We start from the raw sequence: 81,433 nt of genomic DNA on the forward strand, positions 1-81,433 counted from the left end.
ATGTCGTAGATGATCGACCCTATTGCGATTTTATCACTCCTTCAATGATCAGCCGTGGAAGAATCCAGCTCGCTATATCTAGCGGCGGATCATCACCTGTACTTATTCGTAATGTACGCCAAACATTAGAAGCGGTTTTGCCGAAAAATTTGTCATTGCTTGCCGATTTCGCTGCATCTAAACGTGATGACATTAAAACGCGAGTGACTTCCGTGGAGCTACGTCGTCGCTTTTGGGAACGATTCTTTGCCAGTACATTAGTACAAGAAGCGCCTGATCTTGAGGTTTTAGAAGGTTGCTATCATCAGGCGTTGGAGTCCACTGATATATTAATGTCAGACTGTACTGTTATTTTTTATGGGGATGATGTGGAATTACTGCCGATGAAAGCCACTCGTTATATGCAACAATCGGATCTGGTTTTATATGATAAAAAGTGTACAGGAGAATATATAGATTTAAGCCGACGAGACGCTGAAAAAACTCGGTTTGATAGTTTAGAGCAATTACAGGAAAATGCGGCACAGGCTCACCTTGAAAACCTTCGAGTTGTCGTCTTTATTGATCAGGCTGATAAGGAACAATATTCTGGTGCAATAAAAACAAACCGCTGTTTTTCTGTTGCTGAAATGAGTTAGAAGAGATTATGTTAGAAAATTAGCGCTAGACCAACTTACTAGGGATGATTCTGCTTGTATTTAGTTAATTGTCTCGGTATTTTGCCTAACAACGCACGATTTATGTAATGTTGGAGTTTTAATGAGTTTTGAACCAATTGAAAATGAAGATAACCAGATGATACTCGGGCATGTCTTGCCTAGTGAGAACACAGTACAACAAGAGTCATCTCATCTTTATATTTCCTTGTCAGAGTTGATAGCTGATACTATCTTTTATCACCCTAGTGTCGCTGGCTTAAGTATTGACCAGTTAACAGACTCCGATGCTCAAGCTTTGAAAGCAGTTATTGGCGAACAAAGAGCGGATGAGTACTTTGTTGAAACACTGGTTTCAACGATAAAGAATGCCATTGCTTCAGAATCTTATCAGACAGTTCGTTTATGTTTGAGCGATGCAGACAGTTATGAATATAAGGCACTGATTGGTGGAAGCCTTGAGGATGATGAAGTCAATCCTGCGATGGGAATTCGTGGGGTTTCCAGGTTATCATCTGACAGCTATAAACTCGCATTCGAACTTGAATGTGAAGTGATTAAAATATTGCGTAACTCTGGCGTGAACATAGAGATTGTTGTGCCTTTTGTGCGCGCGCTAAGCGATGCAGCCACGGTTATAGACCGTCTAGCAGAGAAAGGTCTACCTCGTGGGTTGAATGGCCTTAAAGTCCTATATTCATGTGATGTGCCTTCTTCGGCCCTTTTGGCCGATAAGTTGTTGCAGTACTTCGACGGTATCGTGTTAAACGTAGAGCATTTAACTCAGTTTACATTAGGTGTAGATAAATATAACGAAGAATTAGACTATCTCTATAAGAGTGATAATGATGCGGTAACTTCGTTGATCACTACTGCAATAAAATCTGCACGCAACGCCAAGAAACCCGCATTGGTTGTTGTTAACGCTATTGAAGAACATCCAAAACTAAAGTTCTTGTTAACTGGTAAATCAAAAGCCGACGTAGTGTTTTCTTTTTAGATACTAGAAGTGAATAGCCACAATGATAAAGGAGGGGATTCCCCTCCTTTTTTTTCAATTACATTTTTAGTTCTCGTTCTGTTAGTGTGATTTTCTCGATATCGACAATTTTGTTGCGACTAAGCACTATCTTCCAGCGATAGTATTCAGGTTCATCAATGTGGTTATCTTCTTTAACTATCAAATTAAATAAGTGCCTTTTTTCAACATTTTCTTTTATGACTTGGTCATTCTTAACCAAATAAATCTTGCCTGAATTTCGGTCGAATAGATTAGAAATTTGTCTAAAATCGATATGTATCATTTCTTTTGTGGCTTCGTAGCCACTCATAAAGCGCGACGTCGACATTGCGGTTTCAGCATGGTAATGAATGATTTTTTCTTCTCGCTGGACAATACGTTTTTTACGGATGCGCTTGATACGATCAGGTAATTTGGACAATTTTTTATAATCAAGCCACTCGGTCTTATGCCCGACTACTTTGTTGGTACTTGGGTCGCTGTACTCTCGTTTCCATTTAGGTTTACCCTTTCGCATCCAACGCCATAGGATATCGCGTAAATCGTCCTTAAATATCTCACGTAATGCATAGACAAAAGACATTAAAATAACAAAAGAAGCGGTAATCTCTCCCCAATAGTCGCGCGCGGTAATCACAGTCATAGTAACAAATACCATAACCAGCCCAGTTGCGAAGCCTTTTACTACTCGCTTGAGGTTGTTTCCGAGTGAAGTAAGACGTTGATTAAGGACGACAGGATGTTCGATGAGCCGGCGTAATAAACGCATCTTATTGCTGAGGCGATTGATATCACCATCGGCCTTTACAGAATTATAGTGGTTAAGGGCTCTGTGCGCTTTTTCGCGCTCGGCTAATATTATGAGTCGTTTTTTTATTTCTTTGTAGTCACCTTCACGATTAAGGTGAGCGATCATGGTTAAGAATTTTTGTTCTGTATACCAGGATAAGTAGTTATCAATATTGGTGTAGTAGCGTTTCAATACCTCGTCATAGGGGATGGTTTTGCGTAGTCGCTTCAATATATCGAGTGACAGCTCAATAACACTATCCACTTGATCGCTGGTAACTGGTTCTCCTTTTTGGATGAGAGACTTTACTTCTTGGCTTAATGCACTGACATATTGGTAAGCAAATAAGCTCAAACTGACACGATATTGAGTAGATGACAGTAAGCCTCTTCGTGCTAAACGACTGTGTACGAGTGGTAATAGGTTTTCTTGACTGTGATAGGCACGCTTTTGAGTGATGCAGTTGTAGTAGAATTCGTTTTCGGAAATGACATCACTCGTAAGTCCGATCTCGCCAGGAATAAATAGAAATAAGTCCAAATTCGATGTTTTTGATTTGGCATTAGTATGGGAGATTTTTAATGTTATCGCGTCATGCTTGTCGACGGTGATCAATTAGGGTCTCCAATATTGGTTTTCTAACAAGAGGTAGAGAAAGCATAACAAAGATAACGTATAATCGCTGTAAATTTGCAGTGAGACATGTTGAATGATCAAAATAGGAAAGGTAAACCGCCTCGAAGTGGTTAAAATAACGGATTTTGGCGTTTTTTTAGACGCTGATGATTATGGTACGACATTATTAAATAAACGGAATTTGAAAGAAAACGTTGCGATTGGCGATAGTGTCGATGTTTTTCTCTATTTTGATTCAGAAAGTCAATTGATGGCAACAACCGCTACTCCTATTGCGCAAGTAGGAGAGTGGGGAGTTATGACGGTGATAAGTGTTAATAGCACTGGTGCATTTGTCAATTGGGGGATAAAAGAGAAAGATCTGCTTATTCCATTTAGTGAGCAACGTTCTCGCTTGGAAGTTGGGCGTAAAATTTTGGTTTATGTATACACGGATAATGCATCAGGGCGTATTGTAGGCACCACTAAATTTAATAAGTGGCTCGATAAAGTACCAGCAAATTATTCGGTCAACCAAAGCGTTGAGATATTAATTGCAGAACGTTCTTCTCTTGGGTTTAAGGCGATTATAAACGGTCAACATTGGGGAATGATTTTCCCTTCAGATGTATTCGGTAAGTTATTTGTCGGCAAAACCTTAACGGGTTACATAAAACAAATCCGAGATGACGGTAAAATTGATTTATCACTGCAAAAAGTGGGGACCGAAAAGTTTGATGACTTAAGCCAAAAAGTCATGACGTTATTGGAGAAGAAGGGCGGTTATTTGCCTTTGTGCGATAAATCGTCCCCAGATGAGATTTTTGCCGCTTTCAGAACAAGTAAAGGTACCTTCAAGAAGACGATCGGTGCACTTTATAAAGGCGGTCATATTACTATTAATAGTGATGGTATTCGTAAAGTTTAAATCGTTAGTCTAGTCTGTATTAGGCGAAAAAGCCCCAAACCACTGATGGCTTGGGGATCGGGGGGATGGCTCAATTGAGCCCGATAAAAGTGTTAGGAAACAAAAATGAACACTGTAAGTGTAGTACAAGATTTGCTGTTGTGTGTTAAATCTCGTTAGAGAATGAGTTCATTTGTTAAAACAAATTCTTATCTTTTACCAACTCCCGAGGTAGGCTGTTTTTTACACGATTTCCCACCCATTTCCCAAGTCCAATTGCCATATTGTTATAGGTCACGATCACTTCTTTTTGTGGCGCCTGGTCAGGGTATACGTCTCTTCCCATAAACCACTCTCGAGCTTGATCTGTGGTAAGTGCTACGGTTTTAGTACCGTTGACATCTGCAAGGCAGGTTGCAACCTGATGCTGCCATTTATAGCCATTTTTGTGGGTTTCAGCGATTTTAATACCCATACGTGCAAATTTAAATTGATTTAATAGTGGTTCTAGTTCTTCAGGAAATAACCACACTTCTTTGTCACGTAACCAGAGCACACCTTGATTGGGCAATTCTATATCAAGTGATGTTTTAAGGGAGTGTGCAATCGATTCAATTTGTTTGTGACTTGCTTTAACAAAGGGAAATTTTCCTAAACGTTTATTAACCTCAGGAAACGCGACCGATGCTTTCTTTTTGATTTTTGCAACAAAAAAGCCTTCGCAATCGTAGGTTTGTGGAAATATATGAAGAAAGCCTTCCTCAGAAACGGACTGATCTGCACTAGGGAATAGCTCAGCTAGTGATTCAAATTCAACAGCTTCTGGGAACTCTTGTTGTAGATAATGACATATATGGTGGTTCTCTTCTTTGCTTAATGTACAAGTCGAATACACCAAGCTACCACCTGGTTTTAGTGCTTGGAATGCACTCACTATTAAGCCACGTTGAACTTCTGCCATGGTATTGATTGCCTCTTTGCTCCAATTTTTCATGGCATCGGGATCTTTACGGACAATCCCTTCGCCAGAGCAGGGAGCATCAATTAATACGGAATCAAATTGCTCTGGTAACCAACCACCAAAGACTCGGCCATCAAATTGACTCAATGCTATGTTTCGAATTCCGCAGCGTTCTATATTTGCATGAAGTGCTTTAATTCGACTGCCAGAATATTCATTAGCAACCAACAGGCCAGTGTTATTCATTTTTGCTGCTATTTGAGTCGACTTCGAACCTGGCGCTGCCGCCATATCTAGAACTCTGTTTGGCACGGTTTTATTATCACTAAATAAGGCAGTAACTGGCATCATCGAACTGGCTTCTTGTATATAAAATAACCCGGCGAGATGTTCAGCACTATTTCCGAGTAATACATCGTTATCTTGTTCTGATAACCAAAATCCTTCGCTACACCAAGGGACCGGGGTGAGGTGTAAATTTAAATTGCGAGCAACTTCATCAAATTCAGCTACGGAAATCTTTAAGGTATTTACTCGAATGCTTTTACGTAGTGGACGCCGACAAGCTGCAATAAAATCGTCCATGTTATGTGTTGAAGGCATGGTTGCGTTAATAGCAGATAAGAATTCTGGAGGAAGATAAACGTTGTCGTGCACGGGTTATACTCATTCGTCGCAAAAAAGCGGATCATATTAAAATAAAAATGCAGCGATATCGCTGCATTTAGTTCGGTATTAGTTTAAATCAAAAGCTAGGGTTTTGGTATCGGTTGCTTCCAATTGTCCCATTCTTTCTTTTTCGTGTTATTGAGATAGTAAACATCCTCATTCTCTGCGACGGGTTTTATTTGAGGTGTCTCTGGGGTTGTGAAAGCGATACCTCCGCTCAATATACTGTCCAGGCTGCCTGTTTTAACTTCTGCTCCTGATAGCCCGACAGAGACATCAATACCAGAGTTGTTCCAAAATATCGTATTTTGTCTGACCAAATAAGCGTATTTATTCTCGATATTGGCAACGATGATGACTCGGTCGGCCAGTTCTCCCAAGTGCACATCGATCACTTTGCCTACCTTCATTCCGCGATAGGTGATAGCGGTGCCGACAGATATTGAATTACGTTTCTCACTTTGTAAAACAACCGTTAAACCGCCCTTAACTTGCGGGGCCGTATTGAGTTGGAACTGATGTCTTGGCTTCCCTGTACCTGGTTCAACGCTTATGGTTTTGACCAATAAACTCTTTAAATTTGATACCTGTTCCACAGGACTAGACGATTGCTGAATCCAATAATAGGCTCCAGATTTGGTCATGGGTTCGACGAACTGTGGGAAAATTTGTGCTTTGATGGTGACAGAACCATCGTTGAAGTTGGGCGTTATTTCTGTCGTTTCACCCACCGTTATGCCTTGATATTGAATTTGAGTACCAGGGGACAATTGATATGACTCGCTGGCAGATAGAGAGATTTCTACACCAGAACGCATTGAGTGTTGGTAGCTATCATATAGTTTCCATTTGCCATCCTGACGTTTACCTTTTTGTGGAGCCGTATCGAATGAGATTCCGCCACGCACAATAGACTCTAGCGAGCCAGTTTGAATATCTACACCGGCGAGTGAGGCATTAATATTGACTCCTGACTGATTCCAAAAAACGGTGTTGTCGTTCACTAAATGTTTGTAACGTTGCTCAATTTGGATTTGAACGTCGACACCATTTTCCGCGAGTCCAAAGTCACTCACTGAGCCCACCGTAATATTGTGATACAGCACAGGACTATTTATTGATATTGAAGGCAACTTGTCCGTAAATAAGTGATATGTCTCTGAGCCACTTTGATTAAATTTAGCAAGCTCGGCGGAGCTATGATCAGGATATAGGTGATAAGTAGATTGAACCTTTTGATCACCTTCACTGATAAAATTGATGGCACCAATAACGAAATCTGCTATCGGTGGCATGTCTAATTTCACGCCACGATCAGTAATGTCCGCTTCCATTCGTCCAGTAACATAAAATTTATTATTACTACGGATTAAGTGAATGTACTCATTTTGAATATAGAGCTCAAACTTGACTTTATCATGATCGAGAGAGATGTCCGTTAATCGCCCGACGGGTACGCCTCGATATTTAACATCGCTACCGACATTGATACCAAAGGTATCTTCACCTTCAAGAATGACTTTAGTCGCATTGGTTTCGAGTTGGTTATAACTTTCTTGATTGATCGCGACGAAGTGTCGAGAAGGTTCGCCTTCACCCGATATCAGTTGTAAAGAGTTTCCAGTAATTAAATTGGAGAGATGCTTTATACCGTGAAACGAAAGTTCAGCTTCTTCGATGATAAATTGGCTATTTTCCTTTAATAGATCGGCAAAGGCTGGTTGAATTGCAGCTGTTGCAATGATGGATTTTCGTTTTTTATCAAATTTAATCCGATTGATCGCGCCAACTTCAATACCGCGATAGTTTATCGTCGAAGAGCTTTCATTAAGGTTATGGTTTTCAGGCAAGATGATGTTTATTAAGATTCCACGTCCTGCAGAATCGATGTTGTCATAAAGTCTAAATATGGCGCTATCTGTTACCCCGTCACCTTCATCAGGAGAGTCAACGGCAATGGCACCATTAATAAGAGCGCTCAAGTCTTCAAATTGTACGTCCACACCAGCCATATTGATTTTTGCGGCAATGCCACTGACGTTCCAAAATCGACTTTTATCGGTGATTATATCTTCGAATTCTGGGTTGATAGAGACTTGTAAATTGACTGATTTTTCACTGGAATCAAGTTGATAGCTATAAACTTCACCAATTGGAATGCGTTTGTAAATGATTGGCGAACCGATATTTATACCACCCAGATCACGAGCTTTGAGTGTGATATTTAAACCGTCACTTTTCCCAACGTCCAGAGGCGCGCTCCTTAGTGCCTTGTAGGATGTTGGCGCGGCTTCACCATCATTTTCACCGGGGAATAAAGCAATATAGTTTCCTGAAATCAATGCATCTAATCCAGAGACGCCAGATAAAGAAGCGGTGGGCTTTACTAACCAGAAACGCGTGCTGCCACTAAGAAGGTATTCAGCTTCGGGGTAAATGTCGGCTTCGACATAAATGTTATCCGATTCTCTTTCAAGCTTGATCTCACGTACCATGCCGATTTCCAAGCCTTGATATTTTATCGGTGTTCGCCCAGCCATAAGTCCCTGAGCGTCTGAGAAGTGAATCTGGATACGCTCACCAGCATCTTGTACTGATTGATAAACTAGCCACCCAGTCAACACCAACGTCACTAGCGGCAACAACCATAAAGGCGACAATGAACGCATGTTTTTTACATTTGGTTCATTGATTTGCGGTGTTTTATTTTGATTATCCATTTTTAGGAGATTCCGTAGTGAGAGCTTTTTCTTGGTTTGCCCACAATGACTTGGGATTAAAACTGTCCGTAGCAAGCATAGTAAAAACAACAACCAAACCGAAAGCGATAGCGCCGGGGCCCGGAGCAAAGTCGAGCACTTGACCTCTGTCGATTAAGGTTAACATGATTGATATAACAAATAAGTCAATCATAGACCATTTACCAATCCACTTAAGAATAAAGTAAATGATCATACGTTGACGTCGAAATCGTATATGTTTGAAGTGAACAGAGATTAATAGATAGCTGAGGCCAATAATTTTAATTGCGGGTACGAGTATACTCGCGACAAAAATGATAATGGCTATTCCAACCATACCGCTATTAATTAGCGCTACAACGCCAGAAAATATCGTATCTTCCGTTCTCTCACCATTAGAAAACAGAATCGAAATAGCAAACCAGTTTGCTGGGATAAAACATATAAGGGCAGAGAGCAGATACGCCCACGTTTTTTGAACGGAAGTGCGCTGAGACGTGTGTTGATCGCCACTTAGAGGATGTAAGCATCGAGCACACTGTTTATTCGCTGGTTGTGACAAATGGCAATGACTACAATGTATTTCTTTAGTTCGAAAGTTGTAGAGTGACTCACCATGCCAACTCTCCCAATAACGACGCACACTGACTCGGCTAACTAGGATAATCGTTAATATTTGTAACAACAGTAAGCCGTAGAGTGGAGGCGAAGTCACGATATCCGCATACTCTTTGAGTTTAAAGCACGAAATCGCGATGCTAACCAAAAAGACATCGACCATAACCCAGTGCTTGAGCAAATGAATCAGTTTTAAACTTTTATCGAATAAGACAAACCACTTTTTATGCAGCGCGTAGTGCGTTGATATCACACATAGGCAGACTAGCAGTGGTGCGATGAAACCGCAAAATAACACCAGGCCTGCCAGAGGTAAGTAATTTTCGCTTATAAGAGCAAGCACTCCTTGGTAGAAAGAGGCATTAATCTCGACACCAAACAGGATAATATGAAGGTAGTTATACAAAAGGCAGGGAATTAAGAGAGCTATACAGGTAATGGCTATTGGTAAGTTGCCAGAAAGAGAAGCAGAACCTGTTTGATACAGTAAGGTGTTACAACGCGGACAGTAGGCACTTTGACGTTTATCGAGCGGTGTCACTGAGACCGATAGGTTACAGTGTTGACAAATACGTATTGGCAAAGGTTTCAAATTACATGACTTCCATCATCGTTGATGCGAAACAACACTACCACATTATTCATCGAAAGGCCTAGCCGTCAAGTGACAGAAATTAGTGGTAAATTATCAACATAGTGTTAATTTTACTATTCTAAGCTGTACATTAAGTATCAGCTCACCTATAAATTGGGTATTGATAAATGAATTCTTTTAGGTTCACATAAGTATCGATTATTTATCGGGAACACATTTAGATATTCATCCCTAAAATACAATGGCAAAGAAGCAATGACTTTATCTGACTACCAACGCTTAACTCGTCAAGCTGCTGCACTTACTGAAGATGAACCTGATTTGATCGCAAATCTTTCTAATATTAGTGCATTGCTAAATTTAGAACTTGAGAATATTAATTGGGTCGGTTTTTACCTATTGCGTGATCAGCAACTCGTTTTAGGTCCATTTCAAGGCAAACCAGCTTGTGTTCGTATCCCATTGGGACGTGGTGTATGTGGGAATGCTTTTGCTCAAGACCAAGTATTACGAGTAGATGATGTAAATCAGTTTCCTGGACATATTGCTTGCGATGCAGAGAGTCAATCTGAAATTGTTATCCCTTTTCGAGTCTCTGGAGAGTTGGCAGGGGTATTGGATATTGATAGCCCAACTTTAGCGAGATTTTCGCAACAAGACGAAATTGGACTCACCGAACTGATGTCTAACATAGAAAAGCTGCTTAAATGATACCCGAATAGGCGAGTTTTTGTTGATTGATAGTGGTTTTTCCTATTTACCCCACTATAATGACGAACATAATTATTGTTATATTTTTTGCGGTTGAACCGCGATGACCAGGAACCAAGATGGAAAATACTGAAAAATTAAAAAACAGCAAAGAAGTGATTGCCTACATTGCTGAATGTTTCCCTAAATGCTTTACATTAGAAGGTGAAGCAAAACCACTAAAAATCGGTATTTTTCAAGACCTTTCTGAACGTTTGGCCGAAGATGAAAAAGTAAGTAAAACTCAACTTCGGGCTGCTCTGCGACAGTATACTTCTTCATGGCGCTATCTACATGGTGTAAAGCCAGGCACTGAACGTGTTGATTTAGATGGAGCAAGCTGTGGCGAAATAGAGCAAGAACACGTTGAACATGCACAAACTACGCTAGCAGAAAGTAAAGCTCGTGTTCAGGCTCGTCGTAAACAACAGCAAGAAGAGAAAAATAAAGAAGCAGCTAAAGCTAACAAGGCTAAGCCAAAAGCGAAGAAGCCTCAAACTCCTCGGTCTACGAAATCTAAGCCACCTAAACAAGAAATTCCTACTCGAGCGCTTACTAAAGATGAACTTAGTGTCGGAAAAGAAGTCAATGTAACCATGGGCAAGGGCAATATGGCTGCGACCATTGTTGAACTTAATAAAGATGATGTACGTATTCGACTCGTCAACGGCTTGCAAATGGTTGTTAAGGCAGAGCACTTACGCGCATAAAGGAGAAGCTCCTACGCATGAAATTCAATTCAAGATTGACGATGATAACTGCCAGCCTTTGGTTGGCAGTTTCGTCTGTTCAGGCTGTCGAGCCAGTGGTGTCAGAAAAACAACTACCAATACTCGCTGCTGAATCTCAACACGCTACCGCGGCCAAGCGGGTCGCATTTCGTTTTACTCGCTTTCATTACCAGCACATCAATCTTAACGATGAATTTTCGCAAAGAATTTTTGAGCGTTATCTAGAGCTTCTTGATTTTAATCGAAATATTTTTACGCAATCTGATATTAATGGTTTTAATAATGATGCCATTTCTCTTGATGATCAGCTTAAAGACGGCAAAAATGATGCAGCATTTGCTGTATACAATTTATCCGTAAAACGTCGCTTTGAACGTTATCAATATGCATTATCTCTGCTAGACAACGAAATTAACTTTGATAGTAAAGAGAGCATGGATCTCGACCGTTCAGAGGCGAATTGGCCTATTGATGAGTCAGAACTTGATGAGCTGTGGCGTAAAAGAGTTAAATATGATGCTCTCAATTTAAAGCTAGCTGGTAAAGAGTGGTCGGAAATTAAAACCACCTTGTCAAAACGTTATAACAACGCGATTCGTCGTTTAACTCAGACCCACAGTGAAGATGTATTTCAACTTTATATGAATGCCTTTGCTCGTGAGGTGGATCCACATACCAGTTACTTATCACCTAGAAATGCAGAGCAGTTCCGCTCAGAGATGAATCTATCTCTAGAAGGCATTGGTGCCGTTTTGCAATTGCAAGACGATTACACTGTGATTAATTCTCTCGTTGCTGGTGGACCGGCTTCTAACAGCAATCAACTAACAGAAGGCGATCGTATTGTCGGCGTTGGTCAAGACGGTGAAGAGATCGTTGATATTATTGGTTGGCGTTTAGATGATATTGTTCAATTAATTAAAGGGCCTAAGGGCACTAAAGTTAATTTACAAATCCTTCCAGAGGGAAATGATGCAAAAAGTCACGTTGTAACAATTGTTCGTGATGAGATTCGCCTTGAAGATCGCGCCGTTAAATCTGAGGTAATTGAGCTTGATGGCCGTAAAGTTGGTGTTCTTGAAGTACCTAGCTTCTATGTCGGTTTAGCTGAAGATACTCACAAGTTAATTGAAGAGCTCAAACAACAGGGTATCGATGGCATTGTTGTTGATTTACGTAACAACGGCGGTGGAGCTTTATCTGAAGCGACCGCGCTTAGTGGGCTATTTATAACTGAAGGGGCTGTTGTCCAAGTTCGTGATAGTTACGGGCGAGTAAATGTAAACAGCGATACTGATGGTGTAGTTAGCTATGACGGGCCAGTTACTGTTCTCATTAACCGCTACAGTGCATCAGCATCTGAAATTTTTGCGGCGGCACTGCAAGATTATGGTCGCGCCATTATTTTGGGAGAAAACTCCTATGGTAAAGGGACTGTTCAACAGCACCGTTCACTGAATAATATTTATGACGTATTCGACAATGAACTGGGCTATGTACAGTACACTATCCAAAAGTTTTATCGTATTGATGGTGGTAGTACCCAAAATAAAGGTGTTAAGCCTGATATAGCTTTCCCTACGCCGATTGATCCGGCCGAAACTGGTGAGAGTGTTGAAGACAATGCGTTGCCTTGGGATAGTATTGAGCATGTTGAATACAACACGCTTAATGATTATCAGACAGTGATTGCTGATTTGACCAGTAAGCATAAAAAACGAATTACATCTGATTTGGAATTTGGCTTTATTGATCAAGATATTGCTGAGTATAAAAAGAACAAAGACAACAATTTAGTTTCATTGAATTTCGCCGAACGAAATAAAGAGATCGAAGATCTGGATGCGAAAAAATTAGAACGTATCAACCTTCGTCGTGAAGCGACTGGTGAAACCTTATTTGCTAACTTGGATGATGTTCCGAAAGACTATGTTGCTCCTGACGCTTATTTAGATGAAGCAGTCGCGATAACTGTCGACATGGCTGATGATGTTGTAAAGTAAGATCTTTAAATTGATGTAAATAAACGAGCCTTAATGGCTCGTTTTTTTTGGCTAATCGATAAATTCAGACAAATTACTCTTATGAGCTAATTATTTCATCGATGCTTGTATAAGTTACCAAATCAATAGGTTAATTAGCATTATATCGGTTGAGGTTTCTTAATCGTTGACCTAAAGTACTAGATATTCTTCGGTGAATATCAACCATTAAAATACCGAATAAACTTATTAGCTCGGATAAGGATTCCCTATGTCACACTCTCCAAAAGCTAAGTATCGTAAAGATTATGTAGCTCCAACTCATCATATTACCAACGTCGATTTGACCTTTGATCTCCATGACACAGAGACAACGGTAGTTGCGATCTCTGAGGTCGAACAGACCGGTAAATCTGACAGTTTAGTTCTTGCTGGTGATAATCTGCAGCTTGTCTCGCTTTCGATCAATGAACAAGAGTGGCACGATTATCAGCGAACCGAAAGCGAGCTGATTATCTCCAACCTACCGAATTCATTCACGATGGTTATCGTGACTCAAATAGCACCAGTTAACAACACTGCTCTCGAAGGATTGTATAAATCGGAAGGCGCGTTTTGCACTCAATGTGAAGCAGAAGGCTTTCGTCGTATAACCTATTATCTTGACCGTCCCGATAACTTAGCGTGTTTTACCACAACAGTCATTGCTGATAAGTCTCTATATCCCTATTTATTGAGCAATGGCAACGAATTGGACCGCGGTGAATTAACCGATGGAAAACATTGGGTTTCATGGGAGGACCCACACCCTAAGCCTGCTTATCTCTTTGCTCTAGTCGCCGGTGATTTTGATGTATTGCGAGATATTTTTATAACAAAAAGCAAACGAGAAGTCGCATTAGAAATCTATGTAGATAAAGGTAACCTAAATCGTGCTCACCATGCGATGGCCTCGCTTATTAATTCGATGAAGTGGGATGAAGAACGATTTGGGTTGGAATATGACCTAGATATTTACATGATAGTCGCAGTCGACTTTTTCAATATGGGTGCAATGGAGAATAAGGGACTTAACGTCTTTAACTCAAAGTTTGTCTTGGCAAATGAGCAAACGGCAACGGATACCGATTACCTAGGTATCGAGGCGGTTATTGGTCACGAGTATTTTCATAACTGGACAGGAAATAGAGTTACGTGTCGCGATTGGTTTCAATTAAGCTTAAAAGAGGGCTTAACGGTATTTAGAGATCAGGAGTTTTCTTCCGACTTAGGCTCACGTGCCGTCAACCGAATTAACAATGTTCGCATAATTCGAGGTCCACAGTTCGCCGAAGATGCTTCGCCAATGTCACACCCAATTCGTCCAGATAAAGTCATTGAAATGAACAACTTTTACACGCTTACAGTGTATGAGAAAGGCAGTGAAGTGATTCGAATGATGCATACTTTGTTGGGAGAAGATGGGTTTCAAAAGGGCATGAAGCTCTATTTTGAAAGGCACGATGGTACTGCAGCGACCTGTGAGAACTTTGTCTCTGCGATGGAAGATGCATCAGGAATTAATTTAACTCAATTTCGTCGATGGTATAGTCAATCGGGGACACCAGAGTTATACGTGACAACAGACTATCTAGCATCAGAAAAACGTTATACTGTCACTATTAAACAATCAACGCCACCAACTAACGACCAGGGTGTTAAAGAACCTTTGCACATTCCGTTTGATGTAGAGTTCTATTACGCGAACGGTGATGTCGTTGAGTTACAGTGTAATGGAAAGTCGATCGGCAATGTACTTAATATCACCGAGGAAGAGCAAACATTTGAGTTTGAAGCGGTTACGTCGCAGCCGATTCCATCAATGTTGAGAGAATTTTCGGCACCGGTAAAATTACATTATGATTATAGCGATGACGAACTTGTCTTTCTTATGGCCAAGTCAAAAAATGATTTTGCTCGGTGGGATGCTGGCCAGTCATTACTTGCAAAGTATATCAAGCGTTTTGTGGCTTCAAATGAAGAAGTTACGTTGCCGGAAAATGTCGTCGATGCTTATCGTGGAGCCTTGTTAGATTCTCAATTAGAACCTGCATTTATTGCTGAAATGCTAACGTTACCTGGTCACAATGAAGTGTCTGGGTGGTATCAAACCGTTGATGTTGACCGTATTGCTCAGGTGCTTAAAGGCATTAAAATTTATTTGGCCAATCAATTACAAGACGAACTGCTGGCTTCGTATCATGTATTGAAACAAACAGCATACAGTATTGAGCATGAGTCTATAGGTAAACGAACGCTACGCAATACCTGTTTAGGGTATCTTGCCTATCTAGAAGTCGGTAATTCGTTGGTTGTTGAGCAATATAACACCAGTAACAATATGACAGATACGATGGCAGCGATGACCGCGGCTAACCAGGCATCGTTATCATGTCGTGAAACCTTATTAGCAGACTACAGTGACAAATGGTCAAATGATGGGTTGGTGATGGATAAATGGTTTATTCTGCAGGGCACGAACCCAGCCGAAAATGCGTTAGAGGTGGTTAAAAATACGTTAACTCATAGTGCATTTACGTTTAAGAATCCGAATCGAATCCGCAGCCTAGTAGGGTCTTTCTTTAACAATAACCCAACCGCTTTTCACTCAATATCTGGAGAAGGTTACCAGTTTGCAGGCGAGGTTTTAGTCAAACTCAATGCAAGCAATCCTCAAGTTGCTTCTCGTTTGATTGATCCTTTGTTGAAATTTAAACGCTATGACGAGAAGCGTCAGAAATTAATGAAGGAACAATTGGAAATGCTTGCAGCTAAAGATGATCTTGCGAGTGATCTTTATGAAAAAGTAACAAAAGCTTTAGAAAGCAAGTAACTTAAACGATCTTGGTAGCAAGAGTGTTTGCTACCAAGATACCTTACCGAAGAGATAAGAATATGAAACAGTATTATTTTACTTTTTCTGTTACTTACCAATCCTATTCGCAATATTACTCTGGTCAGGCATCTAATGTATTGATTGTGACTGAATGTGGCTTAAAACTTCAACTTCCAGCCTCCAGGTTCCGGTCTTTTTTAACCCATACGGGAATCCAAGGTCGGTTTGTACTTACCACCGACGCCAACAATAAATTTGTGAGTTTAACAAAAATTTAACCAAAACTATGACATGTCTCATCTTATTTTAATCTGTCTAGTGGATTATTCGACTATTTCAGTAGTCTACAACTATGATTATTGGAAACCGTTATCACGTTAAGCATTAGTGATTTATTTCAGCAAAAGTGGCGGAGTGTTCTATGGGCTCACTAGATTCTTTCCAACCAGTATTAATCAGTAAAGTTTTTGACTTAATAGAAACTAAGCTGGAATCAACACAACAAGAGCGAGTTAAACAGCTCGCGCAATATTTATTGAATAACATTTCGATGGATGATTTGACAGAAAGGACTGAGTCGGATTTGTACGGTGCGGTCATGAGTCTCTGGCAGCACCTCAATGAAGTGGATCCTGATGAACGATCGGTACGTGCGTTTAATCCATCAGTTAGTGGAAAAGGGTGGCAATCAACTCATACTATCGTCGAGATTATAGTTCCAGATTCCGCGTTTTTAGTCGATTCCATTAAGATGTGTTTGGTGCGGTTGGATCTTAACACGCATATTATGCTTCATGGACCGACCTATCTTGAGCGAGATGCTAAACAACAAGTTGTATCTATCAATGAATCTAAAGGAAACCTTTACTCGATGTTCCACATTGAGGTTGATCGCATTGATGATGCTGAGCAACTAGCCTCACTCCAAGCGGAACTTGAACGAATACTAAAAGACACCGCTCTTGTCGTGAAAGATTGGAAGTTGATGTCAACTCAACTTGAAAAAGTGATCAGCGGTCTTGAGAAACAAACCAAACAAATTCCAATGGATAAAGATCGATTCGACGAGTCATTGGAGTTTTTACGTTGGTTAGGCAACCACAATTTTACGTTTCTTGGGTATAAAGAATATGACCTTGTTGAAGAAAAAGGTGAAACGTACCTGTCGCCAACGAAAACGCCTGGTTTAGGACTTTTTTCGAATAAAGAACGAGTTCGCAAAGTGAATCTTGCTGATTTTTCTGATCTTGCGAGAAAAGAAGCCACCAAACCCTATTTACTGATTTTGACCAAAGGGAATGGGCAATCGCATATCCATCGTCCTGCGTATAACGATTACGTTGGGATTAAAAAATTCGACAAAAATGGAAAAGTGATAGGCGAACACCGATTCACTGGTTTGTATACATCATCGGTCTACAACCAAACCGTTGGTTCTATTCCATTGGTTCGCGAAAAAGTTGGCAGGATTTTAAACTCAAGTGGGTATCTAAAAGGCTCATATGCCTATAAAGCATTCCACAACATTCTTGAAAATTACCCAAGAGATGAATTACTTCAAGCGACTGAAGAAGAGTTATTGGACGTCGGAATGGGCGTTGTTCAAATGCAAGACCGAGATCTTGTCCGTTTGTTCATCCGCCGCGATCCATTTGGTCGCTTTTACAGTTGTATGGTCTATATTGCGAAAGAACGCCATACCACAGAGCTTCGAAGAAACACTCAAGAAATATTGGCGCAATGCCTTGGCTCAAACGATGTTGTTGACTATACCGTTAACTTTTCAGAAGGGTCGTTAGCTCGTACACATTATATCGTCCGTGTCGCGAACAATGATTGTGAATTTGATGCGAAAGAGATCGAACAAAACTTAAAAGAAGCATCGACCAATTGGGATGATCGATTACGCCATGCAATTCACTCGGATGTAGGTGAAACAAAAGGTCTTGTTTTAACCAAGCAATATACCAATGCGTTTCCCCGATCATATAAAGAAGCGATGTTGCCAAGTACCGCTCTTGCCGATATTGAACAGCTAGAGGCGTTGAGTGATGACAATAAACTCGGGATGCTATTTTATCGTCCTCAAGAAGAGAGTGTCGATTCCAAGCTAGTGAAGTTGAAACTCTATCATAAAAGGGAACCTATTCACCTTTCTGATGTGATGCCTATGCTAGAAAACTTAGGCTTGAAAGTTATCGACGAAGCGCCCTATGAGATCGAAAAATCGAACGACGAAAGTTATTGGATCCTCGACTTCTCGATGTTACTTAAAAGTGATCAAGTTCTAGACATAGCCAAATCGCGCGATCGTTTTCAGCAGGCATTTGCCGGGATCTGGAATGGCAGCATAGAGAATGATGGATTTAACCGCTTAGTACTATCGGCAAGTTTATCTGCGCGTGAAGTGACGATTTTGCGGGCGTATGCTCGTTATATGCGTCAGGTGAGGTTTCCATTCAGTCAACAATACATTGAAGATACTCTTTATCATTACCCTAAATTAGCAACGCTTTTGGTTAAGTTATTCAACGCACGTTTTGAACCTGGTTTATCAAAACGAGATGAGTTACAAACGAAGATGCGCAACACTTTGATTGAACAATTCGATCGAGTTGAGAGCCTGGACGACGATCGAATATTACGTCGCTACATGGAAATGATCGACGCATCACTTCGCACTAACTATTTTCAGAATGATTCAATCGGGAACAACAAACCTTGGCTATCGATTAAATTAGATCCAAAGAGTATTCCTGAGATTCCGGCACCCGTGCCGGCATACGAAATTTTCGTTTATTCGCCTGACATTGAAGGTGTTCATTTACGTGGTGGTAAAGTCGCTCGAGGTGGATTACGTTGGTCAGACCGTCAAGAAGATTTCCGTACAGAGGTGTTAGGACTAGTAAAAGCCCAACAAGTTAAGAACACGGTCATTGTTCCGGTTGGGGCTAAAGGTGGATTTGTTTGTAAGAAGCAACCATTGCTGACATCCAGAGATGAAATATTTGCTGAAGGACAACGTTGTTACAAGCAATTTATTCGAGGGTTGTTGGATATTTCCGACAATATTATTGAAGGCGAAGTTGCACCGCCGCTACAAGTGGTGAGACATGATGCTGATGACCCTTATTTGGTTGTTGCCGCCGATAAAGGAACTGCGACTTTTTCAGATTTAGCAAACTCTGTCTCCGAAGAATATAATTTTTGGTTAAGTGATGCCTTTGCTTCTGGTGGATCAAATGGATACGACCACAAAGCAATGGGTATAACGGCCAAAGGTGGTTGGGAATCGGTAAAACGACATTTTCGTGAAATCGGAATTGATTGTCAGACCACGCCATTTACTGCTGCTGGAGTAGGTGATATGGCAGGCGATGTGTTTGGGAATGGCATGTTGTTATCAAAACAAACCTGTCTGGTCGCGGCCTTTAACCATATTAACATATTCCTTGATCCAACCCCGGATCCTGAAAAAAGTTGGGTCGAACGTGACCGTTTGTTCAAGTTGCCGCGATCAAGTTGGGAAGACTATAACAGTAAGTTGATCAGTAAAGGTGGTGGTGTGTTCTCGCGTAAAGCGAAATCCATCCCTCTATCTCCTGAAATTCAAGCGATGCTCGACACTGATGCAAAAACACTCGCGCCGAATGAATTGATAAAGCTTATTTTAAAAATGCGCGTCGACCTGATGTGGAATGGTGGTATCGGCACCTACGTTAAATCCAAAGAAGAAAGCGATTCAGATGTTGGCGACCGAGCCAATGATTCTGTTCGGATTAATGGCGAGGAACTGCGAGCTAAAATCGTTGGTGAAGGTGGAAACCTCGGTTTGACGCAGTTAGGGCGCGTAGAATATGCACTAAATGGTGGCCGAGTGAATACTGACTTTGTCGATAATGTTGGTGGAGTCGATTGTTCAGATAACGAAGTAAATATTAAGATTCTGTTGAATACCATTTTGGCGGCAGGTGATCTCACCTTTAAACAACGTAACGAACTGCTTGAGTCAATGGAAGATGAAGTGGGAGATATCGTATTAGATGATGCTTATCAGCAATCTGAAACCATATCAGTCACAGAGTTGCTCGGCGAGGGGTTAGTTAAAGAACAATTACGCTTTATTCACGCTTTGGAAAAAACGGGCTCACTTGACCGGAACTTAGAATATTTGCCTGATGATGAAACATTATTAGAGCGTGAGAAACGTGGTGTCGGATTGACTCGACCAGAGATTTCCGTTCTTGTCGCATACGGTAAAATGACTCTTAAGGAAATCCTTGCGGTTGACGAGATAGCAGATGATGAGTTCCATCAGGCACACTTAGAACACTATTTCCCAACTAAGTTACGCGGTAACTATTTGGAGCGTTTTAAAGAGCATCCTTTGCGTAAAGAGATTATCGCTACCGCATTGGCAAATCAGATGGTCAATGAAGTAGGGTGTAATTTTGCATCTAGGCTTCAAGAAGAAACTGGCTGTGAAGTGGTGGATATCGTTAATGCTTACAGTGCCGCTCGTGTAATATTTAAACTTGATGAAACCATGGGGATAATTCGTCAGCTTGATAACGTAGCAAGTAGCGATGCACAATACCAAGTCTTTAGTATTTTACGTCGTATGATGCGCCGTGTTACTCGATGGTTACTGAGAAATCATATCGGTAAACATTCCGTTAGCGATATGATCGCATTATATCAAGCAGATGTGCAGACGATCAGCAAGGATCTCGATAGTTACTTAATTCAATCGGAAATTGATGATCATCAAGTCATCGCTGATGATTGGATCGAACAAGGTATGGACCTAGATGTTGCAATATATGTGTCACGGCTATCAAGCCTCTACTCAGCGCTAGATATTAGTGTGGTTGCGAGAGAAAGTAAGATTACCGTCGATCAAACCTCCAGAATCTATTTCTATTTAGGTACAGAGTTGTCATTACATTGGTTCTTGGATCAAATTAATCGTCAAGCTGTAGATAATAACTGGCAAGCACTTGCTCGAGCTGCGTATCGAGAAGATCTCGATTGGCAACAACGGCAGCTGACTGCTCAAGTAATCGGTTGCGGTTGCAATGATCAACTTAAAGATGAAGTATCACTTGTTGCATCGTGGATTGCGAGTAATAAGAGTTCTTTGGAACGATGGGAAAACATACTAAATGAATTCAAAGTAGGTGGAGTCCATCATGAATTTGCTAAATTCTCGGTAGCATTGAGGGAACTCTCACTTTTAAATTTGAATTGTGCCGTAAATAAGTGATAATAATGCCCCGTTTGTACGGGGCTTTTTTTATTTGGAGGCACAATGCTTTACCGCTTAGCTAGGACTGGCTTTTTTCAACTTGATCCTGAAGTTGCACATGAACTTGCGATCAACAATTTCAAACGCTTTAATGGCACGCCATTAGATCTCTTTTATCGTCAACATCTTCCAAATCGATCCGTTGAATGTATGGGATTGACGTTTAAAAACCCAGTTGGGTTGGCGGCAGGCTTAGATAAAAATGGTGAATGTATCGATGCATTCGGTGCAATGGGATTTGGATTTATTGAAGTTGGTACTGTAACTCCACGTCCACAACCAGGTAATGATAAACCAAGATTGTTTCGCTTAGTTGAGGCCGAAGGGTTAATTAACCGTATGGGCTTCAACAATGAAGGCGTTGACCGATTGGTTGAGAATGTTAAGAAAGCTACCTACGATGGTATTCTTGGCATCAACATTGGAAAAAACAAAGACACTCCTCTAGAGAAAGGTGCTGAAGATTACTTAATCTGCATGGAAAAAATATACGAGTATGCGGGATATATCGCGGTAAATATTTCATCGCCGAATACTCCGGGTTTACGTTCACTTCAATATGGTGAAGCTCTAGATCAACTGCTTGCAGAACTAAAAACTAAGCAGGGTGAATTAGCAAAGCAGCATGATAAATATGTACCGATTGCTTTGAAAATTGCTCCGGACTTAAGCAATGATGAAATCGAGCAAATTTGTCAGTCACTACTTAAAAATAATATTGACGGCGTGATAGCAACTAACACCACTTTAGATCGTTCAATTGTAGAAGGAATGAAACATTGCGATGAAGCGGGTGGTTTGAGTGGTCGACCTGTTCAATTACGAAGCACTGAAGTTGTTAAACAACTTTATGCGAATCTGGGTGAGAAAATCCCAATTATCGGTGTCGGTGGTATCGATTCTTATGTTGCCGCGAAAGAAAAAATGCTTGCTGGTGCTAAGTTGGTTCAAGTTTATTCATCATTTATTTACCAAGGACCTGGTCTAGTGAAAAAGATCGTTAAGAACATTTAACGTTATTAGAAATTCTCCATAAAAACCACAATTTATCGAAGAGGAAGTGATTATTCATTTCCTCTTTTTTTTTGCCCAAGCACTTCTAGAATGAACCGTATGCAGTTAGTAACCATGACGTTGTGAGACTAACAGTCGTAAAAACTGATAAGGGAATGAGAACATGCTAAAGCCGAGTGACAAATGGAGTTGGTACTTCTGTGAATCAGAAGGACATCTAATGTTGAACTTGGGTGAAGATTTGGTTTTTCGTACCAACCTTTGCCAGAAGTTACTTGTTGAATGTGCTCATGGCACAACACAGTTTACTGTCGATGATGCGGCAGAATTTCAAACCTTTAAAGAGTCGTTGCATAACCTCAACATAGATGAAGGCTATAAAGCTCAATTAGTGCTTAATTGTGTTGCGGCCAAACGTTTTCATAAGCCAGTTCAACCTAAGAGTTGGTTCTTTAACCGCCAGTCAAATGATGTTTTGCAGCCAAATGTAGGTGATATCATTAGCCTAAGCAATGACTTCAATGACGGCTTATTCATGGTTCTTGAAGTCGGTGAGAATGCGAGCCTTTGCGCTAGAGTTGAATCTAATGATTTCCAATTAACATCAACCAAGAAAATTGGATTTAGTGAGGCTATTAAAGTTATGCACGACCGAATTGCTCACCATCATATTGAAGAAAATTACTACCCGTCATTGGCTATGGTTGGCTAATTAATAACTCAATTTATTTACAATTTCGTTCCTTTGTTGTATTTCCTATCGGCCTATGTGCCGATTTTTTTTGACCTCAAATAAGTGAATCCACAGATGAGCTTCTCTCTTTGGTGAGATATTGGGCACAAAAAGAAATGAATTAGGGAAATTATCAGTCATTTTCCCAACTCATACCATCCGTATATTTTAATAAAGTTCCTCATTTAAGAGCTATTTGTAACTAAATTACCGTTAAATTACCCTCCTGGTATAGACCAATTTATAAGTGAATAAATACTCACTTACGCTTGAGGCTATTAAATACGTAAGGTGTCTAAAATTAATAGATTTACGATTGAACGAAGAGTGAGAAAACATAAGAGAAACGTAATTAACCGTTCCGAAGTGAAAATATTGGCTTTGATTTACAAATTTGTTGGAATCTCAGGTATAATCGCGCGTCACTTTATTCACTTAAAAGAGCATTATGCACCAGTATTTAGCGGTAACTTCCAACGGTCTTGAAAACCTTCTTGCAGACGAGCTTGAACAACTGGGGGTAGAAAACCCAAAAGCGGTTCAAGCAGGGGTGAGATTCAAAGCGTCGAACGAGTTAATGTATCGAGTTTGTTTATGGAGCCGACTTGCTAGCCGCTATGTCCGAGTGTTAAGTGAATTTACCTGTGATAGTGATTTAGATATCTACCTCGCGGCGAGCTCGGTTAACTGGGAAAGCCAGTTTCACAGTGATAAAAAGATCGTGGTGGACTTTAACGGCACTAATAACGCGATACGTAACAGCCAATATGGTGCGATGAAAGTAAAAGATGCCATCGTTGATCAGTTCACTAAAAAGAATCTACCACGTCCATCGATCAGTAAGGATCTTCCTGATCTTAGGGTTCATGTTCGTCTACACCGTGATAAGGCTTTATTAGGTATTGATGTGGTAGGTGGAAGCTTACATGCTCGTGGTTACCGCACACAAAGTGGTGCAGCTCCTCTTAGAGAAACATTAGCAGCAGCACTGATTATTCGCAGTGGCTGGGATAAGAAACAAGCGTTCGTCGATCCTATGTGTGGTTCAGGGACACTTGTTATTGAAGCTGCGATGATGGCCGCCGACGTTGCTGCTGGATTAAAACGTTCATCTTGGAGCTTCACCTCACTTCAAGACTATGATCATGTAGCGTGGTCAAGAATACATGCAGAAGCCAGTGTGAAGGCTAAGCGTGGTATTAAGAACTTAGAAGCGCATTTTTATGGTTATGACAATGACCCTCGAGTTTTGGCTACAGCACAATCTAATGCACGACGTGCAGGATTAGGAGACGTTATTCAGTTTGCTCAACAAGATGCGGCTGAGATGCGCTGTCCAGCGAACGAGAAGGCTGGTGTTATTGTTTGTAACCCACCATATGGTGAGCGTTTGGGAACGGAACCTGGCTTAATTGCATTGTATACTGCGTTTGGTGTTCAAATGAAAACCGAATTTGGCGGCTGGACGGCAACCATCTTCTCTAGTTCTGATGAATTACTCAGCTGTATACGTATGAGAGCTGAGAAACATTATAAATTAAGCAATGGTGCGCTACAGTGTCACCTAAAGAGTTATTCGATATCGGATAGACCGCGTCCTAATGCTGCTGAAGAACAGTACGTCATCGCTCCAGATTTTACTAACCGCTTGAAGAAAAACATCAGTAAGTTGAATAAGTGGGTCAAGAAAGAACAAGTTGACGCTTATCGCATCTATGACGCAGACCTACCAGACTACAATGCAGCCATTGATGTTTATAAAGATTTTATCGTAATTCAAGAATACGCAGCACCGAAAACGATTTCTATTGATAAAAGTAAGCGTCGCTTAACCGATTTGATTACTGCAACTATTCAGGTAACTGGAGTGGATGCGGCACATACGGTACTTAAAGTCCGTGAAAAGCAGAAAGGTAAATCCCAATATGAAAAGTTGGCAAGCCAATCAAGCACAATAGAAATTCAAGAGTACGGGGTTAAGTTAATCGTAAATCTCTACGATTACCTCGATACTGGCTTATTTCTAGATCATCGCCCAATACGCCGAAAGCTTGGTCAAATGGCGAATAATAAAGATTTCCTCAACCTCTTTGCTTACACCGGCTCAGCAACTGTCCACGCCGCCTGTGGTGGAGCAAAATCGACCACAACTGTTGATATGTCGAAAACATATATCGAGTGGGCAAAGCAGAACATGTCACTCAATGGTCAGTCAGGAAAACAACATCGGTTTGAGCAAACTGATTGCTTGCAATGGTTGGAACACACGAACGATGACTATGATTTGATTTTTATTGATCCTCCGACGTTTTCAAATTCAAAGCGTATGACGCAAACATTTGATGTGCAACGTGATCATATTCAATTGTTTGAAAATCTAAAACGCCTGCTACGTAAAGATGGAACGATTGTCTTTTCAAACAATAAACGCCATTTCAAAATGGACTTTGAAAAGCTGTCGGAAATGGGATTGAAAGCGACCAATATATCCAATCAAACGATCCCAATGGACTTTGAAAGGAATAAGCACATACATAATTGTTGGGTGATAGAGCACAATGCGCAATAGCACCCCACAGTTAATTTTATTTTCAACAGAAGGGTGTCATTTGTGTCATGAAGCTGAAAGTTTGTTATCTCAATTAAATTGTCAGTTTCAAACCGTTGATATTGCATACGATGACGAGTTATTTTCTCGTTACGGGGTCACAATTCCCGTAGTCAGATACGCTGAAAGCGAGCTCAACTGGCCATTTACCCTCGAACAACTACAAATTTGGTTAAATAATAATGGCGTTAATTACGATTCATAATGGTTTATTGGCTTTTGGTGATCACCCTTTGTTAGATCACTGTGAGTTCACACTGCAAGAAAATGAACGCGTATGTTTAGTTGGTAGAAATGGTGCCGGTAAATCAACGCTAATGAAAATTATTGCTCGCGATATTGTTCTTGATGATGGCCGTATGGTCGTAACGCAAGATGTTGTTGTTTCGCGCCTAGAGCAAGATCCTCCGAGAGATGAATTAGGCACGGTATATGATTTTGTTGCTGGTGGATTAGCTGAAGTAGGGAAGTTACTAAAACAGTATCAAGACTTGTTAGATCTCGTTGAGAAAGATCCTTCGGAGTCGAATTTGAATCGTTTGGCTCGAGTACAAGAGCAACTCGATCACGCTGATGCATGGCGGTTTGATGATCGAGTTAAAAATGTGATGCTGTCACTTAATCTTGATGGCGCGATGCTTTTATCTGATTTGTCCGGCGGTTGGCAACGTAAGGCGGCACTCGCTCGAGCATTGGTGTGCGATCCCGATGTTCTACTACTTGATGAACCGACCAACCACCTCGATGTGGCCGCAATCGAGTGGTTAGAAAGCTTCTTAAAAGACTTTAAGGGCTCGATTATTTTTATTTCGCACGACCGAACGTTCATTAAGTCGATGGCAACGCGCATCGTCGATCTTGATCGCGGTAAACTAAATTCTTTTCCCGGTGATTATGAAGGTTACTTGTTGGGCAAAGAGGAACTTCTGCGTGTTGAAGAACTTCAAAACGCCGAGTTTGATAAAAAGCTTGCACAAGAAGAAGTGTGGATACGACAAGGAATCAAAGCTCGCCGTACGCGGAATGAAGGCCGTGTACGTGCATTAAAAAAATTACGCCAAGAGCGCAGTCAACGCCGTGAAGTGCAAGGTAAAGTCAACATTGCTGTGGATGATTCCGCACGTTCAGGAAAAATTGTATTCGAGGCTGAGAATATCTCGTTTGCTTACGATGGTGAGGCTCTGGTTAAAAACTTTACCTTTAATATTCAACGTGGTGATCGCATTGCGTTGATCGGACCTAATGGTTGCGGCAAGAGTACCATGCTTAAGCTGCTGCTCGGGAAGCTTGAGCCAGACTCAGGTAAGCTTCATTGTGGTACTAAACTAGAAGTTGCCTATTTTGACCAATACCGAGAACTTCTTGATACAGAAAAAAGTGTGATTGATAATCTTGCCGATGGCAAACAAGAAGTTACAGTAGGTGGGCGTCAACGTCATGCACTTAGCTATCTCCAAGATTTCTTGTTTGCGCCCAAACGGGCAAGAACACCGGTTAAAGCCTTGTCCGGAGGTGAGAAAAACCGCCTGCTGTTAGCTCGAATCTTCCTTAAGTCTAATAACTTGTTAATTCTTGATGAGCCAACTAACGATTTAGATATCGAAACTTTGGAACTTTTAGAGGATTTACTTGCCAACTATCAAGGTACTTTGCTCTTAGTTAGTCATGACCGAGAATTTGTTGATAACACTGTTACTACAAGCTGGATTTTTGAAGGTAATGGCATTATCGATGAATATGTCGGCGGCTATCATGATGCTCAACGACAACGCTCTCAAATTCAGGCTAATCGAAATGAAATTTATGCGGATGTTGTAAAAAAAGAAAACGTGACCGAAGCGTTACCAAAAGCAAAACCGACAGCAAAGAAAACGAAAAAATTATCATATAAACTGCAGCGCGAGTTGGAAGAACTGCCAGAACAACTTGAACAGTTAGAGACTGATATTGACCAGCTACAACAACAATTAAATGACCCTGACTTTTTCGCAAAAGGCGTGGAAGTTACCAAACCTGTTTTGGATACATTGACCAATTTAGAAGCTAAGCTCGAGACGACTTTCGCACGTTGGGAAGAACTTGAAGCGCTACAGCAAGAAACGGAATAAATAATGACGAATAAGATGTTAAAGCTAACGCCTATTTCACTCTCAATTTTTGCGGCATTTAATGTTAATGCTGCTTTGTATCAGATTATCGAAGTGACACCTTCTGGAATTTCGGCAGATTATGAGATTACCACTGGTACAGCGATTCAAGATTCGAGTGCCGGCAGTTGCTTTGATTCGAGTAGTGTTGGTGGTGTGTCGTGTGAGAACTTTGTTCTAGGTGGAGAAACTCGCGCCACGGGGACTATTGCAGGTTCACCTGTTGATGGCGTAAGTTATCGTGAAGAAGCGCCGTTCGCTATGGATAATTCATTTTCATATGTTCAAACATCCTCCGATTTCGAAAATTATTGTGACGCTCAGTTGTTGTATTCTACATGTGAGCCGTGGGGTGACGTGCATTGGGAACAATGGACCAAAGAACTTGATGGTAATAATACCGTCAACTCTGTCGCATTTTTATCTGATGGCTCGTTAACCATTGACGAAAGCAATAATAGCGTGATTAACCAGGTTACCAGTGGTGGAGATGTTGTCGGCATTATCAGTTCACTAGGTGATGAACGTGCCTCGGTAACGGCGGAGTCACCCGTTACTTTTGGTACTGATGAGAAGGATGATAGCGGCGAATACTTCGATAAATCTCGCGCTTGGAAAACAGATGGCATCTACACAGTCGGAAGTGTCTCCTATGATTATGAAAATGACTATGGGGATTATTATTCGTCTAAAGCTGCAATATGGAAGAGTGGCACAGACGTTGTCGCTATTGATTGGCCCAGTGATGATGAAGATGTCAGTGATAAGCTAGCTCAAGGTAGTATTCGAGATTTTGTTATTGTCGGTGGTGTGATTTATGGTGTGGGTTTCAATACCTGGAATGATTCATATAACAATATGAATGCGACAATATTCACCGTCAATGAAGCCGACTACGCTAACTCTGATAATTGGACATCAAATAATATAGATAATGCAAGAGTTCGAATTAGCGGTGACTACACCTATAGTAATACGGTATTAAATTCCGTTAATGACAACTTAGTTGCTATTGGTGAGGCAAAACGAGCAGGGGGTGTACCCGCTGATGGTGCCGCACCAAATCGACCGTTTGTTATTGCTGATGTGAGTGATTCCGATCCGACGGCGATCTACTTTGCGAATAAACTTACTTTTTCTGAAGCCGGTGGTCAAAATATGGCGATCAATAATTACAATGAAATTGTTGGTCAAATTGATACTGAAGACACACGAGAAAATAGCGGTAAGCCTCGACGTAAACGCGGATTTATTTATCCATATGATGGAACGGGAACTGATAATTCGAGGATGAGCATTTTTGATGATCAAGGTTGGTTGATTGATGATCTCACTAATGGTGGCGTATATTCATCTGCTAACAACCAGTATCGCATTCTATCAGCAAACGATATTAATGATGCAGGTGCAATTGCAGCAACGGCAATTAAGTGCGTTGACGGTGAGTATGATGATACGACTCATGATGCGATGTGTGGAGATGGTACAGGTGATGAAACGACTGTAGCTGTTAAGTTAATTCCAATTGTTGGAGCAACAAGTGGTGATATTGAGGAGCGTGGATATGAATCAGCGACTTCTTCTCGTAGTGGTGGTTCGTTAGGGGTTGGCATTATTGGTTTGCTAAGTCTGATGCTATTTGGTCGCCGAAAAGGACTATTTTGTAAATTCTGATCGAACCTCACGAAAATCGTTATCGTGTGAAATCTAACTTGAGTCTGCTGCTTTATTGAGCGACTCTTAACCATGTGGTCATAAAATCGCCACATTGATGTCACAGTTTCACTTAACTAAGATACGGTATGAGGACTTAATTATGAAGAGACAGAAGCGTGATCGCCTTGAACGAGCTCAGTCTCAGGGATACAAAGCTGGTTTGAATGGACGTTCATCCGATGATTGTCCCTATCAACAAATGGAACCAAGATCCTATTGGATGGGAGGCTGGCGTGAAGCGCGTGAGGATCGTACCTCCGGTGTCTACAAATAACTCTCTATCCACATACGCAAAGCCCCATAAATTGGGGCTTTATTATTATGCTCTAACGCACTATAACTAACTATTTTGATGAAAAATTAACGACTCTAGTGAGTCGCTAATTTTAAATTCTTGCTTAGAACGAAGAAGTGTCTTGGAAGAGACCAACTTTAAGATCTTTTGCTACATATATTTCTTTGCCATCAACGAGTACACGCCCATCAGCAAGTCCCATAACTAAGCGACGGTTAACTAAGCGCTTAATATGGATTTCGTAGGTGACTTTTTTCGCGGTAGGTAATATTTGACCCGTGAACTTAACTTCGCCAACACCGAGAGCACGGCCTTTACCTTTACCGCCATTCCAGCCTAAGAAAAAGCCGACGAGCTGCCACATAGCATCAAGTCCAAGACATCCCGGCATGACAGGGTCACCAGGGAAATGACAGTCAAAAAACCATAAGTCTGGAGTGATATCAAGCTCTGCTAGAATGACACCTTTACCAAATTCGCCTTCTGAATCCGACATTTTAGTGATGCGGTCCATCATTAACATATTTGGAGCAGGGAGTTGTGGGTAACCAGGACCAAATAATTCTCCGCGACTAGACGCTAATAGGTCATCACGATTGTAGGATTCTCTTTTATTTTGCATTTATTATTACTCCATTCTGTTAGCGTGCATGTTAGTGAACACGTGTACGCTAAACAACTCCGATCAGTAAGAAAAAAAGATAGATTTCAGTTTTTGCCACATTGTGAGAGGTGCATGATTGCGCTCAATTTCATCAATTCGCTCTGCTATTTTATCAATAACGCTGTTTTCACCTCTAAACGGTTGTTCCATAAGTAATGGAATCGCTTCATCCACGGTTTCTACAGGGTATATGTGAAACATTCCAGATTTGATGCTTTCGACAACTGAATGGTGAAGAGCGAGATTACGTAAGTTACTTTTTGGTAACACCACACCTTGTTGTCCAGTCAAACCTTGATGCAAACATACTTTATAAAAGCCTTCAATTTTTTCGTTCAATCCACCAACAGCTTGGACTCGGCCTGATTGGTCAACAGCGCCAGTGACTGCTATTTCCTGCTTTACTTCTATTCCTGAAAGCGCACTAACCAGTGACGTGACTTCCGCAAGCGAAGCGCTGTCGCCATCCACTTCACTGTAAGATTGCTCGAAAACAATAGAAGCAGCGTAGGGCAGTGGTTCGTTTAGATCAAGAGCACTACTAACAAAAGCCTGCATAATCATCATACCTTTTGCGTGTAAATTGCCGCCTAATTCTGCTTTTCGTTCCACATCCGTGATATCGCCATCACCAAAATGGATCACACAGGAGATTCGTGCGGGCTCACCATAGGAAATGGGATGTCCTGCAATATCGATAACCGTTAATCCATTGACTTGACCAACTTGTTTACCACTGGTTTCAATAACAACTTGGCCATCGAGTATGTCGGTTGACGCACGTTCTGGAAGGTAACTCTCTCGATAGTATTTATTGTCTATCGACGTTTGTATTGCGTGGTGATCAAGAGTACTCCCATTACTTAGCGCAGCAGCTTCCTCTAGTGTTTGGTGCAGCCAAAATAAACATAAAGGAACATATTGTTGATCTTCAGTATTCCGAACACCATATGACATTAAAGTATTGATACCAGTAGAGGTCAGCTCTGGAAATTTGTAATGTTGGCAGAACCATTTTAGGTAGCGCAAATAATCGAACACTGAATGTTCTTCTAGTTTAAGCTCAAGTTCGAGTTCGCTAAATAGACTGAATCCAGATGTAAAGTCATTATCTAGATATTCAAGGTTCGCTAACTGTTCTCGATCACCAACTATCACTAATTTTACATCGTAGGACTTGGCTACGTTGTTGAGCGCGGGTGATTTGCCATCACAATTTATAGCTTGAATCGGCTGTGCTAATAATGCTGCTTTAAGTAACGGCCACATTTTCGGGTTTGCCAGCAGCCAGCTAGGCGATATCACTAAATAGCCACCGTTTGCTTTATCGAGAAGCCCAGGAAACTCTTTGATAATCTCTCCATTTACCACTTGTATTTGAGTAAAGGGTTCTGTTGATGCGAGATTTTCACTGGAAACAACGGGGCTGTTACTGAGTGTTTCGAGTTGTTTAATGATCAATTCACGATAAATCGCGTTATCAGGCGCATTAATAATAAGTGAACGAGATAAGCCTTGGGCATTGCACAGACGTTCTAGCGCCGCAATCAACCTTGGCTGACAGGCGAAAAAATCAGAAGGTTCAAGGGTGGGGTATTGCTCGATCTGTTGAGCGTACTGCGAAAATAGCGGAGAAACGTGACGCCAAATATCTTGATTCATTGAACACATTAGTTGAGAAATTAAGGAGATTGAGTATATAGAAAAAGTGACAAGGTATATAGTTCTGTTTGATTTCAATGATCATTGTCGAATTTTTAAATCAATTGTTTGAACTTCATCATTCTCTGGGTTACGCTGTCACCCTGATAATTGCTTAGACGAATGAAATATAATGAAATATCAACAGTTAGAAAATTTAGAATGTGGCTGGAAATGGCAATATCTAACAAACCGTTGGAAAGCTGGTGAGCAAGTTACGCGGTATGTAGATAAGAGCGAAATTGAGGCTGCACTCACAGAGCTTGCGAATATCGAAAGTGAGCCTACATTGGTTCTGGAGTGGATCGAGAAGCATATGTCTGCCGAGATTGACAATAAGCTGAAGCAGGCAATTCGCGCTAAACGTAAACGCCATTATAATGCGGAACAGATTCATACTCGTAAAAAATCGATTGATCTTGATTATCGTGTATGGGAAAAATTATCTCTTAAAGCGAATGATTTGGGTTGTACTTTATCCGATACGATTGAATATCTGGTTTCAGAGGCTTCACGTACGGAAAAAGTAAATCGTAAAGTCAGTACACTTAAACAAGATTTAAGTAAGCTCTTATCCGAGTAAGAAAAGATGATAATTATAATCGTCATTGGAATACTGCTTGTTGTAGCGTTTTTTATGTTTAATCGCTCGTTGTTCAAGCTTGATTTCAAACAAGGCAAATTAGAAAAACAGTCTGGCAATATTCCAGCGGGTTTTCTCAACGATGTAAAAGATATCTCGGCTCGGTCAAACGTGACAGGGTCTATTAAAGTCGTCAAGCATAAAGGTTCACATCGTTTAATCTTCAGTAACCAAATCCCTGATAATATCCAGCAACGAATTCGTAATATCTATCCATATTCAAATCCAACCGGTCCAAACAACTCCAACAAACGCAAAGGTTAAGTTGTTTATTTACCGCCAATTTTTACTTGTTCTCAATTTAATTAGATGGTGTTACCCAAAAAGACATTCTTGTTTACCGTCGTTCCACAAAGGGTATTGTTTCATGACTTGCCCGTAAAGTTGGCTGTCTAAGTGCGCTCTTAACCAGCGTCCTACGTTTTGATATTCCGATTGAACAAACCATTTCTTCTCGACTCGTACAAACTGACTTACGAAAGGCATAACGGCAAAGTCGGCTAGGCTCGGTGTGTCGCCAAACAGGTAGGTGTGAAGGGTGAGTTTGTGTTCGAGCTCAGATATGAATTTTTCGCAATTGTGTCTGCGTCGTTCACTATCATCATTTCGGTAACGCACTGAAGCACGGTATTTCTCTAAGTGGCCAATAAACTCGTTGTCGTGAGTGTTAATTAGCTGATGGATCAACTCGCTTAAGACGGGATCATCTGACCGCAGAAGATTTTGAGGATCGTTCTGTTGAAGCGCCCAAATCATGATATCTAAGCTTTGTTCAATAATGCCGCCTTTCGGAAGAACAAGAACCGGAACCGTTCCTTTAGGCGAGCTGTCCAATAACTCACTAGGTTTGTCTTTAGTGACAATTTCTCTAAGTAACACTGTTTTCTTAGCTAGGGCGATCCCCATTCTTCCACGCATCGCGTAAGGGCAGCGCCTTAAAGAATAAAGGATTGGTAAATCGTATTTGTTTGGCATGAGAGAGATCATTTAGTTATAAAAGTGTTGTTAGGTGGTAAAGATATCGTGATGTAGGTAGAATACGCGGCTTAAAAATTATAAGTAAGTGAGCGACTTCAAAAATGAGCAGAAAGATTGAATTATTAGCCCCAGGTGGCGATGTTGAAGCAATTAAAGCAGCTATCGTAGCAGGCGCTAATGCAGTTTATTGTGGTTTAGACACCTTCAATGCTCGTAACAGAGCCTCTAACTTGTCGTTAGATGAATTGAATGGCGTTATTCGACTCGCTCATGAATATGGTTGTGAAGTGTTTCTGACTCTTAACGTTGTGCTACTGGAGCACGAAATTAAAAGCATCACCAAACTGCTTAACCAACTGGTGAACACCAAGCTAGACGGCATTATTGTGCAAGATCTTGGTTTGTTCGATTTGGTTAAGAAGCATTTCCCATCGCTCGATATTCACGCGTCTACGCAGTTGACCACGCACAACGAAGGTCAGATTAAGTTCTTATCTAAGATTGGGGCAACACGCGTCAACTTATCTCGTGAATTAAATCTACCTGAAATCAAAATGCTGACGAAAGTAGCACACGATCAAGACGTACTGACTGAAGTGTTTGTGCATGGCGCTTTGTGCATCGCATTCTCAGGTCAATGTTATTCAAGTTCTGTAAGTGTCGGTAACTCCGGTAACCGTGGTCGTTGTAGCCAAGCGTGTCGCGACGAATACGAGATCACCGAAGCCGGCAATAAGTTTCCACTGAATCTGAAAGATAACTCTGCATATTACGACTTACCTGAACTGGTTGACGCTCAAGTTGACTCGTTAAAAGTTGAAGGTCGCATTAAAGGCGCACACTACGTTTACACCGTGATAGATACGTGGCGCAAACAGATTGATAGCTATGTGGAACGTGGTTTGCTTATTGAAGATGATTCGAACCTGCACAAAGTATTCAACCGTGATTTCACTAACTCTTTCCTAAAGGGCAACCTGACGAAAGACATGTTTATTGATAATCCTCGCGACAACAGTTTGAATTATGCCGTTGATGAAGCGAAGAAAGAAAACAATGAAATCTCAGTGGTACAAATTCAAGAAGTGACCAGCGATCTTTACGAAGCGAAAAACGCGCTGGGTAGTGAAATGCGTGAGAAGATTGCGTACCTAGATATCCGTAAAATCGGGGTATCACTTTCGTTCAAGGCTAAATTAGGCCAAGCCTTGACAGTGACGGTCACATCAGACAAAGAAAACTTTGAGGTTCAGTCTAAGTCTCTGTTAGAAGCAGCGGCTGAAACATCGATTACTCAAGAGTTGCTAGAAAAACGTTTCAAGTCACTTAAGAGCGCTGTGCATACGCTAGAAAATTGCAACTTCGACGATCTAGATGCTGGTCTGATTCTTCCTCTAAAAGAAGTGTCTGTTCTAAAAGGTGAAATTGACTTCATTCTTAACGGCTCTGTAGAAGTCATTAAGCACGTCGAAGTACCTGCATTACCGAAGCACCCTAAAGTGAATGTTACACCAACATTATCTATGCTGATTGCAGACGTTGATGATCTACACCTGTGTGATGTCACGGACGCCGACGTTTACTTTAAGTTACCAGAAAGCTTTAAGAAGCGCAGTAATAAGTACATCGACATCTTGGCGGAAAATCCGCGCCTGATTCCTTGGTTCCCTGCGGTATTGATTGGGAAAGATTACGATGAGGCGGTTCGGGTTCTAGAAGAGGTTAAACCTGCTCGTATTGTGACCAACAACACTGGGATTGCTTACAAGGCTTACGAAATGGGTATTGAGTGGGTAGCAGGTCCATTTATGAATACGACCAACTCGCATGCACTTGTTACTCTTAAAGAAGAGCTTAACTGTGCTGGTGCGTTCATTTCGAACGAGATCAATAAAGGTCAAATTCGTCATATCAACCGCCCAGAAAACTTCAAGTTGTTCTACAGCATTTACCACCCAATTTTGATGATGACCAGCCGTCAGTGCTTTTTCCAAAGAACCGTTGGCTGTAATAAACCAAGCATCGAAGCTGGTTGTATGTTGAAATGTGAGAAAGCGACCACGATTACTAACGTGAAGGGGATTTCTTTTGCAGTTGATAAGCAAAAGGGTGGCTATCCTAGCATTTATAATCACGAACAGTTCCTAAACCATGACGCGGTAACGGATTTCTCTGATTTATTCGACGAGTTCTTTATCGACCTAACCAACATCGGTGCTGGCTCGAAGGAAGTACAAGATAAGGTTGAGTTAATCAAACATTTCCAAGGCTTGATTAATGGCGTTGAAGGTTCACAGCAGAACTTAGAGCAAATGGTTAAGGTTCGTACTAATGCTCAGTACGTTCAAGGTCTTTAATCGTATTTTTCCATACGGCTGGCTGAGAAAGTGGTTTATAGATAGAGCCTACAATTTTGTGGGCTTTTTTAATATGAGGTATAAACTCCTCAAAAGTGACCAAATTTCACGTAACGCAATGTTAAGTATCGCGCTCATTAATTATTATATTTAAATGCGCATTATGTATATTATGTTAAATATAATATCGATTAAACTTATTTAATCACTACTTCCTCCTTACTCGGTTTATATTCTTGTATCGTTTGATTATTACCGTTTTACCTTGAGCTTATGAATAAGCCCACTATTGCGTGGGCTTATATTGGATCTTGTATTAGAAGTTACTGTTTCTTTTTATTTGGTGGTCCTGTTGGGGCTTCTTCGAGGCCAATATAACCATCGCCGTTTTTATCTAAATGATTAAATTGAGCTTCTTTTCCTTTAAACTCGGTGCTTGAGACTTTGCCATCTCCATTTTTGTCTAAACGTTGTACGAATCGGTTTACTGTTTTTTGTTTACTTTTTCGCTCAGCGCGTTTTGTGTTTTCACCTACAGTAGTTTGATTAGTATTTGTTTTAAGTGAATGACTGTCAGAATTCTTATATGTGAATGTGTTTTTCTGAGCCGGATTCGAATCTAGCACTCCGCCAGAAACACAGCGAACGTAGTTTTCGACTCTGATCATATCGCCTTGCGGACCTCTAGACATTGCCTCGCCTATTTTCGGGTCGCTACGTTGTGATCCAGCGCCATGCACGTCCATTATTGTTTCGCGCATTTTACCGAGTGCCTTACCAAAACTAACGTAAACAGCCGAGCCTTCAGGGGTTGGCCCATCAAGGTGTGTCGTTGAAGTCCAAAAATACGGGTAATCTTTTTCTCCGCCTTCGTTGGTTATTGATGATATTTGAAAGATTGGATTAATTGCTGCTGAATTTGACGTTTCTGGTGAACGTGAATAATCGACAATACTCTGGAGCTCTTTTGCGTTGGGTAATCGCCAATCACTATTGCCACTTAGGTCGAGATTTTCACAATATTGTAGAGCTTCTTCCCACTGTAATCCTTTAGAGCTATCTGTTTGTTGCCATATCAATCCCGTTGCCGTATCTGCAATACTTCCATCGCCGATATCAGAAAAGTTGTTCTGACCGTAGGTTTCATTATCTCTAACAAATCGGAAGTACATTTTGTTGGCATCTTGAGTTCTAGGGTTGTATTTTGGGTAACCCTTTATTCGACCATCGACAAAGTTAACGCCAAATATAGTGTCATCATTCCTCATTGTCTTGCCGACATATTCAGTACTTGTCCACACTTGAGCATCAATCTCACGTTCACCTGCCGCTTCATTTCCTAACGGTTGAGTAAAATAGTTGGTATCAATAAAAGGTGTGAGTGCTCTTTCGCCTTTTACGGAACCAGAGAATTGAATTAATGAATAGAGTTCTTTGATGTTCGCGATGCGCCAATCTGTATACCCGGCAAGGTTGAAGGTTTTTACTTTTTCTATCGCTTCGTCATACGTTAACTTTTCAGTCAAACCTTGCTGCCACATTAACCCTGTCACGTTATCGATTATTGTGCCATCTTGATTATTGGTATATGACGGTTGATTGATGGTGTAGTTGGCATCTTGACCATAGAAATCGTCACTTGTTGTTGGAGTAGCAATTTCCGAGTCATTGCTATATGCGATAACTTGACCAGTGTCGACAATAGAGTATTGGTTGATTTGTTCTGTCGTGGCTGAATTGCTGCTATTTATAACAGTGCTAAGCAGCATTAAATCTTCACCAAATATCACATTGCCCTTGTAGTTTTTTTGAATCTCTTTGAGGCTGGCATCTATGTCAATATTACCTGGGAGAAAGTGTGTATAGACTAGGTTTTTTACTTCGGACTGTGCAGCAAGTGTGCTGGAATCATCTAAATCTAAGTGCGCTTTGTGTTTACCATTCTTCTTTGTCTTTCTGTCTGAATTTTTTACGCTATTGTTATTCCCTGATTTTTTCTTCTTGCGGTTATTCAGTCCATTTTGCGACATGATCATTCCACCCGAGTCGATGATCATATAGTCGGCATTTTTTGCAAGGGTTGGTAACGAATCAGAATAGGTGAGATCACCGGTAATGACTATAGATTGACCTTCGTAATCAAACCGATACGCAATCGTATGAATGGTGTGAGGCACTTCGATAGTCGATACATTGATGTCATCGATTTTAAATGATTCCCCACCCTCAATATCTTTGACCGTGAAGGCTTTCTTACGAGCTTCTAATGTTCTTTGTGTTTTTCCTAAGCGATACGAGATATCTTCCTCATATAAATCTAGGTATGTTTCGGTAAATTTCTTGGTGTTTGGTGGGCCAACGATACTGATGTCTTCTTTGCCGAGTAAAGAACCGATTAAGATAGGAGCGAATTCTTCATTGTGATCTAAGTGGTGATGGGTAAAGACTAGACTATCCAAATCTCTAGCTTTAAGACCGAGGGTGTTTAAATTAGCTTGAGTACCATTTCCCATATCCACCAGGATATTAGTGTTTCCATTTGAAATGAGCACACTAGCGCTGGAGCGATTTTCATTAAAGATAGGTGAACCAGAACCAACAATGGTCGCAGTAAGCTGTTCTGCATTAACCTTATTGGCAATGAAAACGCTGCATATTAAAAGTGCATTAATCGAATGTTTATTTGTCATGGAATGTACCCTACTTTAAACGAGCACTTAGTATTACGCTTTCATTGTGTTTATTCCACAGTTCGAGGTAGGCCTATACACAAACTTACATTCAGAGTTTGTTGCTATACAAAAATTGACACTTATCGCGAGTCGCTAAATATATTTGCTCAGTATTTTCTGAATGGAAGTGCTCTTGATTGGCTTGATGATCATATCATCCATACCAGCGTCGAGACATGCTTGTCTATTTTCGTTCAGAGTGTGTGCCGTTAACGCAATGATAGGTTTTGTGAAATTATTCTGGCGCATTAGCCTTGTTGCTTGAATTCCATCCATACATGGCATCGATATGTCCATGAGTACGATATCAAATTCATTCTGCCTTTGAACTAGATCTACTGCTTCGACACCGTTGTTTGCAATAGTGACAATGTAACCAAGCCGACTGAGCATTAACTTGATTATCATTTGATTTGTTGTTGTGTCTTCTACTAACAATATATGTTTGCAATCTACAGTTAACGGTTCATTATCTGATGAGAGTGTCGGTTTAATTTGATTTGTTGTAGGCGCAAGCTTTACGACTAACGGTAAAGTGATTGAAAACGTCGTTCCTTTGTTTGGTTCGGTATCGACTTTGATCTTACCGCCCATTAAATCAACCAGGGTTTTTGTTATTGTTAAACCCAACCCTGTCCCACCATAATTACGGGTAATCGAACTATCTGCTTGGATAAACGGGGTAAATAGATGGGCTAACTCTGACTCAACAATGCCAATGCCGGTATCAGAAACTGAGATGATCAACGCGTTTTCTAACGTATAGATATCAATTGTTATTTCGCCAGCCTCGGTGAATTTAATGGCGTTTCCGACTAAATTGAAGATGATTTGGAGAATCCTTACAGGATCAACAAAGTATTCCAGGTTTTTCTCTATATCCGTATTTACACGAAAGTTTAAACCTTTTTCACGCGCGAGCTTTTGATGGTATTCAAATGAATAGGTAAGCTTATCGTGAAGATTCGTCCAATGGCGGCGGAGATTAAAATGACCAGATTCTATTCTGCTAAAGTCGAGTATGTCACTGATGATTACATGAAGTAATTCAGCTGAGTTTTCCATTCTCTCTAATAATTGTTTTTGTGACGTGCCTGTTTCAGTCTGAAGCAATTCAGTAATCCCTAAAACAGCATTTAAAGGAGTTCTTAATTCATGGCTCATCATCGCCAGAAACTTTGATTTGGCTTGGTTTGCCTTTGCTGCAACTTCTTGAGCTTCCACAAGTTCATTCGTTTTTAATTCAACCAGCTTTTCAAGTTTTTCCTTGTGTTCAATATCACTAATTGCTCGTTCAAGAAGAGGGCGAAATCGAAGTAAAATCTTCTTGGTTTTGATATCAAATTGCCCTTTCCTACTACCCAAAAGCAATAAAACCGATTCACTGGTTTGAGTTTTTATGCCGGTTAAGAGAGCATTATGTATTTTTGGACTTAATCGATTTGGAATACGATCAAATTCTTCAAGTGCCATCGGTTCAAACAGTAAAATACACTCTCCTCCTAGCACTCGTTGGAATTTTCTACCGTTAGGCCAGATTTTATCAAATAACATTTCATTTGAAGAAAGGTATGTTTTAAAACTCGATTCGATGTTTTCTCGCGATAGCACAACGAAGTCATCAAAATCAATATACCGACCCAGCCCTCTTTTAAGTTCATCGAAGATTTGCTGTTTATTCTCGGCACGACTTATAGCGGAAAGCGTCGCCAATATAACGCGGTTCTCTTCCGCTAATTTGGTTTCGCGTTCTTTACTTCTCTTTAGCTCTAATAGAGTTTCGTTCAGTTGTTCAAGTTGGTCGGTTGGCAACATAAATTATTCCGAGTCATAGAAAATTACTGATGAAATCATTAGGTTACCGTGAGCATTTTCGCCTCCGGCAAATCGACCTTGTTCACCAAAGGTAAAGGGGCATATAAAAGGCGCACCTTCGAGCTGCTCTACCATTTGAGAGTGAACTTGTGTCATGTCATCTTTGAGTCTTAGCATTGCACCGGCGCAAAATATAGAGATCGCGCCCAATTTCTTAGAAGATGAATAGTTTTTCGCATTGGCTTCATTAATCACTCGTGCAGCTCGGTGTATCAACTGTTCATGAGAGCAAGTCATTAGCGTTACATCTTCTCCCTCATCAACTTGTGCAAATAATTCCAACCCCCCGCTGTCAGTTATGCGCATTGGATGGGTTAATTTATAATACGGTCGATTATCGAATTGTCCTGCTTTTCGCCCTATAGGAAACCGAGTCACATGTTCAAATATATATTCGTCAGAAATTTGAATGTTTGAATGGTCACTCACCCACTCTTTATATATTTCTTTGGCGGGTTCATGATCAATCTCTTCTAAAGTGCGCCCTGTTGCTTTGGTGATTTTCCCTACAAATTCTGTGGGAGAATACCCTGCACTGATTCCGGCTGCTAAGGGCTTAGAAGGAAAAAGTAACTGAAGACTAACGCCCTTATTGGTCCACGTGGAATGGGTCATAATCGTCCATTTACCTTGGATTTTATCATCGGCTGCACTGCCACCGATCATAGGAATGCGAGTACCAAATATGGTGTCGATCGTGTGAATTATCTCTTCTTCATTTCCAGGTGTGGAATGAAGAACAACGAGACTTGGTACTTCACCCTCGCGATCAGCGTTATGTAGCGCTTCATGGATAGCGTGCTCAGTTGCTTCAGCTATGGTTGAATAGTCATCAAACTTTGATAATGCTGCGCCATAACTGCTTATCCCTTCATCGTAAATTGCAATTAAAGCAATAGCATTTTGATTGAAATAGCCTTTATCAGTCATGACACCGTTGCTTGAGCTACAGCCAATAAGTGACGCGTGCGGAAACTGTGAGGTCATCAATTGCCACAAGGTTTCAGGACAATATTCATCTGTATAATAGAAAACAATACTATTTGGCGATGGATTAGGTAAAGTTAAACGAAGCTCATTGAGCGCACTCTTAGGGTCAATGGCACTGGATATACTCGTTACAAAGCGCATATAGCTATAATCATCACTCGTTTATCGATGGTATTCAGTATATACGTTATTTAGCAAATGTTCATAGAAACTAAATCATCTATTAAACATAAATTTTTCAATAGTATAACCGATTATATGTTAAGTCGATTTATTGAATTTTAACATCCAAATAACAGGCTGAAAGCATTGTTTGATAATAAATATAGAATTTATTTTTTGTTTTGGGCATATGATACAAACTAGTGTAAAAGTGCAGCCAACTCAATAATATCACTAGCAACTTAGTGTTTTTTAAGTCTTTATCAAATTATTCAAAGTTCATCTCTTGTAACTCAGTTCAAAGTTTTGAAATAAACAAGCTAAACCTGATACTTAGTAAGGTTACTTCCCTGTCATAAAATTGTTAACTGCAGTATAGTTAGGCGCAGATGACATTGCTTGAATTAACGCTTTGGTTACAATTTCGCCAAAAACAATAAGTGTGGAATGTAATGTTAGTTCTAATGTTGTTTTGCTCGTATCTGAGTAAATATAAAGTGTAGTTAACTTGAATCGGAAGCATGCAAATGAGCCAAGAAATGCAGCTTGAACAGAATTACAACTATACCGTTGTTCGACAATTCACCTTAGTAACCATTCTATGGGGTATTGTTGGCATGGCAGTTGGCGTTTTGATCGCAGCACAATTAGTCTGGCCACAGCTAAATTTTAATACGCCGTGGTTGACCTATAGTCACCTTAGACCGCTCCATACCAATGCCGTTATTTTCGCATTTGGTACGAGTGCCCTTTTTGCTACCTCATATTATGTGGTTCAAAGAACTTGCCAAACTCGATTGTTTGGTGGTGTTTTAGTTCCATTTACGTTTTGGGGTTGGCAAGCCATAATTTTATCCGCCGCTATCACATTACCATTAGGATATACAACATCGAAAGAGTACGCCGAACTCGAATGGCCTATTGATATTGCCATTGCGCTAGTTTGGGTTGCGTATGCAATCGTCTTTTTCGGAACCCTTGTGAAACGAAAAACGTCACACATTTATGTTGCGAACTGGTTCTTTGGGGCGTTTATCCTCACTGTTGCCGTCTTGCATATTGTAAATAGCATGGCCATTCCCCTTTCCTGGAATAAATCGTACTCGGTTTATGGCGGGGCTGTAGATGCGATGGTTCAGTGGTGGTACGGACACAATGCGGTAGGTTTTCTTCTTACTGCGGGTTTCTTGGGTATGATGTACTATTTTGTGCCTAAGCAAGCAGGACGTCCTGTTTATTCCTATCGTTTGTCTATCGTTCACTTTTGGGCGTTAGTTTCTTTGTATATATGGGCTGGTCCTCACCACCTTCATTATACAGCGCTACCAGATTGGACCCAGTCACTTGGTATGGTGATGTCGTTAGTACTATTTGCTCCATCTTGGGGGGGAATGATCAACGGTATCATGACGCTATCAGGTGCTTGGCATAAATTGCGCTATGACCCAATTTTACGTTTCCTAATCGTATCGTTGTCTTTCTATGGAATGTCAACATTCGAAGGTCCAATGATGGCGATCAAGTCGGTTAATGCCCTTTCCCACTACACAGACTGGACTATCGGTCACGTACACTCTGGTGCTTTAGGTTGGGTTGCTATGGTATCAATTGGTTCAATCTACCATTTGGTTCCAAAGCTGTTTAATCAAGAACGTATGTATTCTGTTGGTTTGATCAATGTGCATTTCTGGTTAGCGACTATTGGTACCGTGTTGTATATCGTTGCGATGTGGATTTCTGGTGTTATGCAAGGCTTAATGTGGAGAGCGGTTAACTCAGACGGTACGTTGACGTACAGTTTTGTTGAATCCGTTGAAGCGTCTTATCCGTTTTACGCTGTACGATTCCTTGGTGGGTTGATTTTCTTATCCGGTATGTTCCTTATGGCATATAACACGTATAAAACGGTTACCGCACCTGACGCAAGTCTTAAATCAATTGCACAACCGGCATAATAAGGAGATTAAATAATGAGTTCTAACTCCAACAATCGCCATGAAATTGTCGAACGTAATGTCGGTTTACTTGCGATTCTTGTCATTATTGCTATCAGCTTTGGTGCTTTGGTTGAAATTACTCCGCTAATTTTCCAGAAGCAAACTACAGAGCCATTGGCAAACTTAAGACCACTAAATGCATTAGAAACAGAAGGTCGTGATATTTATGTTCGTGAAGGATGTACGGTTTGTCACAGCCAAATGATTCGTCCTTTCCGTGCGGAAACAGAACGATATGGTCACTATTCTGTTGCTGGTGAGAGTGTTTGGGATCACCCATTTTTATGGGGTTCAAAACGTACTGGTCCAGATTTAGCCCGTGTGGGCGGACGTTATTCTGATGAATGGCACCGTGTTCACTTAATTGACCCTCGTGAGTTAGTGCCAGAGTCAAATATGCCTGCATTCCCATGGCTTGAAACAACGCCTGTGGATGGCAGTTTGACTGCGGAGAAACTTACTCTGTTTCGTGATCACTTCGGTGTTCCTTACACAGATGAAGATATCGCCGGTGCTAAAGCCGCGGTTGAAGGGAAGACTGAGCTCGACGCGCTCGTTGCTTATCTTCAATCCCTTGGCCATGCGATGAAGTAGGAGGCGATATGGATATTGGTACAGTACACAGTATTTGGACCGTTCTACTGTTTGTTAGCTTTATTGGTATTGTCGCTTGGGCATACAGCAAACGTCGTACAACATCGTTTGATGAAGCTGCAAACTTAGTATTTGCGGATGAAGAAAAGCATAACGCATCTCAAAAGCAAGGAGTGAATAAGTAATGACTACATTCTGGAGTCTCTGGATAATTGTTCTTACCCTCACGACATTGTTTGGGTGTGCAGCAGTTCTTATTTGGTGTTTACGCGATAAAATGGGCGTGGAAGAAGGGGCAGATATGGGGCATGAATACGATGGTATTCGTGAACTCAATAACCCTCTTCCTAAATGGTGGGTGTATCTATTTATTAGTACGTTTGTATTTACTGCCATTTATTTAGTGCTCTACCCTGGGATGGGTTCGTTTAAGGGCGTCTTGGGCTGGACAAGCTCTGATCAAACAGTGATATCATTAGAAGAGTCTAAAGCGTCAATCAGCAATTCTCAAAGTAATAAGATACTCGATCAGTATGCTCGAGAGCTTGATGAGGCTGAAACATTCTACGGTCAAGCGTTTAAGCGCTTAGCTTACGTCGAAGGTACAAATGACCTTAAACCTGTTAAAGATATTGCAGCGGACCCTGATGCGGTTAAAGTTGGACAACGTTTGTTTTTACAAAACTGTTCACAGTGTCATGGTTCGGATGCTCGTGGGTTAACAGGCTTTCCTAACTTGACTGATAGCGCTTGGTTGTACGGTGGTGAACCTGAAGCTATCGTAACAACTATTCGTCATGGCCGTATTGGGCAAATGCCGGGTTGGAAAGATGCGTTAGGTGAACAAGGTGTGAAAGAAGTTGTTTCTTATACACTGAGCTTATCTGGTCGTTCTGTAAACGCTCGTGATGCCGCTGCAGGTAAAAAACGATTTATTGTTTGTGCTGCTTGTCATGGTACAGATGGTAAAGGTAACCCTGCTGTTGGTGCTCCTGATTTAACTGATAAAGACTGGTTATTTGGCGATTCACGTGATGCAGTTACTCAAACTGTTTTACATGGACGCTCAGGCGTCATGCCTGCTTGGATTGATATTCTAGGCGAAGACAAAATACAAGTTGTCTCTGCTTATGTTTGGAGTTTAAGCAATAATCAGGCACAATAGCCGCAACAAGTAATGAAGCAGTACGTCAGCGTGCTGCTTCATTTTTCTCAATTCTTCATAAAGAGCATCTCAAATGGAAAAACCCTGGTTTAAACAATTCTGGCCTTGGTTTTTAATCATACTTCCCGGTACTGTGATTATTTGGACCTTGGCTACTGTCGTTGTTTTTTCTCAAAATGCTGTATCCCTTGTTTCAGATGATTATTACAAAGAAGGGAAAGGCATTAACCAAGATATCACTCGGCTTCAAGAAGCAAAAGCGCTAAACCTTAACGCCTCTGTCTACAGTCAGGATCAAACGTTGGTTGTCACTCTTGATAAAGGAAAATTAGAACAGTACCCAGCTTTAAGAGTCAACATTGTTCATCGAACATTAGAAACCCAAGATATTGAACTCATGATTTCTGCTGATGCACAAGGTAACTACCGTATTCAACCCGAAACGGAAATCGTTGGCCCGTGGTTTGTTAAGCTATCTTCGTTTGATAATAAATGGATACTGCAAGGTAAAGTGAATTTTCCATCGACGACGCCTACCATCTTAAATAACAATGGATAAAACGTGTTACCACTGCGGCGAGCCCGTTCCTAACAATAGCCAATTCAACGTAGATATCTTGGGTGAACAACGTCACATGTGTTGCCCAGGGTGTCAGGCTGTAGCGCAAATGATCGTTGATAGTGGTTTAGTCTCCTATTACCAATATCGTACAGAGCTTCCGAGCTCTGTGAATATCGTTCCCGAAGAACTAGACCAGTTCAATAGTTTTGATGATCAAGAATTCCAATCTGACTTTGTTTTCCGCGATGATGAGGTTTGTTCGGCAACGATCACGGTAGAAGGTGTCACGTGTGCCGCTTGCGCCTGGTTGATTGAAAAACGGCTTATGTCTCAGTCTGGGATTGTCTCGGTAATGGTGAATACCACGACTAATCGAGCCAATATTAAGTGGGATGAAAACCAGATGAAATTGAGCACGATTTTGTCTGAAATATTAAAACTTGGGTATAAGGCTGCCCCATTCGATCCGAATCAACAAGAGCAAGATAATGAGCGTGAGCAGAAAACGTACCTCTATCGTTTAGGGATAGCTGGCTTAGCGACCATGCAAGTTATGATGCTTGCCTTCGCACTTTATCTTGAGGTATTTGGTGACCTTGATGATACCTTTAAGGTTTACTTTCGATGGGTCAGTTTAATTTTCGCCACGCCAGTTTTACTCTACTCTGCTCTTCCATTTTATATGAATGCTTGGCGAAGTTTAAAAGGCAAAACCTTGGGGATGGATGTCCCCGTTTCGTTAGCATTATTATTTGCGTATTGCGCCAGTGTTCATGCAACCGTTACTGAACAAGGAGAAGTGTATTTCGAATCCGTTTCAATGTTTACGTTTTTCCTATTAATTGGCCGGTATTTAGAGGCAAAAGCAAAACACAAAGCAGCCACTGCAAGTGGGAACTTAATGAAGCTCGTTCCTTCTACTGCAACATTGGTATCAGGTGAACAAGTTGCGGTGAAATCACTGCGAGATGGCGATGTTATCCGGGTTATGATTGGTGAACACCTTCCAGCAGATGCCATTATTACACTTGGCGAAACTTATGTTGATGAATCGATGCTAACTGGGGAGTCTGAACCAGTAGCAAAACACGTAAATGATGCGGTTTACGCTGGAACGATCAATACCCATGAAACATTTGAATGTCGAGTGACAGCTGAAAAAGGTGAATCTGTTATTGCTCAGATCGTTCGGTTGCATCAACAGGCACAAATGACCAAACCCAAACTTGCGCTTCTTGCCGATGTTATTGCTCGTTACTTTGTAGGGTTTATCCTTGTGATTGCTGGCCTTACTTGGTTTTACTGGAGCGGACATCAACCAGACCAAGCATTTTGGATTATGTTGTCGGTGTTAGTAGCAACATGCCCTTGTGCCCTTTCTCTTGCCACTCCTACCGCAATAACATGCTCAACATCCCTATTTTCTAATGCCGGATTATTGATTCAGTCAGGCGCCGTATTTGAAACCTTGGTCAAAGCCAATCATCTGATTGTGGATAAAACGGGTACCTTAACGACGGGCGAGATTGAAATTACCTCGGTGGAAGTGTATCGAGAATTTGATGAAAGACGTTGTTATGAATTAGCTGCCGCTCTTGAGCAATATGCTAATCACCCGATAGCACAAGCATTTAATAAACATGTGAATTCTGATATTGAGATTGAGCAGCCGAATAATGTCGTTGGATTTGGTATTGAAGGGCTGTATCAAAATCAAATGTTACGAATTGGTTCATTGCGTTTCGTTTCCCCCGGCAGTGATAATAGCCAGGTCCAATTTAGTTCACTTTATCTAAGTTTGAATGGTGAGTTAATAGCGCGTTTCAGTTACCAAGATCCGATTAGAAATGAAGCACAGTCATTTATAGCTGATGCATTGGCATCTGGGATGAAAGTGACCTTGTTAACTGGTGATCATGCTACCACGGCGGAATCCGTTGCCAAAGAGTTAGGCATCGAGAATTGGCAAGCCAGTTGTACCCCTAAAGATAAATTAGATTATGTTGCTTCTTTGTCCAATGACGATGTTACCTTAATGGTGGGTGATGGAATAAATGATGCCCCGGTATTGGCTCAAGCACATGTTTCTATCGCTATGGGGCATGGTACTGATCTGGCAAAAACCTCATCAGATTTGATTCTTCTTAACGATAAATTATCAGCAATCCATACCGCGAGAAAATTAGCACAACGTACTCGCCAGATCATTGCCCAGAATTTACTTTGGGCGCTGGGCTATAATGTTATTGTACTACCCCTTGCTGTTTTCGGTTATGTAGTTCCATATATTGCGGTTGTTGGCATGTCGGTTAGTTCGATTATCGTGGTGACAAATTCGCTTCGTTTGCTGGCACCAAAAAATAATTAAGAGCGGTGTTCGATGGAAAGTATTTACATATTAATTCCCATTGCAATTGTCTTTGTAGCGATCGCTATTGCTATTTTTCTTTGGGCGGTAAAATCGGATCAATTCGATGATTTGGAACGGCATGGCCACAACGTGTTGTTCGATGACGACTCTCCGGACTCGACAAAACAAGACTCACAGGCAAAGCAGAAAGATGATTGATGAATTATTTGCTGCAGCGTTGATCGGTGTTGTCAGTTCAGCTCACTGTTTTGGCATGTGTGGCGGAATTAGTGCGCTACTTGGTTCAACGTGCTCGAATAAACAACAACTTCCTTTTGTTATTGCTTTGTATAATATCGGTCGATTAACAAGTTATACCCTAATGGGAGCATTACTGGGTTCAATAGCGTATTCCTTAATAGAACTTTCACAGCTAAATCAAATGCTAGGATGGATGCGAATACTATCGGGAATAATTTTAATTATGCTCGGGTTATATCTTGCTCGAGCCTGGTTTGGTATTCAAAAAATCGAATCGTTAGGTCAGCATATATGGAAGTTTATCTCCCCAGTTGCACGCCAACTCATTCCACTTAAAAAACCTTGGTACGCTTTACCTCTGGGTTTCTTATGGGGATGGCTACCATGTGGTCTCGTATATTCGATGCTAACTTGGTCGTTAGCTTCAGGAAATGGTCTAAGTGGTGGATTAATTATGCTTTTTTTTGGATTTGGCACGTTACCATCGATGGTTTTAATGGCTAGTAGCACCACGATCATGTCTAAGATATCAGCTTCACCTATCTTTCGTGTTTCGTCCGGATTTATGATCGTTCTCTATGGAGGATACATTTTATATACTTCGCTCTCACTTTTATAATATTTTATATAGATTATTGATTTGGCGAATGTTATTTATCTAGGCATTATTAATAAGCGATGGTAAAATATTGATGTATATCAATATAGTGAAAGGTTGTTATGATTTCAGATAAACAAGCAGCGAAGCGAATTCAATCCGGAGGATGTGCAATTCATTGTCAGGATTGCAGTATTAGCCAACTTTGTATTCCTTTTACGTTAAATGAGACTGAACTAGACCAATTAGATCAGATTATAGAGCGTAAAAAGCCGATTCAAAAGGGACAAGAGTTGTTTAAAGCTGGGGATGATTTGAAATCACTCTATGCTATTCGTTCCGGAACGATCAAAAGCTACACCATCACTGAACAAGGCGATGAGCAAATTACTGCTTTTCATCTCGCTGGTGATCTTGTTGGTTTTGATGCTATTACTGGTGACTCCCACCCAAGCTTTGCACAAGCACTTGAAACATCAATGGTTTGTGAAATTCCATATGAAATCTTAGACGATCTTTCTGGAAAAATGCCTAAGCTACGTCAGCAAATTATGCGTTTGATGAGTAATGAAATCAAAGGCGATCAAGAGATGATTTTGTTATTGTCGAAGAAGAATGCTGAAGAGCGTTTAGCTGCATTTTTATATAACTTATCCGCTCGTTTTTCTCAACGCGGATTTAGTCCAAGAGAATTTCGTTTGACCATGACTCGTGGCGATATTGGTAATTACTTAGGCTTAACCGTAGAAACGATCAGTCGTTTACTAGGACGTTTTCAAAAATCTGAAATTTTGAGCGTAAAAGGTAAGTACATCACTATTCTCGACCAACCTGCTTTGAGCGAACTCGCTGGCGTCTCAGCTGATTCTTAAAATACAGACTTTTGATGTGGCTTGTTTTTGAGCCACATCATAGTTCCCACCTTTTTATTTATACCTCTGATTATTTTTAGTTAATATTTATTTAGGCACCCAAATGTGAGGGAAAGCGCTATGAGTATTTATACTAAGATCTTAGTTGTCGCCGACATCAATCATGATGAACAAATAGCTTTGGATCGAGCTATGCAATTGGCTAAGCAAAGTTCCAAAATAAGCCACATTACTTTATTTCTTACCATTTACGATTTTTCTTATGATATGACATCCATGCTCTCCACTGACGATCGCGAAGCAATGCGTCGAGGAGTGATAAAGCAAAGAAGGTTATGGTTAGAGAAGTTGGCACAGCCCTATTTGATGGAGAATGTCGAACTAGAAGTTAAGGTAGTTTGGCATCATCGACCTTATGAAGCGATTCTTTCTGAGCTGTTTGCTGGGGGGCATGATCTGCTAATCAAAGGGACGCGTAAACATGCGATGTTAGAATCTGTTATATTCACACCAACAGATTGGCACTTGCTACGTAAATGCCCTGCTCCCGTGTTATTGGCAAAACATAGTCAAGGACCGGCCAATGCCAATATCATTGCTTCGATTCACGTTGGAGGCGAAAGTGATGCTCATTCTACTTTAAATGATAAAATTGTTGAGCGTGTACTGAATGTTAGTGAACGCTTTAATGCTAAGCCTTATCTTGTTACCGCTTATCCTCGTACTCCTATGACAATTAGTATCGAGCTTCCAGAGTTTGATCCTAGTGCATATAACGATGCCGTTAAAGCTCATTACACCAAGTCTATGGAAGAACTACGTCAGCAGCATGATATCGATAAGGAACATGTCATCGTAGAGGAAGGCTTACCAGAAGAAGTTATCCCAGAGATTGTAGAAAGACTTGATGCCGCAATGGTTATTTTAGGAACGACCGGACGATCGGGTTTATCTGCAGTGTTTATAGGAAATACGGCTGAGCATGTCATTGATAAGATTAACTGCGATATTCTAGCACTAAAACCAGAAGGTTATATTAGTCCGCTTGATCCCGCTAATTCACGTTAACAAATTAGCATGATTTAAACTAGGCTCCGAGTTTAAGACTTGGGGCCCTTTTTATTTGGGTAAAACGTTTTTCCTTGATGATTTAAATTGGTATCTGACAAAATTATCCGTATCATACGCAGTTTATTTGATTCCCCCTTTCATTGAGTAACAGTATGACAGAGCGTAACCAAGAATTAACACAATCCCAGCGGTACAACTTCAATAAATTAAAGAAACGTTTAAGGCGTTTTACGGGTCAGGCGATCGCTGATTTCAATATGATTGAAGATGGTGATCGTATTATGGTGTGTTTGTCTGGTGGCAAAGATAGTTATACGATGTTAGACATCTTAATGAGTTTGCAAAAGATTGCCCCCGTTTCTTTTTCACTAGTTGCGGTCAATTTGGATCAAAAGCAGCCCGGTTTCCCAGATCATATTCTTCCACAATATCTCGAAGAATTGGGCGTCGAGTATAAGATCGTTGAAGAAGATACTTACTCGATCGTGCAAGATAAGATCCCCGAAGGTAAAACAACCTGTTCGCTCTGTTCGCGCTTACGACGTGGTATTTTGTACCGTACAGCTAAAGAGCTTAACGTTACTAAAATCGCCTTAGGACATCACCGAGATGACATCATTGAAACCATGATGCTAAATATGTTTTATGGTGGGAAGCTAAAAGGGATGCCTCCTAAGTTAGTGTCCGATAATGGTGAGCACGTCGTTATCAGGCCACTCGCTTATTGTCGCGAGAAAGACATTATCAAGTACTCTGATCAACAAGATTTTCCAGTAATCCCGTGTAACCTATGTGGGTCACAACCTAATCTACAAAGACAAAACATTAAACAAATGCTCAATGGTTGGGATAAGCAATTTCCTGGGAGAATTGAGAGTATGTTTCGCGCAATGCAAAATGTTGTCCCGAGTCATTTAGCCGATCATGAGTTGTTTGATTTTAAATCCATCGACCGTGATTCTGGAGTGATTAACGGTGGAGATATTGGTTTTGACAAAGAAGAGTTACCTTCATCAATTGAGATGGTTGATGAAGATATAGTGACAGAAGTGGATCCAAAATTAATATTGGATGTAACAAACATCTAATTACTTTTGTGATGGTAACTTGATTTGTTACACTCTAATCCGTAACCGAGCTACTTAAGCTCATCATTACATTATTAGTCGGGGAGCCAAGGTTGAATAACCTAAGGCTGAGACCATTATTAATGGGACCCGTAGAACCTGATTCAGTTAATACTGACGTAGGGAACTAAAGTCTTTATATCGTTACTATGCGGGCGTAGTTTGCATCGTTTCCGGTTAGCGGCTGTTATTCCTTAACGTTTTGTTGAGGAGCTCAAATGACATTCGAACACACAACCCCAATTGTTCTGACCATCGCAGGCTCAGACAGTGGTGGCGGTGCTGGTATTCAAGCCGATATCAAAGCTATTTCGGCCACTGGAGGTTACGCGTGTTCCGCCATTACAGCTCTTACTGCGCAAAATAGCCTGGGTGTGACGGGTATATATTCTGTCTCAGCAAGCTTCGTAGAACAACAACTCGATGCCCTATTTTCAGATTTCGATATTAAAGCAATCAAAGTGGGAATGTTAAGTGACAGTGTCATTATCAAATCTGTTGCCAGTACACTATCACGCCAATCAGTACAAAATTTAATTATCGATCCAGTGATGGTCGCCACGAGTGGCGATTTATTGTTAGAAAACTCGGCGGTTAATACGCTAATCTCAGATTTGCTTCCCCTAGCCGATTTACTTACGCCTAACTTGGCTGAAGCCGCTGCACTGGTAAATTTGCCTGTTCCGAATGACAAGTTAGAATTGGAACAAATGATTGAGAACTTAAAAACCTTACCGACAAAAGCTGTTCTTCTTAAAGGTGGGCACATCAAACACGAGACCAATGATTGTATTGATTATTTAATTTATGAAAATCAAGTAACAACATTTACGGGGCCTATGATTGATACAAATAATACTCATGGTACCGGTTGTACGCTGTCATCGGCTATTGCTAGCTATATGGCTCAAGGCTTCTCACTGGTCTGCGCTATTCAAAAAGCTAAAGATTACCTCACCCATGCGCTGATTCACGCCGATAAACTCGATATTGGCAAAGGACATGGCCCTGTACATCACTTTCACACAAGTCATGAGCTTCCCTATTAATAACGGAACTTTAGGGTATCTTGATGTTGGTTAATGGCTAAAACTTAAAAAACTCTCCACTTATGACGTTGGAGAGTTTTGGGATGACAAATTACCATATCGATAATTTATGTGACGAAAAACGATGTTGTTCCGAAAAAGAGTTACTTCTGCGGAGATAACACGATCGGTGTGATGTCTTTCGTTTGCTCTGGAAGCGTAATTGTGTCGTTTAAGTCGTAATCGGAAGGAACGATATTTGCTTTGTGATTAATAACTTCGATCTCTTCACCTTGGCTTGTAACTAAAAAACCAGACTCAAATGTCGGGAACTCCAATCGAATGCCATTTACTTCTGGTGTAAACCATTTTCCGATACTGCCACTTAACTGAGTGAGTAAGGTTTGCATCTGTGCGGATAGAGATGATAGGTGTTCAATTGAAACTGCTTCACTAAGTGGTTCTCGTGCCAACACTTTCATTGAAATATCACAAGGCTCATCAGAGACCGAGGTGATGTAAAGTAATGGGTTCAGTTTCTTTAGGTTTGTATCAATAGGCAGTTCTACTTCGCCGGTAGAATACACTTCTATCGTTTCGTTATGTTTTTTATGCTCTAAACGAGCGTTTGCAAGGTGACATGCTTGACGCGTGTCCTGCTCGATAAAAAACAATCCAACTCGAACATCTGGATGATCTAGCTCACTATTGTGCTTTAGCTGATTATAAAAGTTGGAATAATGAAACATGTATACATGCTGGCCTGATATGGCGGGAGCTGAAGAGATAGTCCCACATAAAAGTAATAACCAACCAAGTGTTTTTTTGTTCATTCTGGACTTCTCAATGTATTAATTAAAGGTGCTAATAGAGTGATTATAGTACCCAGTATGGGAGTGTCGTTATGTCACAAAATTGAATGTTTTTTGTGACATAACATAAACCATGTCTAGGGAATACCTTAACGGTCATAGAGCGTTTAGGCGTTAAAAACTTGTGACTTTTCTTGGCTATCCGATTTTGAAACAATCATCAATTTTATACCAAACAGGTTACGATAGATTGTGCCTTTAAGATGCATGTAGAAAGGTAGAATGAAAATTAACCCTATACCACCCGTCATCAAGGCCATCACTAATAAAATAGTCCCAATGGTAAACAAAATACATAAAGGAAAGAGCTTTTTATTGGTCGCTTTAAGTGAAATCAGCAAGGCATTATGTGGCAACACGCGTTTTTCACAGATCAATAATATGGAGTGAGCAAAGGCCAATGAGAAATAAAATGAAAGAGGCCCAAATAGAGAGCTGGAAATAGCCTGTATGATTAGATTGAGCAGCGTTACAATAATAATCGGAACGGTATATTGAAATCCTTTCAATAACGTCGCAAAGCCAGTCTTTAGTCCTGCTGACTGGCTCATTGCCATTAAGCTTATCCCGGCGAAAAGCGGAGAACATATTACTTCAGCGCTAAAAACGGCAATAAAGCAAGCTTCTATCAATTCGATAGTGAGTGCTTCTGGATTCGTTGCGATTAAGGTTATGTCGCTTAATGAATAACCGAGCACATTAAGTGTAATCATAAACGCAATAAACGTTACCGCAATAAAAGTCACAATTGCAGGGGTAAAACCGATGAAGTTTTTGACTGTTAGTGAGAAAGATTCACGTATTACGGCATTTACTTTAAGTTCGCTTTCGCCCTTTAATGCCTTATCAATGCTACCACCGAGAAGGAATTCTTTTTCAATGTTATCTGACATACTTTCCTATCGTGACATTGTCACTACCGATACCGAATTATAAAATTTGGTTAATTATACCGGATTTGGCACTAAGTCTGAATGGAATACTTGTCATTATCGTATTGAGTATTAATTACTTACAAATTGATACGTACTCAGTCGTTGTTAACAAGAGGCCATTTAGGCTGATATACCCAATATTTCATTGACTAACTTAGGTACTTCGATGCTTGCTTTTCCTTGTCGATGTTCGGCAAACTCGCTATCAACTGCGCTAGGTTCAATGTTGATTTCGATAGTGTGTGCCCCGTGCATTCGTGCGTCATGAACGAGTCCAGCTGCGGGATAAACGACACCAGATGTACCGATTGAAACAAACAAGTCGGCGTGTTCGACAGCATCATAAATATCCCCCATTCGTAATGGCATTTCTCCAAACCATACAATGTGTGGGCGCATTAAACTTGGAAATTGACAACAATGACATAAGTCATCTTTATGGATGTCGCCGAGTTGTTCAACAACCTGATTAGATTCACTACAGCGCGACTTTAATAGCTCTCCATGCATATGGACAATATTCTTTGTTCCACCACGCTCGTGTAGGTTATCAATATTCTGTGTAATAACGGTAACGGAGCCATTGAGCTCAGCTTCAAGTTGTCCGAGTGCTATATGGGCAGCGTTGGGTAATATGTCGGGAGATTGGAGTTTATGGCGTCGCTGATTGTAGAACTCGAGCACTAATTCAGGATTCGCTTCGAACCCTTCAGGGGTCGCAACATCTTCTATTCGATGATTTTCCCAAAGTCCATCTTGAGCTCGAAAAGTTTGAATACCAGATTCTGCTGAGATACCAGCACCAGTGAGGATAACGATATTATTGTATTTTTGTTTCATACCTGCATCTCGACGATTTTATTTTAAATTAGCATAACATCGATTATGCATCGTCTGAATGGTAGAACCTTAGACATAAGTCTTAACTTGATAAAAAGTATTGGGGTTTTGTGAGCTCATTAAAAAAGCGAGCATTAAGCTCGCTTTTATTAATGTGGTTGAGTTAATTATTCTTCATTTGTTGCTGATATCTTGTGAATCACAAGATCGGCACCTTTAAACTCTTCTTCTTCTGACATACGAAGACCTGTGAATTTATTCAATATTCCATACACCAGGAAAGCACCAATAAGTGCGACGGCGATGCCTAGGATCGTTCCTAAGATTTGTACGGTGAGGCTAACACCACCCAGTCCACCTAGCGCTTGTTGACCAAAGATTCCGGCAGCAACCCCACCCCATGCACCACATAATCCATGCAATGGCCATACGCCCAATACATCGTCAATTCGGGTTTTATTTTGCAAGAATGTAAATACCCAAACAAACATCGCGCCAGCGACAACACCAGTAATTAATGCGCCTATTGGGTGCATAACATCAGACCCAGCACAAACGGCAACTAGGCCAGCTAATGGGCCGTTGTGAATAAAACCAGGGTCATTTCTGCCGACGATTAGCGCGGTAAGAATACCACCGACCATCGCCATTAATGAGTTCATTGCAACCAAGCCACTAATACCATTTAAGGTTTGAGCCGACATAACATTAAATCCGAACCAACCTACCGATAAAATCCAGGCACCTAGCGCAAGAAACGGAATATTCGATGGTGCGAAGTTAGTATGTTTACCTGCACGAACTCGCCCTTTACGCATCCCCAAAAAGAGAACAGCAACTAGAGCGATCCAACCGCCAACTCCATGAACAACGACCGATCCAGCAAAATCATGGAATCCCGCACCAAAAGAAGATTCAAACCAACTTTGAACACCATAGTTTCCGTTCCAGATGATACCCTCGAAGAAAGGATAGACAAAGCCAACCGTAAATAACGTTGCAAAAAGAATGGGATAAAAACGCGCTCGTTCAGCGATACCGCCAGATACGATTGCTGGTATGGCAGCGGCAAAGGTTAATAGGAAGAAGAATTTAACTAATTCATATCCATTACCTTGCGATAATGTTTCGGCGTCAGCAAAAAAGGTTCCACCATATGCGATCCAGTAGCCAATAAAGAAGTAGGCAATCGCAGACACACCGAAGTCAGCTAATATTTTAACCAATGCGTTAACCTGGTTCTTTTTACGAACCGTACCAACTTCTAAAAATGCAAATCCAGCATGCATTAAAAACACCATAATGGCGCCCAGTAGTAAAAATAGGGTGTCAGAACTTTGCGTTAGCGTCTGTATTGCCCCGTGAACTTGACTTACCTTGTCACTCATTCTCGATGATCTCCAGTGTTTGCACTAATGATGTGCTAAAAAATAAAATTGCCCAATTATGGGGATTAATGTTTTAGTTTTTTGCAATAAAGCAATAATTGATCCAAAAGTGAGTTTTAGAGTTTTGAATTGGCAATTTCAAGTTTAACTTTTTGATAATTAATAATTTAAGGGTTCGTTGGATAGTGCTTTTAGAATGAAGGCTTAGAATCTCTTTTAGATATAAATGCACTAAATTGATGCCTTTTCACGATAATGGAGCAAAGGCTTTCGATTGGTGTGGTTAATTTTTGGTGCAACTGGTGTCAGTTCGAGTTGGTTGGAATAAAGATAGTAAAGGTTGTTTGTTCACTTGTTGACGTCACTTGGATTTCCCCTCCCATTTGATCTATTAGATTCTTAGAAACGGATAATCCTAACCCTGTTCCTTCACTTTTTGTTGTAAAGAATGGGTCAAAGATATGGTTTATATTTTCTTGAGAAATCCCCTGACCTTGATCTGTAATCGCAATTGCGACGCCATTATCGTGGTCATCTTCAATCCAATTAAACGATTGAATGGTGATTTCCCCTATTCCTTGCATCGCTTGAATGGCGTTGACCTGTAGATTGACAAGAACTTGCAACAACTGGTGTCGATTGACACTCACATCATGCTTGGCGTTTAAAGAAAAAGTGAAGGTAATATTACGTTTATTTTCGCCAGTGCGCACAAGAGTGACACTTTCTTCAATGATTGGGTTGATCGATTGAGGGAAACTTCGACTACTCTGAGTTTCGCTCTTCCTACTGTATTGTAGAAGGCTACGTATAATATCGCGTATTCGATCGACTTGTTTTCTAATTGAACGTAACTCGTCATCGAAGTCATTATTTTGCGATGGCAAACTGAGTTTAATAAGATCGGCGTTACCCAATATCACGGCGATTGGGTTGTTTATTTCATGTGCTATTCCCGCCGTAAGTTCACCTAAAGCGGCCAACTTTTCTTGGGCAATGAGTTTATTTCGAGTTTGTTCAAGAAGACGAAGTTGCTGCTCTAATAACAAGTTTTTCTCATTGAGGCTTATTGTTCGTTGATCCACTTGCCGCTCTAAGGATTTAGCAAACTCGATGATTTCTTTCTGCTGTGAATTCAAGATGTCCAGCATTCGGTCGAACTGCAATGCAAGTTGGCTTAGTTCGTTGTCGGAGTTGAGGCCGAGAGATCCGATTCGTGATGCTTTCCCCGTTTGAACGGCATTGACCACTCTCGATATTTGTTCGATTGGGCGGAATAGTGATCGTGCAGAGCGATACACTGCAATTCCTGAGATGCCTAATAGTAAAATAGCAAAAATGCCTATTTCAATAATATGAGTTAAGTAGAGCTTCAGCACTGGCCACATTGGGTAGCCTGTATAAAGCATGCCAATAATGGCGTCGTTATAGTCGTAAAGTGGCTGATAAGCTGTGATAAACCAGCGGTCAATAACGCGAGTGAGATTCACCCATTCTTGTCCTTTTAATACGACGTGTTCATAGACCTCCGGTGATACCTTGGTACCAACCGCTCGCGTATCGTAACCATTTTCTGACGCTAACGAAATATTGGTGCTGACTCGAATATTATCAAGAAAAAAGGTAACCGTGCCATTTGGACGAGTGCTGTCATAATGTGATGGGTAGATTAAGTCTCGGATATTATCGACCAACTGAGATTTGTGATTGAGTAATACTCCGGCATCTAGGTAGCCGATTAACTGGTTTTCATGGCGGTAAATGGGAACCAAGGTTCGAGTAACTAACGCTCGGGTTTCTATTGTATGTTCATCAACTATCTCTATTTGAGCTTGCTGCAAAAGGGCAACGTTCATGTCGGCAAGAGTTCCTGCGTCGAGAACTGAAAAATACGTACCCAGTTGAGCGGTTTGCCCTTGAACGATAGCTTGGGTTTTTGGGTAGTAACGAATGAAGTCAAATTCGCCACGGTTACGAGGTTGTGCAAGCCAACGGTTAATTTCCTCGGTATCTGTGGTTTTATTGAGCAATTCATTTAACTGATACGAGCTAGCCAGAGTATTGAGTTTTAGGTCTTGCTCACTCAATAGAAATGTCACGCTACTTCGAGCCACTCTTAATCGTTCAGATACACTTTGTAAGGTATTCTGCCAAGTGTAGTGAACCGACCAATAAAGGCTGATGATAACCAATGCGACTATCGTAATTAGAATTGGCGCAGATGTAAGTACTAATAAGCGATACCTTACCGTTTGGCGGAATTGTCTTAACCGAATTAAAGCTCTATCCCATTTAGTCACGAGTGTTCTCTTCTTCCGCTTTCCATTCTTTGAATTTTCGTTCTAACGTTTTTCGTGAAACGCCCAATTCGCGAGCTGCTGCTGATTTATTCCCTTCATTAAATTTCATTACTTTCAGTATATGCGCTCGTTCAATATCTTTAAGAGCCCAGTCTTCAGGGTAGCCCACTTCTTGTTGGTTAACGGTTAAATCGGGAGAGTAATCTGCGTGGGACACAGAAAGTACAACACCGTTGTTTGGAATGCCGCGGTTTTGCAAGTCTTGCCAATATTGGCTTGGTGATTTATTGAGTAATAAACATCGTTCGATTAAATTTCGTAGTTCTCGAATATTTCCCGGCCATTCATGGTTTTGCATTTCTTCACTGTATTGGTTAATCCACGGAGGTACAGGAAGGGACAGTTGACAGCACAATAGCTGGGTGAAGTATGGCGTTAGCTCGATAAGGTCGGCTTTTCTCTGCTTTAATGGTGGTGAGTCGATCTTTAGTACCGCTAACCGATAGTAGAGATCGCTGCGAAACTTGTTTGTGTCGATCAAGGTTTGAAGCGAGTTGCTGGTTGCTGCAATAATACGAACATCGATAGCGATATCGATATTGCTTCCCATTGGGCGGATAATCTTTTGTTCTAATACTCGCAACAACAGGCCTTGCAGATCCAATGACATCGAATCGATTTCATCCAAAAACAGCGTTCCGTTGTTCGCGAGTCGGATGAGGCCTTCGTCGACGCCTCCATTCCCAAACAGTTCTTTCTCTAAACTTTGGTTGGGATACATTGAGCAACTTACGGTTACGAATGGTCCATTTCGGCCACTTTTATTGTGTAAAGTGCGAGCAATCAAGGACTTACCTGTTCCCGACTCCCCTTCGATTAAAACTGGTGCTTTCGAAGGAGCATACTGGCTAACAACTTGTTTGAGAGCTTTTGTTTTATCGGAATTTCCAACAATTTCTTGGTTGATATGTTGGTTTATTTCTCTAGATAGTGCTTTACTCTTTCTCTGTTCTAAATGCCGTTTCATGCATCGATCGACCGAAGTAAGAATTTGGTCTAGATTGAAAGGTTTGAGAATAAAGTCTGTTGCGCCGAGCTTTAATGCTGAGATTGCGGTATCTACGGTGGCGTAGCCTGTGATAAAGATAACATCAACAGGTCTACTTTTATTCTCAAACACCTCAACCCACTCAATTCCTGAACGACCCGGTAAGTTGATGTCCAATATGACCAGATCATAATGTTGATGGTTGCGAAGTGCTTCCCCTTCTTCTACTGAGCCAGCACAATCGACGCGGGTAAAATATAAACTGAGTGCTTTTCGCAGAATATGTTGCATGTCTTTTTCGTCATCAACGATTAAGACAGAAAAGGTATTGTATTGGCCTGGTTCTATTGAATTTGACATAATTCGCTTCGGTTAGCCGTCAATATGCGACATTTTGTCTCAGTGAGTATTTTTTGTCACTATATTCCTAAAATATTGCTATGCATTACGTGATTATTTGTTATAAATGCTCGCCAAATATCTCGACTATTCGCGTCTAGGAGAAAGTATTGATAAGTGATAAACCACAAAGTATAACGTGGGTTATTTTAGCTGGTGGTAGAGGCCAGAGAATGTCTGGGCAAGACAAAGGATTACTGCAGGTCGGTGACTCTTGTTTAGTTGAACTAATTGTTAATGAGTTACAAAGACAGATCTTGGCAGAAAATCGCAGTGAGTATTTGTTAATTAATGCCAATCGAAATATTGCCACCTATCAAAAATATGCTGAAGTTGTGACGGATTTAAATGATCAGTTTCAAGGGCCGTTGTCTGGGATGCTTGCTGCATTAATGCATACTAAAACGGAGTGGATTGCCGTTATACCCTGTGATAGTCCTAACATTCCTCTTCAGTATGTGGAGAAGATGGTGTCCGCAACAGACACAGAATCAGATGTGTTGGTGGCGTTCGATGGCGAACATGTTCAACCTGTTTTTTGCTTAATTAGACGTTCGATTCAATCTAAATTGGAAGAGTTTTTACGTCAAGGAGAACGTAAAGTGGGTTTATTTTTCCGTAACATGCAAGCGGATCGGATAGATTTTAGTGACAATCCTGAGTTGTTTGTTAACATCAACCACCCAGAAGATTTGGCTCAATTTGTTGCCTCACGATCGCCCTTTTCTCGTTAATTTCGTATTCAATCAAGGTACTCATTTATGGCTCGCGTAATTACTTACATATATAAAGAAGAAGCAAAAACCCTGACTTTTTCTTATCAGCAACATCTCAATATACATGAAGCAGTGGCCGAAGCAGAAGGCATTGATATCTCCGATTTCCTCGCCATGGAACAGCAAATAGAAGCGGTCTCTGATACGAAATCAGTAAGAAACTATCGTGATAACTATTTTAAAAAGCTTGGTTTTTCTGAGCTAAAATTATTACCAAAGGAAAATAAAGGTATTGGTGAAAAATAACCAACAACTGTAATGCCTCTGTCTTTTTCATAGAAATAAAAAACCGACCATAAAGTCGGTTTTTTAGTAAATGCGAAACAATCTTTTACTTAGATATTGAGAAATGCCGCACCACGAACACCACCGGAGTCGCCATATTTTGCTTTCAGAATTTGCGGGCATTTTGCTATAGGAAGTAGGTATTTAGGCACTCGTTTAGGAAGCTCAGTGTAAAGTGCTTCAAAATTTGATAGTCCGCCGCCTAAAACGACAACGTGAGGATCGTTTCCTGTAAACAAGTTTCCAAAACACGCAGCTAAGAATTCAAGAAACAGATCGACAAACTCACTCGCTTTATCTTCACCACTTTGATAGCCCTGGATAATATCAACGGCTTTGCGCGCTTCGCCATAGCGATGTTGATATAACAATTCAAAACCTCGACCCGATAGATAGTTATCAAGGCATCCTTGTTTGCCACATCCACACTGTAAATAGGGTGGTGTGTCGCCTAAAAGCATCCATGCATCGATTGGTACGCGCATATGCCCGAGTTCGCCCGCAACATGATTTCGGCCAGAAAAAACTTTACCATTATAAATTAAACCACCGCCAAACCCCGTTCCTAAGATCAGTCCCATGACTGAAGGAGAATCCTTAAGCTGTTCATCCCAGGCTTCAGAAAGTGCAAAGCAGTTGGCATCATTTTCGAGCTTCACCTCGCGACCAAGTCGTTTTTCTAAATCGCGGCGAAGATATTGACCGTTTGCGCAAGGGATATTAACAGTAAGCACCTTAGAGTCTTGTGCATCCTCCATTCCAGGAAAGCCAATCCCGACTTTGCCACAGGTATTAAGTTCACGGTCATACTTTTCTACAAGGGAAACAATGGTCTCAAGCAACGTTGTGTAATCATCTGATGGCGTCGCCGTTCGTTCTGTTGCTACGCGGGCCAAATCATTGTCAAAAGCACCAAATTCTATTTTGGTTCCTCCGACATCAAAACCATAGTACATATCAGTCTCCTGTGAAAAACATATTTATCGTCGCAAAATAACATTGTTTATAATCATACAAAAGGAAGTGCATTCACCCTAAAACCAATACGTTAAAGCGTGATGTAGCGCCAATTAATACGTTAGTGCTTAGGTGTTATCTAGGGTTTCATTGAAATTAATCAGTTTTGTCAGAGCAGATCGACCTTGGTCACCCTCTCCTCGGCTTTTCGAGAGTTGATACGCTTCTCTAAACGCTTCGAACCAGTGGATAAGCGCATCTGACTCTGGATTCAGCCCAACATTTTTTAGAGCTAATGCGGTGACTTCCGCTGTAGAAAGGTGGTTTTCATTTTCTGACTTACGTAATAAATATTGTGAAAGATGCGTCGGAGTAATTGAAATCACGGGTAACGCATTGAGATACGGAGACTTTCTAAACATGCGACGAGCTTCTCGCCAACTCCCATCTAACAAAATTAGGAGTAATGTTTTATCTGAAGGTACTAACGCGTCTGCAGATAAAATACGACGGCTATCTTCAATGTATTCTTGGGGGAATAGAATAACTGGAAAATACTTTGGGTCGCTAAGTAGCGCTAATAGGTTTGGATCTGGTTCCGTTCTATTCCATTGAAAAGCGTGTGTGTCTGTGACAATGTCAGCTACTAATCGCCCTGTATTACTTGGTTTTAGTACTTCATTATCAGACAGTAACAAAAGTACCGCGACACGGTCAGAGGTTCGAGGGCGAGCGTGGCATATGCAATAAGGCTTTGCAGTCTGACAAACGCTACATCGTTTAGTTCGTCCGCCACGTGCTTGAAATGGTTTGGTTGAGTTTTCAATGCGACTTTGATGAAGGCGTTGAAAGGAGTTAAGGGTCATGAAATGGTTTTTAGTGGCGAATTGGTGAGGCGATTGTAATTTGTCTAATGAATTTAGCAATACGTAAGAGAAATAAGCTTTAAATTATACCTAACAATCATGGTTACAGAGCGATCGACCTCCTTATCAATCAAACTCGATGCTATCTTTAATCGTATTTTGTTACAGCAGAATCAAATAAGTTTTTCACCAATCCAATGAATTCGTCTAGAAATTCGACCTGTTGATTGGTTGCTTTACTTTGCCAGCACCCAGCTAAAACCTCCGCGAGATCGGCAAAAACAAAATCGACTTCTTTTAACAGGCGGAAGCGAACGCTTGAATGCATTTCTGGGTTTTGAGCGAACAGCGCCATAATATTACTGGTCACCATATCGGATACAATATCTTCAATGCTCTCTTCGCCTGTATCACCATTCGACGTAAAGATGCTTAAATTCTCAGAAAGGTGCTCAATTAACGCTAAATATCCATCTGTATCAACAACCATTAGAATCACCACTCATACTTCTACATATCTTTAAATTATATCTAATTATATTGAATTCACATTAGCGATACAAATTTACTTTAGTTTTTGTGTGGTTTTATGATTTTGATCTTGTTTTGTGTAGGTAGTCTCCGATTGAGATCAAAGATCTCACTAAATGATTCAGATAAATAGAATAAATGTTATTGAAGAAAATAATTTTTGATAAAAAATGTGAAAACTATGCACTATGTACAAAGATTGTACAGCTGAATGCCTTACACTTAACGTAGGTATTTCGATTAGAGGTGACTCAGTTATGTGGCAAGTTATATCTAAACAGATTTCCAGCGTCATTGATCAAGACTTTTTTCCTCATCATAAGTTAGAGCTTGATGGCGGCGATATTAACCAATCATTTCGAATCAGTGATGACTCACTGCACTTTTTTGTCAAAACTAACGAAAAAGAATGTTTACCTATGTTGGTGGCTGAGGCTGATGGTTTGGAGGCATTAGCGAAAGCTCAAGCTTTGACTGTGCCGAATGTCATTGCTCTCGGCACAACGAAAAGCAACAGCTATTTAGTATTAGAATTCTTGCCAATGACGCCGATTGAAAGCGCAACCAGTTATGCTCTAGGTGTTGATTTAGCTAGGCAACATCAGTGGGGCGAACAAGGAGAATATGGTTTCGATCTTGATAACTACATCGGCTATTCGATTCAACCAAACGGTTGGCATAAAAAATGGTCTCGATTTTTTGCTGAACAACGGATTGGTTGGCAGCTTCAACTGTTACGAGAAAAAGGGATAGAATTGGTTGATATTGACCAATTCGTGGATTTGATTGCGATGAAACTAGCACATCATCACCCTAAGCCTTCCCTACTTCACGGCGATTTATGGTCAGGGAACATTGGCCGTATTGGTCGAGGCGCTGTTGCGTTTGATCCAGCGTGTTATTGGGGAGATCGTGAGTGTGATATTGCGATGACGGAATTATTCAATCGTTTTGATGAAGAGTTTTATCGTGGATATAACGATATATATCCACTTGATGTCCACTATCCAATGCGTCGAGATATTTACAATTTATATCACATCCTTAATCATTGTAATTGCTTTGCAGGTCACTATATTGGTGAAGCTCAGAACCGAATCAACCGTATAATGATACTTTAACAAAGCGTTATATTAGATTATTGACGTTGTGATAGAACTCTTTCGACGGTATCAACTATCGCCTGAGTTTGCGGATCAATTTCTACATTGATCCGGTCGCCTACTTCTCGCGTTCCAAATAGCGTTTTTTGTAATGTTTCAGGAATGAAGCTTACACTAAACCGATTTTCTTCCACATTTGAGATGGTTAGCGAACATCCATCTAAACCAATATACCCTTTGGTTAACACATATTTTGCGATATGTTCGTCAAGTGAGAACCACACGGTGAGATTATTGGTCTGTGGAATTAATTCAACGATGGTAGTCGTTTGCATTATATGACCAGACATATTGTGTCCACCAATCTCATCGCCAAATTTTGCAGCACGTTCGACGTTGACGAAATCTCCCTGCATTAAGTCGCCTAAATTGGTTAGAGATAATGTCATTTGCATGAGATCGAAGCTCACCAAATTGTCGTTGATTTCAGTGATGGTTAAACAACATCCATTATGGGCAATTGAAGCACCAATGGTTAAGTTGTCACACAGATCATTAGGCAAACGCAGGGTGTGAGTTTGTAAGCCAGTTTTACGCTCAATGGAGACAACCTCTGCTTTGCCTTGAACAATCCCAGTAAACATTATTATTCCTCATAAATTCGTAGCAGAAATACCAACAATTCTCTATCATTGCGGCCTCATTGCACTGTAACATTTTTTACAGATAAAAAGTCTGCCATTGGGAGCATTTTGTGCACCGGTATCGAATCGAAATTAAAAAGTTAATAAAATTAGCGACCCCTGTTTTGGTCGCCTCAGTCGCACAAACAGGAATGGGCTTTGTTGATACTGTCATGGCGGGAGGAGTGTCAGCTCTTGATATGGCCGCGGTCTCTATCGCAGCGAGTATTTGGTTCCCGACGATCATATTTGGGACTGGTGTATTAATGGCGTTGGTTCCCGTGATCGCTCAATTAAGTGGGGCGCGTAAGCTAGAACAAATTCCTTTTCAAATTCAACAAGGTTTATTAGCGGCATTGCTTCTTTTGATTCCGACAATTCTTGTGTTGATGCAAACCAATACCATACTCGAGTTTATGGATGTCGATCCTGAATTGTCCGCTATGACCAATGGTTATATTCATACCATGTTATTTGCAGCACCGGCGTTTCTTTTGTTTCAAGCGTTGCGAAGTTTTACCGATGGAATGTCTGATACTCGAATTTCGATGATCATTGGCTTTTGCGGTTTGGTATTAAATGTGCCGGTAAATTACATTTTCGTTTATGGTAAGTTCGGTGCTCCTGCGCTAGGAGGCGTTGGATGTGGTGTGGCTACCGCTATTGTATATTGGTCAATGTTTGCCATGCTGCTGTTTTATATTGTTACGTCAAAACGATTGGCTCACGTTCCTATTTTTGCGCAGTTCTACCGACCAAATGTTAAGGAGCTAATTAGCTTCTTTCGGCTAGGGCTTCCTTTAGCGACGGCCATCTTTTGTGAAGTAAGTTTGTTCTCAGTGGTGTCTATTATTATTGCCCCTTTAGGCGCTCAAATAGTGGCTTCGCATCAAGTTGCATTGAACTACTCTTCGCTAATATTTATGATTCCGATGAGTATTGCCGCCGCGGTCTGTATCCGAATAGGGAACTTTATCGGTGAAGAAAAACCGTTGGACGCGATTGTTGCAGCGAAAACAGCGCTATTTCTTGGTTTTACTACCGCTCTTGTAACGGCAACGTTTACCGTGTTGTTTGCGCAACATATTAGTGAACTTTATACCCACGATGTAGACGTTCAAAACCTAGCGGTTGGCTTACTTTTCCTTGCTGCGATATACCAGTGCACCGATTCCATTCAAGTGATTTGTGGTGGCGTTTTGCGCGGTTACAAAGATATGAAAGCAATATTAGTGCGAACCTTGGTGTCGTATTGGGTATTTGGTCTTCCGAGCGGATACATACTTGGTATGACCGATTGGATCGTCCCGCATATGGGCGCGTTTGGCTTTTGGATTGGCTTTGTAATCGGGTTATCGGTATCTGCAATATTGTTGGGATTGCGTTTAAAAGAAATCTTCAAGCGACAATTAGCAATGAACATTAGTGCCTAATAATCTATAACAGTCGCGAAAGTAAAACGCTTTGCTACCGCTGTTACTCTTTGAAGCGAACTCTAAGAAATCGGGCAAACCGTGGTTTTCCTTTCTGGGTTAAATTTTGATAGCGATAGGTAATTTGAGAGCCTATCTCGGGTGGTGTTAGGCGAAGTTTGTCGCTTAACCCACTGCCTATCGCAAACTCTACGTTATTGCTATCTCGTACGATTAATGAACCTACTAACCCAGTGTACTTTCCTTTCCCCGCTCGGTAGCCGATTACCGTCGCTTCCGCATCTTGGTACGGTTTTAACTTGAGCATGCCTTGCTGGCGGCCGTTGATCGAAGTCGTATCAGGATCCCGCAGTATCAGTCCCTCACCGCCTCGGGTTATGACCTCGTTAAATAATCGATTCAGTTGTGTTGTATCTGAAACCTTATGGTGTGATACAAGTCGTAAATGGTCTTTTAATCGTATGCCTGAAAACCATTGTTCTAAATTTTTATATCGAACGGCAAAAGGTTGCTGAGTGTCTGGACGATCAAAGATGTGGTACTGAATTGACTGCCACATGTTGTCATTCGGTTGCAAAGTTAATACTGTTGATTGAATCTCTTCAAAACTTAGGTTTGACGCCCATAACTCCCCATCTAAAGCAAAAGGTGGTAGGTCTTGAGTAAACCAACTCGGCGCTATGATTGGATTACCGCGACGTGTTATTAATCCTTGGCCTGTCCATATTGCACGAATCCCATCGAGCTTTTCACTAACAAGGTAGTTGATATTTACTTGAGCTGATTGGTTATAAGTCACGGCGAGAGGTATGGGAATTGGCGTATAGGTGGTGGCGAAAATTGGTGATGCATGGAGCCCAATAGCCATACTGACTATAAGAAGGTGCTTGGCAAATGGATGATTGGCAGAGAAAGACATGAGAGTCTCCAGTGTAATAACGGAAAGCGTTCTATTTTGAAAAAAACAGTGAGTGTAGAACGGCTGTATGACGATTACGCTACGTGATATCAAATCGCCTTCAACCTGAACTAAATAATAATGGGACTCTGTATTTACATTTTGCTTCGTATTTGACTTAAATCTTCACTCAAAACGTCGCTCTTGCCGAAAAAATGGCGACTAAATATTCATGTCGGTTAGTGACTAAGTCCTGTTATTTTTTGTACCTTCAGCACCTGTTGTTGCATCTCGTGGGCAATAGTGTGTAGTGATTGAAGTTCATCATCGGTAAATGGATGAATTAATATGGATTCGGCACCCTTGTGTCCAACAACCGTCGGCAGTGATAAAACCACATCACTGAGTCCATATTCGCCTCTTAATAGTGTGCCGATTGGAAGTACCGATCGTTCATTAATCATAATTGCCTGAATGATCCGAAACACACTGGCGGCGATCCCGTGTGTCGTATTATATTTCAGTTTTAGGATTTCGTATCCTGCTTGTTTCACCGAGTCGAGGAGTTCATCTGCATCAATTCTCGGTAACTTGTTTTGGTCACAATAGTAGTCAGCTGGTTGACCTGCGATGGTAATCAAGCTTTTTGGAGTAAAGCAGTTGTAGCCGTGTTCACCTAAGACATAACCAAATACGTTTTTAGGATCCAGGTTTACACGTGAAGCGACAATTGACATTAGACGGGCAGTATCGATAAGGCAACCAGCACTGATAATTTGCGAAGGTGCGTATCCAGTATTCGCAACAATAAAATGAGCCACGATATCACACGGATTGGTTGCGACGATAATGATGGCATTGGGTGCGACTTTTTCGACTCCTTTCGCAATATCGACGATAATTTGTGTATTGATTTCAGCTAAATCCAAGCGGCTTTGATGAGGTTGAATTTGTGCTCCAGCGGTGATGACAACAACATCGGATCCCGTCATTTCAAAATAGTCGTTTGTCGCGGTGATTCGGGTGTTTTTGCTAAAGGTTAAAGCAGCAGTATGGCGAAAGTCGTACACTTCTCCTTGTGCTTTTTCGAGAGTGCGATTAAACAAAACTAATTCACTAGCGCTGCCTAAACTGAGTACATAGTTACATACACCAACACCGACAGATCCTGCTCCAATAACACTCACTTTCATACTCACCCCTTATTACGATATAAAACACAGCGAACAATAGTATTACACGCAAGCAATTTCTATTCCTTAATAAACTGCATTGCCCTAGGTAATTTAGAATAATGTTCTGAATTTTATTGCACCAATTTGATGTCGAATTAGGCGCATATGCATAATCTCTGTGCAGGTTATCGAGAAAATTAGGGTCATTATATCGACATAAAACGTTCACTCTTTTGAAACTCAAGATACATGTAACTGTCACATCTCCATTTCATTATTGGTCGAAGGAAACCAACGTAAATTCGAACGAAACCTTTAAAAGGAACGGAATCAATGAACAAATTCATGTTGTCAGGTTTAGTGGCGGTAATGGCGTCAACACCAACGTGGGCAAAAACAGAAGTAACATGGTGGCATGCAATGGCAGGTCAACTGGGCGAGACAGTCAATAAAATCGCTTCTGATTTTAATGCCTCACAAGACAATTACGAAATAACACCAGTTTACAAAGGCACATACACAGAAACGTTAACGGCGGGCATCGCAGCTTTTCGTGCGAAACAATCGCCGAATATTTTGCAAGTCTTTGATGCCGGTGCAGCAACTATTATGAATGCGCCAGGTGTGGCTACGCCAGTCCAAGATGTTCTTGTTGACGCTGGTTACCCATTTAATAGTCAAGATTACCTTGAAGGTGTGCGTAATTTCTATGCTAATACCGAAGGCAAAATGATTGGCATGCCATTCAACAGTTCTACACCCGTACTTTACTACAACAAAGATCTGTTGAGCAAAGCAGGTGTAGAAGCGCCAAAAACCTATGAAGAATTTGAAGTGGCGGCGAAAAAACTGAAGCAGAACAATATTACTGCCCTCGCCCAATCTCATACCCCTTGGATCATGTTCGAAAACTTTAAAGCCCGTCATGATCTGCCTTTCTCTGACCAAGACAATGGGTTTTCTGGCTTGTCGACCAAAATCAACATTAATACCTCTGATATGGTGATGCATGTTGAAAAATTAAAAGAGTGGTCGGACAAAGGTTACTACCAGTACTTTGGTAGCGATTGGGATGCTAACCAGAAGCCATTTGAACGTGGTGAAGTTGCAATGTGGTTAGGCTCTTCAGGTTCATTTGGTGGCTTGCTTCAACGTGTGGAATTCGAAATGGGTACGACGTATTTGCCGTATTGGGAAAAATTGCACAAAGAAGGCGTTCATACCTTTATCGGTGGTGCGGCATTGTTTGCGATGAATGGTCATGATCAAGAAGAGAATAAGGCGGTTGCGGCATTCTTTGATTACCTAACCAAAGCAGACGTTCAAATGTACTGGCACAAGACGACTGGTTATGTACCTGTAACCAATGCAGCTTACGATCTCACTAAACAAAGTGGTTACTACAATGAATCACCTGATGCAGAAGTAGGTGTTAAGCAGTTGAGTCTGGCGTCCGGTCAATGGAACAAAGGCTATCGAGTAGGATTTTACCCACAAATTCGTGAAGTTATGAATCGTGAATTCGACAACATCTTCGCGGGAACAAAAGAGGTTAAACCTGCTCTTGATGCGGTTGAAGCGGAAAGCAGTAAATTGCTTAAACGTTTTTCTCGTACCGTAAAATAACGCCGTTTGACTTCCCCCATCACGGCATCGTGGTGGGGGATTTTTTGTTTTAAGGATCGATTGTGTCTCAACAACGTATGTTTCAACATAGCGCGCTGCCATATTTATTACTGGCGCCTCAAATCTTGATTATTGCCCTTTTCTTTATCTATCCGGCGGCACAAGCAATTTATCTCTCGTTCACGCTCGAAGACCCTTGGGGGTTGTCGAGTGAGTTTGTGTGGTTTGATAATTATGTCGAACTCTTTCAATCGACAGATTATCTAGCGTCATTAGGTTTTACTCTAATGTTCTCTTTTATTGTGGCGGCTTTGTCTCTTGGATTGGCATTGGTGTTAGCGGTGAAGGCGAATAATGTCATTCATGGTAAAAGTGGTTATCGCATAATTTTAACGTGGGTTTACGCCGTTGCCCCTGCTGTCGCGGGTTTAATTGGTGGGTTTCTTTTTGCACCACATATTGGGCCATTAAATCAACTCGCTCATCATTTAGGTTGGGAATTCAGCCTACAAACCAATCCCACAGATGCCATTATCGCACTTGTACTCGTCGCCGTCTGGAAGCAGGTATCGATCAACTTTATCTATTTCCTTGCTGGGCTGCAGTCAATTTCGAAAGGTGTAAACGAAGCCGCACTTTTAGATTGTGAAAGTGGTACTCGTCGTTTTTGGACGATCACCTTTCCACTGCTTGCCCCAACAGCGTTCTTTTTGGTTGTCATTAATCTCACTTACGCATTTTTTGAAACATTTGGAATTATCGACACATTAACCAATGGCGGTCCTGGTGGAAGCACCACCTCTTTAGTTTACAAAGTCTACCGAGATGGGTTTGTCGGTGCCGATTTAGGTGGAAGTTCGGCGCAATCGGTTGTGCTTCTGGTCATGGTTCTATTTCTTACGTATTTACAGTTCAGATTTATTGAACGACGTGTCCATTACTAATTTGGTATCGAGAGAGTTTAGATAATGAAAAAACATCAAGTATTCGACCAGTTAGTCGATCATGCAGTGCTGATCATTGGCGGCGCATTATTGCTTTTCCCAATCTGGTTAATTTTCGCAAGCTCCACTCATGAAGCGACCACCATTATGAAAGATGGGTTGCAATGGCTGCCTGGAGATCAGGTTGGCGACATTTATCGCGAAGCTTGGGGAACGGCTCAAGGTTTTACTGGGCAAGTGACGGCTCAGTCGATGATTATTAACTCGTTAATCATGGGGTTAGGGTTTTCCATTGGTAAAATAATTATCTCAATGATGGCCGCGTATGCGCTAGTGTATTTCCGCCTTCCCTACGCCGAATTTTGGTTTTGGTTAATTTTTGTAACGTTACTACTACCCCTTGAGGTTCGGATTATTCCGAGTTATGAGGTAGTCGCAAATTTAGGCATGCTAAACAGTTATTCTGGTCTGATCTTACCTTTGATTGCGTCCGCAACGGCGACATTCTTTTTTCGTCAGTTTTTTAAAACCATACCCAATGAATTGCTTGAAGCTGCTCAGCTTGATAATGCAGGGCCGGTTCGTTTTTTGGTCGATATATTAATTCCTCTTTCACGAACCATGATGGCAGCAATCTTCATCATTATGTTCATTGTTGGCTGGAACCAGTATTTATGGCCAATCATGATGACGACCGATGAGTCATATAACACGATTGTGATGGGTATAAAGCAAATTCTAAACAGTATTAATGAAAGCTCTACACCGCGATACGACTATGCATTGGCACTTGTCATTTTAGCCATGCTGCCACCGATTTTGGTCGTCGTAATCTTTCAGCGCTGGTTTGTTAAAGGGTTAGTTGAAAGTGAAAAGTAATTTAAATTTAAAACAGGAAGTCGTAAATATGCAAAGTGGAATCGCCCTAGAGCTGAATTCAGTCGTCAAGACCTATGAAAACGGTCATCAAGCCGTCAAAAACATTTCGCTCTCTTTTAATAGCGGTGAGTTTATTGTGCTAGTTGGCCCTTCGGGTTGTGGCAAGTCATCGCTGTTGCGCTGTATTGCAGGACTGGAAGATTTAAACTCGGGGCAAGTTTTTCTTCATGGAACCCGAGTGGATAATATTAAACCCGCTAAGCGTGATATCGCAATGGTGTTCCAAAACTATGCGCTTTATCCACATATGTCGGTATACGATAATTTGGCTTACGGTTTAAAAAATCGTGGTGTCAGTAAAGACGATATTGATAGCAAAATCGCTGATGTGGCGAAGATCCTAAAGATAGAAGACTATTTACAGCGCAAGCCGGCAAAGCTGTCGGGTGGCCAGCGTCAGCGTGTTGCTATGGGACGAGCCATTGTCCGCGATCCTCAACTGTTTTTATTTGATGAGCCGCTGTCAAACTTAGACGCTGCACTTCGCACTCACATGCGCCTTGAAATAAAAAAACTGCATAAGAAGCTAGGAGTGACGAGTGTTTACGTCACTCATGATCAGGTTGAAGCGTTGACTCTCGCCGATCAAATTGTGGTGTTAAATCAGGGGAATGTTGAGCAAGTCGGTACACCTATGGAAGTGTATCGCAACCCGAAAACCAAATTTGTCGCCAGTTTTATCGGTAGCCCAGCCATGAACTTTATTGATGTGGAATTGGATCAAACGTGCTTATCGGTTGGCAATCAATCGATATTGCCATCGAGCCCATTTTACAGTCCATCGGCTCAAGCAATGACAATGGGAATTAGGCCGGAAGATTGCTCTGTTACTGGCACGGCAAGTGATCTTCAGCTTGATATTGTTCCTGAGGTCATTGAGCCTCTTGGGTCGCATTATTTAGTTCATGCACGATGCTTCGGCCAACTGCTTAGCTTTACAATGACAGAGCAACTTCCTGAATTAGATAAACGGGTTACCCTATATGTAAACCCCAATTCACTTTATTTATTTGACCAAAATGACCAACGGGTTTATGCGGCGCAGGAGGTCATGCCTGATTCGCGTAACGCATCAGAGTTGGCTCAGTTTAGTTCGTTAGCTGGGTAATATATCTGGTGAAAATAAGGTCGTTTTCTATGATGGATACAATCTACGGATTATTGTTATTTTGTGTTGTGGCCATATCAAATCATGGAAAATGACCTATTATTTACATCTTAATATGCAAATTATAGTCAACCGATCATAGATCGGAGATATCGGAGTCGTCTTGTTGTTGATCGTTTTAATTGAGAACGTTATGCTCCCCCAACTTATGGGATATCAACGGCAATGCACGACTGCTTTTGAGATTGTGATGCCCATTAAATTCTAAGAATTGTGTCGACAATTCATTATTAAATATAACGACGGTTAATAGGTATTTTATGAAACCACGCATAGTTGGTCATAGAGGCGCATCGGGCTCACACCCGGAAAATACTCGAGCGAGTATTATGGCTGCCATAGAGATGGGCGTTAATTGGGTAGAAATCGATGTGCAACCAACGAAAGATAATGTGTTAGTGATTTGTCACGATCACACGATTGATCGTTGTAGTGATGGTCACGGCCGGGTCGACCAATTTACTTATGGTGAATTATTACAATTTGATTTTGGGGCATGGTTCGACAAAAAGTTTGTCCACGAACGTATTATGACGCTCGAACAACTGCTTATTTTGGCTTTAGAAGACAACTTCTGTATTAACATTGAAGTCAAGATCGATGATTTTCACGATAAAAAAGCAATCGTTGCGAACTTAACTCAATTACTAGAGCGCTATCCTGATATCTATAAAAACATTGTAATTACCAGCTTTAATGCTGAGATTACCCGTTTGATTGCCGCTTCAATCCCACAAGCGAAAATCGGAATCTTAACGGAAACATTGAGTCAGGATGATATCGATCTGATTAAAGAAATCGATGCGTTCAGTTGTCATATAAATTATCGACACCTTAACAAAGAAGATCTTACTCAATTGAAAGATCTGGGTGTCGAAACGTGGTGCTTTACCGTGAATCGTCCAAGCACATTTCCGCTGCTTGACCAAGTCGAATCCATTTTTACCGATTTTCCAAATCACTTTATGCAACCAGAAACATGCTAGTGAGCAGTTTTTCGATTTGCACTAATTGATTAGCGTTTCGTTATAAGAAGAATGAACAAAACGGCCGAGGAGATAAAAGTCTCCTCGGCCGTTTTTTACTTTTAGATTCGTATTAGGAAAGTTGAAACGAAACCTACTTACAACCCCATTTGCTCGGTTAGCGATTGAATTTGCTTTAAGTCCATCTGGTGAACACGAATAAGTTGGTTTATCTCACTTAGACGAGCACTGGTTTCATCTTGACGGATACACGCGTCATCGTTTCCTTGGTAGTTTTCTCCGGTTAAATAATCATCACATTTCTTCGTGTAATTTTGTAGCTTACTTGCTAAGTTTTCTTTTTCACTTTCCAATCGGCTCAATTCTTGGCTGATGGTCAATTCGCGTTGAAATACTTGCCGTGAACGGTCGAGTATTGAACTTTGTAAGTCAGCTTGATTATTTAATCGCTGGTTTTGTTGTTTTACTTTTTCGATTTGGCCTGTCTGGGTTTCAATCTGTTCTAGCAGGTTTTCATTTTGTTTTACGAGTAGTGACACCTGCTCTTCCAATGATTCAACCTGCTGTAATCCGATTTCTTGCTGTTGCTTGAGTTTCGAGTTGAACTCTTCTTGCAACTGTTCGAACTGACTGCGCTGTTGATCTTCGGTTAATATCGTTCTATTCGCGACGATATTTTCTAGCTTTTCATTTTTCTCTTGCAGCGTGTGATACGCACTTTCCCATTGACCTGATGTCAGAGTACTGCCAAGTAATCCCCCCATGGCAATACCCAACACCCCGGTTATAGCTATATAGATATAAGTACGTTTATCTCGCTGTTCAATTACAACAACATCATCTTCAAGTTGTTCCGACTTACTCAACGTTAACTCCACATATTTGGTGTGTTAGTGAAACAGTTCGCTAACGACAACATAAACTACATATAACGCAAATGAACTTAGTAGTGCGATTACGACGCCTTTTTGCATCTTTTGATTGGCTCGATACTTTACTAACATAAAGACGATTCCAATTAATGCGGCAATTACAATCAATCTTGTCATGGTCATTTCCCTATTTATTATTATGAAACGATTTAGGTCGGGATTATGTAGAATACGCCTATGTTTGAAATTACCAAACGTTGTTATCTCATAAAACCGCAAGCGTCAGAAAAATAGCACATTAGTTGTAATCAACTTAGTTACTGCAATTCTTGTTCCGACTTTTTATTAATTAAGAGTGGATTTGAATAATTTACGATTTGATATCACAAAAATGAATACACCGAGACGACTATTTGTCTCGGTGTAATGATATTTTGACGTTGTTCGTTCTAATTGAATTCGTTCTAAATGAGAGAGTTAACGGCGTTCTAGCAGCAACTTAATACCAAGTGCGACTAATACAAACCCTGTAACACCTTCCATCCACCGCATAAATGACGCGTTCTTTAGTAGTGCCTTTGCCTTACTGAGCGCACCTGCCAACCCACATTGCCACACCATAGCAATAACAAAGTGAATCGCTGCCATTAATAGCGACTGTCCAAGTAACGAGTAATTTGGATCAACAAATTGAGGCAAGAAAGCTAGGTAAAACACCGCTGTTTTAGGGTTTAACACGTTAGAAAGGAAGCCTTCACGTAATGACCGTTTCATACTCAGCGTGTTAGCAAGCGAACTGTCAACGTTTAGAGCGCCATTTTGATTGGCTCGTAACGCCCATAAGCTCGATATACCCAACCAAATTAAATAGGCTGCCCCAATCGATTTTATGATTTGAAATAGCTCTGCTGATTGCGCCAAAATGGCCGAGACACCGATCGCTGAAAACGTCGCATGGAGAAATAAGCCGGAACATATTCCAAAACTGGTAACACTGCCATCGACAAAGCCACCACGTGAGGTATTGCGAATAACCAGAGCGGTATCAAGCCCTGGGGTTAAGGTCAAAATGGTAATCGCAATAAGAAAGGCTTCGAAATTAATAATATGCATGAAGAAAACTCAAAATAAAACACACTATTTTTATACCGCACTACGTGTAATTTGTCTCGCACAAATGCAATCTCATTCTTTATTACGTGACACTGTAGCGTAACGCGCTGCTTCGAATTATTATCTTCACAGCCCTATCGTTAATATTGGCTTGGTGTGTACCTCAGAGCTTGATAAGCTAATGAAAACGATAAAAATAGGATCCAGTTAATGAACGCGATTGATAAGTTAGTTGCTCACAGTAAAAAGGTATCACATTACCAACATCTTTCTGCCATTTGTGGTTGGGATCAAGCTGCTGTCATGCCATCGGGCGGAGCTGAAGCTCGTGCTGGCGCGATGGCAGAGTTACATGTGCATATTCACCAGTTAATGACTAAACCAGAATTGGCTGATTGGATAGCTCAGGCTGAGCACGAGTCATTAAATACCGAGCAGTCTTCTGTGTTACGGGAATTCAAACGTCAGTACCGTAACGCTAACGTATTACCAAGCGATTTGGTTGAGGCGAAATCACTCGCTGGCGCAAAGTGTGAACACGCGTGGCGGACACAGCGTAAAGAAAATGATTGGCAAGGGTTTGAAAAGAACTGGGCTGAAGTGGTCAATTTATCTCAGCAAGAAGCTCAAATTCGTGCCGATGCGGCAGGAACCACAGCTTATGACGCGATGTTGGACTTATACGAGCCCGACACTACCACAGCTCAGCTAGATGTTGTATTTAGCGATGTAAAAACTTGGCTGCCCGATCTGGTGAATCAAGTTATCGATAAACAAGCCTCTCAATCGCTAATCTTGCCAAATGGTCACTACCCGAGTTCGCAACAGAAATTGTTGGGTCAAGATGTGATGAAACTGCTGCAATTCGATTTCAACCATGGTCGGCTAGATGAAAGCGTGCATCCTTTTTGCGGTGGCGTTCCCACTGATGTACGTATTACCACGCGTTATAGTGAATCGGAATTTGTTCAATCATTGATGGGCATCGTTCACGAAACTGGCCATGCGCGTTATGAACAAGGTCTTCCTAAATCACTGGCTGGTTTATCGGCAGGCGAAGCACGTTCGATGGGTATTCACGAATCTCAATCTTTGTTCTTTGAAATGCAAGTTGGCCGCAGTGCAGAATTTGTTGCCCATCTATCGAAGTTGGCCGGTCAATATTTCTCTGACGATCCGCAAGCATCGAGCTTATTTACACCAGATAACCTTCAGCGTTTGTACACCCAAGTTGAGAAGGGCTACATTCGAGTTGATGCCGATGAACTCACCTATCCTGCTCACGTGATTTTGCGATATGAAATCGAACGTGATCTGATTAATGGAAAAATTTCGCATCGTGATGTGCCTGAGTTATGGGATGCGAAAATGCAAGCATCGCTGAATCTATCAACCAAAGGCAACTTCCAAAATGGTTGTATGCAAGATATTCACTGGACCGATGGCGCCTTTGGGTATTTTCCTTCTTACACATTAGGCGCTATGTATGCGGCGCAGTTTATGGCATCTATGAAGCAAACTGTCGATGTGGAAGCGGCGATTCAGAGTGGCGATCTTTCTCCTATTTTCTCTTGGTTATCAGAGAATATCTGGAGCAAAGGCAGCACATTAACCACCGGCGAGTTGGTCAAAGCGGCTACAGGTGAAACCTTGAATTCCGCGCACTTTCAAGCGCATTTGAGAAGTCGTTATTTATAGGCTCAAATTGCGAGTAGCTAAACGTTACTCGCTTTTCATTCAAAAAAGCAAACTTGTTGCCAAGCCACTTCCTATGCCAATCAATAACGTTAGGAAATGTCACCTTCAGATTCGTATCATCCACCTCAAAAACTTTTTCATACAGCTTTGTTAAAAGGATTGCTTCAACGTCATCCATTTCATCAGAATCCATGATGCCTAGCTTATTAGCCAGTACTTTGCCTTGTGACCCGTTTTCGTATCGTGTTTCTGATGAATCGAGTTCGTATCTATTCATAGCTTGAGATTCTCCTGCTTGGATGCATCTGATACAACAAAACCTAATGCCTTATATCCCCTGTTCCGTTTTGAATGAATCAAGAAAATCGTTTTCTAAACTCTCGTGGAGATAACCCGACAATACTAATGAACACCTTTCGAAATGCGCTGATATCTTCGTACCCTACCTGATTACATATCCATTCGAATGAATGCGGAGTACTTTCTAAGTAGTCACATGCTTTTTGTACTCTAAGATGCTGCAAATATTGATTCGGATTATAACCTGTCGCTTTTAAAAACCTTCGTTGCATTGTACGTTCGACAAGATTCGCTTGCTTGGCTAATTGTTTTATATACATCGGTTCTGAATAGTTTTTATGCATGATTTGTTGAACCGAAACAATTGCGATATCACCATGACAGAACGATGGATTAAATTGTTGATAGTAACTCTGTTCTCTCTGTGCGGTATCGATAACTAGCGTTTTACCAAGTTGACGTACAACACTTGGCGCTGCATATTTGGCAATTAATTCAAATCCAAGATCCAACCACGACATCATCCCACCGGCGGTGATTAAATCACCATGATTTACCATTATTTTGTTGCTATTCAGCTCTACCCTAGGGAAACGCTCAGAAAGTTGGTCTCCCAACGCCCAATGGGTTGTGGTTTCTCTTCCGTCCATCAATTCGGTTGCGGCAAGAATAAACACTCCTGCACATGCTGATGCGAGAACGGCACCTTTCAAGTAGTGTTCTTTTAACCATTGAATAAATGCATCTTCCGGTGCTAAGTAGTAATCATCGGTTGAAGCTGGAGGTAATAAAATAACTGTTAAATTTTGAGTTATTAGATCAGTATGCGGAATCAATATGGGTTCAAATACGACTTCAAGTCCTTGTTCCTTACAAATTCTGTTGGCAAGCAAAAACATTTCTTCAAGACCATAAACGGATGACTTCAATACAGAAGGATATTCGCATATTCCTATACTTATCTTTGTCATATCTATTCTCACGTGTCGTTTATGACCTGTTTTATGTCATTTTAGCCTCTAAAGATCATACAGCAAATAACACATAATCTTCTGGATTAAATTTCATTAACTAGGAGTCGAAAATGAGTAAAAAAGCCTTACTTGTCATTGATGTACAAAATGACTATTTCTGTGGAGGTAAATTTCCATTGTGGAATACTGAGAAGATCTTGTGCAATATTAAGCAATTGATCAGTCACGCCAATGCAGAGCATGTTCCAGTTATCCTTGTGCAACATATATCTCCAACACAAAAGAAGATGGCCAGTTTTTTTGAAGAAGGCAGTGACGGAGCCAATATTCATCCAGAAGTGTTATCGATATGCCCCAAATCTGAGGTGGTTATTAAGACGCACGCTGATAGTTTTCATCAAACTAATCTGGAAGGAACACTAAATAAACTCGAGATTGATGAATTGTTGATTTGTGGAATGATGACTCAAAATTGCGTTACGCATACCGCTATTTCTAAAGCAGCCGAAAAGTATAAGGTGTCCATTATCAAAGATTGCTGTACGACTACCGACAAAATGATTCATAACATTGCGTTAAATGCGGTATCAACGCGAGTTACCCTATTAGCTTTATCTGAGGCATTATAAACGTATACGTCGTTAAAGATGTGGAGAGAATTCATGTGGAGCAAATGCCCATGGGTTCTCGGCTTAAGAAGGTATTGGACAGAAATGAGTTTGGCACGTATCAAATCTTAGCAATATATGTTGAAGCCTTACGCAATTGTTATGTTTGTGGTTTTCAATCCCACGAAACAGACATTTTGAAGTACGCTACATCTGATTTGTAAAACTCTTCGCCTTCGACACGCAACCCAAACTTC

At 41.0% G+C, this 81,433-nt stretch carries 68 protein-coding genes and 1 riboswitch (1 of these 69 only partly in view); of the genes, 42 read left to right on the top strand and 26 right to left on the bottom strand.

Annotated features, from left to right (window positions below; genetic code table 11):
• Nucleotides 1-638, top strand: the 3' portion of a protein-coding gene (locus tag ACXJY6_RS08345; protein WP_456049681.1) for a precorrin-2 dehydrogenase/sirohydrochlorin ferrochelatase family protein. It extends 304 nt beyond the left edge of the window; 638 of the gene's 942 nt are visible here — the last part of the coding sequence; the start codon falls outside the window, past its left edge; it ends in the stop codon at nt 636-638.
• A 121-nt stretch (nt 639-759) separates the two neighbouring features.
• Nucleotides 760-1,656 carry a putative PEP-binding protein gene (locus tag ACXJY6_RS08350; protein ID WP_456049682.1) on the top strand — a complete coding sequence of 299 codons (897 nt, stop codon included), beginning with the start codon at nt 760-762 and terminating at the stop codon, nt 1,654-1,656.
• 58 nt (nt 1,657-1,714) lie between these two features.
• Here ACXJY6_RS08350 and ACXJY6_RS08355 read toward each other — a convergent pair whose 3' ends face one another.
• The gene (locus ACXJY6_RS08355; RefSeq protein WP_458768038.1) at nt 1,715-3,082 is read right to left on the bottom strand and encodes a hypothetical protein; all 1,368 of its coding nucleotides are present in this window, start codon (nt 3,080-3,082) and stop codon (nt 1,715-1,717) included.
• A 94-nt stretch (nt 3,083-3,176) separates the two neighbouring features.
• Here ACXJY6_RS08355 and ACXJY6_RS08360 point away from each other — a divergent pair, with 94 nt between their 5' ends.
• Complete coding sequence (locus ACXJY6_RS08360) at nt 3,177-4,010, top strand: CvfB family protein (protein WP_458768039.1); 834 nt, start codon at nt 3,177-3,179, stop codon at nt 4,008-4,010.
• A gap of 175 nt (nt 4,011-4,185) precedes the next feature.
• On the opposite strand, the gene rsmF is transcribed toward ACXJY6_RS08360, so the two are convergent.
• The 3 genes from rsmF to ACXJY6_RS08375 all read right to left on the bottom strand — a co-directional run bounded on the left by rsmF (nt 4,186) and on the right by ACXJY6_RS08375 (nt 9,570).
• Nucleotides 4,186-5,607: a 16S rRNA (cytosine(1407)-C(5))-methyltransferase RsmF gene (gene rsmF / locus ACXJY6_RS08365; RefSeq protein ID WP_458768040.1), complete on the bottom strand. Its 1,422-nt coding sequence runs from the start codon at nt 5,605-5,607 to the stop codon at nt 4,186-4,188.
• Nucleotides 5,608-5,702: 95 nt separating this feature from the next.
• Complete coding sequence (locus ACXJY6_RS08370) at nt 5,703-8,339, bottom strand: PqiB family protein (protein ID WP_458768041.1); 2,637 nt, start codon at nt 8,337-8,339, stop codon at nt 5,703-5,705.
• On the bottom strand, nt 8,332-9,570 hold the full coding sequence (locus tag ACXJY6_RS08375; protein WP_458768042.1) for a PqiA/YebS family transporter subunit: 1,239 nt from the start codon (nt 9,568-9,570) through the stop codon (nt 8,332-8,334). Before ACXJY6_RS08375 ends, ACXJY6_RS08370 begins: the two co-directional genes overlap by 8 nt.
• 258 nt (nt 9,571-9,828) lie before the next feature.
• Here ACXJY6_RS08375 and ACXJY6_RS08380 point away from each other — a divergent pair, with 258 nt between their 5' ends.
• The 13 genes from ACXJY6_RS08380 (at nt 9,829) to rmf (ending at nt 29,711) form a co-directional block, all read left to right on the top strand.
• Nucleotides 9,829-10,284: a free L-methionine (R)-S-oxide reductase MsrC gene (locus ACXJY6_RS08380; protein WP_458768043.1), complete on the top strand. Its 456-nt coding sequence runs from the start codon at nt 9,829-9,831 to the stop codon at nt 10,282-10,284.
• Nucleotides 10,285-10,403: 119 nt separating this feature from the next.
• The gene (gene proQ, locus ACXJY6_RS08385; RefSeq protein WP_456049689.1) at nt 10,404-11,033 is read left to right on the top strand and encodes an RNA chaperone ProQ; all 630 of its coding nucleotides are present in this window, start codon (nt 10,404-10,406) and stop codon (nt 11,031-11,033) included.
• A gap of 17 nt (nt 11,034-11,050) precedes the next feature.
• Nucleotides 11,051-13,057, top strand: coding sequence for a carboxy terminal-processing peptidase (prc, locus tag ACXJY6_RS08390; RefSeq protein WP_458768044.1), 2,007 nt, complete (start codon nt 11,051-11,053; stop codon nt 13,055-13,057).
• A 250-nt stretch (nt 13,058-13,307) separates the two neighbouring features.
• Entirely contained in the window at nt 13,308-15,908 is a 2,601-nt protein-coding gene (gene pepN / locus ACXJY6_RS08395; RefSeq protein ID WP_458768045.1) for an aminopeptidase N, read from the top strand.
• A 62-nt stretch (nt 15,909-15,970) separates the two neighbouring features.
• On the top strand, nt 15,971-16,189 hold the full coding sequence (locus tag ACXJY6_RS08400; protein WP_456049692.1) for a DUF2835 domain-containing protein: 219 nt from the start codon (nt 15,971-15,973) through the stop codon (nt 16,187-16,189).
• A gap of 143 nt (nt 16,190-16,332) precedes the next feature.
• Nucleotides 16,333-21,177 (top strand): NAD-glutamate dehydrogenase, encoded by a 4,845-nt coding sequence (locus tag ACXJY6_RS08405; protein ID WP_458768046.1) that lies wholly within the window; start codon nt 16,333-16,335, stop codon nt 21,175-21,177.
• Between the two features lie 45 nt (nt 21,178-21,222).
• Nucleotides 21,223-22,233, top strand: a complete 1,011-nt coding sequence (gene pyrD, locus ACXJY6_RS08410; RefSeq protein ID WP_458768047.1) for a quinone-dependent dihydroorotate dehydrogenase — start codon at nt 21,223-21,225, stop codon at nt 22,231-22,233.
• A 163-nt stretch (nt 22,234-22,396) separates the two neighbouring features.
• Entirely contained in the window at nt 22,397-22,945 is a 549-nt protein-coding gene (locus tag ACXJY6_RS08415) for a cell division protein ZapC (RefSeq protein ID WP_456049695.1), read from the top strand.
• 469 nt (nt 22,946-23,414) lie between these two features.
• Nucleotides 23,415-25,535 carry a bifunctional 23S rRNA (guanine(2069)-N(7))-methyltransferase RlmK/23S rRNA (guanine(2445)-N(2))-methyltransferase RlmL gene (rlmKL, locus tag ACXJY6_RS08420; protein WP_458768048.1) on the top strand — a complete coding sequence of 707 codons (2,121 nt, stop codon included), beginning with the start codon at nt 23,415-23,417 and terminating at the stop codon, nt 25,533-25,535.
• Nucleotides 25,525-25,779 (top strand): glutaredoxin family protein, encoded by a 255-nt coding sequence (locus ACXJY6_RS08425; protein WP_456049697.1) that lies wholly within the window; start codon nt 25,525-25,527, stop codon nt 25,777-25,779. Before rlmKL ends, ACXJY6_RS08425 begins: the two co-directional genes overlap by 11 nt.
• Nucleotides 25,757-27,682 carry an ABC transporter ATP-binding protein gene (locus tag ACXJY6_RS08430; RefSeq protein WP_458768049.1) on the top strand — a complete coding sequence of 642 codons (1,926 nt, stop codon included), beginning with the start codon at nt 25,757-25,759 and terminating at the stop codon, nt 27,680-27,682. Before ACXJY6_RS08425 ends, ACXJY6_RS08430 begins: the two co-directional genes overlap by 23 nt.
• A gap of 3 nt (nt 27,683-27,685) precedes the next feature.
• Nucleotides 27,686-29,395 (top strand): DUF3466 family protein, encoded by a 1,710-nt coding sequence (locus ACXJY6_RS08435; RefSeq protein WP_458768050.1) that lies wholly within the window; start codon nt 27,686-27,688, stop codon nt 29,393-29,395.
• A 142-nt stretch (nt 29,396-29,537) separates the two neighbouring features.
• Nucleotides 29,538-29,711, top strand: a complete 174-nt coding sequence (rmf, locus tag ACXJY6_RS08440; protein ID WP_456049700.1) for a ribosome modulation factor — start codon at nt 29,538-29,540, stop codon at nt 29,709-29,711.
• A gap of 124 nt (nt 29,712-29,835) precedes the next feature.
• On the opposite strand, the gene fabA is transcribed toward rmf, so the two are convergent.
• Together fabA and ACXJY6_RS08450 are read right to left on the bottom strand one after the other, a co-directional pair.
• Nucleotides 29,836-30,354 (bottom strand): bifunctional 3-hydroxydecanoyl-ACP dehydratase/trans-2-decenoyl-ACP isomerase, encoded by a 519-nt coding sequence (gene fabA / locus ACXJY6_RS08445; RefSeq protein ID WP_456049701.1) that lies wholly within the window; start codon nt 30,352-30,354, stop codon nt 29,836-29,838.
• A 63-nt stretch (nt 30,355-30,417) separates the two neighbouring features.
• Nucleotides 30,418-32,058, bottom strand: coding sequence for a S16 family serine protease (locus tag ACXJY6_RS08450; protein WP_458768051.1), 1,641 nt, complete (start codon nt 32,056-32,058; stop codon nt 30,418-30,420).
• A 172-nt stretch (nt 32,059-32,230) separates the two neighbouring features.
• Here ACXJY6_RS08450 and matP point away from each other — a divergent pair, with 172 nt between their 5' ends.
• Entirely contained in the window at nt 32,231-32,680 is a 450-nt protein-coding gene (gene matP, locus ACXJY6_RS08455) for a macrodomain Ter protein MatP (protein ID WP_456049703.1), read from the top strand.
• Between the two features lie 6 nt (nt 32,681-32,686).
• Entirely contained in the window at nt 32,687-33,004 is a 318-nt protein-coding gene (locus tag ACXJY6_RS08460) for a DUF3634 family protein (RefSeq protein WP_458768052.1), read from the top strand.
• A gap of 51 nt (nt 33,005-33,055) precedes the next feature.
• On the opposite strand, the gene ACXJY6_RS08465 is transcribed toward ACXJY6_RS08460, so the two are convergent.
• The gene (locus ACXJY6_RS08465; RefSeq protein ID WP_456049705.1) at nt 33,056-33,715 is read right to left on the bottom strand and encodes a glutathione S-transferase; all 660 of its coding nucleotides are present in this window, start codon (nt 33,713-33,715) and stop codon (nt 33,056-33,058) included.
• Between the two features lie 104 nt (nt 33,716-33,819).
• Between ACXJY6_RS08465 and ACXJY6_RS08470 the strand changes: the two genes are divergently transcribed.
• Complete coding sequence (locus ACXJY6_RS08470) at nt 33,820-36,075, top strand: peptidase U32 family protein (protein WP_458768053.1); 2,256 nt, start codon at nt 33,820-33,822, stop codon at nt 36,073-36,075.
• A gap of 323 nt (nt 36,076-36,398) precedes the next feature.
• On the opposite strand, the gene ACXJY6_RS08475 is transcribed toward ACXJY6_RS08470, so the two are convergent.
• From ACXJY6_RS08475 to ACXJY6_RS08485, 3 genes are all read right to left on the bottom strand, one after another.
• On the bottom strand, nt 36,399-38,765 hold the full coding sequence (locus ACXJY6_RS08475; RefSeq protein ID WP_458768054.1) for an Lcl domain-containing protein: 2,367 nt from the start codon (nt 38,763-38,765) through the stop codon (nt 36,399-36,401).
• A 135-nt stretch (nt 38,766-38,900) separates the two neighbouring features.
• Entirely contained in the window at nt 38,901-40,619 is a 1,719-nt protein-coding gene (locus ACXJY6_RS08480; protein WP_458768090.1) for an ATP-binding protein, read from the bottom strand.
• 6 nt (nt 40,620-40,625) lie between these two features.
• Nucleotides 40,626-41,813, bottom strand: coding sequence for an FIST signal transduction protein (locus ACXJY6_RS08485; RefSeq protein WP_458768055.1), 1,188 nt, complete (start codon nt 41,811-41,813; stop codon nt 40,626-40,628).
• A 548-nt stretch (nt 41,814-42,361) separates the two neighbouring features.
• Between ACXJY6_RS08485 and ccoN the strand changes: the two genes are divergently transcribed.
• From ccoN to thiD, 12 genes are all read left to right on the top strand, one after another.
• Nucleotides 42,362-43,789 (top strand): cytochrome-c oxidase, cbb3-type subunit I, encoded by a 1,428-nt coding sequence (gene ccoN, locus ACXJY6_RS08490; RefSeq protein ID WP_456049710.1) that lies wholly within the window; start codon nt 42,362-42,364, stop codon nt 43,787-43,789.
• Nucleotides 43,790-43,804: 15 nt separating this feature from the next.
• Nucleotides 43,805-44,425: a cytochrome-c oxidase, cbb3-type subunit II gene (gene ccoO / locus ACXJY6_RS08495; protein ID WP_458768056.1), complete on the top strand. Its 621-nt coding sequence runs from the start codon at nt 43,805-43,807 to the stop codon at nt 44,423-44,425.
• A gap of 8 nt (nt 44,426-44,433) precedes the next feature.
• Nucleotides 44,434-44,610: a cbb3-type cytochrome oxidase subunit 3 gene (locus ACXJY6_RS08500; RefSeq protein ID WP_456049712.1), complete on the top strand. Its 177-nt coding sequence runs from the start codon at nt 44,434-44,436 to the stop codon at nt 44,608-44,610.
• The gene (ccoP, locus tag ACXJY6_RS08505; RefSeq protein ID WP_458768057.1) at nt 44,610-45,590 is read left to right on the top strand and encodes a cytochrome-c oxidase, cbb3-type subunit III; all 981 of its coding nucleotides are present in this window, start codon (nt 44,610-44,612) and stop codon (nt 45,588-45,590) included. The genes ACXJY6_RS08500 and ccoP overlap by 1 nt, the downstream gene beginning before the upstream one ends.
• Nucleotides 45,591-45,663: 73 nt before the next feature.
• Entirely contained in the window at nt 45,664-46,149 is a 486-nt protein-coding gene (locus ACXJY6_RS08510; RefSeq protein WP_456049714.1) for a FixH family protein, read from the top strand.
• Nucleotides 46,142-48,520: a heavy metal translocating P-type ATPase gene (locus ACXJY6_RS08515; RefSeq protein ID WP_458768058.1), complete on the top strand. Its 2,379-nt coding sequence runs from the start codon at nt 46,142-46,144 to the stop codon at nt 48,518-48,520. The genes ACXJY6_RS08510 and ACXJY6_RS08515 overlap by 8 nt, the downstream gene beginning before the upstream one ends.
• A gap of 12 nt (nt 48,521-48,532) precedes the next feature.
• The gene (ccoS, locus tag ACXJY6_RS08520; protein WP_456049716.1) at nt 48,533-48,721 is read left to right on the top strand and encodes a cbb3-type cytochrome oxidase assembly protein CcoS; all 189 of its coding nucleotides are present in this window, start codon (nt 48,533-48,535) and stop codon (nt 48,719-48,721) included.
• The gene (locus ACXJY6_RS08525) at nt 48,714-49,382 is read left to right on the top strand and encodes a sulfite exporter TauE/SafE family protein (protein ID WP_458768059.1); all 669 of its coding nucleotides are present in this window, start codon (nt 48,714-48,716) and stop codon (nt 49,380-49,382) included. Before ccoS ends, ACXJY6_RS08525 begins: the two co-directional genes overlap by 8 nt.
• 101 nt (nt 49,383-49,483) lie before the next feature.
• Nucleotides 49,484-50,233, top strand: coding sequence for a fumarate/nitrate reduction transcriptional regulator Fnr (locus ACXJY6_RS08530; protein ID WP_456049718.1), 750 nt, complete (start codon nt 49,484-49,486; stop codon nt 50,231-50,233).
• 120 nt (nt 50,234-50,353) lie between these two features.
• Nucleotides 50,354-51,301, top strand: a complete 948-nt coding sequence (gene uspE / locus ACXJY6_RS08535; protein ID WP_458768060.1) for a universal stress protein UspE — start codon at nt 50,354-50,356, stop codon at nt 51,299-51,301.
• Between the two features lie 155 nt (nt 51,302-51,456).
• Nucleotides 51,457-52,392 carry a tRNA 2-thiocytidine(32) synthetase TtcA gene (gene ttcA, locus ACXJY6_RS08540; protein WP_458768061.1) on the top strand — a complete coding sequence of 312 codons (936 nt, stop codon included), beginning with the start codon at nt 51,457-51,459 and terminating at the stop codon, nt 52,390-52,392.
• A gap of 69 nt (nt 52,393-52,461) precedes the next feature.
• A riboswitch (TPP riboswitch) is annotated at nt 52,462-52,574 on the top strand.
• Between the two features lie 75 nt (nt 52,575-52,649).
• Entirely contained in the window at nt 52,650-53,480 is an 831-nt protein-coding gene (gene thiD, locus ACXJY6_RS08545) for a bifunctional hydroxymethylpyrimidine kinase/phosphomethylpyrimidine kinase (protein ID WP_458768062.1), read from the top strand.
• A 143-nt stretch (nt 53,481-53,623) separates the two neighbouring features.
• On the opposite strand, the gene ACXJY6_RS08550 is transcribed toward thiD, so the two are convergent.
• The 6 genes from ACXJY6_RS08550 to ACXJY6_RS08575 all read right to left on the bottom strand — a co-directional run bounded on the left by ACXJY6_RS08550 (nt 53,624) and on the right by ACXJY6_RS08575 (nt 61,202).
• Nucleotides 53,624-54,292: a DUF2987 domain-containing protein gene (locus tag ACXJY6_RS08550; RefSeq protein WP_458768063.1), complete on the bottom strand. Its 669-nt coding sequence runs from the start codon at nt 54,290-54,292 to the stop codon at nt 53,624-53,626.
• A gap of 146 nt (nt 54,293-54,438) precedes the next feature.
• Nucleotides 54,439-55,224: a hypothetical protein gene (locus ACXJY6_RS08555; protein ID WP_458768064.1), complete on the bottom strand. Its 786-nt coding sequence runs from the start codon at nt 55,222-55,224 to the stop codon at nt 54,439-54,441.
• A gap of 162 nt (nt 55,225-55,386) precedes the next feature.
• Nucleotides 55,387-56,106, bottom strand: coding sequence for a Sir2 family NAD+-dependent deacetylase (gene cobB / locus ACXJY6_RS08560; RefSeq protein WP_458768065.1), 720 nt, complete (start codon nt 56,104-56,106; stop codon nt 55,387-55,389).
• Between the two features lie 167 nt (nt 56,107-56,273).
• Nucleotides 56,274-57,494: an ammonium transporter gene (locus tag ACXJY6_RS08565; protein ID WP_456049725.1), complete on the bottom strand. Its 1,221-nt coding sequence runs from the start codon at nt 57,492-57,494 to the stop codon at nt 56,274-56,276.
• Nucleotides 57,495-57,799: 305 nt separating this feature from the next.
• Complete coding sequence (locus ACXJY6_RS08570) at nt 57,800-59,794, bottom strand: sensor histidine kinase (protein WP_456049726.1); 1,995 nt, start codon at nt 59,792-59,794, stop codon at nt 57,800-57,802.
• A complete protein-coding gene (locus ACXJY6_RS08575) occupies nt 59,787-61,202 on the bottom strand; it encodes a sigma-54-dependent transcriptional regulator (protein WP_458768066.1) in 1,416 nt (471 codons plus the stop codon). Before ACXJY6_RS08575 ends, ACXJY6_RS08570 begins: the two co-directional genes overlap by 8 nt.
• 149 nt (nt 61,203-61,351) lie before the next feature.
• On the opposite strand from ACXJY6_RS08575, the gene mobA reads away from it, so the two are divergent.
• Nucleotides 61,352-61,975: a molybdenum cofactor guanylyltransferase MobA gene (gene mobA / locus ACXJY6_RS08580; protein ID WP_458768067.1), complete on the top strand. Its 624-nt coding sequence runs from the start codon at nt 61,352-61,354 to the stop codon at nt 61,973-61,975.
• 27 nt (nt 61,976-62,002) lie between these two features.
• Entirely contained in the window at nt 62,003-62,263 is a 261-nt protein-coding gene (locus tag ACXJY6_RS08585; RefSeq protein WP_456049729.1) for a DUF2960 family protein, read from the top strand.
• Between the two features lie 89 nt (nt 62,264-62,352).
• On the opposite strand, the gene nagK is transcribed toward ACXJY6_RS08585, so the two are convergent.
• From nagK to ACXJY6_RS08600, 3 genes are all read right to left on the bottom strand, one after another.
• A complete protein-coding gene (gene nagK, locus ACXJY6_RS08590; RefSeq protein ID WP_456049730.1) occupies nt 62,353-63,258 on the bottom strand; it encodes an N-acetylglucosamine kinase in 906 nt (301 codons plus the stop codon).
• A gap of 129 nt (nt 63,259-63,387) precedes the next feature.
• Nucleotides 63,388-64,125: a tRNA-uridine aminocarboxypropyltransferase gene (locus ACXJY6_RS08595; RefSeq protein ID WP_458768068.1), complete on the bottom strand. Its 738-nt coding sequence runs from the start codon at nt 64,123-64,125 to the stop codon at nt 63,388-63,390.
• 148 nt (nt 64,126-64,273) lie between these two features.
• Nucleotides 64,274-64,615, bottom strand: coding sequence for a DUF3802 family protein (locus tag ACXJY6_RS08600; RefSeq protein WP_456049732.1), 342 nt, complete (start codon nt 64,613-64,615; stop codon nt 64,274-64,276).
• A gap of 298 nt (nt 64,616-64,913) precedes the next feature.
• On the opposite strand from ACXJY6_RS08600, the gene ACXJY6_RS08605 reads away from it, so the two are divergent.
• Nucleotides 64,914-65,777 carry a fructosamine kinase family protein gene (locus ACXJY6_RS08605; RefSeq protein WP_458768069.1) on the top strand — a complete coding sequence of 288 codons (864 nt, stop codon included), beginning with the start codon at nt 64,914-64,916 and terminating at the stop codon, nt 65,775-65,777.
• Nucleotides 65,778-65,794: 17 nt separating this feature from the next.
• On the opposite strand, the gene ACXJY6_RS08610 is transcribed toward ACXJY6_RS08605, so the two are convergent.
• Nucleotides 65,795-66,403 (bottom strand): riboflavin synthase subunit alpha, encoded by a 609-nt coding sequence (locus ACXJY6_RS08610; protein WP_458768070.1) that lies wholly within the window; start codon nt 66,401-66,403, stop codon nt 65,795-65,797.
• 110 nt (nt 66,404-66,513) lie between these two features.
• Here ACXJY6_RS08610 and ACXJY6_RS08615 point away from each other — a divergent pair, with 110 nt between their 5' ends.
• Nucleotides 66,514-67,875, top strand: a complete 1,362-nt coding sequence (locus ACXJY6_RS08615) for an MATE family efflux transporter (protein ID WP_458768071.1) — start codon at nt 66,514-66,516, stop codon at nt 67,873-67,875.
• Between the two features lie 43 nt (nt 67,876-67,918).
• On the opposite strand, the gene ACXJY6_RS08620 is transcribed toward ACXJY6_RS08615, so the two are convergent.
• Both ACXJY6_RS08620 and ACXJY6_RS08625 read right to left on the bottom strand, forming a co-directional pair.
• Nucleotides 67,919-68,794: a DNA ligase gene (locus ACXJY6_RS08620; RefSeq protein WP_458768072.1), complete on the bottom strand. Its 876-nt coding sequence runs from the start codon at nt 68,792-68,794 to the stop codon at nt 67,919-67,921.
• Nucleotides 68,795-69,012: 218 nt separating this feature from the next.
• Complete coding sequence (locus tag ACXJY6_RS08625) at nt 69,013-69,966, bottom strand: lactate/malate family dehydrogenase (RefSeq protein WP_458768073.1); 954 nt, start codon at nt 69,964-69,966, stop codon at nt 69,013-69,015.
• Nucleotides 69,967-70,281: 315 nt separating this feature from the next.
• On the opposite strand from ACXJY6_RS08625, the gene ACXJY6_RS08630 reads away from it, so the two are divergent.
• From ACXJY6_RS08630 to ACXJY6_RS08650, 5 genes are all read left to right on the top strand, one after another.
• The gene (locus ACXJY6_RS08630; protein ID WP_458768074.1) at nt 70,282-71,574 is read left to right on the top strand and encodes an extracellular solute-binding protein; all 1,293 of its coding nucleotides are present in this window, start codon (nt 70,282-70,284) and stop codon (nt 71,572-71,574) included.
• 77 nt (nt 71,575-71,651) lie between these two features.
• A complete protein-coding gene (locus ACXJY6_RS08635; protein WP_456049973.1) occupies nt 71,652-72,518 on the top strand; it encodes an ABC transporter permease subunit in 867 nt (288 codons plus the stop codon).
• 24 nt (nt 72,519-72,542) lie between these two features.
• Complete coding sequence (gene ugpE, locus ACXJY6_RS08640; RefSeq protein WP_456049739.1) at nt 72,543-73,397, top strand: sn-glycerol-3-phosphate ABC transporter permease UgpE; 855 nt, start codon at nt 72,543-72,545, stop codon at nt 73,395-73,397.
• A gap of 28 nt (nt 73,398-73,425) precedes the next feature.
• A complete protein-coding gene (locus ACXJY6_RS08645) occupies nt 73,426-74,565 on the top strand; it encodes an ABC transporter ATP-binding protein (RefSeq protein ID WP_458768091.1) in 1,140 nt (379 codons plus the stop codon).
• Nucleotides 74,566-74,885: 320 nt separating this feature from the next.
• Nucleotides 74,886-75,611 (top strand): glycerophosphodiester phosphodiesterase family protein, encoded by a 726-nt coding sequence (locus tag ACXJY6_RS08650; RefSeq protein ID WP_458768075.1) that lies wholly within the window; start codon nt 74,886-74,888, stop codon nt 75,609-75,611.
• Between the two features lie 137 nt (nt 75,612-75,748).
• Here the strand turns inward: ACXJY6_RS08650 and ACXJY6_RS08655 are convergent, their stop codons facing one another.
• The 3 genes from ACXJY6_RS08655 to ACXJY6_RS08665 all read right to left on the bottom strand — a co-directional run bounded on the left by ACXJY6_RS08655 (nt 75,749) and on the right by ACXJY6_RS08665 (nt 77,596).
• Nucleotides 75,749-76,477 carry a chromosome partitioning protein ParA gene (locus ACXJY6_RS08655; protein ID WP_456049741.1) on the bottom strand — a complete coding sequence of 243 codons (729 nt, stop codon included), beginning with the start codon at nt 76,475-76,477 and terminating at the stop codon, nt 75,749-75,751.
• Between the two features lie 24 nt (nt 76,478-76,501).
• Nucleotides 76,502-76,660, bottom strand: a complete 159-nt coding sequence (locus ACXJY6_RS08660) for a hypothetical protein (protein ID WP_456049742.1) — start codon at nt 76,658-76,660, stop codon at nt 76,502-76,504.
• Between the two features lie 300 nt (nt 76,661-76,960).
• Entirely contained in the window at nt 76,961-77,596 is a 636-nt protein-coding gene (locus ACXJY6_RS08665) for a LysE family translocator (protein WP_456049743.1), read from the bottom strand.
• A gap of 210 nt (nt 77,597-77,806) precedes the next feature.
• Here ACXJY6_RS08665 and ACXJY6_RS08670 point away from each other — a divergent pair, with 210 nt between their 5' ends.
• On the top strand, nt 77,807-79,294 hold the full coding sequence (locus tag ACXJY6_RS08670) for a carboxypeptidase M32 (RefSeq protein WP_458768076.1): 1,488 nt from the start codon (nt 77,807-77,809) through the stop codon (nt 79,292-79,294).
• A gap of 356 nt (nt 79,295-79,650) precedes the next feature.
• Here ACXJY6_RS08670 and ACXJY6_RS08675 read toward each other — a convergent pair whose 3' ends face one another.
• The gene (locus tag ACXJY6_RS08675) at nt 79,651-80,565 is read right to left on the bottom strand and encodes a GlxA family transcriptional regulator (protein ID WP_458768077.1); all 915 of its coding nucleotides are present in this window, start codon (nt 80,563-80,565) and stop codon (nt 79,651-79,653) included.
• Nucleotides 80,566-80,678: 113 nt separating this feature from the next.
• On the opposite strand from ACXJY6_RS08675, the gene ACXJY6_RS08680 reads away from it, so the two are divergent.
• Nucleotides 80,679-81,197, top strand: coding sequence for a cysteine hydrolase family protein (locus tag ACXJY6_RS08680; protein ID WP_458768078.1), 519 nt, complete (start codon nt 80,679-80,681; stop codon nt 81,195-81,197).
• Nucleotides 81,198-81,433 lie beyond the last annotated feature (236 nt).

The organism is Vibrio phycocola (assembly GCF_054404255.1).

Coding starts and splice junctions, on each gene's coding strand:
- ACXJY6_RS08620 (WP_458768072.1), bottom strand. CDS start 68,794: ATGTCTTTCTCTGCCAATCATCCATTTGCCAAGCACCTTCTTATAGTC.
- rmf (WP_456049700.1), top strand. CDS start 29,538: ATGAAGAGACAGAAGCGTGATCGCCTTGAACGAGCTCAGTCTCAGGGA.
- ACXJY6_RS08525 (WP_458768059.1), top strand. CDS start 48,714: ATGATTGATGAATTATTTGCTGCAGCGTTGATCGGTGTTGTCAGTTCA.
- ACXJY6_RS08430 (WP_458768049.1), top strand. CDS start 25,757: ATGGCGTTAATTACGATTCATAATGGTTTATTGGCTTTTGGTGATCAC.
- ACXJY6_RS08360 (WP_458768039.1), top strand. CDS start 3,177: ATGATCAAAATAGGAAAGGTAAACCGCCTCGAAGTGGTTAAAATAACG.
- ACXJY6_RS08575 (WP_458768066.1), bottom strand. CDS start 61,202: ATGTCAAATTCAATAGAACCAGGCCAATACAATACCTTTTCTGTCTTA.
- ACXJY6_RS08515 (WP_458768058.1), top strand. CDS start 46,142: ATGGATAAAACGTGTTACCACTGCGGCGAGCCCGTTCCTAACAATAGC.
- ACXJY6_RS08450 (WP_458768051.1), bottom strand. CDS start 32,058: ATGAATCAAGATATTTGGCGTCACGTTTCTCCGCTATTTTCGCAGTAC.
- pyrD (WP_458768047.1), top strand. CDS start 21,223: ATGCTTTACCGCTTAGCTAGGACTGGCTTTTTTCAACTTGATCCTGAA.
- ACXJY6_RS08605 (WP_458768069.1), top strand. CDS start 64,914: ATGTGGCAAGTTATATCTAAACAGATTTCCAGCGTCATTGATCAAGAC.
- fabA (WP_456049701.1), bottom strand. CDS start 30,354: ATGCAAAATAAAAGAGAATCCTACAATCGTGATGACCTATTAGCGTCT.
- ACXJY6_RS08550 (WP_458768063.1), bottom strand. CDS start 54,292: ATGAACAAAAAAACACTTGGTTGGTTATTACTTTTATGTGGGACTATC.
- ACXJY6_RS08380 (WP_458768043.1), top strand. CDS start 9,829: ATGACTTTATCTGACTACCAACGCTTAACTCGTCAAGCTGCTGCACTT.
- ACXJY6_RS08400 (WP_456049692.1), top strand. CDS start 15,971: ATGAAACAGTATTATTTTACTTTTTCTGTTACTTACCAATCCTATTCG.
- ccoS (WP_456049716.1), top strand. CDS start 48,533: ATGGAAAGTATTTACATATTAATTCCCATTGCAATTGTCTTTGTAGCG.
- ttcA (WP_458768061.1), top strand. CDS start 51,457: ATGACAGAGCGTAACCAAGAATTAACACAATCCCAGCGGTACAACTTC.
- ACXJY6_RS08565 (WP_456049725.1), bottom strand. CDS start 57,494: ATGAGTGACAAGGTAAGTCAAGTTCACGGGGCAATACAGACGCTAACG.
- ACXJY6_RS08425 (WP_456049697.1), top strand. CDS start 25,525: ATGCGCAATAGCACCCCACAGTTAATTTTATTTTCAACAGAAGGGTGT.
- ACXJY6_RS08665 (WP_456049743.1), bottom strand. CDS start 77,596: ATGCATATTATTAATTTCGAAGCCTTTCTTATTGCGATTACCATTTTG.
- ACXJY6_RS08680 (WP_458768078.1), top strand. CDS start 80,679: ATGAGTAAAAAAGCCTTACTTGTCATTGATGTACAAAATGACTATTTC.
- uspE (WP_458768060.1), top strand. CDS start 50,354: ATGAGTATTTATACTAAGATCTTAGTTGTCGCCGACATCAATCATGAT.
- ACXJY6_RS08405 (WP_458768046.1), top strand. CDS start 16,333: ATGGGCTCACTAGATTCTTTCCAACCAGTATTAATCAGTAAAGTTTTT.
- ccoP (WP_458768057.1), top strand. CDS start 44,610: ATGACTACATTCTGGAGTCTCTGGATAATTGTTCTTACCCTCACGACA.
- ACXJY6_RS08650 (WP_458768075.1), top strand. CDS start 74,886: ATGAAACCACGCATAGTTGGTCATAGAGGCGCATCGGGCTCACACCCG.
- rlmKL (WP_458768048.1), top strand. CDS start 23,415: ATGCACCAGTATTTAGCGGTAACTTCCAACGGTCTTGAAAACCTTCTT.
- ACXJY6_RS08625 (WP_458768073.1), bottom strand. CDS start 69,966: ATGAAAGTGAGTGTTATTGGAGCAGGATCTGTCGGTGTTGGTGTATGT.
- proQ (WP_456049689.1), top strand. CDS start 10,404: ATGGAAAATACTGAAAAATTAAAAAACAGCAAAGAAGTGATTGCCTAC.
- ACXJY6_RS08465 (WP_456049705.1), bottom strand. CDS start 33,715: ATGCCAAACAAATACGATTTACCAATCCTTTATTCTTTAAGGCGCTGC.
- ACXJY6_RS08635 (WP_456049973.1), top strand. CDS start 71,652: ATGTTTCAACATAGCGCGCTGCCATATTTATTACTGGCGCCTCAAATC.
- ACXJY6_RS08660 (WP_456049742.1), bottom strand. CDS start 76,660: ATGACAAGATTGATTGTAATTGCCGCATTAATTGGAATCGTCTTTATG.
- ACXJY6_RS08435 (WP_458768050.1), top strand. CDS start 27,686: ATGACGAATAAGATGTTAAAGCTAACGCCTATTTCACTCTCAATTTTT.
- ACXJY6_RS08670 (WP_458768076.1), top strand. CDS start 77,807: ATGAACGCGATTGATAAGTTAGTTGCTCACAGTAAAAAGGTATCACAT.
- ccoN (WP_456049710.1), top strand. CDS start 42,362: ATGAGCCAAGAAATGCAGCTTGAACAGAATTACAACTATACCGTTGTT.
- ACXJY6_RS08600 (WP_456049732.1), bottom strand. CDS start 64,615: ATGGTTGTTGATACAGATGGATATTTAGCGTTAATTGAGCACCTTTCT.
- ACXJY6_RS08585 (WP_456049729.1), top strand. CDS start 62,003: ATGGCTCGCGTAATTACTTACATATATAAAGAAGAAGCAAAAACCCTG.
- ACXJY6_RS08645 (WP_458768091.1), top strand. CDS start 73,426: ATGCAAAGTGGAATCGCCCTAGAGCTGAATTCAGTCGTCAAGACCTAT.
- ACXJY6_RS08510 (WP_456049714.1), top strand. CDS start 45,664: ATGGAAAAACCCTGGTTTAAACAATTCTGGCCTTGGTTTTTAATCATA.
- cobB (WP_458768065.1), bottom strand. CDS start 56,106: ATGAAACAAAAATACAATAATATCGTTATCCTCACTGGTGCTGGTATC.
- ACXJY6_RS08610 (WP_458768070.1), bottom strand. CDS start 66,403: ATGTTTACTGGGATTGTTCAAGGCAAAGCAGAGGTTGTCTCCATTGAG.
- matP (WP_456049703.1), top strand. CDS start 32,231: ATGAAATATCAACAGTTAGAAAATTTAGAATGTGGCTGGAAATGGCAA.
- thiD (WP_458768062.1), top strand. CDS start 52,650: ATGACATTCGAACACACAACCCCAATTGTTCTGACCATCGCAGGCTCA.
- ACXJY6_RS08485 (WP_458768055.1), bottom strand. CDS start 41,813: ATGCGCTTTGTAACGAGTATATCCAGTGCCATTGACCCTAAGAGTGCG.
- ACXJY6_RS08460 (WP_458768052.1), top strand. CDS start 32,687: ATGATAATTATAATCGTCATTGGAATACTGCTTGTTGTAGCGTTTTTT.
- ACXJY6_RS08530 (WP_456049718.1), top strand. CDS start 49,484: ATGATTTCAGATAAACAAGCAGCGAAGCGAATTCAATCCGGAGGATGT.
- ACXJY6_RS08475 (WP_458768054.1), bottom strand. CDS start 38,765: ATGACAAATAAACATTCGATTAATGCACTTTTAATATGCAGCGTTTTC.
- ACXJY6_RS08595 (WP_458768068.1), bottom strand. CDS start 64,125: ATGACCCTTAACTCCTTTCAACGCCTTCATCAAAGTCGCATTGAAAAC.
- ACXJY6_RS08370 (WP_458768041.1), bottom strand. CDS start 8,339: ATGGATAATCAAAATAAAACACCGCAAATCAATGAACCAAATGTAAAA.
- ACXJY6_RS08500 (WP_456049712.1), top strand. CDS start 44,434: ATGGATATTGGTACAGTACACAGTATTTGGACCGTTCTACTGTTTGTT.
- ACXJY6_RS08675 (WP_458768077.1), bottom strand. CDS start 80,565: ATGACAAAGATAAGTATAGGAATATGCGAATATCCTTCTGTATTGAAG.
- ugpE (WP_456049739.1), top strand. CDS start 72,543: ATGAAAAAACATCAAGTATTCGACCAGTTAGTCGATCATGCAGTGCTG.
- ACXJY6_RS08415 (WP_456049695.1), top strand. CDS start 22,397: ATGCTAAAGCCGAGTGACAAATGGAGTTGGTACTTCTGTGAATCAGAA.
- ACXJY6_RS08470 (WP_458768053.1), top strand. CDS start 33,820: ATGAGCAGAAAGATTGAATTATTAGCCCCAGGTGGCGATGTTGAAGCA.
- ccoO (WP_458768056.1), top strand. CDS start 43,805: ATGAGTTCTAACTCCAACAATCGCCATGAAATTGTCGAACGTAATGTC.
- ACXJY6_RS08630 (WP_458768074.1), top strand. CDS start 70,282: ATGAACAAATTCATGTTGTCAGGTTTAGTGGCGGTAATGGCGTCAACA.
- ACXJY6_RS08555 (WP_458768064.1), bottom strand. CDS start 55,224: ATGTCAGATAACATTGAAAAAGAATTCCTTCTCGGTGGTAGCATTGAT.
- pepN (WP_458768045.1), top strand. CDS start 13,308: ATGTCACACTCTCCAAAAGCTAAGTATCGTAAAGATTATGTAGCTCCA.
- ACXJY6_RS08350 (WP_456049682.1), top strand. CDS start 760: ATGAGTTTTGAACCAATTGAAAATGAAGATAACCAGATGATACTCGGG.
- nagK (WP_456049730.1), bottom strand. CDS start 63,258: ATGTACTATGGTTTTGATGTCGGAGGAACCAAAATAGAATTTGGTGCT.
- prc (WP_458768044.1), top strand. CDS start 11,051: ATGAAATTCAATTCAAGATTGACGATGATAACTGCCAGCCTTTGGTTG.